This window comes from Chryseobacterium panacisoli (genome assembly GCF_008274625.1).
GTDB lineage: Bacteria > Bacteroidota > Bacteroidia > Flavobacteriales > Weeksellaceae > Chryseobacterium > Chryseobacterium panacisoli.
In genome coordinates this window covers 288,357-403,699 of sequence record NZ_VTRU01000003.1, presented here as the reverse complement: position 1 = coordinate 403,699, position 115,343 = coordinate 288,357, and the positions used below count along the sequence as shown (strand labels likewise).

Annotated in this window: 86 protein-coding genes (1 of these 86 only partly in view); 51 read left to right on the top strand and 35 right to left on the bottom strand. The window is 36.5% G+C overall.

All coding sequences use genetic code 11. The annotated features are described in order from the left end of the window. The first annotated feature begins 70 nt into the window (after window positions 1–70). The 5 genes from FW781_RS14870 to FW781_RS14850 all read left to right on the top strand — a co-directional run bounded on the left by FW781_RS14870 (window position 71) and on the right by FW781_RS14850 (window position 5,179). Window positions 71–1,426, top strand: coding sequence for an ATP-binding protein (locus FW781_RS14870; RefSeq protein WP_149388145.1), 1,356 nt, complete (start codon window positions 71–73; stop codon window positions 1,424–1,426). Window positions 1,427–1,537: 111 nt separating this feature from the next. Continuing rightward, window positions 1,538–2,644, top strand: coding sequence for an NAD(P)/FAD-dependent oxidoreductase (locus FW781_RS14865; protein WP_149388144.1), 1,107 nt, complete (start codon window positions 1,538–1,540; stop codon window positions 2,642–2,644). 16 nt (window positions 2,645–2,660) lie between these two features. Then, window positions 2,661–3,155, top strand: a complete 495-nt coding sequence (locus FW781_RS14860) for a hypothetical protein (RefSeq protein WP_149388143.1) — start codon at window positions 2,661–2,663, stop codon at window positions 3,153–3,155. A gap of 126 nt (window positions 3,156–3,281) precedes the next feature. Then, window positions 3,282–4,394 (top strand): peptide chain release factor 2, encoded by a 1,113-nt coding sequence (gene prfB / locus FW781_RS14855; protein ID WP_047381300.1) that lies wholly within the window; start codon window positions 3,282–3,284, stop codon window positions 4,392–4,394. Between the two features lie 86 nt (window positions 4,395–4,480). After that, window positions 4,481–5,179: a DedA family protein gene (locus FW781_RS14850; RefSeq protein ID WP_149388142.1), complete on the top strand. Its 699-nt coding sequence runs from the start codon at window positions 4,481–4,483 to the stop codon at window positions 5,177–5,179. A 270-nt stretch (window positions 5,180–5,449) separates the two neighbouring features. Here the strand turns inward: FW781_RS14850 and FW781_RS14845 are convergent, their stop codons facing one another. The 3 genes from FW781_RS14845 to FW781_RS14835 all read right to left on the bottom strand — a co-directional run bounded on the left by FW781_RS14845 (window position 5,450) and on the right by FW781_RS14835 (window position 8,372). After that, window positions 5,450–6,328, bottom strand: a complete 879-nt coding sequence (locus FW781_RS14845) for an alpha/beta hydrolase (RefSeq protein ID WP_149388141.1) — start codon at window positions 6,326–6,328, stop codon at window positions 5,450–5,452. Between the two features lie 49 nt (window positions 6,329–6,377). Continuing rightward, a complete protein-coding gene (locus FW781_RS14840; RefSeq protein ID WP_149388140.1) occupies window positions 6,378–7,769 on the bottom strand; it encodes a serine hydrolase in 1,392 nt (463 codons plus the stop codon). A 126-nt stretch (window positions 7,770–7,895) separates the two neighbouring features. Beyond that, a complete protein-coding gene (locus tag FW781_RS14835; RefSeq protein ID WP_228720204.1) occupies window positions 7,896–8,372 on the bottom strand; it encodes a tetratricopeptide repeat protein in 477 nt (158 codons plus the stop codon). 155 nt (window positions 8,373–8,527) lie between these two features. Between FW781_RS14835 and FW781_RS14830 the strand changes: the two genes are divergently transcribed. Beyond that, entirely contained in the window at window positions 8,528–9,412 is an 885-nt protein-coding gene (locus FW781_RS14830) for a DUF808 family protein (protein ID WP_149388138.1), read from the top strand. 147 nt (window positions 9,413–9,559) lie between these two features. Here FW781_RS14830 and dnaJ read toward each other — a convergent pair whose 3' ends face one another. The 5 genes from dnaJ to proS all read right to left on the bottom strand — a co-directional run bounded on the left by dnaJ (window position 9,560) and on the right by proS (window position 16,355). After that, entirely contained in the window at window positions 9,560–10,678 is a 1,119-nt protein-coding gene (dnaJ, locus tag FW781_RS14825; RefSeq protein WP_047381308.1) for a molecular chaperone DnaJ, read from the bottom strand. A 101-nt stretch (window positions 10,679–10,779) separates the two neighbouring features. After that, window positions 10,780–11,319, bottom strand: a complete 540-nt coding sequence (locus tag FW781_RS14820; RefSeq protein ID WP_394349733.1) for a nucleotide exchange factor GrpE — start codon at window positions 11,317–11,319, stop codon at window positions 10,780–10,782. Window positions 11,320–11,984: 665 nt separating this feature from the next. Continuing rightward, entirely contained in the window at window positions 11,985–13,319 is a 1,335-nt protein-coding gene (locus tag FW781_RS14815) for an Nramp family divalent metal transporter (RefSeq protein ID WP_149388136.1), read from the bottom strand. Window positions 13,320–13,432: 113 nt separating this feature from the next. Beyond that, the gene (locus tag FW781_RS14810; RefSeq protein ID WP_149388135.1) at window positions 13,433–14,761 is read right to left on the bottom strand and encodes an OmpA family protein; all 1,329 of its coding nucleotides are present in this window, start codon (window positions 14,759–14,761) and stop codon (window positions 13,433–13,435) included. Window positions 14,762–14,879: 118 nt separating this feature from the next. Further along, window positions 14,880–16,355, bottom strand: coding sequence for a proline--tRNA ligase (proS, locus tag FW781_RS14805; protein ID WP_149388134.1), 1,476 nt, complete (start codon window positions 16,353–16,355; stop codon window positions 14,880–14,882). Between the two features lie 144 nt (window positions 16,356–16,499). Between proS and FW781_RS14800 the strand changes: the two genes are divergently transcribed. Beyond that, complete coding sequence (locus FW781_RS14800) at window positions 16,500–17,570, top strand: prolyl-tRNA synthetase (protein ID WP_149388133.1); 1,071 nt, start codon at window positions 16,500–16,502, stop codon at window positions 17,568–17,570. A gap of 53 nt (window positions 17,571–17,623) precedes the next feature. After that, entirely contained in the window at window positions 17,624–19,009 is a 1,386-nt protein-coding gene (locus FW781_RS14795; RefSeq protein WP_228720203.1) for an OmpP1/FadL family transporter, read from the top strand. Window positions 19,010–19,069: 60 nt separating this feature from the next. Here the strand turns inward: FW781_RS14795 and FW781_RS14790 are convergent, their stop codons facing one another. Together FW781_RS14790 and FW781_RS14785 are read right to left on the bottom strand one after the other, a co-directional pair. After that, window positions 19,070–19,795 carry a ZIP family metal transporter gene (locus FW781_RS14790; protein WP_149388286.1) on the bottom strand — a complete coding sequence of 242 codons (726 nt, stop codon included), beginning with the start codon at window positions 19,793–19,795 and terminating at the stop codon, window positions 19,070–19,072. Between the two features lie 2 nt (window positions 19,796–19,797). Next, window positions 19,798–20,523, bottom strand: coding sequence for a class I SAM-dependent DNA methyltransferase (locus tag FW781_RS14785; RefSeq protein ID WP_149388131.1), 726 nt, complete (start codon window positions 20,521–20,523; stop codon window positions 19,798–19,800). 137 nt (window positions 20,524–20,660) lie between these two features. Between FW781_RS14785 and FW781_RS14780 the strand changes: the two genes are divergently transcribed. Then, window positions 20,661–21,827 carry a THUMP domain-containing class I SAM-dependent RNA methyltransferase gene (locus tag FW781_RS14780; protein WP_149388130.1) on the top strand — a complete coding sequence of 389 codons (1,167 nt, stop codon included), beginning with the start codon at window positions 20,661–20,663 and terminating at the stop codon, window positions 21,825–21,827. A 29-nt stretch (window positions 21,828–21,856) separates the two neighbouring features. Continuing rightward, the gene (locus FW781_RS14775; RefSeq protein ID WP_149388129.1) at window positions 21,857–22,285 is read left to right on the top strand and encodes a branched-chain amino acid ABC transporter substrate-binding protein; all 429 of its coding nucleotides are present in this window, start codon (window positions 21,857–21,859) and stop codon (window positions 22,283–22,285) included. Between the two features lie 282 nt (window positions 22,286–22,567). Here the strand turns inward: FW781_RS14775 and FW781_RS14770 are convergent, their stop codons facing one another. Together FW781_RS14770 and FW781_RS14765 are read right to left on the bottom strand one after the other, a co-directional pair. Beyond that, complete coding sequence (locus FW781_RS14770; protein ID WP_149388128.1) at window positions 22,568–23,374, bottom strand: helix-turn-helix domain-containing protein; 807 nt, start codon at window positions 23,372–23,374, stop codon at window positions 22,568–22,570. Between the two features lie 39 nt (window positions 23,375–23,413). Continuing rightward, a complete protein-coding gene (locus FW781_RS14765) occupies window positions 23,414–24,427 on the bottom strand; it encodes an SDR family NAD(P)-dependent oxidoreductase (RefSeq protein ID WP_149388127.1) in 1,014 nt (337 codons plus the stop codon). A 208-nt stretch (window positions 24,428–24,635) separates the two neighbouring features. On the opposite strand from FW781_RS14765, the gene FW781_RS14760 reads away from it, so the two are divergent. After that, window positions 24,636–25,640 carry a glycosyltransferase gene (locus tag FW781_RS14760; protein WP_149388126.1) on the top strand — a complete coding sequence of 335 codons (1,005 nt, stop codon included), beginning with the start codon at window positions 24,636–24,638 and terminating at the stop codon, window positions 25,638–25,640. 212 nt (window positions 25,641–25,852) lie between these two features. On the opposite strand, the gene FW781_RS14755 is transcribed toward FW781_RS14760, so the two are convergent. Then, window positions 25,853–27,082, bottom strand: coding sequence for an aminotransferase class I/II-fold pyridoxal phosphate-dependent enzyme (locus FW781_RS14755; protein ID WP_149388125.1), 1,230 nt, complete (start codon window positions 27,080–27,082; stop codon window positions 25,853–25,855). A gap of 157 nt (window positions 27,083–27,239) precedes the next feature. On the opposite strand from FW781_RS14755, the gene FW781_RS14750 reads away from it, so the two are divergent. After that, a complete protein-coding gene (locus FW781_RS14750) occupies window positions 27,240–27,698 on the top strand; it encodes an Lrp/AsnC family transcriptional regulator (RefSeq protein ID WP_047432467.1) in 459 nt (152 codons plus the stop codon). 25 nt (window positions 27,699–27,723) lie between these two features. On the opposite strand, the gene FW781_RS14745 is transcribed toward FW781_RS14750, so the two are convergent. The 4 genes from FW781_RS14745 to FW781_RS14730 form a co-directional block, all read right to left on the bottom strand. Then, on the bottom strand, window positions 27,724–28,815 hold the full coding sequence (locus tag FW781_RS14745; protein WP_149388124.1) for a serine hydrolase domain-containing protein: 1,092 nt from the start codon (window positions 28,813–28,815) through the stop codon (window positions 27,724–27,726). A 198-nt stretch (window positions 28,816–29,013) separates the two neighbouring features. Continuing rightward, on the bottom strand, window positions 29,014–30,042 hold the full coding sequence (locus FW781_RS14740) for a bestrophin family protein (RefSeq protein ID WP_149388123.1): 1,029 nt from the start codon (window positions 30,040–30,042) through the stop codon (window positions 29,014–29,016). A gap of 207 nt (window positions 30,043–30,249) precedes the next feature. Then, window positions 30,250–32,322, bottom strand: a complete 2,073-nt coding sequence (locus FW781_RS14735) for an alpha-ketoacid dehydrogenase subunit alpha/beta (protein WP_149388122.1) — start codon at window positions 32,320–32,322, stop codon at window positions 30,250–30,252. A gap of 75 nt (window positions 32,323–32,397) precedes the next feature. Continuing rightward, a complete protein-coding gene (locus FW781_RS14730; RefSeq protein ID WP_149388121.1) occupies window positions 32,398–34,539 on the bottom strand; it encodes a S8 family peptidase in 2,142 nt (713 codons plus the stop codon). A 253-nt stretch (window positions 34,540–34,792) separates the two neighbouring features. On the opposite strand from FW781_RS14730, the gene dnaE reads away from it, so the two are divergent. The 4 genes from dnaE (at window position 34,793) to FW781_RS14710 (ending at window position 48,742) form a co-directional block, all read left to right on the top strand. Continuing rightward, window positions 34,793–39,460 (top strand): DNA polymerase III subunit alpha, encoded by a 4,668-nt coding sequence (gene dnaE, locus FW781_RS14725; RefSeq protein ID WP_149388120.1) that lies wholly within the window; start codon window positions 34,793–34,795, stop codon window positions 39,458–39,460. Between the two features lie 334 nt (window positions 39,461–39,794). Continuing rightward, window positions 39,795–43,340, top strand: coding sequence for a T9SS type A sorting domain-containing protein (locus FW781_RS14720; RefSeq protein ID WP_149388119.1), 3,546 nt, complete (start codon window positions 39,795–39,797; stop codon window positions 43,338–43,340). Between the two features lie 126 nt (window positions 43,341–43,466). Next, window positions 43,467–46,244, top strand: a complete 2,778-nt coding sequence (locus tag FW781_RS14715) for a T9SS type A sorting domain-containing protein (RefSeq protein WP_149388118.1) — start codon at window positions 43,467–43,469, stop codon at window positions 46,242–46,244. 173 nt (window positions 46,245–46,417) lie between these two features. Continuing rightward, entirely contained in the window at window positions 46,418–48,742 is a 2,325-nt protein-coding gene (locus FW781_RS14710; protein ID WP_149388117.1) for a GEVED domain-containing protein, read from the top strand. 185 nt (window positions 48,743–48,927) lie between these two features. Here FW781_RS14710 and FW781_RS22465 read toward each other — a convergent pair whose 3' ends face one another. Both FW781_RS22465 and FW781_RS14705 read right to left on the bottom strand, forming a co-directional pair. Further along, the gene (locus tag FW781_RS22465; RefSeq protein ID WP_156118404.1) at window positions 48,928–49,086 is read right to left on the bottom strand and encodes a hypothetical protein; all 159 of its coding nucleotides are present in this window, start codon (window positions 49,084–49,086) and stop codon (window positions 48,928–48,930) included. Between the two features lie 43 nt (window positions 49,087–49,129). Further along, window positions 49,130–49,957, bottom strand: coding sequence for an ion transporter (locus tag FW781_RS14705; protein ID WP_149388116.1), 828 nt, complete (start codon window positions 49,955–49,957; stop codon window positions 49,130–49,132). 147 nt (window positions 49,958–50,104) lie between these two features. Between FW781_RS14705 and FW781_RS14700 the strand changes: the two genes are divergently transcribed. Together FW781_RS14700 and FW781_RS14695 are read left to right on the top strand one after the other, a co-directional pair. Further along, window positions 50,105–51,202, top strand: coding sequence for a Nif3-like dinuclear metal center hexameric protein (locus FW781_RS14700; RefSeq protein WP_149388115.1), 1,098 nt, complete (start codon window positions 50,105–50,107; stop codon window positions 51,200–51,202). Between the two features lie 2 nt (window positions 51,203–51,204). Next, window positions 51,205–51,981: a zinc ribbon domain-containing protein gene (locus FW781_RS14695; RefSeq protein WP_077415320.1), complete on the top strand. Its 777-nt coding sequence runs from the start codon at window positions 51,205–51,207 to the stop codon at window positions 51,979–51,981. Between the two features lie 320 nt (window positions 51,982–52,301). Here FW781_RS14695 and FW781_RS14690 read toward each other — a convergent pair whose 3' ends face one another. Then, window positions 52,302–54,080: an AMP-dependent synthetase/ligase gene (locus FW781_RS14690; protein ID WP_149388114.1), complete on the bottom strand. Its 1,779-nt coding sequence runs from the start codon at window positions 54,078–54,080 to the stop codon at window positions 52,302–52,304. Window positions 54,081–54,449: 369 nt separating this feature from the next. On the opposite strand from FW781_RS14690, the gene FW781_RS14685 reads away from it, so the two are divergent. Together FW781_RS14685 and FW781_RS14680 are read left to right on the top strand one after the other, a co-directional pair. Continuing rightward, window positions 54,450–55,589: an acyl-CoA dehydrogenase gene (locus FW781_RS14685; protein ID WP_149388113.1), complete on the top strand. Its 1,140-nt coding sequence runs from the start codon at window positions 54,450–54,452 to the stop codon at window positions 55,587–55,589. Between the two features lie 22 nt (window positions 55,590–55,611). Then, on the top strand, window positions 55,612–55,977 hold the full coding sequence (locus FW781_RS14680) for a hypothetical protein (protein ID WP_149388112.1): 366 nt from the start codon (window positions 55,612–55,614) through the stop codon (window positions 55,975–55,977). Window positions 55,978–56,243: 266 nt separating this feature from the next. Here FW781_RS14680 and FW781_RS14675 read toward each other — a convergent pair whose 3' ends face one another. From FW781_RS14675 to FW781_RS14660, 4 genes are all read right to left on the bottom strand, one after another. Beyond that, the gene (locus tag FW781_RS14675) at window positions 56,244–57,188 is read right to left on the bottom strand and encodes a hypothetical protein (protein WP_149388111.1); all 945 of its coding nucleotides are present in this window, start codon (window positions 57,186–57,188) and stop codon (window positions 56,244–56,246) included. A 383-nt stretch (window positions 57,189–57,571) separates the two neighbouring features. Beyond that, complete coding sequence (locus FW781_RS14670; protein ID WP_149388110.1) at window positions 57,572–59,167, bottom strand: peptide chain release factor 3; 1,596 nt, start codon at window positions 59,165–59,167, stop codon at window positions 57,572–57,574. Between the two features lie 162 nt (window positions 59,168–59,329). After that, window positions 59,330–60,040, bottom strand: a complete 711-nt coding sequence (locus FW781_RS14665) for a hypothetical protein (protein ID WP_149388109.1) — start codon at window positions 60,038–60,040, stop codon at window positions 59,330–59,332. A gap of 1 nt (window position 60,041) precedes the next feature. Next, window positions 60,042–60,746, bottom strand: coding sequence for a hypothetical protein (locus FW781_RS14660; RefSeq protein ID WP_149388108.1), 705 nt, complete (start codon window positions 60,744–60,746; stop codon window positions 60,042–60,044). Between the two features lie 109 nt (window positions 60,747–60,855). Between FW781_RS14660 and FW781_RS14655 the strand changes: the two genes are divergently transcribed. The 8 genes from FW781_RS14655 to FW781_RS14620 all read left to right on the top strand — a co-directional run bounded on the left by FW781_RS14655 (window position 60,856) and on the right by FW781_RS14620 (window position 73,581). Then, complete coding sequence (locus FW781_RS14655; protein ID WP_149388107.1) at window positions 60,856–61,686, top strand: CPBP family intramembrane glutamic endopeptidase; 831 nt, start codon at window positions 60,856–60,858, stop codon at window positions 61,684–61,686. Window positions 61,687–61,727: 41 nt separating this feature from the next. After that, window positions 61,728–62,303 carry an RdgB/HAM1 family non-canonical purine NTP pyrophosphatase gene (gene rdgB / locus FW781_RS14650; protein ID WP_394349732.1) on the top strand — a complete coding sequence of 192 codons (576 nt, stop codon included), beginning with the start codon at window positions 61,728–61,730 and terminating at the stop codon, window positions 62,301–62,303. Between the two features lie 68 nt (window positions 62,304–62,371). Beyond that, entirely contained in the window at window positions 62,372–63,286 is a 915-nt protein-coding gene (locus FW781_RS14645) for a ribonuclease Z (RefSeq protein WP_149388106.1), read from the top strand. A 7-nt stretch (window positions 63,287–63,293) separates the two neighbouring features. Then, window positions 63,294–64,064, top strand: coding sequence for a TIGR02757 family protein (locus FW781_RS14640; protein WP_394349731.1), 771 nt, complete (start codon window positions 63,294–63,296; stop codon window positions 64,062–64,064). A gap of 12 nt (window positions 64,065–64,076) precedes the next feature. Beyond that, window positions 64,077–64,631: a DUF1003 domain-containing protein gene (locus FW781_RS14635; protein ID WP_149388105.1), complete on the top strand. Its 555-nt coding sequence runs from the start codon at window positions 64,077–64,079 to the stop codon at window positions 64,629–64,631. Window positions 64,632–64,834: 203 nt separating this feature from the next. Continuing rightward, entirely contained in the window at window positions 64,835–67,195 is a 2,361-nt protein-coding gene (locus tag FW781_RS14630) for a choice-of-anchor L domain-containing protein (protein ID WP_149388104.1), read from the top strand. Window positions 67,196–67,363: 168 nt separating this feature from the next. Then, a complete protein-coding gene (locus FW781_RS14625; RefSeq protein ID WP_149388103.1) occupies window positions 67,364–70,948 on the top strand; it encodes a choice-of-anchor L domain-containing protein in 3,585 nt (1,194 codons plus the stop codon). Between the two features lie 275 nt (window positions 70,949–71,223). Next, on the top strand, window positions 71,224–73,581 hold the full coding sequence (locus FW781_RS14620; protein WP_149388102.1) for a choice-of-anchor L domain-containing protein: 2,358 nt from the start codon (window positions 71,224–71,226) through the stop codon (window positions 73,579–73,581). A gap of 129 nt (window positions 73,582–73,710) precedes the next feature. On the opposite strand, the gene rsmA is transcribed toward FW781_RS14620, so the two are convergent. Continuing rightward, window positions 73,711–74,481 carry a 16S rRNA (adenine(1518)-N(6)/adenine(1519)-N(6))-dimethyltransferase RsmA gene (rsmA, locus tag FW781_RS14615; RefSeq protein WP_149388101.1) on the bottom strand — a complete coding sequence of 257 codons (771 nt, stop codon included), beginning with the start codon at window positions 74,479–74,481 and terminating at the stop codon, window positions 73,711–73,713. A 91-nt stretch (window positions 74,482–74,572) separates the two neighbouring features. Between rsmA and FW781_RS14610 the strand changes: the two genes are divergently transcribed. From FW781_RS14610 to FW781_RS14585, 6 genes are all read left to right on the top strand, one after another. Next, window positions 74,573–75,472, top strand: coding sequence for a cell division protein FtsX (locus FW781_RS14610; protein WP_149388100.1), 900 nt, complete (start codon window positions 74,573–74,575; stop codon window positions 75,470–75,472). A 2-nt stretch (window positions 75,473–75,474) separates the two neighbouring features. Then, window positions 75,475–75,771, top strand: a complete 297-nt coding sequence (locus FW781_RS14605; protein ID WP_149388099.1) for a DUF3098 domain-containing protein — start codon at window positions 75,475–75,477, stop codon at window positions 75,769–75,771. Between the two features lie 96 nt (window positions 75,772–75,867). Next, window positions 75,868–76,686 (top strand): undecaprenyl-diphosphate phosphatase, encoded by an 819-nt coding sequence (locus FW781_RS14600; protein ID WP_149388098.1) that lies wholly within the window; start codon window positions 75,868–75,870, stop codon window positions 76,684–76,686. Window positions 76,687–76,710: 24 nt separating this feature from the next. Continuing rightward, a complete protein-coding gene (truB, locus tag FW781_RS14595) occupies window positions 76,711–77,409 on the top strand; it encodes a tRNA pseudouridine(55) synthase TruB (protein WP_149388097.1) in 699 nt (232 codons plus the stop codon). A 390-nt stretch (window positions 77,410–77,799) separates the two neighbouring features. Further along, window positions 77,800–78,522, top strand: coding sequence for a 23S rRNA pseudouridine(2604) synthase RluF (gene rluF, locus FW781_RS14590; protein WP_149388096.1), 723 nt, complete (start codon window positions 77,800–77,802; stop codon window positions 78,520–78,522). A gap of 169 nt (window positions 78,523–78,691) precedes the next feature. Continuing rightward, window positions 78,692–79,912 carry a YncE family protein gene (locus FW781_RS14585; protein WP_149388095.1) on the top strand — a complete coding sequence of 407 codons (1,221 nt, stop codon included), beginning with the start codon at window positions 78,692–78,694 and terminating at the stop codon, window positions 79,910–79,912. 86 nt (window positions 79,913–79,998) lie between these two features. On the opposite strand, the gene FW781_RS14580 is transcribed toward FW781_RS14585, so the two are convergent. Further along, a complete protein-coding gene (locus FW781_RS14580) occupies window positions 79,999–81,261 on the bottom strand; it encodes a helix-hairpin-helix domain-containing protein (RefSeq protein WP_149388094.1) in 1,263 nt (420 codons plus the stop codon). Window positions 81,262–81,715: 454 nt separating this feature from the next. Between FW781_RS14580 and FW781_RS14575 the strand changes: the two genes are divergently transcribed. The 4 genes from FW781_RS14575 to FW781_RS14560 all read left to right on the top strand — a co-directional run bounded on the left by FW781_RS14575 (window position 81,716) and on the right by FW781_RS14560 (window position 84,445). Further along, a complete protein-coding gene (locus tag FW781_RS14575) occupies window positions 81,716–82,066 on the top strand; it encodes a hypothetical protein (RefSeq protein ID WP_149388093.1) in 351 nt (116 codons plus the stop codon). Between the two features lie 5 nt (window positions 82,067–82,071). Beyond that, window positions 82,072–82,500, top strand: a complete 429-nt coding sequence (locus FW781_RS14570; RefSeq protein ID WP_149388092.1) for a hypothetical protein — start codon at window positions 82,072–82,074, stop codon at window positions 82,498–82,500. A 762-nt stretch (window positions 82,501–83,262) separates the two neighbouring features. Continuing rightward, window positions 83,263–84,036: a hypothetical protein gene (locus FW781_RS14565; RefSeq protein WP_149388091.1), complete on the top strand. Its 774-nt coding sequence runs from the start codon at window positions 83,263–83,265 to the stop codon at window positions 84,034–84,036. 16 nt (window positions 84,037–84,052) lie between these two features. Beyond that, window positions 84,053–84,445 (top strand): hypothetical protein, encoded by a 393-nt coding sequence (locus FW781_RS14560; protein ID WP_149388090.1) that lies wholly within the window; start codon window positions 84,053–84,055, stop codon window positions 84,443–84,445. Window positions 84,446–84,711: 266 nt separating this feature from the next. On the opposite strand, the gene FW781_RS14555 is transcribed toward FW781_RS14560, so the two are convergent. Beyond that, window positions 84,712–85,056 (bottom strand): MerR family transcriptional regulator, encoded by a 345-nt coding sequence (locus FW781_RS14555; RefSeq protein WP_047383183.1) that lies wholly within the window; start codon window positions 85,054–85,056, stop codon window positions 84,712–84,714. A 206-nt stretch (window positions 85,057–85,262) separates the two neighbouring features. On the opposite strand from FW781_RS14555, the gene FW781_RS14550 reads away from it, so the two are divergent. Next, window positions 85,263–86,144: an AraC family transcriptional regulator gene (locus tag FW781_RS14550; RefSeq protein ID WP_149388089.1), complete on the top strand. Its 882-nt coding sequence runs from the start codon at window positions 85,263–85,265 to the stop codon at window positions 86,142–86,144. Between the two features lie 236 nt (window positions 86,145–86,380). On the opposite strand, the gene ccoG is transcribed toward FW781_RS14550, so the two are convergent. Beyond that, entirely contained in the window at window positions 86,381–87,823 is a 1,443-nt protein-coding gene (ccoG, locus tag FW781_RS14545) for a cytochrome c oxidase accessory protein CcoG (RefSeq protein WP_149388088.1), read from the bottom strand. Between the two features lie 258 nt (window positions 87,824–88,081). Here ccoG and FW781_RS14540 point away from each other — a divergent pair, with 258 nt between their 5' ends. Together FW781_RS14540 and FW781_RS14535 are read left to right on the top strand one after the other, a co-directional pair. Further along, on the top strand, window positions 88,082–88,975 hold the full coding sequence (locus FW781_RS14540) for an SMP-30/gluconolactonase/LRE family protein (RefSeq protein ID WP_149388087.1): 894 nt from the start codon (window positions 88,082–88,084) through the stop codon (window positions 88,973–88,975). A gap of 393 nt (window positions 88,976–89,368) precedes the next feature. Then, on the top strand, window positions 89,369–92,050 hold the full coding sequence (locus FW781_RS14535; protein ID WP_149388086.1) for a reprolysin-like metallopeptidase: 2,682 nt from the start codon (window positions 89,369–89,371) through the stop codon (window positions 92,048–92,050). A 74-nt stretch (window positions 92,051–92,124) separates the two neighbouring features. Here FW781_RS14535 and FW781_RS14530 read toward each other — a convergent pair whose 3' ends face one another. Together FW781_RS14530 and FW781_RS14525 are read right to left on the bottom strand one after the other, a co-directional pair. Beyond that, the gene (locus FW781_RS14530; RefSeq protein ID WP_149388085.1) at window positions 92,125–93,432 is read right to left on the bottom strand and encodes a DEAD/DEAH box helicase; all 1,308 of its coding nucleotides are present in this window, start codon (window positions 93,430–93,432) and stop codon (window positions 92,125–92,127) included. 71 nt (window positions 93,433–93,503) lie between these two features. Further along, complete coding sequence (locus FW781_RS14525) at window positions 93,504–94,772, bottom strand: carcinine hydrolase/isopenicillin-N N-acyltransferase family protein (RefSeq protein WP_149388084.1); 1,269 nt, start codon at window positions 94,770–94,772, stop codon at window positions 93,504–93,506. A gap of 279 nt (window positions 94,773–95,051) precedes the next feature. On the opposite strand from FW781_RS14525, the gene rpsA reads away from it, so the two are divergent. The 4 genes from rpsA to FW781_RS14505 all read left to right on the top strand — a co-directional run bounded on the left by rpsA (window position 95,052) and on the right by FW781_RS14505 (window position 102,044). After that, complete coding sequence (gene rpsA, locus FW781_RS14520; protein WP_047376953.1) at window positions 95,052–96,842, top strand: 30S ribosomal protein S1; 1,791 nt, start codon at window positions 95,052–95,054, stop codon at window positions 96,840–96,842. A 388-nt stretch (window positions 96,843–97,230) separates the two neighbouring features. Further along, complete coding sequence (locus FW781_RS14515) at window positions 97,231–99,858, top strand: T9SS-dependent M36 family metallopeptidase (protein WP_228720202.1); 2,628 nt, start codon at window positions 97,231–97,233, stop codon at window positions 99,856–99,858. A 124-nt stretch (window positions 99,859–99,982) separates the two neighbouring features. After that, window positions 99,983–100,969, top strand: coding sequence for an EamA family transporter (locus FW781_RS14510; protein ID WP_149388082.1), 987 nt, complete (start codon window positions 99,983–99,985; stop codon window positions 100,967–100,969). Window positions 100,970–101,051: 82 nt separating this feature from the next. Further along, window positions 101,052–102,044 carry an alpha/beta fold hydrolase gene (locus FW781_RS14505; RefSeq protein ID WP_149388081.1) on the top strand — a complete coding sequence of 331 codons (993 nt, stop codon included), beginning with the start codon at window positions 101,052–101,054 and terminating at the stop codon, window positions 102,042–102,044. A gap of 92 nt (window positions 102,045–102,136) precedes the next feature. Here the strand turns inward: FW781_RS14505 and FW781_RS14500 are convergent, their stop codons facing one another. After that, window positions 102,137–103,276 carry an MFS transporter gene (locus FW781_RS14500; RefSeq protein WP_149388080.1) on the bottom strand — a complete coding sequence of 380 codons (1,140 nt, stop codon included), beginning with the start codon at window positions 103,274–103,276 and terminating at the stop codon, window positions 102,137–102,139. 75 nt (window positions 103,277–103,351) lie between these two features. On the opposite strand from FW781_RS14500, the gene FW781_RS14495 reads away from it, so the two are divergent. Continuing rightward, window positions 103,352–104,134 carry an AraC family transcriptional regulator gene (locus tag FW781_RS14495; protein WP_149388079.1) on the top strand — a complete coding sequence of 261 codons (783 nt, stop codon included), beginning with the start codon at window positions 103,352–103,354 and terminating at the stop codon, window positions 104,132–104,134. Window positions 104,135–104,264: 130 nt separating this feature from the next. Next, the gene (locus tag FW781_RS14490) at window positions 104,265–104,708 is read left to right on the top strand and encodes an SRPBCC family protein (RefSeq protein WP_149388078.1); all 444 of its coding nucleotides are present in this window, start codon (window positions 104,265–104,267) and stop codon (window positions 104,706–104,708) included. A 72-nt stretch (window positions 104,709–104,780) separates the two neighbouring features. Here the strand turns inward: FW781_RS14490 and rplS are convergent, their stop codons facing one another. After that, a complete protein-coding gene (rplS, locus tag FW781_RS14485) occupies window positions 104,781–105,137 on the bottom strand; it encodes a 50S ribosomal protein L19 (RefSeq protein ID WP_047376947.1) in 357 nt (118 codons plus the stop codon). Window positions 105,138–105,431: 294 nt separating this feature from the next. On the opposite strand from rplS, the gene FW781_RS14480 reads away from it, so the two are divergent. Beyond that, window positions 105,432–108,170, top strand: a complete 2,739-nt coding sequence (locus tag FW781_RS14480; protein ID WP_149388077.1) for a fibronectin type III domain-containing protein — start codon at window positions 105,432–105,434, stop codon at window positions 108,168–108,170. 199 nt (window positions 108,171–108,369) lie between these two features. On the opposite strand, the gene FW781_RS14475 is transcribed toward FW781_RS14480, so the two are convergent. Further along, window positions 108,370–109,899: a toxin-antitoxin system YwqK family antitoxin gene (locus tag FW781_RS14475; RefSeq protein ID WP_149388076.1), complete on the bottom strand. Its 1,530-nt coding sequence runs from the start codon at window positions 109,897–109,899 to the stop codon at window positions 108,370–108,372. A gap of 383 nt (window positions 109,900–110,282) precedes the next feature. Between FW781_RS14475 and FW781_RS14470 the strand changes: the two genes are divergently transcribed. Continuing rightward, a complete protein-coding gene (locus FW781_RS14470) occupies window positions 110,283–110,984 on the top strand; it encodes a CoA transferase subunit A (protein WP_149388075.1) in 702 nt (233 codons plus the stop codon). 49 nt (window positions 110,985–111,033) lie between these two features. Here FW781_RS14470 and FW781_RS14465 read toward each other — a convergent pair whose 3' ends face one another. Further along, window positions 111,034–112,836, bottom strand: a complete 1,803-nt coding sequence (locus tag FW781_RS14465) for an ABC transporter ATP-binding protein (RefSeq protein ID WP_149388074.1) — start codon at window positions 112,834–112,836, stop codon at window positions 111,034–111,036. A 124-nt stretch (window positions 112,837–112,960) separates the two neighbouring features. On the opposite strand from FW781_RS14465, the gene FW781_RS14460 reads away from it, so the two are divergent. Continuing rightward, window positions 112,961–113,614: a CoA transferase subunit B gene (locus FW781_RS14460; protein ID WP_047376943.1), complete on the top strand. Its 654-nt coding sequence runs from the start codon at window positions 112,961–112,963 to the stop codon at window positions 113,612–113,614. A 406-nt stretch (window positions 113,615–114,020) separates the two neighbouring features. On the opposite strand, the gene FW781_RS14455 is transcribed toward FW781_RS14460, so the two are convergent. Further along, window positions 114,021–114,836, bottom strand: a complete 816-nt coding sequence (locus tag FW781_RS14455; protein ID WP_149388073.1) for a DUF4197 domain-containing protein — start codon at window positions 114,834–114,836, stop codon at window positions 114,021–114,023. A gap of 232 nt (window positions 114,837–115,068) precedes the next feature. Here FW781_RS14455 and FW781_RS14450 point away from each other — a divergent pair, with 232 nt between their 5' ends. Further along, window positions 115,069–115,343 carry the start of a glycoside hydrolase family 20 protein gene (locus FW781_RS14450; protein WP_149388072.1) on the top strand. Its footprint extends 1,987 nt past the window's final position, so 275 of the gene's 2,262 nt are visible here — the first part of the coding sequence; it begins with the start codon at window positions 115,069–115,071; its stop codon lies off the right edge, out of view.

Here is a 115,343-nt window from a genome sequence, read left to right as displayed (position 1 = left end):
ACAGAATTATCATAAATCAATGTCAGTTTATTGGTAAATACATTAAATTTGATAGAATTAATCAACACCTATGAAGCTAATTGAACTGGCAGAAGAACTAAATGTTTCTGCAGAAGCCATAAAACAGTTTATACAGGATTTTGATCTTGAATTGGTAGACTGTGTCAGTACGAATTTTGAAGTAAAAGACGATTTTGAAAAATTTGCCCGCGAAAATGTAGATTTTTTAAGGTTATATGAAAAAGATCTGGACAAGAATAAAACACTGGAGCAGATTGCCAAAGTCATCAATCAGCCTAAAGACAAGGTAGAAAAGGTGATTAAAGATAACAACCTCAATATTTTTGATAACGGTTTTTTCAAATCTTCCATATCAAGCTATGGAATAGATAATAAGTTAGGCGGAAACTACAAGTTTGTCTATGATTATTTCGGGAGTAAAACCAGCCTTCAGCAAAGAGATTTTATAGGATACAGAGATCTGTTTTTTTATACATCTACGGTTCTGGAACCCTTTCTGAATCCACAGCAGATCAAAGACTGGGGGATCAATAAGCCTGCAGGAATTATTTTGTATGGCCCGCCGGGAAGCGGTAAGATATTCTGGGCTAATAAGATTGCTGAAATTATTGGTTATCAGTTTAAGGAAGTTAAAAAACACTATTTGGGAACTTCACTGATTGATGGAAATGAGATCAACTTCAGTGATTTTCTATTAAATATGATGAAGGAAAATAAAATGCTGCTCTTTATGGATGATTTTGATGAAATTATGATGCAGAGAAGAGCGGAAACAGATGTTGCTTCCTGCAATCTTGAAGCTCAGGAACTTATTCTTCATTATATCGGAAAATTTGAAAAAGAAGGGGTTCTTATGGTAGGTTCTGCCAATTCCGTTGCAGAAATTGACGAAGAAATTCTTGCTCCGGGAAGATTCGATGTGATGATCCCTATTTTTCCTCCCAATGCTTCAGAGCGGTCAGAAATCATTTTATATGCCATGACCAGAGGATTGGAGGAAGATTCTTTACTTTACAAAATACTTAAGAACAACAAAGCAGATAAAGTTCCTTTCTGGCATGAAATCTCTTCAAAGATGAAAGCTTTCAGTAATACGATGCTGATAGATTTTACACAAAGTTTAAAGAAAAGAATTAAAAATCTTTATCAAAGAACAAGAAATGAGAAACTGAAAATTGATCAGAATCTGCTGGGTGGAGCTCTAAGGGATGCCGGTTCCAAGCTTACTGAAGAATATCTTGATCAGGTGGCCCGGTTCTTAGCCGATGCCATTATCAATAATTTTGATGATTTTAAGTTTAGAATTCAGGCATTGAAGAGCGAGCTTGAAACCTACAGAGTTGTTGAAGAACCGCAAAGAGCCATCGGATTTCAGCATAATGAAGAGGAAAAAGACAAAGGGTAAGGGAATTCAAAGTTTAAGGTTTAAGGTTTAAGGCTGCGCTGCATCATACATTAATACTTTTTACATTATACATTTTACAAAAAATTACTCATCATTCATTACTCATTACTCATGAACAGCATCTGGGAACTGGACACTTTCTACAGAAAAAGAGATGTCATCATTATTGGTGCCGGGTTTTCCGGGCTCTGGACGGCCATATCCATTAAGGAAAAGTATCCTGAAAAATCTGTTCTTATCATTGAACGGAATACCATTCCTCTGGGGGCTTCAACGAGGAATGCCGGGTTTGCCTGCTTCGGAAGCCTCACCGAAGTCATTGCCGATTCGCAGAAAATGGGCTGGGAAAAAACTCTGGAGCTTGTTAAAATGAGATTTGAAGGTCTTCAGAAAATTCAGCATTATTTCAAAAATGATGAAATTGATTTTGAATTAAATGGAGGCTATGAAATTTTAAATAATGAAGAACCTTTATCCCATATTGATACCGTTAATGAAAAGCTGAAAACAATAACTGGTCTTGATCAGACATATACTTTAAAGCAGGACAAAATACAGCAGTTTGGGTTGGGGAAATCTGCATTTCTGATTGAAAATCCTTGTGAAGGAAGCCTGCATTCAGGGAAGCTGTTACAGAAGCTGCTGGAAAAATGTCATGAGCTGAAAGTAGAATTTTTATTCGGAACAGAAGCTGAACATATTCAAGAAACAACCGTTGAGGTCGAGATTCTTTTTTCCGGTGATATTTCTGTAAAAGCAGATAAAATGATCTATTGCACCAATGCATTCACTTCCACGTTCCTGAAAAAAGAAAATATCATTCCTGCCCGCGGACAAATTATTCTGACAGAACCGATAGAAGGATTGAGGTTGAAAGGAACTTTTCATTATGATGAAGGGTATTATTATTTCAGGAATATAGGAAACCAAATTCTGCTGGGCGGTGGAAGAAATCAGGATTTTAAAACCGAAGAAACAACAGCTTTTGAAACGACAGAATTCCTGCAGAATCATCTGGAAAGCTTTTTAAAAGAAGTCATACTTCCTTATAAAGACTTTAAAATTGTACTTCGATGGTCGGGAATTATGGCTATGGGTGATGAAAAATCGCCTATTGTAAAACAACTTTCAGAAAGACAGTTCTGCGCGGTAAGACTTTCAGGAATGGGGGTTGCTTTAGCCCCGAAAATAGGTGAAATAATGGCTGACATGATTTAAATAAAATGATATACCCATGAAATACTTACCATATGAACGCATTACTTACAAAACAAATTTATCCGAACAGGAAGTTTTAACAAGACTTTCTGGCTTTGTAGAACCCAAAAAAATTGGTTTAGGAAAGAATTATATAAAAGAATATGAAGGTTCTGTGAATAATAATAGCTTTGAAATCAGCAAAGTCATTCAATACAGAAATTCTTTTCTTCCTCAAATAAGCGGTAGAATTCAAAAAGAAAATGATGGGACACAAATACAGGTGACTATGTCATTACATGCATTTGTATTATTTTTCTTATTTGTCTGGTGCTCATTTGCCCTCCTTTTTTTCATAGGTGTATCTGTAAGAGATATAAGAGCAAAAGAAATATCCGTAGAATTTTTTCTTCCTTTATTGATGTTATTATTTGTCTATGCTTTAACTATGATAGGTTTCAAAATGGAAAGTAAAAAATCAAAAGAAGACCTTGGAATAAGCTTTGAAGCCAAAATTCTTAGGGAATCGTGACTTCTAAATCAATTTCTGAAACCTTAATAAACCTCCAACCGGAACTCAAAACTTTAACCCCGCAACTTTAAACTCAAAATACTCCACTCTAAAAGAATTCCTTATTTTTGCAAAAAAGAAACATTCGTGATTAACAACGACCAGATAAAAGAAGTTCAATCCAGAATTGAAGACTTACACAGATACCTTCAGATTGAAAAAAAGAAGATTGAAATTGCCAATGATGATGAGAAAACAGCAGCACCTGAATTTTGGGACAATCCGAAAACTGCTGAAGCATTCTTAAAGCAGCTTCGTTCCAAAAAAAAATGGGTGGAAGGCTATGATGAAATTCAGACACAGTTTGAAGATATACAGGTTTTAGTAGATTTTGCTAAGGAAGATCCGGATTCTGAAAAGGAGCTGGATGAGACATTTCCGCAATTGGTTGAAAAAATTGAAGATCTTGAATTCAAAAACATGCTTTCCAACGAAGGAGATGAGCTTTCTGCCGTTCTTCAGATCACAGCCGGAGCCGGAGGTACAGAAAGTTGCGACTGGGCAGCTATGCTGATGAGAATGTATACGATGTGGGCAGAAAAACAAGGCTATAAAATCCGTGAGCTGAACTTTCAGGAAGGTGATGTAGCCGGTGTGAAAACTGTTACCCTGGAAATTGAAGGGGAATTTGCTTTTGGATATTTAAGAGGTGAAAATGGAGTACACCGTTTAGTAAGAATTTCACCTTTTGACAGTAATGCAAAACGCCATACCAGTTTCGTTTCCGTGTATGTCTATCCTTTAGTAGATGATACGATCGAAATTAATATTAATCCTGCTGACATCTCTTTTGAAACAATGAGATCTTCCGGAGCAGGTGGGCAGAACGTAAACAAGGTGGAAACCGCTGTACGTCTTCGCCACGCACCAACAGGAATTATCATTGAAAACTCAGAATCCCGTTCCCAGCTTCAGAACAAAGAAAAAGCCATGCAGCTCCTTCGTTCAAGACTTTACGAAATGGAATTGGAAGAGCGTATGAAGGCAAGAAATGAGATAGAAGCCAACAAAATGAAGATCGAGTGGGGAAGCCAGATCCGAAATTACGTAATGCATCCTTACAAACTCGTAAAAGATGTACGCTCAGGTCATGAAACTTCAGATGTGGATGCCGTAATGAACGGGAATCTTACCCCATTCTTAAAAGCATTTCTAATGGCCGATGGGACGGCAGTTTCCGATGATGACCTCGACTTATAAAAATCATGTCTGAATTTTAGTTAAAATCTTATAATTAATTTTTGTTTCAGATATTTTAGACCTACTTTTGTTGTTCATCGATATTTATGGAAGATTTCAATAGCTGGAAGGATTTATTAAACCCGGAGTTTTATATTAAAATGGGAGGGTTTTGGCTTATTTTGTTTATCGTATTTGCTGAAACAGGACTTTTTGTAGGGTTTTTCCTGCCAGGAGATTCACTTTTGTTCGTTTCAGGAATTTATGCTGTTGAAATCATCAAAGAGACTTTTGGCTCTACAGGGAGCGATTTCTTAGATACTACATTATTAGCATCGGGAGTAGCGCTTGCCGCTATTATTGGAAATGAAGTAGGATATTATTTTGGAAGAAAGGCAGGACCTGCTTTATATAAAAGACCGGATTCAATGCTTTTCAAGAAAAAATATCTTTACCAGGCGCATGATTTCTTTGAAAAACATGGAGCTCTGGCTATTATTATGGCGAGATTCTTACCTGTAGTAAGAACTTTTACCCCTATTGTAGCAGGAATTGTGAAGATGGATAAAAAAGAGTTTTTAAGAGATAATATTATTGGTGCTGTATTATGGTCATTTATCTTGATCTTTGCCGGACATTATCTGGATAAACTCTTTATGGAGCAGTTTGGAATCAACTTAAAAGAAAAGCTGGAGTATATCATCATCGTTATTGTATTGGTAACAACACTTCCGGTAATCTTCAAGTTTGTTTTCGGAAAAAAAGAAGATCTTTCTAAAAAATACGAAGACCAGGATTTTGAATAAAAAGAAATTCAATCAAAAAATACAGAGCCGTCTCAATATTGAGATGGCTTTTTTATTACTTATGATTTTGAATAAGATTGTTTTTTTAACGCAAAGATTAATTTTTATAGAGTATTATGTAAGATGGCAAAGAGAAATCAATGAAATTGATTCTTTCTAAGCAGATGTATATAATCATTAAGCTTCATCAGTGGCAAAGTCATTTCTCTTTACTTCCTTAAAAAAATAAAACGTTCGAATTATTTATCCTTTGCGTTGAATAGAAGAAAGTTATAAACTTCTATTTCTGACCCATTCCAGAATATTCGGATAGATAATGCTGTCTCTTTTTCTTTTACTGAAAAATCTTGGAGCATGCCCGGCACCTTTCATGAAAATAAATTTGTGCGGCACCTTCATTTTTGTAAGCGCTGAATCCATGGCAATTCCCTGATGCTGATTCACCAGAAAATCATTATTTCCCTGAAACAGCAGGGTAGGAACATTGGTAATATTGGCTATAGGGCTGGCTTCTTTAAAGGCTTCAGATATTTTTTTCCGGTCAAACTTACTGCCTACCACTTTTTGAAAAGTTGGAGAAGTGTATTTTGAATAAAAGGATTTAAGATATTCAGAGCTGTAAAAATCTGTTGGCCCGCTTAAAGAGATGATCTTTTTGATCTGTTCAGCATGCTGATATCCGTAAAGCAGCGCCAAATGTCCACCGGCACTTTCTCCCAGAAGAATATAATTGTTGGGCTGAAGTTCTGCTTTTTCTGCCAGGGAGTTGAATTTTTCAATCGCCAGGCCAATATCCTCAAGCTGTTCTTTGTAAGTGATTTTTTTCTTTGCAGAAACCAATCTGTAATTCATGCTGATACTCGGAATTCTGTTTTCAAAAAGCATTTTCTGAACCTGAATCATGTGTTCCTTTTTGCCTAAAGTCCAGGCTCCGCCATGAACAATAAGTACTACAGGAGATTCTTCAGCATAATCTTTGGGAAGAAAGACATCCATTTTCTGCCTTTTATGGTCACCATATTTCAAATTGTAAATCTTCTGCTGACCTCCCGGACCTACCCAGACTCTGAACTTTGTATTGCAGGACTGCAGCAGAAAACCGAAGCATCCCATTACAAAAAAATGATACCTGAGAATGAGCTTTTTCATACTTAAAATTACAAAAAAATCTATGGATTATGACACAACCAATGCGTGATTATAACTTTTCTGCTGTTTTTGAGGAAAGCCCTTTTTTGATTGTAATAACGTCTTTTTCTCCCTTTTTTAAAATAAAAGAAATTTCAGTGTCATCATCCTGCAGGAAAAATACATCCTCTTTTTCAGCCAGCATTCTTACTTTAGGATCTTTATTGTTTTGTATAAAAAGCTGACCGTTTTCATATAAAATATGAATCAAACTATCATCGGCAAGCTTATAGTCACCCACGTATTTTTTAAGTATATCAGCACTTAGCACGGCTTCTTTTTGAGGTTGTGGAAGTGTATAAGGCTGTTCTAAAAGAGCGGCTAAAATAGTGTTGCCTGCTTTCTCCAGTTTTTTACTTGTGATATTGTTCAAAAGAATTATACATAGATCATCCTCAGGAAGCATGGCGAAATAACTTGTGGAACCTTCTATATTTCCACCATGATTGATAAGTTTTTTCCCATAAAGATCATCAATAAACCAACCGTAGCCATAGCCACTCAAAAAAGGTGTTGTAGCTTTTTTAAATGCTTCTTTGGATACAATTTTATAGTCTCTTAAACCCTTATAGTAATTGTACAGGTCTTCAACGGTACTGTAGATCTGTCCTGCAGGACCGGTTAATGTGGAATTCCATACTTCAGTTTTTTCCCGTCTTGTTTTTGAAATATAAGAATAGGGTACCGTTTTGTATGGGCTTTTCAGAGCTAGATAATTAAAGCCTGTATGTGTCATCTTTAAAGGATTTAAGATGATTTCTCTTATTGCCTCTTCATAAGAAAGTCCGGTTACTTTTTCAATAATCATTCCCAGTAAAATATATCCTGAATTGGTATATGAGAATTGAGTGCCGGGCTCAAAATCCAAGGGCTCATTTTTAAAAAAAGAAAGCTCTTTGTCTTTGGGTATAGATTTTCCGGTGTGGAGCAGACTGAAATACTCTTTATTTCGCAATACTTCATAAATTCCGGAAGTATGGGTAAGGAGATGCTCAATGGTGATTTCATTTCCTCTCGGATAATCAGGAATAAACTTTGAAATCGGATCTTTAACAGAAAGTTTACCCTCTTCGTTTAGCTTTATAATAATTAAGGCTGTGAAAGATTTGGTTAAAGAAGCAATCTGATAAACACTCTGGTCCTGATTGAGTATCTTTTTTTCTGCATCCTGCCAGCCGTAAGATCTTTCAAAAATGTTTTTATTCTGATAATGGACCAAAGCAGTTCCATTAAATTTATTAATTGCAGCATAGGCCTTTATAATGCTGTCTATTTCTTCTTTTTTCTTTTCCTGATCAAAACCGCTGAAATTAGCTTGTGTCTGGGCTTCTGAAGTGGAACAGAATGTACTGAACAGATAAAGCAAACACCCTAAGGCTAAAATATGAAATTGACGTTGCATAGGTATCAGGTTTTAAAAACGGTTAAAATTAGCTTAATATTGATAGTGCACAATTCTGTGTCTGTTAAGGGCTTGAAAATCATACCTGGCAGAAATGTCAGAGGTTATTTCGACTATTGTTTAGGATTATAGGTCTTCAGCATAGCGGCTCAGAGAATTATTGTATCTGGGCAAATGTTTTGAAATTGCTTTTAATACTATAGACAGCGCTTCTTTAGTCTCTCCTGCTGAAGAAAGGGACAGGGCTAAAAAAGAGTCTACAGCATCATTCAGTTCATCAGAATAATTAGCTTTTTCTTCCCTTAAAATATGAATACTTTCTTCCAGTTTTCCATTATTTCTTAGGGTACTTGCCAGCTGGATTCTTGCTCTTCTTCTTCGTAAACCAGTTAAACCCTTATCTAGCGCAGATCTGTACAAAGGTTCCGCTTCCTTTTCATGTCCGGTCGAGTCAAAAGCACAGGCTCTTTCAAAATCAGCAATAGCCTGGAAATCCGTTAATAATTCTACATGATTTTTAATTTGGTGAATAAACTCTTCATTGGGTATTGTTCCAAGTTTTAGCCATATACTTTGTAATTGGGTTTCCCAGTTTTCATCCATCGGATAGATTTTAAACAAAGATATAAAATATTGAAAATTGAGCATTGCTTAATCACTCTTATAATTTTTAAAATAATTGTAGGATTATGAATCCAAAAACGGAATTAAATATTTATTTTTGCTAGACTTAACAAAGATTAAAAAATTATTAAAATATGGCATCAGGCTTTTTTGCAATTTTAGATGATATTGCAGCATTGATGGATGATGTAGCAGTTACCAGCAAGATTGCTACCCAAAAGACAGCAGGGATTTTAGGAGATGACCTTGCTGTAAATGCAGAAAAAGCCACCGGCTTTCTTTCTTCAAGGGAAATTCCTGTTCTATGGGCAATTACTAAAGGTTCTTTTATCAACAAACTGATCATTTTGCCTGTCGTTTTTTTACTCAATTGGCTGTATGCTCCGGCTATCAATTATGTATTGATCCTTGGAGGATTCTATCTGGCCTTTGAAGGAGTTGAAAAAATAATAGAATTTCTTTTTCATCGTGAAAAAAAGGGTCATGAAGTTATAGAGGAAATTGTAGAAGACGAAAAAAGTTCTGAAGAAATAGAAAAAGAGAAAGTAAAGTCTGCTATTACAACGGATTTTATTTTATCAATCGAGATCGTTATTATTGCTTTAGGAACCGTATTGGAAGAAAGTCATCCTTTCATTACGCAGATTTTAGTAACGAGCCTGGTGGCGTTTATTGCGACTGTTGGAGTTTATGGAATTGTAGCTTTGATTGTAAGAATGGATGATGCGGGCTTTAAATTAATTAAAAAAAGTAATGATAAAGGTTTTTTCGGGAGGCTTGGGCATCTATTAGTGAAGGCTTTACCTATTGTTATTAAAATATTAGGAGTTGTCGGAACAATTGCTTTAATAATGGTTGCTGGTGGAATTTTTCTACACAGAGTAGAATTTTTTCATGGCATACTTCCAACCTGGCCGGATGTTTTGAAAGAGCTTACGCTTGGAGTTGCTGGCGGATTGGCAGCGGTTGCTGTCTTCACTTTAGGAAAAGGAATCTATTCCCTGGCGATAAAAAAATAAAATAAAACAGAATTAGAATTAAATAACCAAAAAAATCCTGTATTCGTGAGAGTACAGGATTTTTTATGATTGGGCTCAAGATTTAAACCTTGAATTTTAAATTTTGAACTTAAAAAAAAGAGACTTGCAAAAAGTCTCTTTTATATATTAATTGAATAAATCTTTTACTTTATCAAAAAAAGTTTTTTCCTTTCCGGATGGTTCTGCAACCATTTCTCCGCTGGACATCTGCTTTTCAAAGAAGTCTTTCTGATCTTTGGTAAGCTTTTGAGGGGTCCATACATTGATGTGGATAAACATGTCTCCTTTACCATAACTGTCGATGCTTGGAAGCCCTTTTCCTGCCAATCTTAAGATTTTTCCGGATTGGGTTCCCGGATCAACGGTAATTTTTACTTTTCCGCCAACAGTAGGAATTTCTTTTTTAGTTCCTAAAGCTGCTTCAGCAAATGAAACATAAAGTTCCTGATGAAGATTATCTCCTTCTCTCTTGATCGTTTGATCTACTTCCTCTTCAATGATCACCAATAAATCTCCCGGAATTCCACCAAATGGAGCATCATTTCCTTTTCCTCTTACATTAAGCTGAATACCGTCTCTTGCCCCTGCAGGGATATTGATTGTGATTTCCTCTTCATCTTTGATAAGACCTTGTGCATTGGCTCCTGCAGGAATCTTGTCAGCAACTTTTCCAATTCCCTGGCAAGTACTACAGGTTGTTTGAGTCTGCATTTGACCGAACATGGTATTCATTACTTTTAACTGAACACCGGAACCATTACAGGTAGGACATGTTTTTGAAGTGGCACCTTCTGCCATCTTCATTTTCTTTACTTTGATGGTTTTCTGAGTACCATTTACCATTTCCTCAAGGTTCAGCTTGATTCTGATTCTTAAATTAGAACCTTTCACCTGCTGACGGCCTCCACCGCCGCCACCGAATCCTCCGAAACCACCACCAAAAATATCTCCAAACTGGCTGAAAATATCCTCCATGTTCATTCCGCCTCCGAAGCCTCCGCCTCCAAAACCACCGTTTCCACCTACTCCGGCATGACCGAACTGGTCATATCTTGCACGTTTCTGATCGTCGCTCAGGACTTCGTAAGCTTCAGCAGCTTCTTTAAACTTTTCTTCAGCCTCCTTATCACCAGGATTTTTATCCGGGTGAAATTTGATAGCCATTTTACGGTATGCTTTTTTTATTTCGTCGGCCGATGCAGATTTGCTGATCTCAAGAACCTCGTAATAATCTCTTTTTGACATGACAATTTTATAATTGATTGTTGATAAATGATAAAAGATATTGTAAAGCTAATAAGTGAAACATTCATCAATTATCACTCACCATTTATCATTTATTAATTTTAATTTCCTGTTACTACTTTTGCAAAACGGATTACTTTATCACCTAAAGTATATCCCGTTTCAATAACGTCTACGATTTTTCCTTTCAAATCTTCTGACGGAGCAGGGATCTGAGTAATCGCTTCATGGAAATCAACATTAAAGCTGTCACCAGCTCTTACTTCCATTGTTTGTAAGCCTTTTTCAGTAAGTTTATTTTTGAATTTCTGATAGATCAGTTCCACCCCTTGAAGGTCAGCCGGATTTCCGTTTTTAGCAATTTCCTTTAATGCTCTTTCAAAATCATCCAAAACTCCTAGCATTGAAACCATCATCTCCTGGTTCGCATACTGGAAGAATTCCATCTTTTCTTTGCTTGTTCTTTTTTTATAGTTTTCGAATTCAGCATACAATCTGATGTAACGGTCTTTTTCTTCTGCCAAAAGTTCCTCCGGCGAAGGAGCAGCTGTCACATTGTCCTGAGATGTTGCGTCATTCTGAATAGTGTTTTCTTCCTGATTATTGATGCTTTCTTCGTTAATATCCTGGTTTTCCATAATTCAATATTTATTTACTGATTGTTTGACAAAGAGCCTGCCAAATCTGAAATCTGGACATTAAGGCAGAAAAATAGGTAATGGTGAATAGTGAATAAATGAATTCGCTGCGCTTGTGAATTTGCTGTAGCTTGAGATTTAAAAATTGACTTTGCAAAGCAAAAATTGACTATTGACCATTCACTTTAGTTATAATCAATTGTGAATACGTCAATTCGCTACACTTGTGAATTTGTAGATGTATAATTTAAAAATTGACTTTGCGAAGCAAAAATTGACCATTGATCATTCACTTTAGTTATGATCAATTGTGAATACGTCAATTCGTTACGTTTGTGAATTTGCTGTAGCTTGAGATTTAAAAATTGACTTTGCAAAGCAAAAATTGACCATTGACCATTCACTTTAGTTATAATCAATTGTGAATACGTCAATTCGCTACGCTTGCGAATTTGTAGATGTATAATTTAAAAATTGACTTTGCGAAGCAAAAATTGACCATTGACTATTCACTTTAGTTATGATCAATTTTAAATACGTCAATTCGTTACATTTGTGAATTTGCTGTAGCTTGAGATTTAAAAATTGACTTTGCGAAGCAAAAATTGACCATTGACCATTCACTTAATAATGCCCAATAGTCAATCTAAAAACTATAGTTGTATTTTTTATTCTCCTGTAAACGTTTGATACAAAAGATACAGGTTTAAAACAATGATAATAATAGAAATTGCCCATACGCAGATTTTGAGAAACGGTTTGTTGACAAATTCTCCCATTTTCGCTTTATCATTAGTAAACATTACCAATGGGACAACAGCAAAACTCAGCTGCATGGATAAAATCACCTGGCTTAAAACCAACAATTCGGTTGTTCCCTGTTCGCCATAAAGAATAGCGACAATAAGGGCCGGAATTACAGCAATAAGTCTTGTGATAAGTCTTCTCAGCCATGGTTTTAATCTGATATTTAAAAAACCTTCCATTACGATCTGTCCTGCAAGAGTTCCTGTCAACGTAGAATTTTGCCCGGATGCCAATAAAGCAATAGCAAACGCAATACTTGCCATGGAAGCTCCTAAAATTGGAGTCAGCATTTTATAGGCATCATGGATATCTGCAACATGCTCATTTCCTGTTGTATGGAATGTGGCCGCTGCCAGAATAAGGATTGCGGCATTAATGAAGAATGCCAGCATCAATGAAACCGTGCTGTCCAGAGTAGCAAACTTTATAGCTTCTTTTTTTCCTGCCGTATCTCGGGTATAATCCCTGGTCTGTACAATACTGCTGTGCAGATACAGGTTGTGGGGCATCACTGTAGCTCCTAAGATCCCGATGGCGATATAAAGCATTGCGGGATTCTGAATGATTTCCTTTTGTGGAACCAATCCTCCCAGAATTTCATTGAAAGCAGGTTTAGAAATAACGATTTCATAGACAAAACAGGCCAGAATAATGAATATAAGACCTCCTACAATACTTTCAATCCATCGGAAACCTTTGGCCTGAAGTAAGAGAATAATCAAGACATCCACTGTGGTGATGACAATTCCCCAGGTCAGCGGAATATGAAATAACAGGTTTAATGCAATGGCGGAACCAATAACCTCGGCGAGATCACAGGCGGCAATGGCTATTTCACAAAATACCCAAAGAATAAAATTGGTAGTAGGGCTGAAGTGATCTCTGCAGGCCTGTGCAAGATCTCTTTCGGCAACCACTCCGAGTTTCACGGATAAATGCTGGAGAACCATTGCGAAAATATTGGAAATAAGAATTACGGATAGCAGGGTATACCCAAACTGGGCTCCTCCGGCGATATCCGTAGCCCAGTTTCCCGGATCCATATATCCTACGGCAATCATCAGCCCTGGTCCTGCAAATGCAAGATACTTCCTCCAGAAATTTGCATTTTTAGGAACTTTGATAGATGAGTAAACCTCTGATAAGGAATGAGATGTTTTATCTTTTCGCCAGGCGTTTTTTATATTGAAATTCATAAATGTTAGAAATGACTAACAAATTTAATTAAATAAATGTAAACAAAGAAATCATGACATAAAAAAATCCCGGAAATTACTTCCCGGGATCTAATTTTTATTGAATCTAAAGATTATTTTGCAAATCTTACAGACATTTTTCTGTCTGCAGCTCTTTCTGCATCAGAAGCTTTTGCATCTACTGTAGCAAATTGACTTCCGTAACCGTCAGCAGCAATTACCTGAGCTCCAACTCCAGCTTTGGCTAAAGCGGCTTTGATGTACTCAGCTCTGGCTTTTGACAATTTTACATTAGAAGCTTCGTTTCCTGTTTTGTCTGTGTAGCCTCCCACTTTGATTTTTGCATCAGGAAAAGCTTTAAGGATAGCCACTAAGTTATCCAATTGTCCTTGAGAACCTGCTTCAAGCTCAGTAGAGCTTCCCATTTTGAAATTAACATGGTCGAAATCGTACCATTTATCTTTCAATGCTGAATCATCAGCTGCATTTTTATAAGCTCCGGATTTCAGGAAAGTAATCATCTGATCCTCCATACCGCCTTTATAACCTTTTAACATTACACCATTAAGATCAATGTTTTCATCGGTTTTGGCTGTAGCCGGAACAGGTGTTGCAGTTCCTGTTGTAGCTGTATCTGCAGTAGAACTGGTCGCAGCTGAGTCAGACGTACTCGTAGTTGTAGTAGTCGTCTGTTTTTTCTCGCACTGTTTCCATAAGAAATATCCGGCTGCCAATAACAGTAAAAGCGGAAGCAGCCATTTCCAGATGGAGCCTCCGCCTTGATTATTATTGTTATTATTTTCAAATCTTTCTCTCACTTCTCTTGCTCCTTCCGAAACATTTTCTCTTGCTGTAGCAACACCTTCTGCGATGTTATCTTTAGCAGTAGAAGTTACCGAAGAAACTGTTTCTTTCGCCTGGCCAAACCAATTTTCAGCTCCTAATCCAAAGGAAGCCAAAGAAAGACCTGCCGGCAGTAAGGAAGAAATAATGCCTTTCTGATCGTTTAGTAAGCTGGAAACACCTGAAGCACCCAAATTATTGTCTGCTGCATATTTTCCAACCGTTCCAACCGTAGCTCCAGTCACCAGGTTTAACAAAGAACCTGCTGTGGTATTGCTTACTCCAGAAAAACTGGCAATGGAGTTGATTAATCCACTTATTTTATCTCCAAAAATTGAAGACAACAAGTTAGAAATAATAGGATTGCTGGACGATCCGCCTAACAAATTTCCTAAAATTCCACTTGAAGAGGCTTGTGTAATAGCATCCACAACGCCAGGCTTATCTGCATTATTGGCTAATCCACCTACTACAGCAGGTAATAATCCGCCAATTGCTTTAGAAATACCGGATTCACTTTCTCCAAACTGCGATGCAGCCTGTGAAACTAAAGCGGGACCTAATTGTCCTTTAATTAAATCAATGACATTTAAAGACATAATAATAAATTTTTTTGATTAATGTTGAGATAAATTTAAACAAAAATCCGTCCAAATGTCATTTTTTTTTGAATATTTCTTTAAAAATTAACGATTTTTTTCTAAATCATTAAAATTGTTAATAAGCTTTTGCGAATAATACACGTCTCTTAGAAGGTTTTCCGGAAATTAAAGAAATTCCTTCCTCTATGTCATCATCCAAAGGAATACATCTGATTGTTGCCTTTGTTTCATCCTTGATTTGCTCCTCTTCTTCAGCTGTACCATCCCAGTGAGCATAGATAAATCCACCTTTCTCTTCAAGAACTTTTTTGAATTCTTCATAAGTATCAACTTTCGTCATATTATCTTTTCTGAATTCAGATGCTTTATTGTAAAGGTCCTGTTGAATTGTTTTCAATAGTTCTTCGATATAAGAATCCAGACCTTCGATAGAACAAACTTCCTTCGTCAGATTATCTCTTCTCGCGATTTCCACAGATTTATTTTCCAGATCTCTTGGTCCCATTGCGATTCTTACAGGAACTCCTTTCAATTCGTACTCTGCAAATTTCCAGCCCGGTTTGTTCTGAGTATCATTGTCAAACTTCACAGAAATACCTTTAGCTCTCAGTTTAGCCTGAATATCCAGAGCCACTTCACTGATTTGCTCTAGCTGCTCTTCTCCTTTAAAGATCGGAACAATTACGACCTGAATCGGTGCCAGAGTAGGAGGCAGTACCAATCCGAAATCATCAGAGTGGGTCATAATCAAAGCTCCCATCAAACGAGTTGATGTTCCCCATGATGTAGCCCATGCATGTTCTATTTTTCCTTCTTTATTAGTGAATTTTACATCAAATGCTTTTGCAAAATTCTGACCTAAGAAGTGAGAAGTTCCAGCCTGTAAAGCCTTTCCGTCCTGCATTAATGCTTCAATACAATAGGTTTCATCAGCTCCTGCGAATCTTTCAGATGGAGTTTTTAACCCCTGAATTACCGGCATTGCCATAAAGTTTTCTGCAAAATCTGCATATACTTTATTCATCTTTTCTGCTTCTTCAACAGCTTCGTCCTTTGTAGCGTGAGCAGTGTGGCCTTCCTGCCATAAGAATTCTGCTGTTCTTAAGAAAAGACGTGTTCTCATTTCCCAACGAACAACATTCGCCCATTGGTTGATCAATATTGGTAAGTCTCTGTAAGACTGAATCCAGTTTTTGTAAGTATTCCAGATAATTGCTTCTGAAGTAGGACGAACGATAAGTTCTTCTTCCAGTTTCGCATCCGGATCCACAATCAGTTTGGATGGATTGTCCGGATCGGTTTTTAATCTGTAGTGGGTAACAACAGCACATTCTTTTGCAAAACCTTCTGCATTCTTTTCCTCTGCCTCAAACAAGCTCTTGGGCACAAAAAGCGGGAAGTATGCGTTAACGTGACCTGTTTCTTTGAACTTTTTATCCATTTCATCACGCATTTTTTCCCAGATTGCATAGCCATACGGTTTGATCACCATACATCCGCGCACGCCTGAGTTTTCAGCTAAATCAGCTTTTACAACCAGCTCATTATACCATTTGCTGTAATCTTCGCTTCTTGAGGTTAATTTTGCCATTATTTTTTTTAATTTTTTTAACTTTTGTACATTATTGTTATCTAAAAATAAAAATCTATTTTTGATAGATTTTTTTACCAGTATTTTGGTACATTTTTGGTACAGATTGCAAATATAATTTAAATTAAAAATTTTTACGTTATCATGAAAAGAAATATACATAAAAATTTGCTTGGTCTGCTAAGATCCAAAGGGGTGTTGGCTATATCAGGCGGATTATTACTTGTGTCTTGTGGTGCTCAGATGGGAGGGTATAGCGAGACGGATGGGGTGTATTACGACCCCAATAAGGATACGCTACCTGAAGGAGTTATCATCAATGATAGCGGAAACAGAGTAGGAGAATATTATGACTATTATCAGGATTCCAATGTCATTGAAAATGCACAAACGAATTCCAGAGAACAGCAAAACAGATATAATGATTGGAGTAATACCAATACAAACTGGAATTCCAACGCTACAGATTCAGACTGGGGACTTTATGCAGGTTCTCAAACCAACTATTATGACAACTCATGGGGATGGGGATCTCCTTGGGGATGGTATGGTGGTTACAGCCCGTATTGGGGCTGGGGCATGAACCGCGGCTGGGGCTGGGGTGCAAGTATGTCCTGGGGTTGGGGCGGATCATTCGGATGGGGCTGGGGAGGCTCTTACGGATGGGGAAGTCCTTACTGGGGATATGGTTATGGTGGATATTATGATCCATTCTGGGGCGGATACGGAGGCGGATACTGGGGTGGTGGTTACTACAACAGACCTGTGTATAGAAGAAGCGGTGTTAGTGGAGGAGGATTCCAGAATACAGGGGTAGCCAACGCAGTATACCGAACCAATACAGCCAACTCAGGCTTCAGAAATACGAATGGAGGTTTCAGAAACACAAATAATGGAGGTTTCAGAAATACTAACTCAAATGGAGGTTTCAGAAACGGTAATTCAGGAGGCTTCAGAAATAGCAATTCCGGAGGTTTCAGAAATACACAGCCAAATGGCGGATTCCGTAATACTTCACCACAGACAAGACCTAATTATAATTACCAGCAGCCACAGCCTAGAAACAATAATAATGGAGGCTTCAGATCTAATGATTCAGGAGGTTTCAGATCTAGCGGCGGCTTCAACTCCGGTGGAGGCGGCTTCAGAGGTGGTTCTTCTGGTGGCGGAGGCGGAATGAGATCCGGCGGCGGCGGAAGAGGTGGATTCAGATAATTTTCAAACGAATAAACTATTAAAAAATAATGTTAAAAAAATCTTTAGTATTAATGAGTATTTCTGCTGCATTCTATGCGCAGGCTCAGGATGTTTCTGTGATAAGAAATACCGTGGATGTTTACTCAAGTACTCCTATGGTGGGATCGGCTAAGTTTAATGCAATGGCAGGATCTAATGGTGCGCTAGGTGGTGATGCAAACTCTTTGCTTACCAACCCGGCAGGTTTAGGGGTAGCTATTTCAGGAGAGGTTTCAGGAACTTTATCTATTTTAGGAAATAAAAACAGCAGCTCTTTAGCTGGATCTACCATAGACTATAGCAAAACTAAGGGAGACCTTGGAAATGCAGGAGGGATCATTGCTTTCCCACTGATGACGGAAACCGGATGGAAGTTTATCAATATCGGTATTAATTTCTCCAACCAGACTCTAGATAATGTAATCCAGTCACCGGGTAATAACAATGTTGTTTATGCTTTTGATAAAGATGATATAACCAAGGATGCTGCATTGGCGGGACATATATATGAAAGATATGGTAATTTGTCAAAGATGAGCTTTGGGGTAGGAGCTAATTATAATCATAATTTATATTTAGGAGCAGGTTTCAATTTTTTCAACGCTTCAGTTGATCAATACGATACTTTATTTTACCGAAATCTTACCAATAATTCTACGGAAGGATTCAGTAAGCAGGACACTCCCTATTCAGAAAGATCTTCAGGTTTTTCTGCTTCATTAGGGGTAATCGGAAAGCTAAGTCCTAATTTCAGAGTGGGAGCATCCCTTGAAACTCCTACATTCTGGTCGATAGACAGGAATTACTATTTTTATAATGATCCTGTTTACGGGGACGATATGGGTGCTGAAAACAGAAAATTTACTTCACCGCTTAAAGCAACAGTGAGTGCTGCATTTGTAGCAAGTAAAAACTTCTCTTTGAATGTAGATTATACCCTTGGACTTACAAAGCCTGATTATAAAGTATACGGCGGAGCAGAAACAGCATTGAATGATTTCTTTAAAGAGAATTATAAAAACCTTTCTGAAGTAAGAGTAGGAGCAGAGTATAGAGTACAGCAGTTCAGACTGAGAGGAGGTTACGCTTACCAGTCTAGTCCTTTTGATGCACTTACGATCAGTAGATTTAATGATGCAGGAAGTGTAGGAGATCAATCATACAGCAACATGATGCTAAGTGATAGAAACACACTCTCTTTCGGTATCGGGTATGATTTCAAATCTTTCTATGTAGATGCATCTTATCAGAATATATCATCTAAGTATACAAATCCTTTTATGAGAGGATATATGGATGGTAATTCAGATTCATCTTATTATTCTGCTAATAACATCTTTGAAAGTGATTCTTATGCGGCAAGTGAGGTTAAAAATAACAGAAATAATTTCTTCCTTACAGTAGGATGGAAATTCTAAGCTTTACATAAGTAAGCTATATACAATAAAAGGCTCCGGATTCCGGAGCCTTTTTATTTTTTAATGAGAATGAGCGGCAGGATGTTGGTGGAAGAAATGCATCATCAATGCAAGTGAAACTCCTAAAACAACCAGTCCTATCTTTACCCAGTCTATATTATGATTTTTATTGCTTTCAAAAATGATCACCGATGAAATGTGAAGGAAAATTCCTCCAACAATAGCCAGAAAATAAGGCTGAAGATCAGGATTGAAATAGTTTCCTAACAGCATTCCCATTGGAGAAGCCAGGGCAAATAAGGCTACAATGAGAATAGAAGGATAAGATGAAGAACTTTTTGATTCTCCTTTTCTGTTAAATAAAAATGCTCCCAGAATAAAGGAAATGGGAAGATTGTGAAATACAATTCCCCAAAGGTAAGGAGACATTTCTTGCTGTTCATTGGCTAGAGGAATTCCTTCAATGAAAGCATGGATGAATAATCCTACCATTAAGGCAACGGGAAGAATATTATGTTCGCTATGATGATGGAAGTGTCCATGTTCAAAACCTTTGGTAAGCGCTTCCAGAATCATCTGTAGAAGAACTCCTGCGATTACAAATATCCCAAGATTACTGCTGCCTGCAGAAGTGTAAACCTGCGGAAAAACTTCATTGAGACAGATCGTAATCAAAAAACCTGCACTTAGTATCAGTAGATTTTTGGCCAGTTTTTCTTTTTTACCAAAGTGTTTCCCAAGAAATACTCCTGTTATTACACTTAAAATCAGTAAAAGTACTGTTATCATTATTTTTTCTTAAATAAATTGATGCAACGAGGGGAATTTTCTTTGTTAAATTCATTCAGCTGATAATCTCCCCAGATTTTTATTCTTTCAAAACCACATTCAGAGGCATACGCATGAATTGCTTCCAGTGTGTGAAGCTTTACCTTTTCAAAGAAATGAAACGGCTTACCGTCAGTTTCAAAACGGATATCTTTGATGATATGTCTGCCCTCTATTTTTTTCAGGATTTTAAAGTCTATATCGCCGCGGGTTATTGTTGTTTCCGGAACTAAAGTATTTCTTACATAAGCTTCATTCAGATAATCCAGTACAAAATATCCTCCCGGTTTCAAGGCGTGGTAAACAGAATGGAATACCTTTTTGTCATCATTTTCATTGTCAAAATACCCAAAACTTGTAAATAAATTGAATACAGCATCCATAGGATCTGCATCAATTGGATTTCTCATATCATGAACTTGAAAAATCAAGGTTTGATTTTCATACTGTTTGTCAGACTCAATGCTTTGTCTAGAAAGGTCAAGCCCAAGAACATCATACCCTAATTTATTAAGAAAAACAGAGTGTCTTCCCTTTCCGCAGGCAAGATCTATGATTTTCGACTGAGGCGGCAACTGAAGGTCCGCAGTGAGCTTTGTAATGAAGTTTTCTGCTTCAGTATAGTCTCTGTTGCTATAAAGCAAATGATAATAAGGGGTATCAAACCAAGATTCAAACCATTCCATAATGCAAAAATAACTAAATTTGTGCGGTTAAAAGCAAAGTATTTTACAACATTAAGAGATTGAAAATTTCAATTAGATAAGGAATTTGATGGCTAATCTTTTAATTATTAAAGCTTTAAATCTTTTAATTCATACTTATGGATACAGAAAATATTAAAATACAGATAAAGACATTCTTCGGATTGGAGCAGACTCTGGCAGAAGAAATCAAAAAATTGGGCGGAAGAAATGTTGAAATTAAAAACAGAGCAGTAAATTGTGAAGGAGATCTCGGTTTTCTTTACAAGATCAATTACTCTGCAAGAACAGCATTGAAAATCCTGGTTCCGATTCATGAGTTCAAAGCTTTTAATCAGCATCAGTTTTATGACAGATTGTTCAAATTTGAATGGGAAAACTTCATGGATGTTGACCAGTCTTTCTCTATTGATGCTACCGTAAATTCCGAAACATTCAAACATTCTCAGTTTGTGACTTTAAAAATGAAGGATGCGATTGTGGATTATTTCCAGGAGAAATTCAAAAGACGTCCGAATGTGGAAACCAGAAATCCGGATATCAAATTTCACCTTCATATAGATAGAGAGTTGGTAATGATTTCAATGGATTCTTCCGGAGATCCTTTATTTAAGAGAGGATACAGAAGAGAGCAGGGAGAAGCGCCCATCAATGAAGTGCTGGCGAGTGGTATGCTTCAGCTGGCTGGCTGGGACGGAAAAGGAAATTTCCTTGACCCGATGTGCGGTTCCGGAACATTGTTGATTGAAGCAGCGATGATTGCTATGGATCTTCCGGCTCAGATTTTCAGAAAGAGATTTGGCTTTCAGAACTGGAATAATTATGACGCAGATTTGTTTGCAAAAATCAAAGAATTCAGAATTAACAGAGTCAGACAATTTGATGGAAAAATTGTTGGATATGATATTGATGCAAGAATGCTGAATGCTGCAAGAATGAATGTAGAAGCAGCAGAAATGGAAGATGTTATCGAGATTAAAAAACAAAACTTTTTTGATTCTAAAAAAGAATTGTTCCCTTTATTAATGGTATTCAATCCACCATATGATGAGAGAATTTCTATCAATGATGATGATTTCTACAAGAAAATAGGAGATACCTTCAAAACCCATTATCCCAATACATTAGCATGGCTGATCTCTTCAGACCTTGAAGCAGTAAAGAAAATTGGTCTTCGTCCTTCAAGAAAGATTAAACTTTTCAACGGAAAACTGGAAACTAGATTTTTACAGTACGAAATGTATGAGGGAACGAAGAAGATACATAAACTGGAAGATAATAAGTAATAGTTTGTATCGTTTAAAATAATAAACTGATGGCTTGGAATTTTCTTGATGGACTTGATATAATTGTAGATGTATTGGAACTATTTGGTTCTGGTTCTGGTTCACGTTCAACTTCTGATAGAAAAAGCCTGAACTATGATGAGAAGCCACAAAAAAAGAGTTCAAAGAGATCCAAATATTTCACAGAGAAAGTAAGTACAGTATTTATCGTATTGGCTGCATTTTCTTTTTTTATTGTTTTTAAAGATTCTTTACCCGCACAAAATTATACACAAACTTTGGTGGTAACTTCCTTAATAGGAATTGGAATTTCGTTTGTACTATTTTTTATCCTGCATGTGATGGAGTTTTATTATTTTAAAAATATTTTTAAACTGCTTTTGTTCAGCTGTTCAGTAATCGTTTTCTTTATTTCTGTGGCCATGTATATCTATTTCAGATCTGGTTGGTTTATATAACACAATTGGTTATAAACTAAAAATTAATAAACTTTGAGATTAAAATGTCCTGGAATTTTTTTGAAATATTTGATGTAGTTTTAGATGTATTCGGTCTGTTTAGCTCTGGGTCAAAATCATCACGTTCAAAACCTAAAAGAAAGGCTATAAATCATAATGTAATAGCTCAAAAGAAAGAGTTAAAAGATCCAGATATTTCACAGGAAAAATAATATCAGTAGATTATTAATTTAATTAAATAATAAAAACAGGTTGTACTTATATGGTACAACCTGTTTTATTTTATCGTGCCAGTGAAGGTGCAAACCCATACTGTTTTTTAAAGGCGTGCGAAAAATGCGACAGATCTTCAAAGCCTACTTCCAGGAAAATGTCAGAAGGTTTTTTATTCTTTTCAGACAAATGATAATAGGCGAGTTCAAGACGCTTTTGAGTAAGCCATCGCTGCGGTGTCGTTTGAAAAATCTTTCTGAAATCACGGTTGAAAGTAGATAAGCTCCTGCCTGTAAGATATCCAAACCGTTCCAAAGGCATATTGAACATATAATTCTTTTCCATAAAATGAATAAGGTCCACTTTTCCCGGTTCATCAAAATCAGCAAGGATATGATCTATATCCGGATCGATTTCCCTTAAAATACTGATGGCTTCAGTGATCTTTAAATGAGCGATATTTTCAGGAAAGAGCCCTTCAATTTCAAAATAAGGAATCAGGGAAGACAGACAGCTGTTCAGAAGAGGATGACTACTAAAACTGTGAATGCTGGATTCACGATATCCGGTTTTCTTAAGATAATCAATCGAACTGTAAAAATCTTTCAGACGTTCTGTGGTAAGATGCATGGCTACCGCTTTATGAGGAAGCCCGTCTTTGGGATAATTAATGACCGTTGCAAGATGATTTCTTGGGATCAGAAAAATATCTCCAGCTTTGAAAATATAGGTTTTATCTGCCTGAATGATCTTTGTTTCTCCTGATATAAACCATACCAGCATATGGTATTCAAAAACGGTTTCCGTTTTGAACATCTTGTCATCATAGCTGGAAAGCTTGATATCCGGCGTGAGGTATTGTATCTGGAAATCCATTGTCAGAAGTTTTTCATTACAAATGTATTTAAAAAACAGCTATTGGGCATCAAACCGGAAACCCAGCATTTCTTCACTTAATTTCCATAAACGCTCAGCACTGTTTTTATCAATGGAATAGGGCTGTACGCCACGGATGGTTGCCGGTTCATCGAATCTGTGCTCAATTTGTCCTCTGTCGATTTCCGCAATATCACAATTTTCACAATAAACACCTCCGATTTCATTAAGCTGAGGACTTACAGCACACCAAATGGTAGTAGCTGCCCCTTGTGGAACGGTTTTTAAACGGGCTTCAACCTCCGGTTTGATATTTCCGTTTTCATCATGCGTTCCAAGCTGTTTAAAAAGTTCAACAGGTTCTTCTCTGCCCAGATCAGTCCCATATACAGAACCGGGATGAAGAGAATAAGCTCTGATATTGAATTCTTTTCCTCTTTCATCAAGTTCCACAGCAAACAGATTACAGGCTGTTTTGGATTGTCCGTATCCGGATAGGGTATCGTAGTCTCTTTTCTCAAAATTAGGATCTTCAAAATCAAAAGGAGCCATCTGATGACCATATGAAGAAACACTGATAACTCTTGCGCCATTTGCTTTTTTCAGAGCCGGCCATAATTTTGCAGTGAGGTGAAACTGCCCAAGGTAATTGGTGGCCAGCTGGGATTCAAAACCTCTGCTGTCTCTGCGGAGAGGAACCCACATGATCCCTGCGTTGTTAATAAGCAGATCAAGGCTTCTACCTGATGCTGTAAATCTTTCTGCAAAAGCTTCAATCGAAGCAGGATTCATAAGATCCATTTCTTCAAGTTCAAAATTTTCTATCCCTGAAAGATTTTTTCGAGCCTTTTCAATATCTCTTGCAGGAATAATGACGTGGGCTCCGGCTGAGCTAAGCACTTTGGTGGTTTCAAGGCCAATTCCTGCATAACCGCCGGTAATGATTACCGTTTTTCCGGTAAGATCGATTCCCTTAATAACTTCCTGAGCTGTTGAATACGCATTGAATCCTGATTGAACAGGCTGTTGCAATGCATTGATCGTTGATTCCATTTTTTATTGTTTTAAATTTCTATAGCAAAATTAGAATGGATTCTCCATGTTTATTTTGTTTAAAATGTCAAATTTGTTGGCTCAGAATTTCATTTGTAAAAATTATACAGTAAGAAGGATGTAAGGGAACTTCGTTAATTTCTCTGAATAAGCTGTTAAACTGTTTGTAGGTTGTTCTGCGAATAAGTAATTTTGAAAAATTTTCAATTTGAAGCCTACTATTTCCATTGTCGTTGCCATTTACAACCGAAAAGACGAACTTTTTGAGCTGCTAACCTCCCTTACCCAACAGACGGATAAGGAGTTTGAGATCATTATTGTAGATGACGGTTCTCTGATCGATCTGAAGCCTACCATCAGAAATTTTGAACAGGGGCTGGATATTAAATATTTCAGAAAAGATAATTCAGGACCCGGGCTGACAAGAAATTACGGAGCAGCAAGAGCTGCCAATGAATGGCTGGTATTCGTAGACAGTGATGTCATTGTTGAAAAAGATTATATTGAACATATTAAAAACGATATTCTTACTATTCCCTGTGATGCGTTTGGAGGAGCAGATAAGGCTCATAAAGGCTTCAATCTGATGCAAAAGGCTATTTCCTATTCTATGACCTCCGTTTTTACCACCGGAGGAATCAGAGGAAATAAGAAAGCGGTTTCTAAATTTCAGCCCAGAAGTTTTAATATGGGGGTGAAAAAGGCTGTTTTCGAAAAGGTAGGTGGATTTTCAGAAATGAGAATAGGAGAGGATCCGGATCTGTCTATGACACTTTGGGAAAATGGCTTTACCACAGCTTTTTTTGACGATATTGCTGTTTATCACAAACGTAGGGTTGATTTTGGAAAATTTTCCAAGCAGGTCTATCAGTTTGGCTGTGCAAGACCGATTCTTAATCAGAGACACCCCAATTATGTGAAGATCTCGTTTGCATTTCCTACTTTATTTATGTTAGGATATGCAATGGGCTTTCTGGAGTATTTTATTATGCATAGAGGGATAATTCTTTCTTTTTATGGATTGTACACCTTTTTGGTGTTGTTTCACGCTTTATTACTGACCAAAAATATCAGCATTGCCGGTATGGCAGTTATTTCCACCTATATTCAAATGTTTTCTTACGGCTATGGATTCCTGAAATCCTGGATTCTGCTGAATGTTTTCAGAATGAAACCGGAAGAGGCTTTTCCGCATCATTATTATAAGAAATAGCAGGAATATTATCTGCAAAAGAAAATTCAATAGGAATGGGCTTTAGCCCATTTATCAAGTCAATAAAATGTTCTAATGGCTTTAGCCAAAACTTGTAAAAAGATTATACAGAACGCTTGTCATTCCATAGAAATATAGATAGTTGGATTTGTAAATTAAGAAAATATAAAAAAGGCTGTTTCAATTGAAACAGCCTTTTTACAATAATAAATTTAGGATATAGAAATGTTTTCATGGTGGTTAAGAACGCCTACTTTCAGCATACACTCCTTCATTTTATGGTACGTTCTTTTAATATCGTGGTCAAGACCGATGGAGAATCTGATCAGTCCGTCTGAAATACCTATGGAAGCTCTTTCTTCTTCAGGGATTTCAGATGAGGTAGATTTTCCTGAGCATGAGAATAAGGTTTTATAGAACCCTAAGCTTACTGCAAGATAACCCAGGTTTTCTGTCTGCATCAGTTCCATCAACTCGTTGGCTTTTTCTGTGGTTCCGGCATCCAGCGTCAGTAATCCGCCGTATCCGTATTCTTCATGAAGCATGCTCTTCATTAATTCATGATTTTTATGGGATGGTAATCCAGGGTAAGATACCTTTAGGCCATCTTTTTCAAATCTTTCAGCAAGATACATCGCATTGTGGCTGTGCTGTTTGATCCTGATGTGCAATGTTCTCAGGTTTTTTAAAATACTTGATGATCTTAAGCTGTCCATGGTAGGCCCCAGAAGCATACAAGCTCCGGAATTGACATTTTTGGTATCATCAATAAATGCCTGTGTTGCACAATATACACCTCCTACTGTATCACTGCTTCCGTTAATAAACTTCGTCAGACTGTGGATCACAACATCTGCCCCGAATAGTGTCGGAGAGATAGAAAGAGGGGAGAAGGTATTGTCTACGACCAGTTTCAGGTTGTGTTTTTTACAGATTTCAGAAAGTTTTCTAAGGTCTGCCACTTCAAGAAGCGGGTTGCTCACACTTTCGCAGTAAATTACTTTAGTATTGGGAGTAATTGCTTTTTCTATAGACTCAAAATTATTGATATCAACAAAACTGGTTGCTACATTGAACTGAGGCATGAAGTTTTTAAGAAAAGCATAAGTTCCTCCGTATATGGTTCTGCTTGAAATAATATGGTCTCCACTTTTGCACAACTGCATCAAAACCGAAGTAATAGCTCCCATTCCGGACGCTGTAACGTTGGCAGACTCTGTATTTTCCATCTTGGCAAGTGCCTGAGCCAGATAAAGATTCATGGGTGATGAATGTCTGGAGTACAGGTAACATCCTTCCGCATTTCCTTCAAAAGTATCAAACATGGTCTTTGCAGAGAGGAACGTATAAGTAGAGCTATCTGAGATAGAAGGATTTACTCCTCCGAATTCACCAAAATACTGAAGATCCTGGATCTCGTTGGCTGCGTTAAAGTCTTCCATAAATATTGTTTTTATTTTATTGTTCCAATTTGCATTAATTTGCTAATTATTACAATATAAATTTGAATTTATAGAAAATAAAACTGTAAAATATTGTTTATTTAGAAAAATTATTTAGTATCTTCGGGATTGTTAAACTTTTACCAAAAAAATATCTATGGAACTTGACGAAACTGACAAAAAACTCTTGTTTTTTTTACAGGAAGACTGCAAACAAACCACCAAAGAACTGTCCGGGAAGCTTGGATTATCTGTTACAGCTATTTATGAGCGCGTAAAGAAGCTTGAAAATGCAGGCGTTATTTCAAAATATGTAGCCTTGCTGGACAAAAGCAAAGTTAAGAAAAATTTTATCGTCCTGTGTCATGTCAAATTAAGCCAGCATAAAAAAGAATTTGTACTTCAGTTTGAAAAGGAGGTGATGGACCTGCAGGAGGTTACAGAGTGTTTTCATGTGAGCGGAGATTACGATTATATCCTTAAAATAGGGGTGAAAGATATTGAAGATTATCGCAGTTTTATGCTGACGAAACTGACGACGCTTCAGCACATCGCAAGTACGCACAGTTCATTTATGATTTCCGAAGTGAAAAATACAACGGCAATCGTATTGTAGATTATTAAAAAAATCTCTGATTTGGTTATTTGATTTGATCTCCCTTTGTTATTTTATCAATGAAATAGTGAAGTCTTTTAATCTCGGATCTGCCTTTGTTTTTATCATTCAAAAAGCAGGTGGTTACGATCACCATTTTTAGATCAGGAATAATGCAGATAAGCTGTCCGCCATAACCTGTTGCCACGAATGCCTGTTGGCCGTTGGTTTTTCTTCGCCACCAGTAATAGCCATATCCGTTGGCATTGGGCATTACATCCCATGAATCCAGCTTTACCTGTTCAGAAGTGGATTCCTGAATCCATTTTGGTGAGACGATCTGTTTTCCAGCCAGTTTACCGTTGTTAAGAATCATAGAACCGAATTTCAGCATATCTTCAGGCTTCATAAACATCTCCGATCCTGCCAAATTTCTGTTCATAGAATCTGTGTCCCATCGGGTAACATTCATTTTTAAAGGTCTGAAAAGATTTTCAGTCGCGAATTGTTTCAGATTGGTCTTTACAATTTTTGCCAATGCAGCACCAAAAAGATGAGACTCACCACTGTTATAGTTGAATACAGTACCCGGATATTCTTCGAAAGGCAGATCCAGAACAAACTTTACAGGATCACCCGAAAACGACATGGCTGTTGATATTTTTGAATTCTCAATCCAGTCGAAACCACCCTGCATGGTCAGGATATTCTTTAACGTTAATGTATTTCTGATAGAATCATGAAGAACTTTCCCTTCAATATTGGAGATGTTTTTAAAACTGCTTCTTGAAACATTATATTCCGGAAGGATTTTTAAAACCGGAGTATTGAGATTGGGAAGTATATTTTTATCTTTTGCAATACCTGCCAGAACAGATACGATGCTTTTGGTAACCGATTTTACACTGAAGACCGTTTCTTTATTAGCTCCGTGAAAATACTGTTCATACATGATCCTGCTGTCCTGAGAAACGATAAAAGATCCCAGAGACGGAATACTGTCATTGATTTCCCGGGTGAATTTGTCTGTAAATTCTTTAGGTAATTCTTTGTTAAAAGCCGCCTGTGATTTTACGTTAGAACAGAAGAAGGTAAGACATACAACTGTCAAAACCTGCAGTACTTGCTTGGATCTCATTGTTTAAAAAAGTAGGGTAAATTATTAGCTGGTGAAAGTATAAGTTAAAATCTGTCCGAAACAGAACCGTAATTCAATTTTGAACAGATTTCAGCAGATGTTTTCAATTCCTCTAAATTATGAAAAACAATGAAATTTTAAAATATATTTTACTGAATATTTTTTTGATTTTTTACTGTAAGCTGATATTCAATTATGCTATACAAGGACTCCGTTTTTGGAAGAAATAGGATCCGGAAGGTCTGTTTCTCCACTCATCTGAAGAAGATCAATTTCAATCGTTCTGCAGATGGAAAGCATTGGAACATCAAACATTAACCCTGCAAAAGGATTTTCGGAGTAATCTCCCACGAGTTCCATAATGATGTAGATCCATCCGATGATGATACAGAATGGAATAGAAGTCCATATTCCCCAATCGCCAAGCTTCGCAAACTCATTTACTAATCCCAGTGGGAGAAGCATGATAAACAGGATATTGAAAACAAAAGCTGTGCTGGCAAACTGTCTTGGAGAAGGGAATTTTTTGATTCTTTCTGCCTGTCCCTGAAAATTATAGAATTCATTCAGAGCGTTCTGCAGCTGAGTCTGGTTGAATTCTGTAATAGCTCCCATATTTTTAAGCTCATTGATGTCTTTTGCCTGTTGAGATACAAGGTAAGTGGCAAAGTTTTTATAATCATTTTTAAGTTCATATTCTTCCTCCGAAAGATATTTGTGCAGGAAAATAGGAGCTCTTCCGTAATCGGGGAATCCGGCTTTGATCAATCTGTTTCTTCTCAGGTTGATATTCCCGAACTTCTTTTCAGTACTGATATGTTCCCATTCTGTAGGAACCAAAAGCTGTTCACGGAAAGTATATAACCATGCAATATGACGGTAAACGATTCTTCTTTTACGGTCTTCAAGATCAAAAACACCAATTTCTTCATTTTTAGTATCAAAAGCATACACCATAGAAGCAAACGAACGGCTTGAATTCACAATTCCACCCCAGATTTTTCTGGCTTCCCAAAGTCTGTCATAAGCCTGGTTATTTTTAAAACCCACAAGGAATGCCTCTGCTGTACCAATCAGTGCAACAGGAACCCAGGGAATCGTCATCCAGTGCCAGTTGAAGAAATAAAAGAAAACAGCAATCAATGTACACCAGATTGATATAAAGATAAGATGTACACCGGCCAGATTGAGAACCTGTTTATAATTGACGTATTTGGTTGTGATCATAAAGATAGATGTGTTTTGCGTGTAGAGACAAAATAAGTACCAAACTATGATGGGGTTTGTTTTGCAATGCCTGTCAGATAATGGATAATCGGGTTTTCTTGGTTGATAATGGTCTAGGGTTGAGATTGATAATCTTAAATAAAAGTAGTGAAAAAATTGCATAAAAAAACCTCTAAAAATTTTTAGAGGTTTTAAGTTGATATAAAATTAATATTTCAGCATTTCTTCGATCTTACTGCTGAGCTTTTCAGCATTCGGAAGCATTTCTTTCTCCAGTACCAGATTGATTGGTACAGCAGGTACATCCAATGAACCCATCGTTTCTACCGGCGCATCCAGATATTTGAAGCAGCTTTTAGAGATACGGTGAGCAAAAGCTTCTGCAAAAGAGTTGTTAAGCTGTTCTTCGGTGAGAACAATACATTTTCCATGAGCTTTTACTCTTTCAAAAACAAGTTCTTCATCAAGAGGAATTAATGTTCTTAAATCAATCACCTCAACTCTTCCATTGAAATTCTTAGCAGCTTCTTTAGCCCAGTAAACTCCCATTCCGTAAGTCACCACCAATAAAGTTCGGCCTTTTTCAGTTTCATCTTTATCTGCTTCGATAATGACTTTTCCTTTTCCAAACGGAAGTACATAATCTTCAGCAGGTTCTATTGTTTTGGCATCTTCAGTTCCCGGAACTTTACTCCAGTACAATCCTTTGTGCTCCAGCATTATTACCGGATTCGGATCATAATAAGCTGCTTTTAATAAACCTTTAAAGTCTGCTGCATTACTTGGATATGCTATTTTAATTCCTTTGATATTGGCTAAGATACTTTCAACGCTTCCACTGTGGTAAGGGCCACCACCACCGTATGCTCCGATAGGAACACGGATGATATTGCTTACAGGGAATTTTCCGCCACTTAAGTAGTTGGATTTTGAAATCTCTGTGATTAACTGGTTGATTCCCGGGTAAATATAGTCTGCAAACTGAACCTCAACGATTGGTTTCAATCCCACAGCGCTCATTCCGGCTGTAGATCCAATGATATAAGCCTCCTGAATAGCTGTATTGAATACTCTTTTGCTCCCGAATTTCTTTCCTAAAGTTACTGTTTCACGGAAAACCCCACCAATTCTTTCTCCTACATCCTGTCCGTAAAGAAGAGCTTCAGGATGTTTCCACATCAATTCCTGAATGGCATGAATGGCAGCGTCTACCATCACAATTTTTTCACCGTTGGCAGGTTCACGGGTTCCTGTTTCTTCTGTGATAGGTGTAGGGGCAAAAATGTGCTGCATTACAGATTCTGGTTTCGGATCTTCAGCGTTTTTAGCTCTTTCAAAAGCTTCTTCTGCTTCAAGGCGAGCCTTTTTGGTGATCTGCTTTAAAAGATCTTCATCAGTACCTGTTTCCAGCAAATGTTTTCTAAGGATTTCTCCCGGATCTTTGGCTCTATGTTTCGTTAAATCTTCTTCGTCTCTATAGAATTCTCTTCTTACTCCTGAAGTATGATGGCCGATCAAAACAGTTTTTGCGCAGACAACCAAAGGCTTTCTTTCCGTTCTTACAAAATCTACGGCTTTCTTCATCGCTTCGAAACTTTCTACGAAATCTGTTCCGTCTACTCTCATTCTGCTTAATCCGGTGAATCCGGCAACAAAATCATAGGCATCACAGGTTCTCGCTTCGTCCTTCGTTACGGAAATTCCCCATTCATTATCCTGTACAAGGAAGATGATAGGAAGCTGATGTAAAGCGGCAAACTGTAAAGCCTCACTCACTTCACCTTCTGTAACAGAATTGTCTCCAAGGCTGCAGACAACAACAGGATTATTTTCGAACTCCTGAAGATTGAAGTCCTGTATGTATTTGATTCCCTGAGCTACTCCTGTAGTAGGTATGGTTTGCATTCCGGTTGCGGAACTCTGGTGAACAATTTTGGGTTTGTTTTCATCCCTGCTTGAAGGATGGGAATAATAAGATCTTCCTCCTGAAAAAGGATCATCAGCTTTGGCCAGTAATTGAAGCATTAACTGATAAGGTTCAAAACCAATTCCTAAAAGAATACTTTCGTCTCTGTAATAAGGAGAAACCCAGTCTTCTTTTTTTAGCTGATAGGCTGTTGCAAGCTGTATAGCTTCGTGGCCTCTTGAAGTACTATGAACGTATTTACAGATATTTCTGTTTTCTTCGTAAATATCAGCCATTGCTTTGGCCAGCATCATATGATTATACGCTTTGAGCAATATATCCTGAGAAACTTTTTCGTGAAGTGCATTTTCCATAGGAAGCAAATATACACAAAAAAACAAAATACTAACAACTGTTAGTATTTTGTATAAAATCTTTGTAGATATAGGTTATTCCTTGATCACTTTTTTAGAAATAACATCTTTGTCTGTTTTTACTTCAATGATGTAAATTCCTTTTGTGTATAAGGATAAATCTATCTGTTCTTTGTCATTGTTGATGATTCCGTTTTGTAATTTTTTACCTGTAAGATCATATACATTGAAAGTGGATTTTTTAGGTGCTTTCAGTATGTTTGTAAAGTCTTTTGTAATGGTAGGGGAAATTGCCAGGTTATTAAGAGGGTTTGCGGATTCTTTAGTTTCTAATAGCTCGGTAAATCCTGTTACAATAATAGAGTAGTTTTGAGGAGCATTTCCGCCTGAATTATTTTTAAGTATCCCCTTATTTGTGAGCTCAATTTTATATGTTCTTCCGGCAACCGGAGCGTCAATGACAACCTGTTCCACATTGTCTACAGTATTGTCTCCTTTGGTAGCAGGAGTCATTGGATTGTTGGCATCCAGCTTCCATGGATAATAAACAGTATTGGTAGTAGTATCTGTGATTTTCAGGTCCAGATCATTAATTAATTTGGAACTTCTGTTATTATAAATATTGCCCCATTGATTGGTAAAGTTTGTGAATTCAGGATCTATCCATGATATGGTAACTTTTAATGGCTCTGAACCTGATGCTTTTACTGTTTTTACATTGGCAACTCCGCTGTTTAATGTTTCATCATTAAAAATAATACTGTTGTTGGATTTCCCTACAAGAAGTTCAGCTCCTTTTTTAGCATCGATAAAACCCCAGCCAAATTGTGGATCAGGGCCTATGTTGCCTGCTTCTTTTGCTGAATGTACCATTAAGGTTTTTGCAGATGCAGCATTTAATAAGCTTCCGGAAAACAGTTGTTTGTTAATTTGGGTCCAAAGTCCAACAATACCTGTTACAACAGGAGCAGAATAGGACGTTCCATCTCCAACGTTGATTTTACTTCCTCCTGTAGCGTTGTTATCTGTCCATGCACTGGCAACACTTGTTCCTACCGCGGTAATATCCGGTTTAATACCTCCGTCGTCTCTTGGTCCTGCGCTGCTGTAACTGGAATGGATAACATCTGAAGAAGCGGTATATCTTCCGTCATTGGTTGTAATTCTATCAGCAGCTGCTACAACAATAATATTTTTTCCTAGAGAACCAATCCCTATACAGTCAAATCCCTGTGCGCAATTATTCGGAGGAAGAGTATCGGTAAGTGCGAATTCTACCAAATTACCATTATTATCTTTATAATACTTTTTATAAGTACTTGTGTCAGCACTAGGTCCTTCGCCAAATGAGTTTCCGGCAGATTTTATAATGATATACGATGGGTTGTTGTATACAATCTGGTCATAATCACGGTCATTTGTATGATAAGTTCCCTGAGCATCAAATGTAGTGTTGGGGCTTGAAAATGCTCCGTTCCATACCCATGAAGGTTCATTATTAATCAACTGAGGATCTGCCCAGCCCTGATTAGTTCCATAGGAGTGATTTGAAATGTTAGGTTGAGCTGTCGTTATTTTTTGAAATACTGTTTTTTGGGTCGTTTCTCCATCCAGTATAGAGGTTCCAAAAGCATAAGCATCTATTGTAGAGTTGGGTGCAATTCCTTTGAAATTAACCTGTCTTGTTGTTCCATTTGTAAATGTTACGGTATATGGGTAATCTTTTGCTCCTATAAAGCTGGAAACAGCTGTTGCATGATCACCATAGTTGACGGTACTGCTTTCTTTGTTCGTTATTCTATTAGGTAAATTATTGAACAAGACGTGACCGGCAAATACTCTTGCTACACCGGAGGAGGTGCTTCCGTCGAAAATGGTGAACTTAATACCTTCTCCATTAAAAGATCCCGTTAACCCTGTAATAGTTCCTCCCTGTAAAAAATCAGAATTGGAATTTTTAATCTGATCCATATCGTGAGCTTGGAAAAAATAGGGTCTGTTATCAGGTAAAAAGCCTGCCAGGTTGGTTCTTTGCAGTTCAATCTCTTTTAAAACTTCAGGAGTTTTGTTGGTGCCATATCGTTTAGATATATAAGCATCAAACTTTTCATTGTTCTCTGTTCTTTGCTGTTCGAATTTTCTGTTTAGCTCTTCATTGTTTTGAGCATTCATCAGTGAAATGAACAAAGAGCTGATTAATAGTAATTGTTTCTTCATTTTAGGTAACAGATTGTTAAAATTATCGTAAATCAAATTTATGTTAATATTTTAATAATTAGTTAGTTTCGATGAATAAGTCTAATTTTTTAAGCTAATTTTAATTTTTCATTTTAATTGTTAAAAAGTTTTTTTTGAATAAGTCTTATTCTTTTAATATTATTGATTGTTTGTATGGTTGCTATAAGGCGATAATTAGAAAAAAATGAAGTAACTTTACATTCTCTTTTTTATAAAAAAGTTAGAAAATTATATGTATTTAATTTTTGACACAGAAACAACAGGCTTACCAAAAAATTTCAACGCTCCGCTTTCAGATTCGGAAAACTGGCCAAGAATGGTTCAGATTGCATGGCAGATACATGACGATGACGGAAATTTAGTTGAAAATCAGGATTATATAATAAAACCTGAAGGATATGATATTCCCTTCAATGCAGCCCGTATTCACGGAATTACAACGAAAATTGCCCATGAAGAAGGCCGTGATCTTGAAGAAATTTTAAAGGAATTTGCCGAAGCTTTAGATAGAGTAAGAGTGGTTTCCGGACACAATGTGGAATTCGATTACAATATTGTAGGAGCTGAATTTTACAGGAAAAATCTTAAAGATAATCTACAGGAAAAGCCAAAGGCTGATACCATGATTTTGGGAACCGACTTCTGCCAGTTAGGCGGAGGAAGGGGAGGGAAATATAAATCTCCGAAACTTGAAGAACTTTATGAAAAGCTTTATGGAAGCAAGTTTGATGAAGCCCATAATGCTGCTGCCGACGTAAATGCTACGGCAAGAGCTTTCTTTGAAATGATAAGAATTGGGGTGGTTCCCGCAGAAACATTAAAGATTTCTGAGGACCAACTGGCGTATTTCAAGAGTCTTTATCCTGACCCGATAAAGCCATTCAATATTGTTATCAGAAGACAGGTTGCAGATTTTCATAATAAGAAAAAGCAGCAGGACTTCGGAAGTGTGGATGAAATTGATCTGGGTAAATATTTCAATTTTGACAATCACAGTGTTTTCTCAACATTAATGGCGACTTCCAGCATTAATGATTTAATTAAAAAAGCGACGGATGATAATTTCCCTGCCGTTGGAATGGTGGATTTGGGAAATATGATGGGTGCCTTTAAGTTTGTTTCGGCAATTGAAGGAGCAAATGGTGACCGCGCAAAAAAATATAAAGAATATTTAGCGAAAAAGCAGGAAGCAGAAGAAAGCGGAGAAGAATTTAATGAGCCTGAACCTGTTTCAGAGCCTTTAATTCCTGTTGTAGGTTGTGAATTTTATATTTCAGACCGTTACGAACAGAAACAGTTTACCAAAGATGATCCCGACAGAAGAACGCAGGTGGTTTTGTTGGCGAAAGATTTTGAAGGATATAAAAACCTGGCAAAACTTTCAAGTATCGGATTCTTAAAAGGATTTTATTTTGGAGTTCCGAGGATAAGCCGTGAACTGATTGCTGAATATAAAGAAGGTTTAATTGCTCTGACTTCCGGAATTCTGGGAGATATTCCGGATGCTATTTTAAATACCGGTGAACAAAAAGGGGAAGAACTTTTCAAATGGTGGAAAGATACTTTTGATGATGACTTTTATGTTCAGATTCAAAATCATAAACTGCCTGAAGAAGAACATTTAAATGATGTCTTACTGCATTTTGCAGATAAATATAATGTTAAAATTTTAGCACAGAACGAAACTTTTTATTCTAATAAAGACGATTCTAACATTCAGGATATTGTAAGCTGTATCAAAGACGGGGAAAAACTGACAACTCCTGTCGGAAAAGGCTTTGGAAAGAGAAGAGGATTAGCTACGGGAGAATATTACATCAAAAATGCTGACGAAATAAAAGAAGCTTTTCTGGCGTATCCTGATGCATTTGATGCGTATGAAGAATTCACTGCGAAATTTAAACCTTATACTTTAAAAAGAGACGTTTTACTTCCAAAATTCGATATTCCTGAAGAATTTATTCATGCTGAAGATGATATTGATGGAGGGAAACGTGGTGAAATGGCATATTTGACTCATTTAACATATGAAGGAGCGAAAAAAAGATATGCAGATACCGGAATCACAGACGAAATTAAAGAACGGTTAGATTTTGAGCTTGAAGTAGTAGCTAATACGGGATATCCCGGTTATTTCCTTATTGTACAGGATTTTTGTAATGAAGCAAGAAAAATGGGGGTTTGGGTTGGCCCGGGCCGTGGTTCTGCCGCAGGTTCCGCAGTTGCTTATTGCACGGGAATCACCAATATAGATCCTATTAAATATGATTTGCTTTTTGAGCGTTTCTTGAATCCGGAAAGGGTTTCCATGCCCGATATTGATATCGATTTTGATGATGAAGGCCGTGATAAAATCATCAAATGGGTAGTTGAAAAATACGGCAAAAATCAGGTAGCACAGATTATTACGTACTCTGTTTTAGGAGGAAAATCTGCGATTAAAGATGCGGGAAGGGTTTTGGATGTTCCGATTCCTGATACGAATAATATTGCAAAATTAATTCCACCAAGTCCTGGGATGAACATTGCAAAAGCTTTATCTAAATATGATAAGTTAAAGCCGGAAGAACAGATGCTTGTTGATGAAATGAGGTATGTTCTGAACAGTCCGGATGATGCCCGTCATGACGTACTAGCGAGTGCAAAAAAAATGGAAGGCTGTATCAGAAATACAGGTATTCATGCCTGTGGGGTGATTATTACACCGGAAGATGTAAGTAACCTTGTACCAGTGACTATTGCGGCAAAAGATGCGGATATTTTGGTTTCACAGTTTGATAACTCTGTGGCAGAAAGTGCTGGTCTTCTGAAGATGGACTTCCTGGGGCTGAGAACTTTGACGATCATTAAAGATGCATTGAAGCTTGTAAAAGCAAGACATGGCTTAGACATTGATCCGGATCTTATTCCGCTTGATGATACCAAAACCTATCAGTTATTTAAAGAAGGAAGAACGGTTGGGGTTTTCCAGTATGAAAGTCCCGGAATGCAAAAATACATGAGGGAGCTTAAACCAACGGTTTTTGCCGACCTTATAGCAATGAACGCCCTGTATCGTCCGGGCCCGATCAAATATATTCCAAACTTTATCAACAGAAAGCACGGAATTGAAGAGATCGTTTATGACTTACCGGAAACAGAAGAATATTTAAAAGAAACATACGGGATTACCGTTTATCAGGAGCAGGTAATGCTTTTGTCCCAGAAATTGGCCAATTTTACCAAAGGTGAAGCTGATACTTTGAGAAAAGCGATGGGTAAAAAGCAGATTGACGTTCTTAATAAAATGTACCCTAAATTCATTGAAGGTGGTAGAAAAAACAACCTGAATGAAGAAAGGCTGGAGAAAATATGGAATGACTGGAAAGCCTTTGCGGAATACGCCTTCAATAAATCTCACTCTACTTGCTACGCATTTATTGCTTACCAGACTGCCTATCTGAAAGCCAATTATCCTGCAGAATATATGGCAAGTGTGATGAGTAATAACATTAACAATACGGATTCAATTACCATGTTTATGGAGGATTGCAAAAGTATGGGAGTGGATGTATTAGGGCCGGACGTGAATGAATCTCAGTATAAATTTTCTGTAAACGAAAAAGGACAGATCCGTTTCGGATTGGGGGCAATCAAAGGGATTGGAGAAGGCCCGAGTGAAGGAATTACACGGGAAAGAGCGAACGGAAGATTCAAAAATATTTATGATTTTTTTGAAAGAATTCTGCCTTCGCAAATGAATAAGAGAGTCGCGGAAAGTTTGGTGCTTGCAGGAGCTTTTGATGAATTGGATTCTTTCCACAGAGGTCAGTATTTTGATATTGACATGGCTGGAAGAACGAATCTTGAAAGATTGATCAGGTACGGACAGAGCTTCCAGGAAAGTAAAAATGAGATGGAGCATTCTCTTTTTGCAGATTTTGCAGAAGAAGTTCAGATTGAACAGCCGAAATTGGCACCTTGCCCGGAATGGCCAAACATGCATAAGCTTAATAAAGAAAAAGAAACGATAGGGTTTTATCTTTCTGCGCATCCTTTGGATGAATTTAAATACCAATATCAGTTTATGCAGGGGCAGCTTTCCAAAAAATCGGTGTTGGAGAAAGATGAGGAAAAAGTAGTTATAGATGAAGCTCCTATTCTTGAAAAAGACTCTATTGATGAGGTCGCAGATCTTGTAGAGATTGTTTCTGATGACATTGTTGCCGGTGAAGAAGAGGAGGTTATAGAAGAGATTATCAAAAAAGCTGAACCGAAAGGTGTTTTTCATTTTCTGAATCTTGATGAAGTGGATGCCTATAAAGAGCAGGCCTTTGCCAATAAACAGGAAGAACTTTTTGAAGAAAAGAAAAAAGACTGGAAAACACTGCAGAAAGAAAGAGAAAATGGTGGTGGCGGAAAAGAATATACAGTTGCTGGTCTGATTACGGAATATGTGGTAAAAGATGGTTTCAGAAGTGGAGAAAAAGTAGCTTTTGTTACCCTGGAAGATTATTCAGGATCATATTCATTCAGACTGGGAGACAGGGATTATATGAGACTGAAGGAAAAGCTGGAAGTTCAGAGGTTTGTTATTTTTAAAATAAAATTCGCTCAGGTGAAGGATGGAAGGGTTTTCGTTAATGTAAATGATGTGATTGAACTTCAGGAAGCATTCGAGCGGTTTGCGAAGAGTATATCTTTAGTCATGGATGTTATGGATGTAAGGGCAGAAGATCTCGACTTTTTCAGAACGGTGCTTGACAGAAATAAAGGAAATCAAAAACTGAAGTTCTTTATCAAAAATCTTGAGGATGATTCCCATATTGAAGTGCAGTCTATGAAGCATTCGGTAGATCTGAATGGAGATTTGATTAAAGAAATCCAGCTTCTTAATAAATATGAGTTTTATTTAAACTAGAAAAAATATATAATAACATAGAGAGTGATCAAAAGTCACTCTTTTTTTGTTTGTGTATTGTAGATTTTGATGAAAATTTTTAAATAGTTTTTTGTAATAAATAGAAAAATTTTCTGCAGTCTATTTTAATGATATACTATTTTAATCATCTGTTTATCAGTTGTTTATTTATTTATCAACGGATTGCGAAATAAATATTTAAATCAAATAAACGTTTGATTTTATTTGATTTATTGGGTTGTGTTGGTTGTTTATTGTTAAAATTTTATGATAATTTTTAATATTTGAAATAATATTTATACATTTATCGCCCTAACTTTTATTATTACTATTTATGAAGAAATTATTACTATTAAGTCTATTTTTAATAGCTTCCATTACCAATGCCCAGATAATGCTGGGGAGCGGAACTACCCAAGGCGGGTATGTTCCTATTGATGTCAACTACGGATATAACTACACACAGCAGATTTTTACTAAAAGTGAAATTAACGCCAACGCTGCGGGGAATATTACCGGAATGAAGTTTTATTTGCCAAATAATGCGGATATTACAAAATCAGTAGATTGGGTTGTGTATGTAGGTCATACTACTAAAACATCTTTTTCCAGTACAACAGACTGGCTCCCTGTATCGGGTTTGTCTCAGGTGTTTTCGGGGACGATAAGTGCTTCAGGAGGAGAGGTGACTGTAAACTTTACAACACCTTTTGCGTATAATAATACAGATAACCTTGTTGTCGCTATTGATGAGAATACGTCTGATTACACAGCGGCTACAAATAAATTCTATACGTTTACAGGAGCTTCCAATTCAACTTTGTATTATAGAAGTGATCCAACAAACCCTGACCCAGCTTCGCCGCCTACGGGAACAAGAACAGCAACAAAATCTGTTGCAAGTCTGTTAGGACTTACTCCGGGAATTCCTGCTTGTCCTGTTGTTGCTGCGCCTGCGGCTGCAGCAACAGGTATTTCTGTATTGCCTACTATCAGCTGGGCTGCTACAAGTTCTGATTCGTCATATAAGATCAGCATCGGGACAACGCCGGGAGCAACCAACGTGATGAATATGCAGGATGTAGGGAATGTAACTTCTTATACTCTTACAAATTCTTTGAGTTTCGATACTCAATACTATTATACAGTATATGCTGCCAATTCTACAGGAGTTTCTCCTGCATGTACAGAAAGATCTTTTACTACAATGGCTACTCTGGGGTGTCCGTCTGTGGGTGCACCTACGGCTGCTCAGGTCGGAGTACCTGTGTTAACTACTTTCTCCTGGCCTGCAGTAAGCGGAGCGTTGGGATATAGATTAAGTATAGGAACCTCTGCAGGTTCATCCAATGTTTTGAGTAATTTTGATATGGGTAACGTTACTGCTTATACCCTTACTCCTGCACAGCAGTTGAATCCTATGACGCAGTATTATTATACGATTACAGCCTATAATGGCGGTGTTGTGTCAACAGGTTGTACTGAAAGAAATTTCACGACTACTGTGGTGCCACCTGCAAATGATAACTGTTCAGGTGCTGTAAATTTAACAGTAAATCCTTCTTTGGCTTGTACAGCTACAACTCCTGGTAATACATTAGGAGCGACAGAATCTATGGCGGCAGGTGCTTGTAGCGGAAGCCCAAATGATGATGTTTGGTATAAATTTACTGCAACAGCAGCAAGTCATGTTGTGGCAATCTCTGATGTAACTTCTACGGGAACTACAACAGGGGTTTCAGATATGTACTTTCAGGTATTGTCAGGAAGCTGTGGTACTATGACAAGTATGCTGTGTTCTGATGCTAATACAAATATCGTTACCGGCCTTACTGCAGGTCAGACTTATTATATCAGAGTATACACTTATTCATCTACTGTTACTGCTAATGCAAGTTTCAATATCTGTGTAAGTACACCACCGGCACCACCAGCTAATGATGACTGTGCAAACGCCGTGGCTATTACTATTAACCCTGATATGAGCTGTGCTAGTATTACAGCAGGAACAACATCGGGAGGGACAAGTTCAGGAGTTGCTCTTGGTTCTTGTTCAGGAACAGCTGACGATGATGTCTGGTATAAATTTACTGCAACGTCAACAGGTCATACTTTCCAGCTGAAAAATATAGTTTCTGTAGGAAATGCCTCTACAACGTCTTTGTATGCTCAGGTATTCAGTGGTGCTTGCGGAGCTTTGGTAAGTACTAACTGTATCAGTTCAAATACAAACTTTACGAACTTAACAGGTCTTACTGCGGGTCAGACTTATTATGTAAGAGTATATACTTATGATGCTAATTCAGGGGCGAGTTTCTATGCTGACTCTTTTGATATCTGCATGGGAACCCTTCCTGCAGCTCCTGCTAATGATGAGTGTTCGGCGGCAGTTTCTTTATCTGTGAGTCCAACGCTTACATGTGCTTCACCGGTATCCGGAACAACTTTAAGTGCTACTAATTCGGGATTGGCAGTAAGTCCATGCGGAGGAACAGCTGATGATGATGTGTGGTATAAATTTACAGCTACGGGTACTGATCATGTTGTATTGCTTTCAAACGTTACTGCGGCTGGGACTTCTACCTCTACGAGTGTATATACTCAGGTTTTCAGTGGAGCTTGTGGTACATTGACAAGTATTAAATGTGGTACTGCAGTGAATACACCGCTTACCGGTCTTACTCCGGGCCAGACTTACTATGTGAGAGTTTATAATTCCAATACAAATGGCAGTACACTATATGCCAATAGTTTCAATATTTGCATTGGTACACCTCCGCCGCCACCTGCAAATGACGATTGTGCAAACGCTGCATCTCTTTCTGTGAGCAGTACAGATGCATTCCTGAATGCTGTGAATGGTTCTACTATAAGTGCTACTCAGAGTTCAGGAGTTACAGCACCTACATGTAGTGCATCCGGTACCAATGATGATGTTTGGTATTCATTTACTGCAACAGGTGCTACACATCTTGTCCATGTTTTATATACGGATAATGCAACAAGTACGCAGATCTATTCCGGAACATGTGGAGCTTTAACAGCTATGACTTGTTTTGATGGTGCATACGGGAATTCCAGTGTATTATTGCAAAACCTTGTAGCGGGACAAACGTATTTTGTTAGAGTATACTCTTCTACAAGTACTGCAACGACAACATCCAATTTCCAGATTGCTGTAACAACTCCTTCAGCTGTCACTAATGATACTTGTGATACAGCTATTGCTCTGGCTTGTAATGGTACGGCTCAGGGTGTTAATGCTCTTGCTGGTGATGAAACACTTCCTGCTTCAACGTGTGGTAGTTCCGGAAGTACAGCGTCTTATAAAGGGGTTTGGTACACCGTAACAGCTACTGAAAACGGCCCTATTACTATTGATGCTTGTGGTACGCAATATGACGCTTATTTAAGAGTATATACAGGGACTTGTGGTTCGCTTACTTGTTTCAGCAACAGTTCAGGTGTAGGATATGCTGATGCTGGTTGTGCAACGACTCTTTATAATGCTCCGACATTAACATTTACAGGAGTTGCAGGGACTACTTATTATGTATTACTTACAGGATATGCCGCAACCAGAATTGGTAATTATAGCATTTCTGTTACGCAAGGATGTTCAGGGCTTGCAACGACTGAAGTTGAAAAGAAAAACAATGAAATTAAAGCTTACCCTAATCCATTTGTAGATGATCTGAATATTTCAGATGTTTCTAAAGTGAAATCTGCCTCTGTAGTTGATGCTGCAGGAAGAATAGTGAAAACTATTGACAATCCTTCTTCTACGCTTCATTTGGGAGATCTGAAACAAGGAATGTATTTAGTAGTCTTGAATATGAAAGACGGATCTAAACAAACGATTAAAGCAATTAAAAGATAAAATGTATTAATTATATAACATGAAACGACAGCTGTTTGGCTGTCGTTTTTTTTATTTTTAAACTTTAAAAAAGGTATTTTAAATTATTGTAAATTCGTGGATGTATTAATAACCAAAAACTTATACATGAAGAAAATCTTATTTGTATGCTTACTGATGATAAGCATCGTATTAAGTGCTCAAATCAAGCTTGGGGAAGGAAGTACAATTACCGGAAATGCTCCAGTTAGTAGTGCTTTTATATCCTATTCTCAGCAGATTTATACAAAACAAGAGATCAATGCTGATGCTGCAGGTAATATTACCGGACTTAAATTTTACGTAACCCCTTCTGCTAACATGGGCTATGCCGCACAGTGGGATGTTTATTTTGGGCATACAACGAAAACTACTTTTGTGGCTAATGATAACTGGATTCCAACAGGGCCGATGATAAAGGTTTATTCAGGTACGGTTGCTAATACAAATGGTGTGATAGATATCACTTTTACAACTCCATTTCCGTATGACAATGCCCAGAATTTAGTAATTGGAGTTCATCAAAAGATGTTTAATGATATTCCTCCTAATCAGTTTTTTGTCTATAATACTATAGAAGGGGGAATGGTTTTTACTAATTCTCCAGTTTATTCAGGTGATCCTTCAACGAGTCCAAATGGAACGCTTTTGCCTTATAAGCCTGTAGTAAGTCTTAATGGATTGGTAGCAAGTACATTGCCTGTTTGTCCTGTAGTGTCTTATCCTTTTAATAATGCAATACTTGTTCCTCCTTCCCCGGCTATTACCTGGGCTGCATCACCAGGGGCGACAGATTATAAGGTTTCTATAGGGACTACTCCGGGAGGGACGGATGTGGTTAATCAACAATCGGTAGCTACAACGAGTTTTACTCCATCATCTCCGCTATCAGTTTATACCACTTATTATCTTAATGTAAAAGCTGTTGGGGTGACGGGTGAATCTTCCGGTTGTGTTAATATCAAGTTTACGACAGGAGCATTGCAGCCATCTAATGATGAATGTACAAATGCTGTTGACTTGGTTGTTAGTCCAACTATAGATTGTACAAATCTTACTTCCGGTACAAATTTGATGGCGACTGTATCTAATCAGGGTCAAAATTCATGTATTACTTCTTATAGTCATAATGATGTGTGGTACAAATTTACTGCTATAGCTTCCAAACATATGATTAAATTAAGTAATATAACCTCCGTAGGAGCAGTAAATAATAAGTTTATATATTTTTCTGTTTTTAAAGGAAGCTGTGGTAACTTAACAAATATTGCATGTAGTGACGAAGCTCAATATTATTCAATAGTAAGTAATCTTACTCCAGGTGAAACGTATTATGTAAAAGTATATACTCGTGCTAATTATGGTGCTGCTCAAAATTTTGATATATGCGTGGTAACGTTTCCGCCACCACCAGTCAATGATGAATGTGGAAGTGCAATAGACTTACCTGTAAATCCTGATTTGAATTGTGCAAGCATTACTCAAGGAACCATTATATCAGCTACAGATTCCAGTCTGTCACCTGCTACTTGCTATAATAGTCCTTATTATGATGTATGGTTCAAATTTACAGCAACAGGCAATAAACATGTTATTAAATTAAGCAATATTATCTATAAAGTCCCGGTATTTTTTGCTCCTACTTTACGTTTTCAGGTTTATAAGGGAGGCTGTAATAGTTTAGTCAGTCTTTCTTGTTCTTATCTGAATGCTTTGGCTGTAGATAATCTTACAGTAGGAGATACTTATTATATAAGGGTTTATAGTAGTTTGACGGGACAATCCAGTGCTATGGATTTTGATATATGTATAGGGACAGATAATACACCACCTCCTCCCAATGATGAATGCATAAATGCAGTTACTTTGCCTGTAAATTCTGATTTGAATTGTGCTGTTGTAACAGCTGGAAGTACAGTGGGAGCTACGGCGTCGAATATATCAGCTCCTACATGCAATGGTGTTGCAAAACCTGGAGATGTATGGTTTAAGTTTACAGCTACTGCAACAGGTCATTTGATTCAATTGAAAGATTTGGTTTCTCTTGGGGTACAGTCTGGTACTGAAACCTACTTTCAGCTTTTTAGTGGTGATTGTGGTAACCTTACAAATATTAAATGTTCACATCTTATGGGTGGGGTTTCCGGCCTTACAATAGGCCAAACTTATTATATAAGAGTATTTAATACCAGATACCCAAGTGAAGTTGTCGGATTTAATATATGTATTGGAACATTGCCGCCGGTTCCGGTTAATGACAGTTGTTCCGGAGCTTTGGTTGCTTCTGTATTTCCTTATAGCTACACACAGACAGATGCGTTAGCTGCAACTAATAATAATGGATTTGTTACAGCTTGTAGCCCGGCAATGAATGATGGTACATGGTTTACGTTTACAGGGGATGGTTCTACTCATAAAATTATAGTAACACCTACAGGAAATGGATTTCCTAGGGTAGGAGTTTATAAAGGAGGGTGTGGAAGTTTAACTTGTATTACCAGAGGTTGGCATTCTACACCAATATCTATTGATACTGTTCCGGGAACTGTATATTATGTGAATGTTGGGGATGAAAGTTCAACCGTGGATTATTTAGAATTTCCTTTTACAATTACTATTTCCAAAGGGACTTTGGGCGTTTCTGAAGTTTCTAAAAACGGAGAAAGTATTGAAGCATATCCAAATCCGTTTACAGATATTCTGAATATTTCAAAACATGGTAAAGTAAAATCCGTATCTATTCTGGATTCTTCAGGAAGGTTAGTAAAAACTATTGACAATCCTTCTTCTATGCTTCATTTGGGAGATTTGAAACAAGGAATGTATTTAGTAGTCTTGAATATGAAAGACGGATCTAAACAAACGATTAAAGCAATTAAAAGATAAATAATTTCTTGAAGAAATAGTGAAAAAGAGGCTGCTCAATTTGAGTAGCCTCTCTTTTTTTAGCGGAATTATCTTTTATAAAAGGAAAACTTTAATTCATTGTGATATAAATAAAAAAATATTTTTTTTATTGTTGATTTTCACTAGATTTGAGTAACTAATACTGTTTTTATATGAGAAATTTTTTACTTGTTGGTTTCTTAATGACCGGCTTTTTATCCTCCGCACAGACTTACTGTACGCCTGCTTTTGCAAGTGGGTGTAGCGGAGGAGATGTGATAGATTCCTTTGCTATTCCGGGTGCCGGATTTGATCACCCTGATACGGGTTGCTCTACTGATGCATATGGAGATTACACTTCCATGACGATTAACCTTAGTGCAGGTTTAAGTTATGACTTCAGTGTTAAACATGGTTACAGTGATCAGAATGTACGTGTTTGGATAGACTTTAATAACGACGGAACTTTTGATGATGCTGCTCCGGAACTTGTAGCTACGGCAAGCAGTACTCAGGTAGGAGCGGACGATATCACCTCAGGGCTTATTACTATTCCTTCTACCGTTACTCCCGGTACTTACAGAATGAGAGTAGGAGATCGGTTTTCCAGTGACCCTATTCCTTGTAATGTAGATGGATATGGAGAAGCTCATGATTATACGGTAATAATTGGCGCGGTTCCAACTTGTTTTGCACCGTCTGCCTTAACGGTATCTGCAGTTACAGCAAATTCAGCTCAGGTTGCGTGGACTGCTCCGGCTTCTGCTCCAGGCAGCGGTTATGAATATTATTATTCAACCTCCAGTACGTATCCTACGGCTGCTACTGTAGTTTCCGGGACTAGTAGTGGATTAAGTACTGATCTTTCTTCACTGGCACCGGCTACAACTTATCATGTATGGGTACGTTCTGTATGCAGTACTTCAAATAAGAGTGCATGGTCTCAAATGGCAACATTTATGACATCCTGCGTTTCTGTAGGAGTACCTTATACATTGGATTTCGAAAGTATAACTCCACCTGATCTGCCGAATTGTACCTCAGTAGTTAATGATGGTTCAGGAAATATGTGGGAGACGGGTGATCTGGATGCTCAGGGATTTACTGGAAATGTTCTTCAGTATTCTTATGACTATGCCAATAATGCAGACACCTGGTTTTTCACCAATGGAATAAATCTTACTGCGGGAGTTACCTACAGAATTAAATATAAATATGCCAATGCAGAAGGAACTGTATATGAAGAAAAACTAAAAGTAGCCTACGGTACTTCAGCTACCGGTGCGGGAATGACCAATACATTAGCAGATCACTCAAGTGTTGTTGCCAGCACAGCAACAAGTGCTTTTGTGAATTTCACTCCAGCTACTACAGGAGTATATTATTTTGGATTCCAGGCATATTCTGATGCCAATATGAACCAGTTGTATGTGGATGATATTAATATAGATGTGGCACCAGCTTGTAGTGAGCCTAATGCATTAATGATGTCTAATATTACTGCCGCAGGAGCTACGGTTTCCTGGACGGCTGCCACTCCTGTACCAGCAAGTGGATATGATATTTATTACAGCACAACCAATACAGCGCCTACAGCTACAAGTACACCTAATTTTACTGGAGTTACAGCAACTACTTATAATATTCCAAGTCTGGCTCCTTCCACTGTTTACTATGTATGGGTGAGATCTGCATGTAGTGCCACAAGCAAAAGTATATGGAGTGATTCTGTTACATTTACAACATTATGCTCAAGTGCAAACCTTCCTTATGCTTTAGATTTTGAAAGTGTTACTGTTCCTGAACTTCCAGGTTGTACAATCAATGTTAACGCGGGAGCTGGAAATAATTGGGAAACACTAGATCCGCCTTCTGATAGCCAAGGATTTACAACCAATGTGTTAGGATATCATTATAACTCTTCCAATCCTGGCAATGCATGGTTTTTTACCCAAGGATTGAACCTGACAGCGGGAACACAATATACAATTAGCTATAAGTATGGTAATAACTCGTCTACCTATGTTGAAAAATTGAAAGTTGCTTATGGAACTTCACCTGATGCATCAGCGATGACAGGCTCTATAGCAGATTACCCTTCAATTAACGATGAAATGGCCCATACAGAATCTATAACGTTTACAGTTCCAACAACAGGAGTGTATTACTTTGGATTTAATGCTTATTCAGATCCGGACCAGTATAATCTGTATATAGATGATATCAGTATTAACAATGCGAACCTGGCAACTGCTGAAGCTGCTCTGGCAAAAAATACTATTCAGGTTTATCCTAATCCATTTACGGATGTATTGAACATTTCTGATGTGAAAAACGTGAAAAATGTATCTGTAACGGATGCTACGGGAAGATTAGTGAAAACTATTACAAATCCTGAGTCTACAATTCATTTAAGAGATTTAATGCAGGGTGTTTATTTGGTGACTTTAGAAATGAAAGACGGGTCTAAACAGACCATCAAAGCCATTAAAAAATAATCAATCATTTAAATAAAAAGAAAAGGACGGGTCATTATGACCCGTCTTTTTTATAGTGGTTGTTTTGAAAATCAATAGATCAAAAAAGATGAGTGAAATACTTCACTCATCTTTTTTATTTTATCATAGGACTCTATATTGTATAAATCATTATGAATTATCTGTTACCCATTGCTCATTACTCATTATTTATTAGGCACCGGTTGTATCTCTCCCTTATTCATAAGGTCAAAAACAGTAGGGAAGAACATTACTAGGATAAAGTAGACGATGATCATCAGCACTACCAGTGCAAAAAGAATGATCACTAAACTATTCGGCTTGTTTTTCTTTTTTGGTTCCATGATTTTGTGGTATTTAGTGAATAAATTATATTGATATCCAATATCAAGCTAATTTCTTGCCACATTTCTTGCAATACCTCGCATCGTCATCAATATCTTCGTTACCACAGCGTTCACAGATCAGTTCCAGGTTTTGCCTCTTATTTCTCATTTCTGCGGTTACAATACCGGTAGGAACAGCAATAATAGAATAACCAGCCAGCATCAGAACAACCGCAAAAAACTTTCCTAAAGGCGTAATAGGAGACACATCACCATATCCTACAGTAGTTACGGTAACCACCGCCCAATAGATAGACTGCGGTATGGTTTCAAATCCCTGCCTTCCGCCTTCTACCATAAACATCAGTGATCCTACAATAACTGAGAATATGATCAGGAATAAAAGGAAAATGTAAATCTTTCTCGAACTGTTTTTCAGCGCCCGTACAATAAGGTATCCGTCATTCATAAAATCCAGTAAATTGAAAATCCTGAAGATTCTCAACATTCTCAGCATTCTGAAAATCAGGAAATATTTAGTGATGGGAAAGAAAAAGCTAAGGAAAAAAGGAACCAGCGCAAGAAAATCTATAACTCCGAAAAAACTGAATATATAGTTCCGTTTATTTTTGACCACAGCAATCCGCATAGAATACTCCAGTGTGAAAAAAATGGAGATCACCCATTCCAGAACCAGGAAGGTATAATGAAACCTCTTGTCAAGCTTAGGTACACTTTCCATCATGATGATGGCGGTACTGGCGAGAATTAAAGACAATAAGATGATATCAAACAATTTTCCGAGTCTGGTATCGGAACGATAAATGATCCGGTAAAGGAATCTTTTCCAAAGAGTGTCCTCAGGAATAAGATTATGTTCTCTTTCCATTTATATAGTTATTTCAAACTGAAGTTAGCAATTTTTATAAAGTATAGGGTAAATATATGATTGTTAAAAGAATTTTACAACTATCAAAATATTCTTTAGATTTTTAGTAAAATTAATATCTTCGCTGTAACCGTAAAATATAAATTAATGAAGCTAAAAACTGTAATTGCAAAGATTGAAGAGGAAATAAGTATCAGACAGGCAGAAGATTTTGATAATGTAGGCCTGCTGTGTGGTGTTTATGATCGTGATGTATCTGGGATTCTGGTTTGTCATGATGCCTTGGAAAATGTTGTAGATGAGGCTGTTGAAAGAAACTGCAATCTGATTGTATGTTTCCATCCGATTATATTTTCCGGACTCAAATCTTTAACAGGGAAAAACTATGTAGAAAGAGCCGTCTTAAAAGCTATTGAAAATAAAGTGGCTATCTATGCCATTCATACGGCATTTGATAATGATTTCTTTGGAGTCAACTATGGAATTTGCAGACAGCTGGGATTAAAGAATATGAAAATTCTTCAGCCAAAAGAAAATAATTTAAAACAGCTCTCGGTTTTTGTTCCGAAAGAGTATTCCGGAAAAGTAAAAGAGGCAATGTTTTCAGCAGGAGCGGGAAATATCGGTTTCTATGACGAATGCAGTTTTACAGTGAATGGTAACGGAACATTCAGACCGGTAGAGGGGTCAAATCCGTTCTCAGGACAGCAGAATATTCGTGAAAATGCAGATGAAGATATGATCTCGGTGATTTTTGAAGGCTTTAAACAAGGTCAGATTGTAGGTGCAATGAAAGCCGCGCATCCTTACGAAGAAGTGGCTCATCAGATATACAGTCTTGATAATAAAAACCATCATGCCGGACTGGGAATGTATGGTGACCTGGAAGAGGAAATGGATGAAAAAGATTTCTTAGGGTTTGTAAAAGAAAAATTTGGTCTTGAAGTGATAAAACATTCCTCTTTCAACAATAAAAAAATCAAAAGAGTAGGGGTTTTGGGCGGTTCCGGAGCAAGTGGAATAAGATCTGCGGCTTCCAGGAAATGTGACGCTTATCTTACCGGAGATCTTAAATATCACGACTATTTTTTAGCAGAGTCTAAAATGCTGATTTGCGATATTGGCCATTATGAATCAGAACAATTTGTTGCTCAACAATTATTTGAAATTTTATCACAAAAATTTAGTACATTTGCAATTTCAAAATCTATTGAAAAAACAAACCCAGTAAATTATTTCATTTAAATATGGCAAAAACCAACGATATTTCAGTTGAAGAAAAATTAAGAGCTTTATACGATTTACAGATCATTGATTCAAGATTGGATGAAATCCGAAATACTAGAGGAGAATTGCCAATTGAAGTTGAAGATCTTGAAATCGAGATTGAAGGTCTTGAAAAAAGAGCTGAAAAATTTCATGCTGATATCAAAGATCAGGACGATCAGATCAAAACAAAGCATGAAGTTATTAACCATGCTAAAACTTTAATTGAGAAGTACAAATCTCAGCAGGATAATGTAAGAAACAATAAAGAGTTTGAAGCATTAGGAAAAGAAATGGAATTCCAGGATCTGGAAATTCAGCTTGCTGAAAAAAGAATTAAAGAATTTGGAGTTAAAATTGCTCACAAAAACGAAACTTTAAGTGAACTGAATACTAAGATCGACGATTTAAAAAACCACTTGAAATTCAAGAAAGAAGAATTAGAAGGTCTTATCTCTGAAACTCAGAAAGAAGAAGAATATCTTTTAGAGCAATCTAAAGAATTTGCAGGTAAAATCGATGAGAGATTATTGGCTTCTTACAACAGAATCAGAACAAACTCTATCAACGGTCTTGCAGTAGTAGGATTAGAGAGAGGAGCTCCGAAAGGATCTTTCTTTACAATCCCTCCTCAAAAGCAAATGGAAATTGCTCAGAGAAAGAAAATTATTATCGATGAGCATTCAGGGAAAATCCTTGTTGATGACGAATTGGTAATGGAAGAAAACGAAAGAATGAAATCTGTAATTAAATTCTAATTATTGATTTTAAATCATACAAAAGCTGTTTCAGAAATGAAACAGCTTTTTTTATATTCAATAGAATGCTTTTTATGTAATGTGATTTTTTGCAGATTCTTTGTCATTCCGCAGAAATCTGGGCATGAAATAAGTCTCAATAAAGCTTAGATTCCACGCTTCACTTCGTTTCATTGGGAATGACAAAGGATTGTGTTGTAATTGAAGTAAAAAGCTCAATGATGGGATATCAATAGAAACGCCTGTTTGATCAAAAAACAAATCTTCCTTATTTAGCCAAAACATAAAAAAACCGCCTCAAGATGAAGCGGTTGATTATTTTATTCCTGATGATCATACATCTTATTATACAAAGCAATAAACTTCTCTTTTACCGCTTTTCTTTTCAGTTTTAAAGTTGGAGTAAGCAATCCGGTTTCAATGCTCCATACTTCAGGAGTAAGTTCAATCTTTTTAATTTTCTCCCAGTTTCCAAGATGTTCGTTAATGCCTTCAATTTCCTTTTCAATTCTTTGCTTCAACTCAGGGCTTTTTGCAATTTCTTCCGGCGTGGAACCTAAATTCAGGTTATTTCTCATTGCCCAGCTTTTTGCAAATTCAAAATCAGGCTGTACCAAAGCACATGGCATTTTTTCACCATCACCTACCACCATGATCTGTTCTATAAATTTAGAAGCTTTTGCTAAATTCTCAATCGTCTGAGGGGCAATGTATTTTCCACCTGATGTTTTGAACATTTCTTTCTTACGGTCAGTGATCTGTAAAAATCCGTCACTGTCAATATGCCCGATATCTCCGGTTTTGAAAAATCCATCTTCTGTAAAAGCTTCTTTGGTCATCTCTTCATTTTGGAAATATCCTTTGAAAACAGATGGCCCTTTTACGGTAATTTCACCATCTTCCTGGATCTTTACTTTTAAATTATCCAATGGAATACCTACTGTTCCCACTTTCATTTTCTCAAAGCTGTTTACGGAAATTACCGGGGAAGTTTCTGTTAAACCATATCCTTCCAAAATTGGAATTCCTGCATTTTGGAACATTAAGTTAAGTCTTGTAGACAATGCCGCAGATCCTGAAACCAATGTCACGATTTCACCACCTAGCCCTTCTCTCCATTTAGAAAATACGAGTTTATCAGCAATAATCTCCTGAAGTCCGGATGGTTTTGAGATCACTTTCTTTTTACTGATCAGATTCAAAGCCCAGAAGAATATTTTAGATTTCAATCCTCCGGCAGAAGATCCCGTATTGTAAATTTTATCATATACCTTTTCTACCAGTCTTGGAACTACGGTCATATAATGAGGCTTCACTTCTTTTACGTTTTCCCCCATTTTCTCGATGCTTTCAGCAAAATAAAGAGAAAAACCATTGTATTGATAAAGATAGAACAGCATTCTTTCAAAAATATGGCAGATTGGAAGGAAACTTAATGCTCTGGTTTCTTTATAATCCAGACTTCTTTTCTTTGGAATCCTTGGAATGGCCCCCAATATGTTTGAAACAATATTGTTGTGGGTAAGCATTACTCCTTTAGGTCTTCCTGTAGTTCCGGAAGTATAAATAATAGTCGCCAGATCCTCTGTATTGATTGCATTGGAAAGGTCATCCACTTCAATTTGTGTAGATTCATCTTTACCCAGATCAAGGATTTCTTTCCAGTTGGCCGCTCCACTGATGTTATCAAAAGTAAAAATCCCCTGTAAGCTCGGGATATTGTGTTTTACTTTCATTACTTTACTCAACAGCTCCTTATCAGAAACAAAACAGTATTGAATTTCGGCATTGTTGAAGATGAATTCATAATCTTCAGGTGAAATACTTGGATAAACCGGCACTGAAACCACTCCGATCTGGGAAAGCCCAAAATCCATAATAGCCCATTCCGTACGGGAATTGGTAGTAATCAAAGCGATTTTATCACCCGGTTTTATGCCCAGCTTCAGTAACCCTCTGGATATCTTATTTCCCTCATTAATAAACTCCTGCGTAGAAGTTTTTTTCCACTCACCCTGATACTTCGTTACAAACATATCCGTTTTAGGATATTTTTCTAAAGCGTAGTGCGGAATATCGAATAATCTCTTGATCGTCATGATTTTTTAAATAATTTATAAAGAAACTTAAATATAAGCATTTTTTTTAATTGGAAACCTTTGAATGGAATATTTAGTATTTAGTTAAATGCTTACCATAATATCTTTGATCAAAAAGGGGGCCGGAAGCCTTAAAAGGATTGTTGTAATGGCACATTACTGATCTGGCATGTCTTAGTCTGTCGTTTTTATTTTCCCTCCTGAATGGTATGGTATTCCCAATTGATAAACCGGCGTGTCATTTTATTGATACTTTGAACATTAGAATCTATTTCAACTCCCTTTTTTTATGGGTTTTTCCTGTCTTTAATTTATTTTTTCAGATTTGCTTAAAAAGTGTAAATTTACGGCTATCTAATTATTTTTTTTATGGACTTTAATTTATCGGAAGAACAGCTGATGATTCAGCAGGCAGCAAGAGATTTTGCACAGAACGAACTATTACCTGGAGTTATTGAAAGAGACCGTGACCAGAAATTCCCTACAGAACAGGTGAAGAAAATGGGAGAAATGGGCCTTTTAGGAATGATGGTAGATCCACAATACGGAGGAGCAGGTATGGACAGCGTTTCTTACGTGCTGGCAATGGAGGAGATTGCAAAAGTGGATGCTTCTGCGGCTGTTGTAATGTCCGTAAACAACTCATTGGTTTGTGCCGGTCTTGAAAAATTTGCTTCGGAAGAACAGAAAGTAAAATATCTTACTCCACTGGCTAGCGGACAGGTAATCGGAGCTTTTGCTTTATCTGAGCCTGAAGCGGGTTCTGATGCAACTTCTCAGAAAACAACTGCTGAAGACAAAGGGGATTACTATCTTTTAAATGGTATCAAAAACTGGATCACCAATGGTGGAACAGCTTCTTATTATATCGTAATTGCACAGACAGATCCTGAGAAAAAGCACAAAGGGATCAATGCTTTCATCGTAGAACGAGGATGGGAAGGATTTGAAATCGGATTAAAAGAAGACAAATTAGGAATCAGAGGAAGTGATACTCACTCTTTGATCTTCAATAACGTAAAAGTTCCAAAAGAAAACAGAATTGGTGCTGACGGGTTCGGGTTCAACTTTGCTATGGCAGTATTGAACGGAGGAAGAATTGGTATTGCTTCTCAGGCGTTAGGTATTGCTTCAGGTGCTTACGAACTGGCATTGAAATATGCTAAAACAAGAAAAGCTTTCAAAACTGAGATCATCAACCACCAGGCTATTGCATTCAAATTGGCTGATATGGCTACGCAGATCACTGCTGCAAGAATGTTATGTTTCAAAGCTGCTTGTGAGAAAGATGCAGGAAAAGATATCTCTGAAAGCGGAGCTATGGCAAAATTATACTCTTCTCAGGTAGCAATGGATACTACTATTGAAGCGGTACAAATCCATGGTGGATACGGATACGTGAAAGAATACCACGTAGAAAGATTAATGAGAGATGCTAAAATCACTCAGATCTACGAAGGAACTTCTGAAATTCAGAAAATCGTGATCTCAAGAAGTATCGCAAAATAACATTTTATAAAACACACTACCTATGAAAAAATCTTTGTGGATCACCCTTGGTGTCGTACTGCTTTTACTGGGCGTATTTGTCTGGTATAAATACTTTTTTGTTTTCGGAGAAGGAGTGAAATCCGGATACCTGAACTATGCCATGAAAAAAGGCTATGTCTTCAAAACCTATGAAGGCAAACTGATTCAGGAAGGCTTCGGGAGAGGAAAAACAGGAACCATTACAAGCTATGAGTTTGAGTTTTCTGTAGATGACCCTGAGATTTTCAAACAGTTGGAAACCAACAGTGGAAAAACCTTTGATCTGCATTACAAAGAATACAACGGTGCCCTCCCATGGAGAGGAAATACAAAGTTTGTCGTAGACAAAGTAGTGAATATGAAATAAAACAAATAAGGCTCTCAATCTGAGGGCCTTATTTTACACCAAATCACAAAATATTAATATATGAAATAAAAATTTCCTGTTTTGTAACGAATCCTGTACTATAACGGAGATTCATTATTTTTATTTACACTTAAAGTTAAGAGGAATTTTCCTAATAAACAAGCTGTTTTTATTAATGTTATAAAATTAGGAATAAGAATTAATCCTACCTTCTAAACCTTATTAAAAAAACATTAAAAAATCCACCACGAGGATGGATTTCAAATCTAATGAGAGTCGTTATGAGGAATGTTTTTATTCTTCTTTTTGTAAAAGTAATATCCAATACCTGCAATAAGGAATAAAGGCCATAATGGAAGGATAAACAGGAAAATAGAAGTGATCACCTCCCAGCCGGATTCAATGGCTGCCAATGATTTTCCACCAAAAGTTTTAGGTTCTTTTTCTGTTTGGGCCTTATCGCTGATACTGACATTGATCGTACAGATTGTATTGTCTGCATAATTACGCCCTGCAACCTGAATATCTTTAGTATCAATATCTCCTACATTATTGTTGATAGCATCCATTAAACCATCAAAATGTTGGATAGGGACTTTGATGTCAAGACTGTATATTTTTTGATCTTCTCCATAAGGACTGGCAGATTCCGCATAAGAAAGATTTTCACTTTTGATGTAGCCGTTATTTTTATCGGCTTCTTCTCTTATGATTTTCTTCACTGTTTCTGCATTCTCTGCTTTTATAACAAGATACCCTGATTTTACCATTCTATCTTTTGGCATATTCAGTTCATAGCTGTCATTTTTAGGCTTGTCCTTATAAATGATTTTGGTTTCTTTAATAACCTTGGGAGCCGGAGCGTTTACAGCCATTTTTTCAGACTTCTTCTCCGTCGAATCCTTTTTCTCTATTTTGGATTCCAGTTTTGTAGCGGCAATTTTCTCAGATAAGGAATCTACCATCTTTGAAGTGCTCTCTATTTTTTGCTGGATATCACCTTTTGTGTTCTCAAAATCTTTTATTTTAATACTGGCAGAGTCCATTACCTGGTTTGCTGCTTTACTTGCATGGTCAATGGTTTCTGCAGCTACTGTAGCTGCGCTGTCTGCTGAATGAATTGCTTCATGAAGGCTGTCTTGAGTAGTTTCTCCCTTTTTACACATAATGAAAGTACCTGATACAGCAACGAGTAATATGAACTTTTTCATAACATTAATTTTTTTGATGAAGTAAAATTAGGAGGGAAGCTCTTGTAAAGATTGTAAATAGAATGTATTGTGCTGGTAAAATACTAACTGTTATATTTTCAGTGTTTTGTATTTGTTTTACAAAAGATTTACAAAGCGTTTCTGAGTTTTAATGGTATTATAACCTGAGATATACGCTCTAAAGAAGTATTTAATAATACAATTTTATTACTTATTACTTAGATTTCTACGGAATGACAAAGTGTATGGATAAATTAGCGTTCTGTTTGTCATTCCGCAGGAATCCCAATTCTTATTCTTCATAAAAATGATTATATAGTAAGAAATAAAAAATCCGTAGAAATTTTCTACGGATCTATATGATAAACAATTTTGTCTTTTAATTAATGCTCCTGGAATTCACTAATGAAATGTAATTTCACATTCGGGAATTTCTCCTGTGTCATATGAATTGTGAAAGATGAGTCAGCAAGGAATACCAGTTGATTGTATTTATCTCTTGCCAGGAATCTCTGCTTTAATCTTGCAAATTCTTTGAATTCTTCAGATTTCTCATCAGCTTCTACCCAACATGCTTTGTGCATGGATAGAGGCTCATAAGTACATTTTGCACCATATTCATGTTCAAGACGGTATTGGATAACCTCATACTGAAGGGCACCTACCGTTCCGATGATCTTTCTTCCGTTCATTTCAAGGGTAAATAGCTGTGCAACTCCTTCATCCATCAACTGATCAATACCTTTTGCCAATTGCTTAGCTTTTAATGGATCATTGTTGTTGATATAACGGAAATGTTCAGGAGAGAAGCTAGGAATACCTTTGAAGCTTAATTTTTCTCCACCAGTAAGCGTATCTCCGATTCTGAAACTTCCGGTATCATGTAAACCAACAATATCACCAGGGAAACTTTCTTCCACCACTTCTTTTTTATCAGCAAAGAATGCGTTAGGAGAGGAGAATTTCATCTTTTTACCTTCTCTTACCAATAAGTAGTTTTCGTTTCTTTTGAAGGTTCCTGAAACAATTTTTACAAAAGCAAGTCTGTCTCTGTGCTTAGGATCCATATTCGCATGGATTTTGAAAACAAACCCTGTGAAAGTATTTTCTTCAGGTTTTACAAGACGGGTGTCACTTTCTTTTGGCTGCGGCATCGGAGCAATATCAATGAAAGCATCCAACAATTCACGTACTCCGAAATTATTTAAAGCTGAACCGAAGAATACAGGCTGAAGATCCCCTTTCATATAATCCTCACGGTTAAATTCAGGATAAACAGACTGAATAAGATCAAGTTCTTCTCTTAACGTTTTTGCTGCTTTTTCACCAATCACTTCATCAATAGAAGTATCATTAATGTCATCAAATTTGATAGAATCCCCAACTTTCTGTTTTTTCTCCTCTAAGAATAACTGAATATTGTCTTCCCAGATATTATAAATTCCCTGGAAGTCACTTCCCATACCAATGGGTAAAGAAAGCGGGCAGACTGTTAATCCTAATTTTTGTTCTACTTCGTCCAGCAGATCAAAAGCATCTTTACCTTCACGGTCCAATTTATTGATGAAAACCAGCATAGGAATGTTTCTCATTCTGCAAACCTTAACCAGTTTCTCAGTCTGTTCCTCAACCCCTTTTGCAACGTCAATTACAACGATTACAGAATCTACAGCAGTTAACGTTCTGTAAGTATCTTCAGCAAAGTCTTTGTGACCTGGAGTATCCAGGATGTTGATTTTGTGGTCTCTATATTCAAAAGCCAATACGGAAGTCGCTACAGAGATCCCTCTCTGTCTTTCGATTTCCATAAAGTCGGAAGTAGCTCCTTTTTTTATTTTGTTGGATTTTACCGCACCCGCTTCCTGAATAGCACCCCCGAAAAGAAGTAGCTTTTCCGTAAGAGTTGTTTTTCCGGCATCCGGGTGGGAAATGATCCCGAAGGTCTTTCTTTTTTGTATTTCTTTGATTAAGTCTGACATATCGTATTTTGAAGTTGCAAAAATCGTGATTTTTTATGAGGTTTTCAAATTTAAATTAAGACAATATTAATTAGATAAAAGAATAGGAGGGAAGTCACGTTTTAAGAATGATAAATAAGGCTTTGAACCTATCAATAGTTGGCTTTGCTTCAACAATGCTTATCAGAAAAGCATTTTTATGAATAACATAAAAACATAAATCAATCCAACAGCAATCAGTATAAAAACAGCAGCCATGATGTATTCAAATATCCCAAATTCCATTTTTTGTGGTTCTGAATTAAGGTTATACTGTTCAATAGTCTGCAGACTAATTTTCAGATCAGGACGAAAGTGCTGAATGCCTTTTAGAAAATGACGGTAGAGATCATATTGATTACACAGAATTACCAATTCAAAATTGAAATCTACGGTTGAAAGCACAATTTCCCCTGCTTTATTTTTCAGATAGACCTGTAATGTTGTTTTACCATATTTTACGGTTTGAGTATTGCGGACATATACATCATCTGAGGATTTTTTGGCCTGGTGAAGATCATTGTAAAATACGGTTTGAATAATGGTGTTTTGATTGTTGTAGAAAGTAATTCCTTTTTCATCTACAACGGCTTTTCTTACCTTTTCTTTTTTTCGGTAGGTTAAAGCCATTATCAAAGCTATGCAGCAAAATATAAGAAGAAGCTGGGCAATAATTAGGGTGAAAAGAATGCCAGGATCATTTTCTAAATATTGTCTGAAATTATCGTAAATGAAATCGAAAACGACCCCGATTACCACAATAATCAGAATAACAGCGATCCAGATGATCCCCATTAAAAAATAAGTGATGGGTTTATTAATTTTGGAGTCTGTGGTTTGGAATTTTTCTGTCATATTAATTGGGGGTTTCAGATAATAAGCAGACAAATCCGATGATAAGTGCTGTAATAGCAAGAGCTGCAAAAATTAAAAGCCAGCCTCCCAGGGAAATCCCTTTGTTATTCACTTTCCATGTTTCTGTATCAATGGAATAGCTGCGGAAAACAAGCGGATCCACCTTTAAATCAGGGCGGAAAGTAACAATGCCGCGCAGGAAGTGTGCATACAAAGTATATCTATTCTTTACCACCTTCAGAGGAAGGTTCATATCAATACGTCTTGTAGTCTCGTCTTTTTTCTCTGATTGGGTTGTTATTTCCAGTAAAGGAGCAATACCTGATCCCACCGGAGTTACAGTATAAATATCAAAATTTTGTTTTGAAGGCTGAAGATCTGTATAAAATATCTGTTCTTCAATTTCATTTTTTGCATTATAAAATAAAAGTCCGGTTTCATCAACCACAATTTTGCTTTTTATTTTTTTCCTTTTTATAATATAGTAACGAACTACAGGAATTAAAATAAGTGCTGATATTCCCCAACTAACCAAGGCTGGATAAAACATTGTTTCAACCCCTCTTTTATAAATCCCGTAAACAGGTCCCAGAACGAAAAGTATCGTGAAAGGAATCAATATAATGAAGAATAGTGCATTCAGAACGATAGTCATCAATATATCTGCTGTAGACTCAATCCTCTGGAACGGAGATTCTGTATTCATTTTATAGTATTCATGGATAAAGGAACGAAAATAAGAAAATCCTTTTTTAGTTGCCTGTAGCAGTCAAAAAAATTATCTTTGTTTCTAATAAACTTTTACAGAGATAAGGATGGAAAATAGCAAATATCCAAAGTTTACGTTCACATGGGTGGGTGGTGTTGCTTTGGTGGTTGGATTATTCGTGGGAACAATGGCTGTTTCCTTATTCAGCACTTTTTGGAAAGTTGTTTTCAAAGAAAATCTTCAGCTGAAAGACTGGTTCCTTATGGTTGCAAATTCTGCAGGATTCCTTACGGCTATTGCCTTTTTTGATTTTTTCATTGTAAGACGTACTACCCAAAAGAAGCTTAACTTCAATTTATCGTCCGTTAACTTTTCTACCTATCTCCTTATTTTTCCAATGATGGCGGGGATGATGTTTATTTCAGAATTTATTGCCGCTCAGATTCCTACTACAGGACCTTTTTTTGGTGATTTTTATGAATATTTTACCCAGTTGATGAGTCAGCTTACCGATAATCCTGTTGTAATGATCATCATGACGGTAATTATGGCTCCCGTTTTTGAGGAAATTATATTCAGAGGAATTATCCAGAAAGGATTGATTAATAAAGGAGTAGAACCATGGAAAGCCATTTTGTACGCTTCCATTATTTTTGGAGTGGTTCACGGAAATCCATGGCAGTTTATCAGCGCAGTGATGCTGGGTTGTGTGCTGGGATTGGTATATCATAAAACAAAATCTTTACTGCTGCCCATACTGCTGCATGCGTTTAATAACTTAACCCTATCTCTGTTGGTACTTTATGGTAAAGATGAAAGTTTTTCAAAAGTTCTTCATGTTTCAGAATGGCTTGTACTGGCCGTAGGAATTGTACTTTTCTCTTTATTCTATTATCTTTTTATGAAAAAGTATAAAGTGCATTATGCTGAAATGTAAGTAACCAAATTAAAAAAGTAAAATTGAAAATGAATATAGAAATGGAATTATTAGTAGCCACACACAACGAACATAAAAAAGAAGAAATTCAACAGATCCTGGGAAGTGACTGCGTTGTGAAAAGTCTTACCGATTATAATATTCACGAAGAAATTGTGGAAGATGGAGATTCTTTTCATGCCAATGCCCTCATCAAGGCAAAATACTGCTTTGAAAAAACAGGAGTTCCAAGTTTGGGAGATGACAGCGGTTTGGTAGTAGAATCTCTGGATGGAAGACCGGGAATTTTCTCTGCCCGCTACGCCGGAGATCACGATTTTGCGAAAAATATTGAAAAGGTGCTGGAAGAAATGCAGGGAATCGAAAACAGAAAAGCTTATTTTGTTACCGTTCTGTGCTATTATGATGAAAAAGGAGCCCAATATTTTGAAGGCAGAGTACATGGAAATTTACTGACCGAAAATAAAGGTTTTAAAGGATTCGGATATGATCCTATTTTTGTTCCGATGGGTCATGACAGAACCTTTGCAGAGATGAATCCGGAAGATAAAAACAAAATCAGCCACCGCAAGCAGGCCTTAGATTTGTTTATGGATTTTTTAAAAGTGACTGATTAAGTTTAAATATCAGGGTGAACGACCCATTTAGATTTTCTGTCGTACATTTGTTATAATAAATTATTGATTTGAGTACTTATTTAACAATATTAGGCTTCAATTCGGCTATCCCAACCATCAATACATCACCCACAGCCCAGCTGCTGGAAATGGAAGAAAGACTCTTCCTTATTGATTGCGGAGAAGGAACACAGGTACAGCTGAGAAAAGCAAAAGCAAGATTTTCAAAAATCAATCATATTTTTATCTCCCATCTTCATGGAGATCACTGTTTCGGACTTCCGGGCCTTATTGCCTCTTTCCGGCTTTTAGGAAGGGATACTCCGCTGCATGTTTATGGTCCGAAAGGCATTAAGAAGATGCTGGAAACTATTTTTCAGATTACGGAAACGCACCGTGGCTTTGAAGTAATCTATCATGAACTGGATAAAGATTATTCCGAAAAAATATATGAAGACAACAGAGTAGAAGTATATACCATTCCGTTGGATCACAGAATTTACTGTAACGGCTATCTTTTTAAGGAAAAGCCGAAAGACAGGCATCTTAATATGAAAGAAATTGCCAAGTACAGCGAGATTGAAACCTGTGATTACCATAATATAAAAGCAGGAAAAGATTTTGTCCTGAGCGATGGCTATGTTCTTAAAAACGAAATTCTGACTCTTGAGCCTGTTCCGCCAGTATCCTATGCATTTTGCAGTGATACCCGTTACCTTGAAAGCGTCATTCCGATTATTAAAAATGCAACGGTTCTCTACCATGAATCCACATTTTTACATGATTTGAAGGAAATGGCTGATTATACAGGGCATACCACGGCATTGGAGGCGGCAACGATTGCTCAGAAAGCTCAGGTTGAAAAACTGATTTTAGGACATTTTTCCAACAGATATGGAGATCTGACAGTGTTTACCGATGAAGCAAGAAATATTTTTCCCAATACATTTTTACCAAAAGCATTGGAAAGTGTAAAGATTTAAAATGAATATGCTGAAATTTGAAGAACTTAGAGATTTTCTCAACGAAAAGGCAGATCAGTACAATGCTCCCGATTTTATTGAAAATGATCCTATACAGATTCCTCATCGTTTTTCTTTAAAACAGGACATTGAAATTGCAGGATTTCTGGCAGCAACAATTTCCTGGGGAAACAGAAAATCGATCATTAATTCTGCGGATAAAATGCTTGATATTATGGGGAATGCTCCCTATGATTTTGTAATGAATTATTCAGAAAAGGATCTGGAGGATATTCAGGATAAAAGTATTCACAGAACTTTCAATGGGCAGGATTTTTCCTACTTCGTCAAACAGTTCAACAAGATTTATAAACAAAATGAAAGTCTGGAAAGCCTGTTTGAAGTAAAAGAACCGGAGAATAATTTTCTCCACGCCATAGAACGATTCAGGAACGGATTTCTGGAAACAGAAAAGCACAGAAGCCACAAACATATCAGCTCGCCTTACAAAAACTCCTCTGCAAAAAGAATTATTATGTTTTTGAGATGGATGGTGCGGAAAGACAAAAGGGGGGTAGATTTTGGAATTTGGGAAAATATAGATCAGAAAAACCTTTCCATTCCTTTGGATGTGCATACAGGAAATATTTCCAGAAAATTGGGATTAGTTTCCAGAACACAGAATGATTGGAAAACGGTAGAAGAACTGGATGCTGCCATTAGAAAATTTGATGAAACAGATCCCGCGAAATATGATTTTGCCTTGTTTGGATTAGGCGTAACCAAAGAACTGTTGTAAAAAAATATAAGGATGAAAAAATATAACGAAAAAACAGAAGTTCTTGAAAAAATAGCAGACAGTATTACCTCATGGATAGGGTCTATTCAGTCTTTGATTGTACATACACTGTTGTTTCTTACTTCGTTTGTTCTTCCGATGCTGCATATCGTAGATTTTGATAAGATGCTTCTGATTCTTACTACAGTGCTTTCTCTGGAAGCTATTTATCTGGCTATTTTTATCCAGATGTCGGTTAATAAAAGTCACGAGAAAATTGAAGATATCCAGGTGGATATTGAAGAGATCAGTGAAGATATTGAAGATATTCAGGAGGATATCGAAGAAATCAGTGAGGATATTGAAGAGATCAGCGAAGACATTGAAGAGATCAATGAGGATATAGAAGATATTCAGGAAGATATTGAAGAAATCAATGAAGAAGAGGAAGAAGAAGATCATAATGAAAGAGCAAAAAACGTAATATTGAGGAGTAATGTCAACTCTAATAAAAACGAAATAAAAGCTTTAAAAGATATTATCTCTCAGCTGAAAGATGAAATTGAACAATTGAAAAAAGAAGAATAACTGCAACTGAATCATGGCAGCGAAATATAAACAGATCATACAATTGATCTGTTTTTTTGTGGGTTTTTGTTCTAAAATGATTTACGGAAAATGTAACAATAAGAAAAAAATATTATGAATGTAGATGTTTATTTGAAAAATAGTAACGTTGAAGGCTGATTTGTTATTATTATTTTTGCTACATTTGAACAAATGAAACTAAAATGTTAATCTATAGACTAAAAAACTATTTTTTCCTTTTTTCTTTTTTATTGATTTCTGTTTCTGCATTTTCTCAAACGAGACCAGTCAGAAAATCAGAAAAGATAAAGCCTTCTGCTGCCAGTCTTAGAGCTGGAGCGTTCATTGATGTGAATGTACCTCCGTATGTGCCTTCAAACTATACCCCCGAGCAATTGGTGAAAAATATTTTGATCAATGGTGGTACCAATTGTACAACAGCCAATGTTACCAATGTTACAGTATCTCCTAATCATGAGGTGACTAACAGCAACAGGTTTTGGGGATATTTTCATAAAGGGACAACAAGTTTCCCTTTTACTGATGGTATTGTCCTGACTACAGGATATGCTTCAGAGGCTGGTAATGACTATGTATCAGCTGTTGGACAATCCGTAGGAACGGGAAGTGATGCTGATCTTGTGGCAGCTACCGGAGCTAATGTCAGCTTAACGGATGCTGTAGCACTTGAATTTGATTTTGTACCCAATTCCAATCAGGTGAAATTTAATTATATATTCGTTTCTGATGAATATACTTCCAATTATCCTTGTACGGGATATTCTGACGCTTTTGCTTTATTATTAAAGAAAGTTGGAGACCCTACTTATACTAATCTGGCTGTACTTCCCGGCGGAGCTGGACCTGTAAGTGCAACTAATATTGTTCCTGCAGGAAACGGATTCAGTTGTGGCCCTATCAATGCAACTTATTTTGGAGCTTTGGCGAATCCGCATCTGGTTATTAATTATTTTGGGAGAACAACTCCTTTAACAGCGGTGGCAGATGTAATTCCGGGGCAAACCTATCATTTTAAAATGGTATTGGCAGATGCAAAGGATCCTTCCCATGACTCTGCGGTATTCCTGGAGGGTGGATCTTTTGATGTCGGAATTAAAATCGTAGATGAAGCCGGAGCAGTTTTACCAGGCAGCATCAACATGTGTGACAATACCCCAAAGCAATTGAAAGCACAGGTAGCAGCCATTCCGGGAATGACTTATCAATGGTATAAAGATGGAGTTGCCATTCCGGGAGCAACCAGCGCTATTTATATTGCTACAGCGCCAGGAGTATATACTGTAAAAGTAATGGTTCCGGGCAATCAGTGTCCTGGTGAAGCGACTATTACCATTGTCGGAGGAACGAGCCCTACCGTACAGAATGCTGAACTTAAGCTATGTACAACACCTGCGCTCAGTACCTTTAATTTAGAAACAGCAAAACCTCTGATCAGTACAACGCAGGGAGCGGTATTCCGTTTTTATGCCAATCAGGCTGATGCACAGGCACAAAATAACAGTTATATCACCAATCTGACAACTTACAACGGTACAGACGGACAGATATTATATGTACTGGTTTCCAATGGAGCTTTCTGTAGTAAAATTGCAACTTTAACCTTAAGAAAAGAAGAAACTCCAACAGCATTAGTTACAGCTCCTAGATTAAAAATCTGTGCAGGTGAATCTGTATTATTAACAGCTTCAGGTGGAGTAACATATCAATGGAGTGACTCAGCAGCTACCACTGGCGGAATAAGAACTGTAAGCCCTACCCAAACTACTACATATACGGTATATGCTATCGGAGCACAGGGATGTATATCTCTTCAGCCCGCACGTATTACAATAGAAGTAGTACCGGCTATTGTTTCAAACTTAAAAGGTGGTCACATCTGTCAGGGAGATAAAATTATTCTTGATGCAGGTTCAGGACCTGGATATACCTATCAATGGAGTAATGGTGAAACAGGTCAGAGTATTACTGTTTCAACTCCGGGAGAATATTCAGTAATGATAAGCAACGGAGTGTGCTCAAAAGAATTTAAAACAGAAGTTATCAAGGCAGTAATTCCTGAAGTAATAAAAGTGGATTATAATGAAAATGGAACAATGATTGTTACAGCAAGCAATCCAAGTAACGGTATCCTGGAATATTCAGTGGATAACGGAGTTACCTGGCAGTCTTCAAATGTATTTACTAATGTTCCTAAAAATAAAATCATTTCAATCAGAGTTAGGGTTAAATTTACAAGCTGTGTAGGTTTCCTTGAATTCTTTACATTCGTTATGAAAAATGTGATCACTCCAAATGGTGATAACCTTAATGATACTATTGATTTCAGTGGAGTGATTAATTATAAAAATTTCAGCGGACAGGTTTTCGACCGATATGGAAGAGAAGTGTTCAAAGCAGCGAAGATCAATCCATATTGGGATGGATATTTCCAGGGAAAAAAACTTCCTACCTCTACGTACTGGTATCAGATAACCTTTGAAGATCCTGCGAGTAAAGAACTTACAGTGAAAACAGGATGGATATTACTTAAAAATATAGAATAATTAAAACTATAATCGAAAGACTGGCTATTTTGTCAGTCTTTTTTTATTATATTAAAATAAATAGAGTTGATATCCTAACATAAATAAATTTGCGTTAGTAATAATGTAAATTGTGTTAACTTGAATTTCAATTAAAAAAAATAGTATTTTTGTTTAAAATAATATAAAATGTTAAATAGGAGGAGAGGAAATTTATTTTTAGCGTTATTTTTAGTTTTCATAGGCAACTTTATTTTGGCTCAAAATAGAGGAAGGGTAGAAATTGCTAGAAAACCGAGTGCTGCTTCCTTGAGAGCGGGTGCTTTTATAGATGTGAATGCACCAAGTTACCCGGAATCAGGCTATCCTATAACCCAGCTTATCAATGATGTTCTTATATCAGGAGGTACTACCTGTACCAGTTCAAGTGTAAGCAATGTAACAGTGTCTCCCAATTTACCTGCTTCCAATCAGAACCGAAGCTGGGGATATTTTAATAAATCAAATACCAATTTTCCGTTTAGTAAAGGAATTATACTTTCTACCGGATATGCCAATAAAGCAGGGAATACTCTTCAGGGAACTTTAAGTGATGACCTTGGAACCGGAGGAGATGTAGATCTGGCGAACGCTTTGGGAATCGGTAATAATAACCTAACCAATGCTACGTCTATAGAGTTTGACTTTGTAGCTGCTTCTACTGAAATTACTTTCAGATATTTATTTGCTTCTAAAGAATACCAGCAAAACTTTCCGTGTACGATTACAGATGGTTTCGCCCTATTATTAAAAAAAGCATCTGATCCTAATTATACCAATCTTGCAGTGCTTCCGGGAGGAGCAGGAGCTGTAAGTGTTACCAATATACATCCTCAGTATCAAAACTGCGGGCCTAAAAATGAAGCCTATTACGGAGGTACCAATACCGCTCAGATTGAAACCAATTTCAATGGGCGTACCATTCCTCTGACAGCAAAAGCAACTGTAATTCCAGGGGAAACCTACCATTTTAAAATTGTTCTTGCCGACTATCAGGATCCCAATTTTGATTCTGCCGTATTTTTGGAAGCAGGGTCTTTCGATATTGGAGTGAAAATTCTGGACCCCGCAGGGGTACAGCTTCCGGGATCTGTAAATATGTGCGATAATACACCGCAGACTTTTACAGCTTCTGTTCAGGGACCTAACATAACCTATCAGTGGTATTTGGGAACCAATCCGATTGCTGGAGCTACCAATGCAAGTTATACGGCAACAGCACCAGGAGTTTATACTGTTAAGGTTTATATTCAGGGGAATACCTGCCCGGGAGAGGCTACCATTACAGTAGTGGGAGGAACATCTCCTACGGTACAGAATGCTACTTTAACGGCCTGTTATGCTGCCGGAAATGCTACATTTAATTTACCTTCAGCACAGGCTTCAATAAGTACTACTCCAGGAGCTGTGTTTTCATATTATGCTACTTTGGCAGATGCTAATGCAGGAAATACCAATACAATTCCAACTCCTACAACTTACCAGAGTGCAGGCGGAACAGTATATGTACGAGTAGCAAACGGCCCTTGTGCGAAGGTTGCACAGCTTCAATTGGTAAAAGCACCACAGATGACACCTACTATTGCTCCGCCGATAGTATTAACATGTGCCAATTCTCAGACTACACTGGATGCATCAGCTTCCGTTTATCCTACAGGTGCTACATTCAACTGGACAACTACCGGCGGAAATATTGTTTCGGGTGCTACAACTCTAAATCCTGTTATCAATGCTGCCGGAACTTATACTTTAACAATAACAAAAGTTTATCAGCCAGGTAATATTAGCTGTACAGCAGTGGGTAATGTGACAGTAACAGGAAACAGTGCTCCACCGGTTACAGGACTTACCGCAAGCAAAATAAAAATCTGTAAAGGTCAATCAACAACACTTACCGCATCAGGAGGTGCTACCTATAATTGGGGTAATGGTCTTACCGGAAACGGCAGTACACAGGTTGTTTCTCCTACGGTTACCACTACTTATACTGTAACAGCTGTAGGTGCTAATGGTTGTGTCTCTCAAAACCCGGCTACTATAACAATTGAAGTATCAGAACCTTTTACGGCACAAAATGCAACATTACATAAATGTTATCAGCCAGGATTAACTTATAATCTTACAGAAGCTCAGCCTCAGATCACAACAGCAGGAGGAGTTACTTTTACTTACTATGTCAATCAGGCTGATGCCAATGCTGCTAACGGAAACTTTATTGCAACACCTACAACATATACACCACCGGGAGGAAGCCAGACTATTTATGTATTGGCAAGTAACGGAGGTTGTAGCTATGTAGTGTCTCTGCAATTATTAAGCACCGCTCAAACAACCCTTACAATCGCAGCGCCGCAAACAATTACCTGTACAACTCCTCAGATTACACTCAACGCTTCAGCATCTGTAGTACCTGCAGGATCTACTATTGCTTGGACAACAACCGGAGGAACTATTGTGTCTGGAGGAACTACACTTACGCCTGTTGTAAGCGCTGGTGGAACATATACTTTAACGGTTACTAACGTATCACAACCAGGAAACCTGAGCTGTACCTATACTTCAACCGTAACAGTACAGGAGGATAAAGTACAACCGGTTGCTGCTCTTGTTTCGTCAGTACCTCGTATTTGTATAGGAGAATCTGTAACATTAACAGCTTCGGGAGGGGTAACCTATAACTGGGGCAACGGTCTTACCGGAAACGGAAGTACTCAGGTAGTTTCACCTACTACAACTACAGTATATACCGTTTTTGCTGTTGGAGCTAACGGATGTATTTCTGCAACACCAGCAACAGTCACTGTTCAGGTAGGCCCACCTATAGCAGGACTTACAGCATCCAAATTAAAAATTTGCGAAGGCGAATCTGTGACATTAACGGCTACAGGAGGAATTACTTATAACTGGATAGGGCTTACCGGAAATGGAAATACGCAGATTGTTACGCCTACCACAACAACAGAATATTCGGTATTCGCATTGGGAGGAAACGGATGTAGCTCTGTGAATCCGGCTAAAGTTACTATTGAAGTAGTTCCTGCAATTGTTTCTACATTGAAGGATGTATTTGCTTGTGCCGGAGATAAAGCTACCCTTGATGCAGGCCCTGGACCAAACTATACTTACTTATGGAATACAGGAGCAACCACTCAGACAATAACAACTAATGTTGCCGGCACTTATTCTGTGATCATCAGTAATGGAGTTTGTTCCAAGACGTTCTCTGCTCAGCTGATTAATCCTGACCTGCCACAGTTTACCAATGTAGTATATGATAATCATATTCTTACCCTTACGGCAAGCAATCCAACAGGAGGTACTTTAGAATATTCAATAGATGGAGGACTGACGTGGCAGACGTCGAATATATTTACCGGTATCCTGAACAATACAATGTATTCTCTTATGGTAAGGGTAAAAGGTGCCAAATGCGGTACTTCACTGGATTACTTTACATTCGTTATCAGCAATGCTATTACTCCTAATATGGATGGTGTAAATGATACGATAGATTTCACAGGAATCAGCGGATACAAAGATTTTGCAGCTTCTATTTTTGACAGATATGGTGCCGAGGTATTCAAAGCTGCGAAAGGAGATGTTATCTGGACTGGATCTTTAAAAGGAATCAACCTTTCTACAGGGACCTATTGGTATAGAGTACAGTGGGAAAACCCGGCCAGTAAGAAAATGGAACAACGCTCAGGCTGGATTCTTTTAAAAAACAGAAACTAAAATTTATTAAAATAAAAAATAAGCAACAAAATCTTTCAGCAATGAAAGATTTTGTTGCTTTATGCTGTAAATGTTATCACGTTTTGTGAATTATTTTCATGAGAGAATAAATATGTTAAAACGATTTGTAACACGATACTACCACATTCTTTATAAGGAGCTAATTAACGAAAGTTTACTTTAAGAGGTTCTTATTTTGTTTTTTTATGGTAAAAAATATAAATATGTATGTGAGATATTTAAAAAAAAATTAAATTTGTTGAAACAAAAATATTATGAGAAGATATCTACCGCTTTGTTTATTTTTTTTAGTCATCTCGACTTTTTTATTTTCACAAGATCTGCCACCCAGGAAACAAGTAAAGGAAATTCCTACAGCATTATCCAGAAGGGCAGGAGTTTTTATTGACGTGAATGCTCCGCAGTATCCTGAAACAAGTTACACGATAGAGAAGATGGTAAAAGATGTATTGATCTCATCCGGGACCAATACCTGCCTGACCCCGAATGTAACTAATGTGAAGATCACTCCGAATCATGCTGCAAGTGATGCAGACAGAGCATGGGGGTATTTTCATAAAGCAACAACCAATTTCCCTTTTAAAGACGGACTCGTTCTCTCTACAGGTTATGCCAGAAGAGCAGGAAACAGTTTTGAAGGGGGGCTGAGTGATGTCAACGGTGGAGGATCGGATGCTGATCTTGCACAGGTGATTGGAGTTGTGGAAAGTAGATTGAATGACGCTGTTCTTTTGGAATTTGATTTCGTACCTACAACAAGTCAGATTAAATTTAACTATCTGATTGCATCCGAAGAATACACAGGTTCATTTCCTTGTACCTTTGCAGATGCATTTGCGATCTTATTGAGACCTACTTCAGGCGGACCTTATGTGAATATGGCTGTGCTTCCCGGTGGAGCAGGACCTGTAAGTATTACCAATATTCACCCTGCAGTACCAGGCAGTTGTGGTGCTGTAAATGAACAATATTTTGCCGGATATAACACCGGTAATGTGGAAACCAATTTTAACGGAAGAACAATTCCGTTGACAGCTACAGCAACCGTAGTAGCAGGACAGCAATACCATTTCAAAATGGTAATTGCCGATTATAGTGACCACAGCTATGACTCTGCAGTATTTCTGGAAGGAGGATCTTTCAATATTGGAGTAGACCTTTTAGACCCTGCAGGAACAAAATTACCTTCTGATATCAACGTTTGTGATAATGTACCTCAGGTAATCACTGCTTCTGTAAATGACCCTAACCTTGTATACCAATGGTATTATAATGGTGCACCGGTACCTAATGCTACTACCAACACAATTACGGCTATACAGCCGGGTACTTATACTATCGAAGTAAGTGTTCCGGGGAATCCATGTCCGGGTAAAGCCAGTATTCAGATTCATGGGGGAACAACTCCGCTGGCTCAGGATGCTACATTGCTGCTTTGCACCACACCGGATATTACCACTTTTGACTTAAGTACAATTACATCTACCATCAGCCCGACACCGGGAGCTATTTTTAAGTTCTACGTGGATCAGGCGGATGCAATAGCGCAGAATGATAATTATATTCAGACTCCGTTAAACTATAACGGTAACGATGGCCAGATTCTCTATGTTGTAGTTTCCAATGGTGGTTTCTGTAGTAAAATGGTTGAATTGAAACTACTGAAAGAAGTAACTCCAACTGCTAAGGTAAAAGCTTCCAGAATAAAAATCTGTCCGGGAGAATCTGTAACCCTTACTGCTGAAGGAGGAGATACTTACGAATGGAGCAACTTCATGGGAACAGGAAATATACAGACTGTTACTTTATATCAGACAACAACATTTACAGTATATGCCATTGGAACAAAAGGTTGTAAATCTCTTAACCCGGCAACAATAAGAATCGAGGTTACTCCTGAAATCACTTCACCATTAAAAGATGTTGAAATGTGTATCGGTGATAAAGTGACTCTTGATGCAGGTGCAGGAGATGGCTTTAAATACCTTTGGAGTACAGGTGCTACAACACAGAAAATTGAGGTAGACCAGTGGGGGATCTATTCCGTAGAAATTGATAACGGAATTTGTAAGAAAGTTTTTGAGGCTAAAGTAATGGGTGCAGCTACTCCTTTTGTGACCGGATTAAACTATGAAAGCATCAAGAAAACAGTAACAATAACAGCTGAAAATCCTCCGATGAACAATATGCCAAGTACTTTGGAATATTCTATTGATAATGGAATCAGCTGGCAGGATTCAAACGTGTTTACTAATCTTTTAGACAATACAAATTATACCGTTTTGGTAAGAAGAGTGGGTACACATTGTGTAGGATCTCTTGAATTCTTTACATTGCAGATCAACAACATTATTACTCCGAACGAAGACGGAATCAATGATGTTCTGGATCTTAAAGCTCTTGGAGAGTTTAAAAACTTTACAGGTTCTGTGTATGACAGATATGGAGTAGAGATGTTCAGATTCTCAAAAGAGAACCCTATCTGGGACGGAACAGTTGGAGGTAAGAGACTTCCTACAGCAACATACTGGTATAAGTTCAATTTTGAGTATCCAAAATCAAAAGCTCAGATGAACTGGTCAGGATGGATCATGCTGAAAAACAGAAATTAGAATTGATAATGTAATATAAAAGAAAGCCTTTCAAATGTATTTTGAAAGGCTTTCTGCTTTTTAGGAATAAAGGTTGTCGTGACTAATTCAAAAAAAAGCTCCTTTATCAGAAGCTTGTATTATTGAAGTTTATTGATTTTCTTTCCAGAGATTGGCGAAGTGTATGAAATCTGATACACTCAGTTCTTCCGCTCTTTTATCCAAAAACTCATGGCCTTTTAAAGCTTCAGGAATAGTTAAGGATTTCAGTGCATTAGATAATTTTTTTCTTCTTTGGTTGAATCCTGTTTTTACAATCTGCTTAAAGAGAATTTCGTTGCCCGAAAGACCTTCCTTAGGATTTCTCGTAAGACGAATTACTCCTGATTTTACTTTTGGTGGTGGATTGAAGACGTTTTCATGTACCGTAAACATGTAAGATACATCATAATAAGCCTGTATCAGGACAGAAAGAATACCGTAATCTTTAGTTCTCGGAACGGCAGCCGTTCTCTCAGCCACCTCTTTCTGGAACATTCCTACCATTTCCGGGATCAGTTGATAATGATCTACAATCTGAAACAAGATCTGTGATGATATATTATATGGGAAGTTACCAATGATAGCAATCTGATCATCTTTGATAAAACTGAAGTCCTGTTTCAGGAAATCTCCCACAAAAGTCTCTTCAGTAACCTTTGTATAATTTTTTTTCAGGTATTCGATAGACTCTGTATCGATCTCTGCAAGATAAATGTTCTGATCCTTTTCAAGAAGATATTTGGTAAGAACTCCCATTCCGGGCCCCACTTCCATAATATTATTATAGTTCTCAAAACTAAGACCTTCTACGATTTTTCTTGCGATGTTTTCATCTGTCAGGAAGTGCTGTCCAAGATGTTTTTTTGCTTTTACACTCAAGGTTTTTTATGATTTTATTAACAATGATTTTCTTTATTTCGTCCCAAATTTCGGAAGTTTTTTTCTATTTTAGCCAAAAATTTTAATATTAATGGCTAAATCTGTAGATGAATTTAATAAGAAAAGGCTTCGGTCCAGCAATATTACAGTAGTGATAAGTATTGCCTTAGTGTTATTTTTGTTAGGATTAATGGGGCTTATTTTGATTAATGCCCAGAAATATTCTGACTATATCAAAGAACAATTGGTGGTGAACGCCTACTTTGATGAAAATTATGATGCTAAAGATTCTGTAAAAATTGCAAAACTGGAGGAAGAAACTTTTAAAAAGGTACAGACACTAGCTCCAGTAAAAAAAGCAACCTATATTTCCAGAAGCATGGCTGCAATAGAAGCTAAGAAAAGTATGGGGATTGACAGTGATGCATTGTTCGAAGAAAATATTTTTCCTTCGTCTATTGAAGTTGCTTTAAAACCAGAATTCGTAGATCCGGCAAAAATTGATGAAGCTATTAAAGAGATCAAATCAGTTCCCGGGATTATCGATGTTAAAAATGACAGTACTTTAATGGTAGATGTTTACAATAATCTGAGCAGAATCTTAAAATGGATCTTTGGATTTTCAATTCTGTTTCTGGTATTGGCGGTTGTATTGATCAACAACTCTATCCGTCTGAAAATATTCTCGAAGAGATTTATTATTAAAACAATGCAGTTGGTAGGAGCGAAAAGAAGATTTATCCTTAAGCCTTTCATCATAGAAGCTATCATTTTAGGAGCTATTGGTTCTGTAATTGGTCTTATTGCTTTAGGTGGTGTCTGGTATTATTTCACAAGCCAGATTGGTTCTGCTTTCGTACAGGATAATAACCAGTACTTCTGGTTAGTGATTTTAGTATTGGGAGTAGGAGTTTTTATCTCTGTCTTAAGTACAATTTTCGCTACATGGAGATTCTTGAAATCAAACGTTGACGATTTATATTACTCTTAACAATGAGCAAAAAAACAAATAAATTTTCCGCTTCAGACTTTGGACATGAAGCTGAAGTACCACAGGAAAACGCTTTCTATTTCGGACCGCAGAATTTCAAGTGGATGCTGATAGGACTGGCATTTATTGTCGTAGGATTTCTACTGATGATGGGCCCGGATGCCAATACGGTAGATGGTAAATTTGACCCGAACTCATGGAATGATGATATCTTTTCTCTGAGAAGAATCAGGATAGCACCACTGTTTGTCGTTATAGGATTTGTAATAGAAGTATACGCTATCTTAAAAAGAAAATAAATAAATTTTTATATTTTGAGATTAAGAGATTAAGAAATTGAGAATGATGTATTCTGAATTTCCGGATCTCTTAATCTTTTAATTTTTTAAAAGAATATGGATTTAATCAAAGCAATTATTATTGCCATCGTAGAAGGGTTGACAGAATATCTTCCGATTTCTTCTACTGCACACATGGGATTTACGGCCAACCTTATGGGGCTTGAAGAAACAGAATTTTTAAAAATGTTTCAAGTATCCATTCAGTTTGGAGCTATTTTATCGGTGGTAGTGGCATACTGGAAAAAGTTTTTTGACTTAAATAATATTCAGTTCTATTTTAAACTCGCTTTTGCTGTAGTTCCAGCTTTGGTTCTGGGATATTTATTCGATGATAAGATTGAAGCTATACTTGGAAATCAGATCGCTATTTCTTCAGTTTTGGTTTTAGGAGGTGTTGTTCTACTGTTTGCTGACAAATGGTTTAAAAATCCTAAAATTGATGATGAGAAAGGAATTACTGTAAGAAATGCAGTAACCATTGGTTTTTGGCAATGTCTTGCGATGATGCCGGGTACGAGCCGTAGTGCGGCTTCTATCATTGGAGGAATGGCACAGGGACTTACCAGAAAAGCGGCTGCAGAATTCTCTTTCTTTCTTGCTGTACCTACGATGCTTGCAGTAACTGTGTACTCAGTTTTTGTTAAAACATGGGGAAAAGAAACGGCCAACCCACAGAAAGGATATGAAATGATTATGGCTTCACAGGATCACATTATGATCTTTGTAATCGGAAATATTGTTGCGTTTATTGTTGCACTTATTGCGATCAAAGCGTTCATTGGAGTACTTAATAAATACGGATTTAAACCTTGGGGCTGGTACCGTATTTTTGTTGGAATTGCCCTGTTGATTTATTTTTATTTCTTTAAATAAGAAGTTACTCATTTATACCCATTCATGACTGCTGAAGAACTGAAATCAGGATACGTTTTTTTATTGGATAAGCCTTTGGACTGGACTTCCTTCCAGGCTGTCAATAAAATGAAATACAAACTTAAAAGGGAGTTTGACCTTCCTAAAAAATTTAAAATCGGGCATGCAGGGACTTTAGATCCCAGAGCAACAGGACTTCTTATTGTATGCTGTGGAAAATTCACCAAGAAAATTCCGGAAATCCAGGATGCTCCCAAAGAATACTGGACGGAGATTAAGATCGGAGTACAGACAGAATCCTACGATACTGAAAAGCCTGAAATTCTTCATCAGGATATTGCTCATATTTCCGAAGAACAGGTACAGGAAGCTCTTGAAAAATTTGTTGGCGAAATTGAACAGAAGCCACCTATTTATTCAGCCATTAAAATTGATGGTGAAAGAGCTTACAATCTTGCAAGAGCTGGAGAAGAAGTGGAAATGAAGGCCAGAAAGACGACCATTCATTACATTAAAGATATTAAAATAGACTTTCCTTTAGTAAGCTTCATGGTAGGCTGTTCAAAAGGAACCTACATCAGAAGTCTTGCACATGATATCGGGCAGGAACTGGGAGTGGGAGCCTATCTGACTCAATTAAGGCGTACCAAAATCGGTGACTATGCTATTGAAAATGCTACTGATCTGTTTTTAAATAACGAATATAGGTTCGAGGATTTATAAAAATAAGAGGGTTTTTATTTCTTTCCTATTTTACATAATAAAGTTAACTGCTGAATTACAGTAGTAGGCAGATTTATTTTTTTGCCTAATTTTGCACTGGAAACAGGATTGTAATATTGTTTTATAGGTAATAATAGTATTTGTTGGCTTGGGTAATGCAGTTCAAGTTTACTTTTTGTTCTGGCGAAAGCTGACTATTCTACAAGTTTCAGTGATGACTTTTGATGAATAAAACTAAGAAATTAGTTTTTTCTTCGGAAAGAATAAATCAGGAAAGCAGATGTATTTTAGAATCCACAATTTCCCAAAATCCAGAGTTGGCTTTATAGTCTTAAGCGATGGAATTACAATTTTCAGCAATAAAAATTATACCGGTTACGGAGAAAACTAATGGAAAAAACGCGTATCAATAAATATTTATCAGAAGTAGGGTACTGTTCAAGAAGAGCAGCAGATAAACTTTTAGAAGAGGGCAGGATCAAAATAAACGGAAAAATTCCGGAAATGGGAACAAAAGTTTCCGATGAAGATCTTGTAGAGGTAGATGGAAAACCTATCAGGGAACCTCAGGAAAAGCCGGTATATATTGCTTTTAATAAACCGGTAGGAATTGTATGTACTACAGATACAAAACGAGAAAAAAATAATATTGTAGATTACATCAACCACCCGAAAAGAATTTTTCCTATCGGAAGATTGGATAAACCAAGTGAGGGATTGATTTTACTGACAAGTGATGGGGATATCGTCAATAAAATTCTGAGAGCCCGCAACAATCACGAGAAAGAATATATAGTCCGTGTAGATAAGCCGATCAATCCAAGATTTTTGGAAAAAATGCGAAATGGAGTTCCTATTCTGGATACCGTAACAAAAAAATGTGAGGTAGAAAAGATTGATGATATGAATTTCAGAATTGTTCTTACCCAGGGACTCAACAGACAAATTCGAAGAATGTGCGAATATCTGGGATATGAAGTGAAAAAACTGAAGCGGATTCGTATCATGAACATCAAACTAGATCTCCCGATTGGAAAATGGAGAGATCTTACAGAAGATGAACTGAATGCATTGAATTCTATGCTTACAGATTCCAGTAAAACATTCAACTAAGATTTATACTATACTTTAAAGGTTTCCTTTCTATACTTTCCAATATCAATTATTGGAAAAAGTATTAACTTTTTTTATTTCATAATTTTTCACATATTAGTGTAATATATTTTATTTTTCAAGAAAAATATTTTATATTTATAATAATAACAACTATAACCTGAAAATAATGAAATTAAATCTTAATGGAGTTTTTTTATTTGTGACTTTGGTAATTTTTACCAGTTGTCTAAATGAACACGATCCTAATCATTCAAATGATTCTTCTTTTTACATTGATTATAGAAGCTTAAAAGGATTGTCAGACGGAATTGCCGTTATCGAACTTGATCCCGAAGCCCCGAATTTTGGAAATATAAGCAGCAGGCTTGAACTTGGTGTTGGTGTATTGCCACATCATATCTATTACAATCAGAATGCAAACAAGATGTTCACTACTGCTTTGGGCGGCAGTTATCTCTATGAGATACAAACGGGAAAAGACCAAAATGGGCTGCCAAAATTAATTGATGCAACGCCTATTGATACCGGTGAGAATACAGTAGGAGAAAATTTATTTTTCACAAATGACGGAAGATATTTTATGACCTTTATGGGGGGAGCAGGAGGTCCGAAGGATGGCAGTATAGGTGTTTTTAATGCTAATAATAATCAGCTTATCAAAACAATTAAAGCACCCATTCAGGCTAATCCCAATCAATTTATAATGTATCCGCATGGTATTTCAATTAATGAAGAAAAAGGATTAATGATGGTCACCTCCACCATCCACCCGGATCTTACTACCGGATTGGGAAATACCTGTACTTTATTGGATCTCAATACCTACGAGATAAAGGAGACGTATCGGGTAGCAGACACTCCAACAGATATGTCAGCTCCTGTTGAGGTTTTACTGCTGCGTGGGAAATTTCCGCAATATGCACTTTCTACAACAATGATCGGGGGTGATATCTGGATTGCTCCATACAATCCTGCAACGAAAAAGTATGATGCTTTTACTAAACTTTTTGACGGGAGTTCGCAAGGATTAGGCTGGGCTCTCGAAATGTATATTGATGATTCAAATAAATTATATGTGAGTTTTGCAGATCCTGGAAAAGTACTTGTCTTTGATTTAAGTAATCTTCCACAGCTAAAACTTTTGAAGACTTTTGATGCTGATAAAGGGGCACATCATATGGCTTTCTTTAAAACCAAATCAGGAAAAGAAGTTGTAGCAGTACAGAATAATTTATTGGATCTCCCTAATTTGAACTCCGGAACCATTAGTGTAATTGATATCAACACAGGAAAAACGTTAGGTACAGTTGACTTACGCAACCGTTATGGAATACTGCCGGAATCCATTGAAGGAACCAATGGCCCGAGCAATTATATGCATCATTAAAATTTAGAATTTTGTTTCATATAATCTAAACTGTTCCAAAATAATATTTTGGAACAGTTTAGATTATTTTTTTATCTGGACTTAAGTTATTTTATATATAATCTCATTCTTTCTTCATACTCAGGTTTCAGTTTTAAAAGTTTCCATATTTTTCTATCATCAGGATTACTGATCCGGTAAAAAATGATTTTGTCTGCAGAATATTTGAAATAGGGATGATTTTTAAGCCATTCTTCAGGTGCATCCACTAATGAATATCTGGGCACCTCTGAAGGATTCAGTGGTGCTGTTGAAATCAGCTTTTGAACAAGATCCTGATCAATATTGTAAGTACTTAAAATCTGTTGCTTATTAATAAAGCCCCCTAATTTTTTTCTGAAGCCAATGATAGAGCCGGCGCTTCTTTCATCCAGACCAAACTCTATAAGCTGTCTGAAAGTAATGGTGTTGAGATCCGTTTTTGAAAAATCTGTTTTTTCCTGTTGCTTTTCCTGAAGCTTGATATAAGGTTTCATTTCCTGAAATTTCTCAGCAGAGATCACAAAGCACTTTTGCAGGTCTTCCAGACTTTTAAAACTTCCCCGTAGATTTCTATCCTTATAATTAATAATAGTAACGGCTTGTTTTTCTGAAAACCCAATGGCTTTCCACCCCTCAAAATCCAGCTGATTGGGATCAAAATAATGGTATTGCATCTTAGTCTTGACAGCATTATTCTGTGCTAAATTTTTGAAAGTTGTGGGAGTTTTCGTGGGCAGTATCAAATAAGGTTCAAGTTTGTTGTAATTTTCCGGAGAAATGATAAAACATTCTTTAAACTTCTCCTTGCTGATAAAGCTTCCTCCCAGATAATTCCTGTATTTTAAAATAGCTTCTGCCTGTTTTTCGCTGAAACCCATTTTGAGCCAGTCATTGGCAGAAAACTGATCAGGATTGAATTTCCCTGAAATAATAATTTCTTTCTTTCCATATGTTTTGAATTCTTTTGAATTTCCTCCCTCTGTTTTTTCAGGAAGTAAAATGAATGATTTCAATTCGCTGAACTTCTCCTCAGAAATCGCGTAACATTTTTTCAACTGTTCTTTTGATATAAACTTTCCTCCTACAATATCTTTATATTTCATAATTGTAGCAGTCTGTTTCTCTGAAAATCCAAGCTTCTGCCATTGCTCTTTGTCCAGCGTATTGGGATCAAAATTTGAGAGGTCTGCAGAATTTGAATGACTTGTAATGAACTTTACCTCAGGAAAAGGTTCTTTTTCCCGGCTGGTGTATTTCTGATAGGCCAATAAAATAGTCAGCAATGTGACCATGAATGCCAATTTTCGGTAATAGTTTTTTCTCATCATACAGTAAAAATATCAATAAAAATAAGGTGTGTCAATGGTTGATAATGAAATGATTAAAGATGATATGCAGATTGTATTTAATGCTTAAAAAAGCAAATAGGAATTTGATATTTTATATGATATGTTTTCGTAATTGAGAGCGAGTGTTTTTGATTAATGTTTATCTGTTTTTTTGTTTTTAATGCGACAAGTTTTGTCGTTATCCGGAGATAATTTTGCACCAGGAAAATGAAAATATCAATATAAATAAAACGAATTTAACAATAAATAGTATGATTTACAGGATACCACATGAAAGTGATTTTCATATCTTAAAAAGTGTTAAATTTGCGAAGTTTTAAGAAACTAATTACTAACTCAGAAAACAACATTGGAATGAAAAAAATCTATACTGGTGCATTCACCTTATGTACGGTCTTGGGAATCTCTGCCCAGGAATGCAAATGAAGTTGATATGGCGAAACTAATTGATCAAACCGCAGCTGGTTTGACTGATAAGATAGGAGATACTAAAAATAATAGAACTCAAATTAACTTAGGAAACACTCTTTTTGAAAATGAAGTTAATAAATTTAATGATTCTAGTGAAAGAAAGAAAGTTGCAGCAGCAGGAGCTCATGAAGATTTGCATACTGCAGGACAAAAACATACAGATAGATTAACCGACCGAAAGAGCAAGCTCTATCAAGAACAAAGTCGTGACAATAAAAACTCTATGAATAAAGGCTATGAAAGTGCTAATACACATGTCACTCCTGAGCAGAGAAAACAAGTTGTAAACCAAATTATTAATCAAAATCAGTAGTAATTATGAGAATAATTTTAGCACTAATTACAATGTCAATAATTTTAAGCTGCAATGTAAAAAAACAGTATGAAAGAGGTGATCTTGTTAAGAGCAAATCATTAGATATTCTTACGGAAAAATTTGATTTAAATGAAAATAATACTGCAATTCTTTTTATGGAAACTTTTAGCAAAGATAGCCTCATAATTAAGAATAGTAAGAGTGAAATCATAAAAAAAGTACTACTTGATTCTCGTCCTCAATTAGAACTAACATCCATACAATTATTTCCGAATAATGAGGATATAATTTTAGATTTTAAAAACAGCAGGAAAATTTTTATTAAAAAGAAAGAATTAAGTAAATACAAACTTATTTACATATCAAAACCTGCCTATGAAAGTAATAAATATGTAATAGTGTTTACTAACAATTGGAAGCGTTTAAGATAAATAAAATTATAATACTCTATCCCGATTTTATCGTGTGACAGATAAATAACAACCCCCGCAAATTGCGAGGGTTGTTTATAATATAGGTTTTACTACTTTTAAACTTTGAAGAAAAATGAATTTTGCTTCAATTATAGAATCTTAATCTGCAATCGAATTTTGAGAATAGATATATAAACTTAATGATTGAGAGGAACATGAGCAAGACGCTCGCGCCAGCAAGGAGAGCTTTAGTCTTAATGGTTAAACATATTATAAAAAATGAAAAATACTTTAATATTTTTTTTGTATCTTTTTCTATTGAGTTGCAATCCTAGATTTAAAATTGGGAGGTACGAGAATAAATGCTATCCTACAGATGCTCCTTTAAATCTTTTATTAATTAAAAAAAACAAAAGATTTGTTCTAATATACCCAAGTTCTGTTGAGAAGTTATCTGGAATTTTGATAGTAAAAAATGATACTTTAAGTTTAATTTCACAATATAATAGTTCACTAAAGATAGTGTTACTCATAAAGAAATAAAGAATTTTATGATAAAAAGGAAAAAATTAATAAATTTTCAAAATAGAAATTGTTACTTAATTTTAAAAAACTAATTTTCCCTTGAATTTTTTGTGTAATAGATAATAAGTTATCTCATCTTTTATGAAATAACCTATATTACGAGTACAATCGAAAGGAACTCCAAGAGACTGATATTTATGATTATGAAGCAAGATTCTATATGCCGAATCTGTGGTGGATCCGTTGGCGGAGAAAATGACAAGACATAGTCCGTATAATTATGCATTTAACAATCCAATTCGATTTATCGATCTAGATGGAATGTGGCCATATCCTGTAACTACACGTTCTTTTGCTCCATTTGAGTCTTTTGGAGGATGGTTTTGGGGTGATAACAGAGGGTTTTCTACTTCTCAATCTGTTACATCTAGATTATCACATAGCTATGTAATGAATACCGATAATCATACTTACACTAACTATGGAGCTACTTCCAGCCCTTTTACTCATTTTTTGTTTGGCTCTGCAACAGCAACAGATGACCGCGGTACAATTACAAATGCTGTATATAATTCAAATAAAGATGGAAGTACTACAACTTCTTGGACATCTACGATGGCGGGGCACAATCCATTAGTCCCGGGTTCTCCTGATATTGATGTAAAAACTAATTTTAGTTTAACAGAGAATAAGAATGCAGGAACTTTAGGTGTTAACGTTACTCAAACAGGAGATGGATTTCCTTCAGTAGAGACAATGATTGGTGATACAGCTGGGAATCAATTGATGATAGGTGTTAGTCCTGCCATAGGGAATCCTTATACTAGTTTACCAGGAGGTGGCAGTAAACCAATGATGAGTAACAATTTTACTGTAACAATGGACAAGAATGGTGTATTTACAGGAGTGCAAAAAGGGGATAAAACATACTCTGTTGGTGATTGGAATAAAACAATGACTTCGCAACCAGCTGTTGAAAGAGTTCCTATTCTAGAACCAGGGTCATTAGAGTTTGAAATGGTAAGATAATAAACAAAAAAATACAATGAAAATACTACGAACAAATTGGATAAATATATTGGGTGTTTTTATATTCCTCTTAATTTATTCCATCATTTTTAATTTTACTGTTGATGATGGTGTTACAAGAAATTTTTTTCAATCAATATTTGCTGCAATATTTTTAATCCTCTTATATGGCCTAATGTTTTGGGCAGGCTTTATATTAGCACTTATTATTTTAGATTTAATACTGATAATTCCTAATCAGGATAAACTTACTTTAAAGCTATTATTTGAATGGGCTATAATTAGCATTCCTTTTATATACTGGGCGATCATATATGAAAAACAGCGAAGTATTTTTATAGTTGCTATAATAGCTTTTCTAATAACACAATTATTAAGAAAAAAATTAATAAATAAAGTAATACATTAGATAGTACGTTGCTGGTACGAGCGCTTCGCTCGTGTCCACAAATAAAACAAAACCACTGCACAAGCTGTGGTTTTGTTCTTTATTCTAAAAAATATTTTATAAAATCCCTTATTTATCAAGCAATTTCTCCAGTTTACTCACCATTACATAGATTTATACAAAGCAATTTTTTTCATAGAGCTTATCCAGATTCGATGAGTAGTAGAGATTATAAACAAAAACTCCGCTGCAATTAATTGCAGCGGAGTTTAATATATTGTATAAAACTATTCTTCCTCCCTTTCTCCCAAAGACTCTTTCAGCTTAATAAGCTCAGCTTTTACAAACTCAAGTCGGTCAATAAGGGTGATGGTTTCGGAGATTTTACTGTTTGTGGTCAGGGCGATTCTGGCTCCGTCCAGGGTGTATCCTTTTTCTTTTACCAGATGGTAGATCATCTGAAGGTTTTTGATGTCTTCAGGAGTGAAATATCGGTTGCCTTTTCTGTTTTTTTTAGGCTTGATAATAGGAAACTCTTGTTCCCAGTAACGTATTAATGAGGTGTTTACATCGAATGCTTTTGCCACTTCTCCTATAGAATAATACAGTTTATCAGCTAAATTTATTTTCATTTTACGACTCCTAAACTTCAAAGATAAAAATTTTTTAAAGTTGTATCCAAATATATTGGAAAAAGTACGGTCTGACTTTAATTATCCAGCAGTAAACATTATCATGAATTAACATACATTAATTTGTAACGGATAAGAAAGATCGGTATTACTGGTCCTTTTTTGTCTACATTTGTGAATCCTTACAAAGTATATAAATATAAGTGATGAATCCGATCTCTGTTCTTCATATTGATCTTTTCCAGGCAGGTAAAAATACTTCAGATTTTTATTTTAACACAATGAAGAATCATTTGGTGGTGGGACATCGTCATATAGAAAAGCCACACAGACATGATTTCTATGCTGCTGTTCTTTTTACCAAAGGAGTAGGGGTACATGAAATTGATTTTCAGAAGTATGATGTTTCAGAAGGAAGTCTTTTCTTTCTGTCACCGGGGCAGATTCACAGCTGGGAACTTTCAGAAGATATAGAAGGCTATATTTTCTTTTGCTCTCAGGAATTCTATGAAATGCATTATGTGAATCAGAAACTGAGAAACTTTCCCTTTTTCGGATCGGTGTCTTTTCCTAGAAAACTTCAGCTGGATGCTTTGGAGCTGAAGAAAAATATAACTTTATTTCGGGAACTTGGAGAAGAACATCAGGCTAAAAATATAATGAAAGAAGGCCTTATTCTGTCATTGATGTCCCAGATCTTTATTAATTCCACCAGATTATTTTCAAAAGATTTTGATACACAGGCTTCTGCCGCCGGACTTTCCTATTTTAAACATTATCAGGATTTTGAAAATTTGATTGAACAGCATTTTGCAGAGCATAAATCAATTGCCTATTATGCCTCTTTATTAAAGATTTCATCTAAACATCTGAATAGAATTGCACAGACTGTTGTTCAAAAAACAGCTACAGATGTTATTACAGAAAGAGTCGTGCTGGAGGCCAAAAGAATGTTGATGTATCTGGATGAAAGCCTGGTTGAAATAGCTTTCCGTTTAGGATATGAAGAATATTCCTACTTTGTAAGAGTATTCCGGAAAAACTCCGGAATGACTCCCACTCAGTTTATGAGGAAATATAAGGCTTAATGAGTTTAAAGTTCAAGTTTAATGTTTAATGTTACGTTTGCAAGTTTATTTTGTTGTGGGTTTCTTTTTGCTGCTGGTTCTATTTAAGTTATCACTATCTTGATTCTTGATTTTAGACTTTCCACCCAAAAATTCACCATTCACTTGCGAAGCAAAATTCACCATTGACTTCAATAAACCTTCATTACTATTTCACAGAGTATTTTCTCTAATCCCTGCAACCTATCATCTGCCACCTACAAAGCTAATTTAAATGGTCCTTCAAACGTCGTTTCAAATGAGTCTACAAGTTTTCCCTTTTCATCAAAAACTCCGATGACCATATTTTGTTTTGAGAATTTAATGTCTTCTTCAGGGAAAGAAATATTGATGTTCCCTTTCAGGATCTGGTCTCCTTTCAATATGATTGTTTCAGAACCGAAATAAGTGATTTCAGCATGTGCCGGAGTGATAACTTTAATCTTCAGGGTCTTTTTCTCATTAGATTTATTCAGGAGGGTATAAATAAAGGTATTGGTGATTTTACCGTTTTTAACGAAAAATGTAGAACCTGCTGGTTTGATAAATTTCGCTTCCATAGATCCACGGTCGTACATTAAGAATCCAAGGAATCCGATCAGCAATGCAAGAATAACAGTTGTCGCTTTCATTCTCGGAGTAAATCTGAACTTTTCTTGATTTTCAATTTCTGATTCTGTAGCATAACGTACCAATCCTTTAGGTAAACCTACCTTTTCCATCACTTCATCACAGGCATCAATACAGGCTGTACAATTCACACACTCCAATTGCTGCCCGTTTCTGATGTCAATTCCCGTAGGACAGACAACAACGCATTGGTTACAATCAATACAATCTCCTTTACCAGCCGCTTTTCTGTCTTCATTATTTCTCCATTTTGAACGGCCTTCCCCTCTTTTAAAATCGTAATATACGTTGATTGTCTGTTTATCAATCAGAACTCCCTGAAGCCTTCCGTAAGGGCAGACCAAAGTACATACCTGCTCACGAAGCCATGCAAAAACAAAATAGAACGTCATCGTGAAAAAGATCATCGTAATAAACTTTAAAGGATGTTCTGAAGGTCCTTCCAGCATAATCTGGAAAACCTGTTCATAGCCTACGATATACATGAACATGAAAGTAGAGCAGAGCATGGAAATCAAAATAAATACAGACCATTTTGTAAGTCTCTTTCTTATTTTTTCAGCATCCCATTCCTGTCTGTCGAGTTTCATCTGCTTATTTCGGTCCCCTTCAATCCAATATTCTATTTTACGGAAAACCATTTCCATAAAAAGAGTTTGAGGGCAAAGCCAGCCACAGAATATCCTTCCGAAAACTACTGTAAATAACATCACAAAAATGACAGAAGTTACCGCTCCCAATGCGAGGATAAAAAAGTCCTGCAGGTAGAAAGGCTGCCCGAGAATAAAGAATTTTCTGTCGATAACATTGATGAGCAGAAAAGGATTATTATTGATCTTTACAAAAGGCAGTCCTAAAAACAGGGCAAGAAGAAGATAGCTGGTGTAATTCCTGTAGTTGGTGTATTTTCCTTTAGGTTTTCGGGGGAATATCCACTTCCTTTTTCCGGTTTCATCCATTGTTCCCACTGAATTTCTGAAATCTTCACTTTCAATTTCCAAAGACTTGATGTTGTTGGACTCTGCGCTCATTATTGTATGCTATAAAAGTATTTTGGTACTATTTTTCATCAGAATTACTTTCATTTTTTTATTGATTTTCTCACTAAAAAAAGTGATTGATTCTGTTACTGCAAAGCTCCGGATTATATCCTTTTACTACTAATATGATCTACTTCAAAAATAGGACAATTGGGACATTTTGTCTTTTCGGTTTTTATTGTATCAAAATGGGAAAATATTTTGAAACCTGTAGGTCATATTGTAAATTGCAGGTTTAAAAAATGAAGTATGAAGAATATCTTTAAAATAGGCATGATTGGTTTGGTTTTCGCATTGGTAAACTGTCAATCAGTAAATTATAGTAAAATGTTTTATGAAGGAGTACAGCCGGAAATGGTTTCAGATACGTTCAGTTTCACAGAAGGACCGTCAGCAGATAAAGAGGGGAATGTTTACTTTACCGATCAACCCAATGACAAGATTTATTATTGGGACTGGAAAAGCAACAAGGTAATTGAGTTTTTAAATAAGACCGGAAGAGCTAACGGGACGCATTTTGATAAAGACGGGTATTTGATTACCTGTTCAGATGATCAGGGAGAAATCTGGAAAATCTCCAAAGACAAAAAGGTAGAAGTTCTGCTTAAAGGCTTTGAAGGTAAAAGGTTGAATGGTCCCAACGATGTTTGGAATGATAACACAGGAGGAATGTACTTTACAGATCCATTGTATGAAAGAGATTATTGGATCGGTTTTAAACAGGAAATACCTCACAAAAGTCTTTATTACAGGGATAAATCAGGGAAAGTAACCAAGCTGGATACATTTACTCAGCCGAACGGAATTGTAGGTAGTGAAAAACTGAAAAAATTATACCTTTCTGATATTGATGCCGGGAAAACTTATGTATATGACATATTGGGTGAAGGGAAATTGTCTGAAAAAAGACTTTTCTGTGAAATGGGATCAGACGGAATGGTGTTGGATAAGCACGGAAACCTTTATCTTACTGGAGATGGTGTACATATTTTTAACCGGTCCGGAAAGAAAATTTACCATATTCCTATCCCTGAAAAGTGGACTTCCAATGTAACGTTTGGTGGAGAAAATAATGACATACTTTTCATTACTGCGTCAAAATCTGTGTATACTTTTCCTACCAGAGTAAGAGGAATAAAATAAATAATGAATTTTCATTATGATACACAAAAGATCTCTATCTGGAGATCTTTTTTTGTGTCTAATTATAACAATATCAGTTTGATGAAGATGAATGATAATTGGATTGGATTATTTTTATATCACTTATTAATGAATTTATTCCATTTAATTCATTAATCGAAATAAAATCATTCATTTATTTGTATTTATTATAAAATTATTTCAATTGATTATTAAAATAACAATAATAGTAGTGTTTTATTTTTGATATTTTAAATTTTGTATTGTTTTTTTATTTTTTTTGTAAAGTGTTTAAGAGATGGATGAAATATAAGGAAACTTGTTTTTTATTCATACGGATGCTTTTGAAGAAAATAATCTTATATAATAATACAACCATTTAAAATTATAGATATGAAATTTTACCTATTTATTGCCCTGTCAATGATCCCTTTTTTAGGATCCGGACAGTGGACAAGAACAGAGCTGCGGTCTCAAAAGATTAAAAAATCCCAAGAGAAATTACAGTTTTCTGGTCTTTATGCGTTAGATACAGATCTTCTGAAACAAAATCTGAAAGGAGTATTGTCAAAAACTTCCGGCGGAAAAGGTGTTGTAATTTCAGTTCCTGGTATTAACGGAAAATTAGAAAGATATCAGGTTTGGGAATATTCTAATATGGCTCCCGAGCTACAGGAAAAGTATCCAGATATAAGATCCTATGTAGGCGTAGGTATTGAAGACCGTTCTGCTTATTTAAGATTCAGTATTTCTCCGGTTGGTTTTTCATCCATGATCACCAGATCTGGAATTTCTGAATTTATTGAACCTTATTCTGAGGATAAAACAGTTTATGCTGTTTTTGATTCAAAAGCAAGACAGAATCAGGAACCTGACTCTTTTAAATGTTCCACTCCTGAAGGATTACAAAATAAATCTACGGACACTCATAATAATGCTGCCAATAAGAAAGTGGCTGGCTTTAATACGTTCAGATTAGCAATGTCATGTACAGGAGAATATGCACAGTACCACCTTACAGCTGCAGGAACACCGGCAAACGCAACAGATGCACAGAAAAAAGCTGTGGTGCTGGCTGCTATGAATACCACATTAACACGTTTGAATGGTTTATTTGAGAAAGATCTGTCGGTTCATTTTAATTTAATTGCTAATAATGATATTCTTATTTTTTTAAACAGTGCTACTGATCCTTATACTAATGGGGGGCCAGATGAAGCACAGGCAAAAATTTCTGGTCTTATTCCTGCTCAGAATTATGATATGGGGCATTTATTGGATAAAAAGAACGGGGATGGAGCTGCTGGTGATATTGGAGTAATTTGTAATGATAATGCTAAAGCAGGGGGATGGACTGCTCATAATTTTCCTGAGGGAGATAAATTTGATATAGATTATGTAGCTCACGAAATGGGACATCAGATGGGAGCTAATCATACTTTTACACTTTACAATGCGAGTACAACTAATGCTTCTTTAATAGAACCAGGAAGTGGATCTACAATTATGGCATACACGGGAATTATGGGAGGTAATAGTGATGTACAGTTTAATTCATTTGATTATTTTCATGCCTTTAATATTAAGGAGATTAAAGATGTAATTAATGGAGTTGCTTGCGGAGTGAATGCTCCCTTTGAGAAGCCTGCGCCTGTAGTGAGTGCAGGAGCAGATTATACAATTCCTAAGTCTACCCCTTTTGTATTGAGAGCAACAACTCCGGATGCTGATAATGCTTCTTACACCTATACATGGGAGCAAATGGATTCCGGATCGACACAAACTGGTGTTGTTAACTCTTTAGCTTATGCAGCTAAACCCGCAGGACCAACCTTCAGATCTTTACCTCCTGTAAACACTCCTGTAAGATATTTTCCTGATTTTAACAAAGTCCTGGCTGGGGTATTTTCAACCCGTTGGGAATCTGTATCCAGTGTTGCAAGAAATCTGAATTTTACATGTACTGTAAGGAATAATCATCCTACATCTCCTCAGACTAATAAAGATGCAACAGTTGTGACAGTAAATGCTGCATCAGGCCCATTTAAGGTTACTGCTCCTTTATTTGGACAATCAGCCAGTTCCGGAAATACAGTTAATGTAACTTGGGATGTTGCCGGTACAAATCAGGCTCCTGTAAGTACAGCTAATGTAAATATTAAGTTATCTACAGACGGGGGGCAGACGTTTACAACAATTGCAGCCAGTACTCCTAATGATGGGAGTGAACAAATTATAATTCCTACGGGATCTACATCCGCAAATGCTTACATTCTGATAGAGGCGGTTGGCAATATTTATTATGCTGTTAGCCCAAGTTTTGTAATTGATTATAATGTAATTGGGGAGACATGTACAACATATAATTACAATGGAGCAGCTGTTAATATTACAGATGGTCCTGGAGGTAGTAATATTTCTGCTCCAAAGGTTGTGGTTCCTATAACTGTAAATAATACTGGAACTATTACAAAAATTAAAGTAACACCTTCTGTTGCGCATACTAATGTTAGGGATTTGGCTATTGGAATTGAAAGCCCGGCAGGTTCGTCCGCATTAATCTGGAACAGACAATGTAATAACAGATCTGGTATTACTGCTACATTTAGTGATGCTGGGAATGCTGTTGCGTGTACTTCGCCAATACAAGGGGAAACACTATCCCATGAATCCTTAACGATTTTTAAAGGTCATAAAGCACAAGGGGAATGGAAACTGTTTGCTTCGGATAATAATGCCGGAAATGTTGGTGTAATTAATTCCTGGTCACTTGAAGTTTGTACAAGAGAAACACAAAATTTAGGGGTTAAAGAATCTTCTTCTTCCAGATTAGGAGATGATATTAAAGTGTATCCTAATCCAAGCAACGGTAATTTCTTTATTAAATCAAGAAATTTATCCGGAGAAATTAAAGTAATTATAGTAGACTCAAGTGGAAGATTAATCTCTTCAGATTCTTATCAGGGTACCGGAGATTACACGAAGGAATTTAATTTAAATATTCCTAAAGGAGTTTATCTGATCAACATCAATTCATCAAAAGGGGCTTATACCCAGAAATTGATCATTAAATAATCTTTAATAGTATTGTAATAAGATAGCGGCTGGTAATACCGGCCGCTATTTTTTATTTTGAGTAATGAGTCTGCTTAATAAGCAACTTCCATTTTTACTTTCTTTCCTTTCAGTTTTTCGTTCTGAAGCTTTCTTAAAACAGCATTTACTTTACTTCTGGAAACAGCAACATAGGAAGTCGTATCCTTTACTTCAATCAAACCGATATCTTCTTTCTGAAGCTCTCCTTTTTTGATAAGATATCCTACAACATCCACTTTATTGACCTTATCTTTTTTGCCGGCACTGATATAAATAGTCTGGAAAGGTGTTTTTTCAGGGACTTTAGTAAATCCGGCAACACTTTCTTCAGGAGTATTATTTTTAATGAATGGGAAGTTTTCGTCCTCTGTCATGATCAGATAGACAAAACCTTTGGCATTCATCCTTGCAGTACGCCCATTTCTGTGGATGAAAGCATCTTCTTTGGGAGGAAGCTGATAATGTACAATAGATTCTACCTCCGGAACATCAAGTCCACGGGCAGCAAGATCCGTAGTAATAAGAATTCTTGCAGAATCATTTCTGAATTTCAGCAATGCACGTTCTCTTTCGTCCTGTTCCATCCCGCCATGAAAGGTTTCTCTGTCGATTCCCATCTGGTGAAGAAGTTCAGAAATTCTGTCAACAGCCTCGCGGTGGTTACAGAAAATAAGAGTCCTTTTATTTCCTATTTTACAGATTAAATTAAACAATGTATCCAGTTTTTCCTCAGAAATTGTCATTACTTTTCGCAACTGAATATCTGGCTTTACTTCACTTAGTTTTAAAAAGTCGATGGTTTTTTCATTTTTCAGACCTGTAAATGATGGAATCTCATCCATTGCTGTGGCCGAAGTTAAAATTCTTTGCGAAAGGCCCTTTAATGAACCGGCAATAAACTCCATATCTTCATGGAAGCCCAGCTCCAAAGCTTTGTCGAATTCATCAAGAACGAGTGTTTTAATCGTTTTCGGATCAAAATTATTATTTCTCACGTGATAAGCAACCCTTCCCGGAGTTCCTATTAAAACTGCAGGAGCTTCAATTAAATTGTTAACCTCAATTTTTTTATCATGTCCGCCATAACAAACAGATACTTTAAAATCTGTTCCCATAGCTTTGAAAACCTGCTCAATCTGTAAAGCCAGTTCTCTGGCCGGAACCAATATCAATGCCTGAACTCCCTGAACATTTTTTTTCAGATTCCGAAGAACCGGAAATAAAAAAGCAAGAGTCTTTCCGGATCCTGTAGGAGAGAGTAAAACAATGTCTGTATTGTTTTCAGACGCATTATAAGTAGATTTCTGCATCTGATTCATATCCTGAATCTGCAGCTTCTGGTAGATTGATTGTAGTTCCATGGGGCAAAGGTAGTGAATTTGGAGGTGAGAATCTGAGTGTTTCAGAGTTTGGAGGTGAGTGGTTTTGTTTATTATTCTAAATGATTTATCCGTTTAAGCATTTCTTTTCCTCGGACCATTGTTACAGGATAGGTTTGATCAGGATTAGAGATGGCTTTCTCATAAAATTCTTTTGCCGAAATTTTATTTCCCTGTACAAGAGTAGTAAAACCTATAATTTCATACATGAAGTTTTGTAATTTAGGATCTATATTATCTTTGGCGGATAGATATTTTAAAAGCTTTTCTGCAGTATCAATTTTAGAATCTTTATACTGCTTTATTATTTCATATCCGAGAGGTTTACTAAACCAATAATCCCACATACTGCCGTTATTATGTTCATTCCATGAATATTTAATAAGTTGTAAAGCGACTTCAAGTAAGGCAGGGTCTAAATTTTTATTTTTTGATGTTTCACTTTCTGCAATATAGCGATCCGCTGTAGTTGTTGTACCTTTATCTTTCATTTCCTGGAAAATAGATTCTTTAAGATATAAAGAATGATTTTTAGAAAAACTTTCATAAGCAAATGCCAGCGGGAAATGGTCTGCCAGATTTTCTATCCGGTATCCTTTTTTCAATTCAGTTTTCAAGTCAATTATATATACTGTGTCATAATCATGAAAAAGATAAACATAGATTATTCCGTTTTTCAAATCGCAGATTGTGGAATATAATGTATTCAGTTCTCCTTCCTGATGGGTTTTATTCAGGATGCTTTTCAGAAAATTAATATTGTTTTCTTTAGATCCGGAAAGCATTTCATTCGCTATTTCAGGTCTTCTGCATGCCAATTTTCCATTGATCATATTACAGTTTGAATTAATCTGGAAGTTTCCTTTTTTTTCGGTAATACCTTTAGGATTAATCAGGATGGAATTTCCTTCTTTATCGGCTAATAAGACCTGAGATTGGGAGATGTAGTCATATTTTTTTAAAATTACCATGGCCTCCTTTACATTTTTACATTTTCCCAGAACTTCCCACATAATATCGCTTTTATAAGGATTTGTCAGGTTAAGTTTGCTTAAATCATAGTTTGCGGCTGCATAATCAAAAAATAATCCATGTTCATTCATTGCAGCTGCAATCTGCATATCCGGAGCCCCAAAACAAACGGAGGCATAGCGGTCTTTAGTGGCAGGGTTGTACCAGATTCTGGTAAATGGCGTAGTGTCATCTTCGTTTGCTGCAACAAATACTTCCTCTCCCCTAGAGCATGAGAAAATTGTACAGGCTTTTATGGAATTGATATTATAGAGCAGTATGCCAATTATAATAAGAAGAATTTTTTGCATGATTTATTTGTTAATAATGAATTTGTTTAATACGAGGTTCTTTATATTAAAACAATTGTACAGATAGATGTATTACACTAAAACTTAGAATAATCCTGATATTGAATGAAAACACTATGGGGAATTCATTGTGGATGTTAAAAAAATACGTAACTTTGCACCCACTTTTTGTGGTAAAGGTCTGAGAAAGTAAAATATTAAATATTAATAACTTCCGTATTTTTCAATCACATTTGTTAAGACCGTTGGGAGAGAAGGAATACAAATTTTTATTAGAAAATGTCAAAAGAGACAAATTCAGCAGAGGTTTTATTAAACCAAAACGTAGCACCAGAACAATTTGATTGGGATTCTTTCGAATCAGGTCTTGATGCAGATGCGAGAAAAGAAAAAAGCGATTTAGAAGAAATCTATAACGGATCTCTTAACAGCCTAAACGATAATGACGTTTTAGTTGGTAGAGTTGTAAGATTAACTGACAAAGAAGCTATCGTAGACATCAACTTCAAATCTGAAGGTGTTATTTCTCTTAACGAATTCCGTTACAACCAAGGCCTGAAAGTAGGTGACGAGGTAGAAGTAATGGTTGACAAGAGAGAAGACAAAACTGGTCAGTTACAATTATCTCACAGAAAAGCTAGAACGCTTAAAGCTTGGGATAAAGTAAACGAACTTCACGAAACTGGAGAAATCGTTAACGGTTTTGTTAAATCAAGAACTAAAGGTGGTATGATCGTTGACGTTCACGGAATCGAAGCATTCTTACCTGGTTCTCAAATTGACGTTAAGCCAATTAAAGATTACGATCAGTTCGTAGGAAAAACTATGGAGTTCAAAGTTGTGAAAATCAACCCTGAGTTCAAAAACGTAGTTGTATCTCACAAAGCATTGATCGAAGCAGATATCGAAGGTCAGAAAAAAGAAATCATCGCTCAGCTTGAAAAAGGTCAGGTTCTTGAAGGTACTGTTAAGAATATTACTTCTTATGGTGTATTCATTGACTTAGGAGGTGTTGATGGATTGATCCACATTACAGACCTTTCTTGGTCTAGAGTGAACCACCCATCTGAAATCCTAGAGGACGGACAGACTGTGAAAGTTGTAATCCTTGATTTCGATGATGAGAAAACAAGAATCCAATTAGGTATGAAGCAATTAGAAGCTCATCCTTGGGATGCTCTTTCTGCTGACTTGAAAGTAGGTGACAAAGTAAAAGGAAAAGTAGTAGTTCTTGCTGACTATGGTGCATTCGTAGAAATCGCTCCAGGTGTAGAAGGATTAATCCACGTTTCTGAAATGTCTTGGTCTACTCACTTAAGATCTGCTGGAGATTTTGTAAAAGTAGGTGATGAAGTAGAAGCTGAAGTATTAACTTTAGATAGAGAAGAAAGAAAGATTTCTCTTGGTATCAAGCAATTGTCTAAAGATCCATGGGAAAACATCGAAGCTAAGTATCCGGTAGGATCTCAGCATGTAGGAACTGTAAGAAACTTCACTAACTTTGGTGTATTCGTAGAGTTAGAAGAAGGTATCGACGGATTAATCTACATCTCTGATCTTTCTTGGACTAAGAAAATCAAGCACCCATCTGAGTTCTGCGCAGTAGGTGATAAATTAGACGTTGTAGTTCTTGAATTAGACATCCAGGCTAGAAGATTATCTCTAGGTCACAAGCAATTGACTGAAAACCCATGGGATAAATTCGAAACTAAATATGCTGAAGGAACTATCCACGCTGGTAAAGCTGTAGAAGTTCACGATAAAGGAGCTTCTGTTCAATTCGAAGATGCTGAAGTAGAAGCATTCTGCCCTTCAAGATTATTAGAGAAAGAAGATGGATCTAAAATCAAAAAAGGTGAAGATGCTCAATTCAAAGTAATCGAATTCAACAAAGAATTCAAGAGAGTAGTAGTATCTCACACAGGTATTTTCAGAGACGAAGAAAAGAAAAACGTTAAAGAATCTTCTTCTAGAAACGTATCTTCTTCTTCAAACAACGAAGAAAGATCTACTCTTGGAGACATCGATGCATTAGCAGAGTTGAAAAGAAAAATGGAAGAAGGTAAATAATCTTTGAACCATTGATATATAAGGAGCCGCTCGTTTGAGCGGCTTTTTTTTATCTAAATACATATGATAAAATGTAAAATTTGATAATGAAAAAGAATAAATTATGGAGAGTTCCAAAAAAAAATTACGAAGTATAAGTCAATAATTATTAAAAAATATACATTGATACGGGATTTAATTAATGAAATAAATACATCAAAAATATATAAAAGCATGATAAATATAATGTGGTAGGCATCCATTGATGATGAGGTTCTCTTTATTGAGAAATATGTAAAGCAATATTAATTTGATGATTTTGTATGTATTTATTTATTTTTAAATTTTAAATAAAAAAAACATTGAAGATTTGTGAAATATTTGTAGATTAGCGGCTTTAATAATGGATATGAAAAATAAAGCTTTACCTCTTTTATTTGCAGTATTTTCTGCATTTCCAACAGTATTGTTTGGACAGGATAATGAAAAACTGATTAAAGATTATATTTCTCAAAATAAAATAAGAGAATATAAAAAATCTGATCTTAATAATATCATTGTTGATAATGTAGATCCGTCAAAATCATTGAATGGTAATGTTGTTAAATTTTTACAGACTTATAATGGTTTACCAATATACAGCTCTGTAGGAACAGCATTGATTAAAGACAGTAAAATTGTTTACTATACAGATAATTTTGTAAAAGATTATACTGCATCTACATCAGGTACGGCTGCTATCAGTAAAAGTGCAGCTCTTCAAAAGATTGCTGAAGATCTGAAAAATCCTGATATTGCAAATTTTACAATCCTTGGTTATCTTGAAAAGACTCAAAAAAAAGCGACATCAGCCAATCAAAGACTTGTATATACCAATGACGAGAGTGGAAACCTGCGTCTGGCTTATGAATATACCTTAACGGAGCCAAAATCTCCGAATTACTGGAATATTTTAGTAGATGCCAATAATGGAAATATTCTGTTAAAAAGTAACCTGACTTTATCTTGTAATTTCAATCATGATGCTTACAGCTCAGATGCTGATTACAGCCATGCTGATCATTTTGAAAATACCTTAATGGGACCTCAAAATAATGTAGCACAGAATAACATTCCGTTACTTTTACCGGATAATGCATCATATAACGTATTTCCATTACCTATTGAAGCACCTACTTTTGGTTCAAGATCAATCATTACTAACCCTTGGATATTAAGTGCTTCCCCTGAAGGTTGGCATTCTGATGGTACTAATCATTATACTGTTACAAGAGGAAATAATGTTTTTGCCTACGAAGATGCTGCAGGAACAGCTTTAACAGCGCCTGATTATCTTACAGGGGCCCCGGCAGATGGTGGGGCTACAAGAAATTTTGATTTCCCTTTTAATATCAATGAAACTCCGTTAAGCAACAGGAATGCTGCTATTACAAATTTATTTTATCTGAATAATAGAATTCATGATGTTTTCTATAAATTCGGATTTACAGAATCTGCCAGAAACTTCCAGCAGAACAATTTTGGTAATGGACCTGTAGGAGGAGATGATGATTCTGTATATGCAGAGGCACAGGATGGCAGCGGATTAAATAATGCGAATTTCTCTTCAGGACAGGATGGTTATAATGGTAAAATGCAGATGTACCTTTGGTCTCCGGTTGGAAGAGTATTCTACTATAATGCACCTACTGCCGCTGTTTCCCGTACACCGGGAGCTGGAACGGCCCAGTTTGGTAATCCATTACCTATGAGCGGAATAACAGGAGATGTAGCACTTTCATCAGTTTTAGATGGTTGTACAGCTTTGCCTGCAAGTTCATTAACTAATAAAATAGGACTGGTTGAGAGAGGGACATGTTCTTTTGCTATTAAAGTGAAAAACCTTCAGGATGCCGGAGCAAAAGCGGCTATTGTGTATAATAACGCAGTGAATGGTTCTACTTTGGGAAATATGGCGGGTAATGATCCAACAATTACAATTCCTTCAGTACTTATTACCAATGCAGAAGGAGAATATATCAAAACTCAGATGGCAGCAAGTACAACTGTAAATGTTACCTTAAAAGGAAATATGACTCCTGATGGAAGCTTTGATAATGGAATTGTAACTCATGAATATGGCCACGGAATATCCAACAGAATGACAGGTACAGGCTATAACTGTCTGAATTCAGGAGTGAGTAAAGAACAGATGGGGGAAGGATGGTCTGATTTCTTCGCTTTAATGTTGACTAATAAAGCTGGTGACAATGCTACTGTAGCAAGAGGTACAGGTACTTATGCATTAGGTCAGGCAATAACAGGTGCCGGTATCAGACCTGCAAAATATTCAACAAGCCTTGCTGTTAACGGATTTACATACGGTGATACAAACGGAATGGAATACAATAACGGATCAGCAATTGTTCCGGATGTTCACTCTATTGGTTTTGTCTGGGCTACTATGCTATGGGATCTTCACTGGAAATATGTTGAAAAATATGGTTATTCTTCAGATGTATTATCTACAGCGCCTAACGGAAGTACGAAAGTGTTACAACTTGTAACAGATGCTCTGAAACTTCAGGCATGTAACCCTAGCTTTATTGATGGAAGAAATGCAATATTAGCAGCAGAGTTGGCAACAACTGGAGGTGTTGACAAATGTATGATCTGGGGCGTTTTTGCAAGAAGAGGTTTAGGAGTGAATGCACTAGCAGGAGTGAAGAATAATATTAATGATCAGGTTCAGGACTTTAATGTGCCAGAGGCGTGTTTATTGGCTACTAATGAAGTGAATGGTGATAAGAATAAGAATATTTCTATCTATCCAAACCCTGCTAAAGACGAGTTTTATATCAACTTCCCAAGCAATACTCTAGGAAAAGTAAGTGTAGAACTTTATGACATGTCTGGTAAACTGGTTTCTTCTGAAGATAAAATTTCACCGGATGCTAAGAAAGCAATTTCTACAAGCAACCTGGTAAATGGAACTTATATGGTTAAAATCAAAGGACTTGGTTTTGAAGCTGCTTCAAAAGTAATGGTTAAAAAATAATTTACTTATTAACTAATTTTAAATCGCCACAAGCTTGCTTGTGGCGATTTTGTTTATCTATCATTATGACACTGCAGATAGGTTTAATTTATATGTCGTAACTTTGCAGGCTGTAAAAAAAATTATGAAGAAGAAAAATATACTAAAAGGTGTTTTATTTGTAGGGATTGGAGCTAGTATATACGGTATGTTGGCCACTTTTGTGAAAATGGCTTACCATGATGGTTTCACTACTTCGGAAGTGACGACTTCCCAGTTCGTATTAGGTTTGACGGGACTTTTGATCCTTAATCTTATTCAGACCCTAACCTCAAAACAGAAATTATCGCTGCCAAATTCTAAAGAAGTAAGAATGTTGCTGCTTGCAGGAACTTCTTTAGGAGGAACAAGCTTATTCTATTATATTGCTGTACAGTATATCAATGTTTCAATTGCCATTGTATTGTTGATGCAGTCGGTATGGTTCAGTGTAGTGGTGGAAAGTATTCTTACAAAAAAACTGCCCAATGCCAGAAAAGTAGTTTCTGTAGTTATCGTATTGCTGGGAACAGTTTTGGCAACGAATCTTATCAATATGGAAATTGAGCTGGACTGGCATGGAGTCTTTTGGGGACTGATGGCGGCTGCTTCATATACCTTGACGATGTTTACGTCCAATACGCTGGCTACCCATCTTCCGGTTTTCAGAAAAAGTATTATTATGCTTGCAGGTGGTTCTGTAGTGGTTTTTGCCTTTTTATTCTTTGCCCAGATAGGACCTATGTATTTTGATGGCTTAAAATCATTATACTTAAATTTTACAGAAAATACAGAACATATTCACTCATTCAATTATTCAATATTCCTGACGTACGGATTTGTGCTGGCTCTCTTTGGAACCATTATTCCTCCAATTTTATTCAATATTGGATTTCCAAATGCGGGTCTGGGTCTGGGAAGCATTGTTTCCTCACTGGAACTTCCGGTTTCCGTAACGATGGCTTTTGTTTTACTGGGGGAGAAAGTATTTTTGATCCAATGGATAGGAATTGCTCTGATCCTTTTTGCTATTGTTTTGATGAATTTACCGTCAAAGAAAGAAAAAGAAGTTTCAATGGCAGAAGTGTCTTAAAAAAATATTTAAATAAAAATAACAGCTGAAACCGTTTCTTTTGGAGCGGTTTTTTTAATTTTAATCTTTAAATAAAAGTTTCATGAAATATTTTAGAAATATAACAGCTGCTTTTGGGTTGATGGTGTCAGGTTTTATGTTTTCACAGGTGAAACCTCTGGATGCAATGCTTTCCGATTATAAATATCCTTATGAGGTTCATTTTCTCAATTTTAAGTCTCAGGATGAAGATTTGAAAATGGCCTATATGGATGTACAGCCACAAAAGCCCAATGGGAAAACAATAATGCTTCTTCATGGAAAGAATTTCAACGGAGCATATTGGGAGAAAACAGCAAAAGATTTGTCTGCTAAAGGATTCAGGGTAGTGATTCCTGATCAGATCGGGTTTGGAAAATCATCAAAGCCACATGCTTACCAGTTTTCTTTTTCACAATTGGCAGAAAATACAAAAGCAGTTTTGGATGAATTAAAAATTGATAAAGCAATAATACTGGGGCATTCAATGGGAGGAATGGTAGCGGCCAGATTTACACTGCTGTATCCGGAAAAAGTGCAGAAACTGATTCTTGAAAACCCCATCGGACTTGAAGATTATAAAACTTTTGCATCTTACCAGACCATTGATAAGGCGTATCAATCTGAACTTAAAAATACTGCAGAAACTTATAAAAACTATCAGCTGAAATCCTATTATGATAACAAATGGAAGGAAGAATATCAGCCTTGGCTTGATCTGGTTGCAGGATGGACACTTCACAAAGATTATCCTCAAGTTGCCTGGGATGCGGCTCTTACCACGGATATGATTTATAACCAGCCGGTTTGCTATGAATTAAAAAATATAAAAGTTCCCACACTGCTTATTATTGGAACAAGAGACAGAACTGCAATTGGGAAAGATAGAGCTCCCAAGGAACTTCAGTCAAAAATGGGGCAGTATCAGGTGCTAGGAAAGAAAACTCAACAGGAAATTGCCGGTTCAGAGCTTGTTGAACTTGACAATGTAGGACATCTTCCTCATATAGAAGTATATCCTAAATTTTTTGAAGCCCTGTATCATTTTATACAATAGGATAGATTCAAAAACTATAAAATATCTGAAACATTAAGTTTGAGTAAGTGATTAAAATATCAAACTTACTCAAACTTAATGTTTCAAATTTATTATGTTTTCCGACCAATGAGCAGTAAAGTACAAACTCCAATTCCTGAAAACAAGACACAGGAAATCCCTAGATTCTGTATGAAACCAATGCTTATCAGGCCTAGACCTATCAGGATATAATAAATCAGTCCCAGTAAAGCGCCGGCACTTCCGGTTTCGTTTTTATAATTGATAAGTGCAGTACTCAGAATATTCGGAATTGCAGTGCTGAATGCCATCACAATGAAAAAATAAGGAATTAAAAAGTATATCCCTTTACCTGTCAGAATCCATACAAAAATGGAAGCGGTAAATGCAGTAAATGTACCTGCTTCAACTAGATATTTAGGTTGTATGTTCCTCAATAACAGAAATCTGTTAAGTTTTGCTCCAGCAAATGTTCCGCCAGCCAATATAACACTGCTGTATCCGAAAATATATGAGGAATAATGATATTCTTTAAAGATAAACGGAGCCAGTGAGTAGTAGGAAAACAGCAAGACATTAAAGCTCATAATCAGTAAGCAGCACTTTATAATTGCCTGGTCACGAAGCATTCTCTTTAATAAACCAGTTAAAATACCCATGTTGATTTCCTTTACTGAATGCTGGGTTTCCGAAATTTTCTTACGGGAAAGAATATAAAACAGTCCTGCAAGCAGACATAAGGTTATGAAAACGCCCTGATGTCCAATAGAAGAAGTCAAGGCTGATCCGGTAATCATTCCTATTACAGGACTTATGGATAAACCGATTCCGATCCAGGAAAATACTTTGCTGATATTATTTTGATCATAAGTATCTCTTAGAATCGTTTGTGTTACAATAGAGCCCACGGAGATTCCAAATGCAGAAATAATCCTGGCACTAAGGAGAAACATGAAATTGGGTGCAAAAACAACGGCCAGTGTTCCAAGTCCATAGGTGATAAGCCCGTATTCAAGGGATTTTTTCCTTCCTATTCTGTCACATTGTACACCCCAAAATGCAACTCCCAGAGCAAATGCAATAAAATATAAGCTTATCGTTAGGGTAACAGATTCTTCTTTCACTCCGAACTGTTTCTGGATCAATGGCAAAGCCGGACTGTAAATGGTTTCCACAAACTGAGGAAGCATTACAAGTGTGGTAAGCAGCCAGATAGGATTTGTCTTTTTCATTTTTTTTTGCAAAGTTTCCAAAATTTCAGTGTATATTTATAATGATATAAAAACAAAAAATATCAAAAATAGGACATGGCTGTTTTGAAACAAAATGAAGAATTTGATGCAGATTCTATTCGGGGAAAAGTAATTGGAATAGCTTCTGATATGGCGATGCATGATTCCGGCTTTCATTTTCATACAACGAAAGCTCAGCTGCTATATGCGCCTTCTGGATGTATGACAGTCACGACTTCTGACAGTCAGTTCGTTCTTCCTCCATTCAGAATGCTTTGGATTCCTGCAAACGCGGTTCATCGTGTGAATTTCCGGAATATCGTAGCCTACAGATCTATCTATTTTGATGAAAATTATTCCGAGAAATATATGAAATCAGGTCTCAAAGTTCTTCATGTAAATTCTTTATTAAAAGAAATTATAGAAAGAATCTGCTTTTGGGAATGGCCAGATCTCAGAAATGATCAGGTCAGCCTGCTGAATGTATTCTGGGATGAAATAAGCAGAGCTCCGGAGGAAAAACTGGAACTTAAAATACCGCAAGACAGGCGTTTTAAGAAATTTTCAGAAGAATGGACTCTGCGTTATGCTATGCCTCCGATGTTGAAAGACCTTGCAGAAAAAGCCGGGGCTGTGGAGAAAACAATCAGCCGTATTTTTAAAAAAGAAACCGGGTTGTCTTATCAGGAATGGAGACAGCAGTGGCGGTTGCAGAGATCAATTGAACTTTTGGTGGAAGGGAATTCGATAGGAGAGGTGTCTCATATTTTAGACTTTTCATCAGACAGTGCTTTTATAGATTTTTTCAAAAAACAGACGGGAGCTACGCCTTTGCAGTATCTTATAAAAAATGAATAGCCTTTTACTATTAATAAAACGTTCTGATAAAGTAGATATTTCTTATCCTATGCAAAGTCTATTGCTCAATAATTTGCATAAAATTGTATAATCCAACAGAATATAATTATGAAAAACAAAAAGAGCTCATATGGATAATTATAATACTACAATTGAATTGAAAACTACGGCAGAGAAGATCTATGAAGCGCTTACTCATGAGATTTCTCTTTGGTGGTCTGAGTGGTTTACGGGAGTCTCAGCACTGGCAGAAGATGTGTTTACAGTAAGGTTTGGAGATCATATTCACAAGACAATACGGATAAAAGAAGCAATACCCAATTCAAGAGTGATCTGGTCTGTGAAAGATTCACTGATTACTATTCCTGAATTAAAAAATCAAACAGAATGGGTTGGTACGACTATCGTCTGGGAAATGGAACAAAAGGAAAACAGTAGTTTACTGCAGCTTACCCATGTGGGATTACATCCGGCTGTAGAGTGTTATACAATTTGTTCCGGTGGCTGGAATCAGTTTATAGGAAGTCTGAAGCTTTTCCTGGAAACAGGAAACGGTACTCCATATAGAAAGTAAAAAAATATTTAAACAAAAAAAAGAGACTGTTTACGGGTAAACAGCCTCTTTTTGTATGTATTGTTGTCTGAATTATTTCTTCTTGTAAGCAGCGTCTTTGATTCTTGCTTTTTTACCTCTAAGGTCTCTGAAGTAGTAAATTCTAGCTCTTCTAACTCTACCTTTTCTGTCAAGCTCGATTTTTTGAAGTGCAGGCAGGTTAATAGGGAATACTCTTTCTACACCTACATCACCACTCATTTTTCTGATAGTGAAAGTTTTTGTAGAACCAGTACCTCTTAATTGGATAACTGTTCCTTTGAAGAACTGAGTTCTAGTCTTTTGTCCTTCTTTAATTTCGTAATACACAGTAATTGTATCACCTGCTTTGAATTCAGGGAATTCTTTTTTAGCAATGTACTTGTCTTGTACGTACTTTAATAAATCCATTATTAATAAAATAAAATGTTAAAGCTAAGCAACTTACACGTTCTTCGTCAGAGGTTGAATAACAGGTTGCAAATGTACAAAATAGTTTTTAAATAAACCAAATAATTAATGTGCTAAAAACTATAATTTTTTTATTCTGGTTTTGCTAAAAAATTAACAGTTTCTTTAAAATACCATCAGGCAGAGTTTACATGGGAATTCTACTTTTGCCCGAAGTAAAAAATCCGGCTATCGATTTTTTAAATTCCTGATTCACAACTTAAAACTATATGTTATTTTAAAACTAAAGCTATTATGAAACATTATTTCTTCTTTTTTTGTTTCGCGGTCCAGATGGCTTTCGGGCAGGTTTTGTTCCCTTATTTACAAAATCCTACTCCGAATTCTATGATCGTCAATTGGAAAACAGCGTCCAATAATGAAACAACAGTGATCTACGGAAATTCTCCAACGAATTTGAATGTGACAGTAACAGGTACTACCAATATCTTCTCAGATACGGGGTACAACAACAATTATTATTATCACACAGCAAAGATTGCCAATCTTCAGCCGAACACGAAATATTATTATAAAATAAAAACGGGAACCAGTGAATCTGCCGTTTATAATTTCAGAACTCTTCCTTTGCCGGGACAGGCCGTAACTGCCAATGGAAAGATCCGTTTCCTTATTATGGGGGACAACCAGATCAAAGCAGAGCCAAGATATGATACGCTTACTTTGAATGCATATAAAAAATTAAAGGAAAAATTCGGAGCTGCTTCAGATCCGTCAGATAATATTGCTCTTACTTTTATGGTAGGAGATCAGGTGGATGTAGGAACATTGGATCATTATGAGAATGTTCACTTCAAAAAGAATATCAAGTTATCCCCCTATCTGCCGATTCAGACAACGGTAGGAAACCATGAAACCTATGGAACGATGGGAATGAATTCTTACTATGCCCATTTTTATATTGATGAAATTAGTTATAAAGGAATAAGCTCAGGAAATGAAAATTATTATGCCCAACAGGCTGGGAATGTATTATTCGTAAGTTTAAGCTCAGAACACACGGGGTCTGCACAGCAGACATGGCTTCAGCAGATCTTAACAGCAGCTAACAATGACACTACAGTAGACTGGATCATTTCTTTGAGCCACAGACCTTATCAGGCTGAGCAGTATGTAGGAGATATTTCCACATGGGTAAGAGAAAATGCAGTACCGCTTCTTGTAACTTCGGATAAATATTTAATGCACGTTGGTGCTCACCATCATTTATATCACAGAGGTCAGCTGAAAAATACACCGAACTATCAGATTATTTCCGGAGGAACGGCTTGGGATCAGTATTGGGGAATGTCTAATGAAAAAGATTTTGATGATGTTCAGAAAACTTTAACAGACTGGACGTATCAGATCGTTGAGGTAGATATTCCGACAGGAAAAGTGGATATTGAATGTTATTCTATTGGAGGTGTGTACAACAAGAAAAATAATGTACTGGTAGATTCTTTCCACAGATATAAAAATCAGCCTAAACCGGCAAAACCGTCCATTACAAACACTTTTTCGGGGACTACTACTTTACCATTGACATTGAATGGAAGCGCATTTTCATCTTCAAATAATGAACTGTTGAACACAACACAGTTTCTGATCAGTAAGACAGCCAATTTTTCTGTGATTGAAAAAGAATTTTACCGTGATTTTGAAAACTGGTTCGGAAAAGATGGAAACGGAACTCCGGATAAAACCAAAAACCTGAATGATGGTGTAGACATTACAAAAGCAACATTGGCTGCCAACTCTATTCCAAACGGTATCTATTACGTGAAAACCCGTTACAGAGACAGAAACCTGGAGTGGAGCGACTGGAGTGATGTGAAGCAGTTTGAAATCACAGGAAGTGTAGTTTCCAATCCTACATTTACTTTAAATAAAACAGAATATGCCCAAAATGAAACCATTACCGCTACATTCACTGGAGGTCCGGGAAACCAGCAGGATTGGGTAGGAATTTATAAAAAAGGACAAACGCCGGCCAGTACTACTTCACAAGTGTACAGTTACACTAATGGACAAGTAGCAGGAACGGTTACGTTTAATAATGGTATGGCAAATAAAGGTCAGTATTTTGCAGGATTTTTTGCTAACGGAGGGTATACAGAAATCACTCCAAGAAAAGAGTTCTATGTAGGACCGAAAGTTCAGCTGCAGACTACTTCTGATACGTATCCGGTAGGAGGAACAGTTGTTCTTAATTTTACTGACGGGCCCAATTTGCAGAAAGACTGGATCGGAATTTATAAAATGGGGCAGACTCCGGGAACTACAGCCTCTATCAAATGGAGCTATGTAACGACTGCGTCAGGAACTCTTAATTTCACCGGACTTCCGAAAGGATATTATTATGCTCAGTATCTTCTGGAGGACGGATATAACGGAATCGGGGAGAAGGTATTCTTTAAAGTAGGGGATATCGTAACAGATTTGTGGATCAATAAACCGGTATATACATTAGGAGAAAATATTACGGCTTCATGGACAGATTCTCCTGGAATCATCAAAGACTGGCTGGGAATTTATCCTCAAAGTGTTCAGATACCTGATGACAATTTCGTTTCTTATACCTATTTTGACGGGGTGACTCAGGGAACAAAAACAATTCAGGGAACGGCAGTACCTGCCACGCCAGGAAATTATTATATGGTTATGTTTACCAATGATTCTTATACAGAAGTTTCAAACAGAGTACAGTTTCAGGTAACTTCACCAACCTTAGGAACGGAAGAAACCAGAAGTACAGAGAAAAATGTAGTATTGTATCCAAACCCAACCAAGCCGGGACAGCCTACTTTCATAAAAAGTGATTACCCAATTGAAAAAATTGAATTGGTCTCAGCCTCAGGAGAATTACTGTATGTATCGAAAAATATCAATAACCAACGTTTCTCTTTGGTGAATGAGAATCTTCCGGCAGGTGTTTACTTTGTAAAAGTACACGGAAGAAAACTATTTACTTTAAAACTGATTATTCAGTAAATAAATTAAATACAATTATAATGAAGAGGCTGTCAGAAATGATAGTCTCTTTTTTATTGTTTAAATATAATGCCTGCTCAATCTGAATAATTTGGCAGAAATGTTTACTACAAACATCAGTGAAAATCTGTGTTATCTGCGGTTAATAAAAAAGCAGTTCCAAAAATTTGAAACCGCCTTTGATATATTTATGTATTGATTAGTCAACATACAGATCATCTTCGCTGAATGCTGCCGGATTTTCGGTAGAAGCATATTCCTCAGGTAGATCAGCCAGCGCTTTGGTTTCCTGAAGGAGCTTTCCATCCGGACTATATAGTTTTATGATTACCCATTTTCCATTGCGTTCTAATTCTTTAACTCCGTTTAGGGTAGTGAGCTTTATTTTTCCACTTTGCAAAACACCTGATTTTACAGAAGATTTATTGGCAGGTTTCCCTTTTATATACTGAACAATTTGTGCCGTGAAGAAGTAATCATGATCTCCGTCTTCACTCAAAGGCTGGTTATAAGTGTATAAAAGAGTACCTTTATGATCATAAATAGCGGCGTCATAAGCTGTTTGTTTAGAATTTAATTTCTTCTCAGATTTCAGCTTTTTCTCTTCAGTATACATTTTAATATTTACTAAAATGCCTTCCTTATATTGGGTTTCGGTAAGTCCTTCGTAGGCTGTACCATTATAAGGCATTTCATCCTTATAGGCCAAGGTAGATTTCAGTTTTCCATCCGGAGAATAATATTTAATCTCTTGGGTAACACCGTCTTTTAAAATTTTCTCAGATGATAATTTTCCTTCTTCGTCAAAATATTTACTGGTTATCACTGAGCCGTTTTTATATACATCAATAGAAGATATCAATGCATAATCATAATTAAGCTCATAATCTTCACCGTCCATTGGTTGGTAAATATCATTCTCTTTATCGTACTGATACATAAGGTGGCCTATTTTTTTTCCGGATTCATCATAAGTGGTTTTATAACCGTCTTTTTTGTTTCTCTTCTGTTCCTGAAGCAGCTGCCCGTTTTTAGCATAAATAATACTTTCCTTTATACTGCCGTCATTTTTAGTTTTTTCAATTTTTGAAATCCTCATTGGATTCGGATAATAATCTACCTGCAGCCCCTCTCCTGACCCCGAAGGAGATGTACCAATAAGTTTCCCTTTCTCGCCGTAATATTTAGTCTCATAGTTGCCGTCTTTATCGGAAGTAGTTTCGTATCTGATTCCCTTAATATCTTCATCGTAAATAATAGTCTTTACCGGCAGAGAATTCTCATAAGTGGTTATCGTGTTATAAAAAGATTCATTTTCAGGATCTTTGTATGCCACCATTTTTCCAGTGAAGTTCCCGTCAGCTTTATAGACCATATCTTCGGTAATTCTGCCTTTATCATCATAAGTCTGAGAAGCTCCAACCTGTTTTCCATTAGAATAAGTTACTGTACTCATGATCTTTCCTTCAGGAGTGTACCAGGTCACTTTTCCGTCAAAAACTTCATTGCTTGGAGTAGTGTCAGAAGCAAGACCCTCCATCTGTAGTTTCCCGTTTTTATAGAAATCTTTGATAAGGGTTAGCTTGCCTTTAGGAGTCGTTTCACGGTAATATTCCATTTTGTCCTGGGTCGTTTGTTCCCAGTTTTCATCGAAATAAGTTTTTTCCTGTGCATACACATTGATGCTGAGTACCAGGGCAAGTAATGCTGAGGTAAATAATTTTTTCATGTTTTTATTTAAAATTTGATTTTTGTATATGATTAATGTGATGGTATATATTGAAATGTTCTCTGAAGAAATCAGAAGAAGTAAAAGGGCAATAATGGCCTGCCGCAAAATAGTTTTTATATTAATATTGTGTTTAAATCAAGGATATCCGAGACAAAATAGATTGTATTTCTGGATTTGAAGCCTCAAAGATAAATCAAATTGACGAGAAATACCACAAAAACGAACAGACTTGTTCATTTTTATTGATAAAAGTTTGATTTTTATAGTTTTAAATATTGAAAAAAAAGATTCAAAAAAAGGATTCAATTCAGGATCATTTCCGGTCATGGGATATACCAGAAAATTTATTAAATTTAGCCAACAGAAAAATCTAATATTTCATGATAGATAAAAGAGTAAAAAATGCAAAGGAGGCCATCGAAGGAATTCAGGATGGAATGACACTGATGCTTGGCGGATTCGGACTTTGCGGTATCCCTGAAAACTCAATCAATGCTTTGGTAGAAAGTGATGTGAAAGATCTTACCTGTATTTCAAACAATGCAGGAGTAGATGATTTCGGATTAGGATTACTGCTTCACAAAAGACAGATCAAGAAAATGATCTCTTCTTATGTAGGAGAAAATGCTGAATTTGAAAGACAGATGCTTTCAGGTGAACTGGATGTAGAACTTACTCCACAAGGAACTTTAGCTGAAAAATGCAGAGCTGCGCAGGCAGGAATCCCTGCTTTTTATACTCCTGCAGGATACGGAACTGAAGTAGCAGAAGGGAAAGAAGTAAAAGAATTCAAAGGAAAACCTCATATCCTGGAGCATGCTTACGATGCAGACTTTTCTATTGTAAAAGCATGGAAAGGAGATCACGCCGGAAACCTTATCTTCAAAGGATCTGCAAGAAACTTCAATCATCCTATGGCAGGAGCTGCGAAGATCACGATTGCTGAAGTAGAAGAACTGGTAGAACCGGGACAATTGGATCCAAACGAAATTCATATTCCGGGAATCATGATTCAGAGAATTTTCCAGGGAGAAAAATTTGAAAAAAGAATTGAGCAGAGAACAGTAAGAACTAAAGAATAAGCTCGGATAATAAAATAAAAAAGCGCTGAAAATATTTTCAGCGCTTTTTTTATGCTTGAGGAGTCAGTGTTTTTCTTTCTCCGATCTGTTGTCTCCACATGGCGTAGTACAGTCCTTTTTCAGCAATTAGATTACTGTGTGAACCTGTTTCTACTACCTGTCCGCGTTCAAGAACATAGATTTTATCAGCATGCATTATCGTACTTAAACGGTGTGCTATGAGTACTGTGATCTGTTCTCTTTCTTTTGAAATGTCTTTGATGGTCGTAGTAATTTCTTCTTCAGTAATACTGTCCAGTGCAGAAGTCGCTTCATCAAAAATCAACAGATGGGGTTTTCTTAGAAGAGCCCTTGCGATCGCTATTCTTTGTTTTTCCCCGCCACTCAGCTTCAGACCGCCTTCACCAATAACGGTTTCAATTCCTTTTTCAGCCCTTTCCAGCAATGCGGTACAGCTTGATTTCTGTAAGGCAATCGCCAGTTCTTCTTCGGTAGCGGCGGGATTTACGAAAAGAAGATTTTCTTTAATTGTTCCTGCAAATAACTGAGTATCTTGTGTTACAAAACCAATCTGATTTCTCAGTTCATCAAAATCAAACTCTTTTCCATTAATTCCATTGTAAAAAATATTCCCTTCCTGAGGTCTGTATAATCCAACCAGCAGTTTTACCAGTGTACTTTTTCCGGAACCACTAGGCCCTACAAAAGCAATAGTTTCTCCATTTTTAAGATCAAAGGAGATATTATTTAAGGCTTTATACTGCGCAGACTGATGTTTGAAAGAAACGTGTTTGAATTCCAGTTCTTCAATAGCTCCAATTTGTTTTGGATGAGGAGGTTTTTCTTCCACTTCCTTTTTCATTAAGCGGTCAAAATTCTGAAGAGAAGCTTCAGCTTCACGATAAGAAATAATAATATTCCCGATTTCCTGCATCGGCCCGAAAATAAAGAAACCATAAAACATCAGAGACAGATACTGCCCCGGAGTCACAATGTTTTTAAAAATCAGATACAATAAAGTCAGGGTAATCATCTGTTGCAGAAAATTGACCATCGTTCCCTGGATAAAACTTAAAGAACGGATGCTTTTCACCTTTCTCAGTTCAAGACCAAGGATTTTATAAGTATTGTTATTTAAACGGATTACTTCCTGATTGGTTAATCCTAAACTTTTGACAATTTCAATGTTTCTTAAGCTTTCTGTAGTACTTCCCGCCAGAGCAGTAGTCTCGGTAACAATATTTTTCTGAATACCTTTTATCCTTTTGCTCAAGAGATTGGTAACAAAGGCAATCAGGAAAATTCCACATATATAAACTGGCATGATCGACCAATGTAAACGGATAGCATACACTGAAACGAAAATAATACTGACTAAAATTCCAAAGAAAATATTGATAAAATTGGTAATGAATTTCACCGTATCTTCCCTTACTTTTGTTAAAATAGACAAAGTTTCACCACTTCTCTGGTCTTCAAATTCCTGATAAGGAAGAGCCATGGAATGCTTTAATCCGTCTGTAAATATTTTCGCTCCAAACTTTTGGGTAATCACACTTACCACATAATCCTGAAAGGCTTTGGCAATTCTACTTACCATAGCTGTTCCGATAAGTAATCCTAAAAAGTAAAAAGCACCATGATATGCGGAACTTCCATATAAATATTCATTCAGGTTTCTGGGTAATAGCTTTTCTTTATCAAAAAAGTTAGGATGAGTAACCAGCTGGTCAAGAATATTTCCTGTGATAGCCGGGGCAAATAAAGAAAAAACCTGATTGATAGTGGCCAGGAATAAAGAGATGATTATCAGCCACTGATAAGGTTTAAGATATCTAAAAAGTATTTTCATTCTGTTAAAAAATAATGGCACAAAATTACAGATATTATTTTAACTAACAGTGTTAATTATTGAACACAACAAAGCTCTTTTGTATTCAAGTGAAAATAATTAAATTGCAGTCTAAGTTTTTATTATGCTTACAAAAGAACAAATTGCCAAAAGAATTTCAAAAGAACTGAAAGATCGTTATTATGTAAACCTGGGAATTGGAATTCCTACTTTGGTTGCCAACTATGTTCCGGAAGGGATTTCTGTAGAATTCCAGAGTGAGAACGGAGTTTTGGGGATGGGGCCTTTCCCTTTCGCAGGGGAAGAAGATGCTGATATCATCAATGCCGGAAAACAAACTATTACTATTCTGGAAGGAGGTTCATTCTTCGACTCTGCATTCAGTTTCGGGATGATTCGTGGTCAGAAAGTAGACCTTACTATCCTTGGAGCCATGGAAGTTTCAGAAAATGGAGATATTGCCAACTGGAAAATTCCTGGAAAAATGGTAAAAGGAATGGGAGGTGCTATGGACCTTGTAGCTTCTGCTGAAAATATTATCGTTGCAATGATGCATGTGAACAAAGCGGGAGAAAGCAAAATCCTTAAGAAATGTACACTTCCTTTAACGGGGGTCAACTGTGTGAAAAAAGTGGTTACTGAACTGGCCGTTCTGGATGTAACTCCGGCAGGTTTCAAACTGGTGGAAAGAGCACCGGGGGTTTCAGTAGAAGACATTATTAAAGCTACAGAAGCAGATTTGATTATTGAAGGTGAAATTCCTGAAATGCAGTTTTAATCTGATGAACAATAAAAAAGTTTCGGCCTCACAAAGTGAGGCCGAAACTTTTTTATAACACAGAAAATGATCATTTAAAATTCGACAAATATTTCTATAACCGACCTTAAAAAAAGCGACATAGGAAATCGTAGTGTCAAAAAAATAAGTTCTGTGAACGTTAAGAAAATTCTATTGTCCGAAGCGCGAGACAAATGCAGAACCGATTAAGAAATAATGATTCCGCGCAAGTTTAGAATTTTTAGAGAACAGGATTTATTTTTAGCGGAGAGTTCCAGGTCTTGAATTTTTGTTTCTTTTGTTTCAGGACAAAAGAAATTAAGACCCAACAAAAAAGCTGCTTCATCAATGAAACAGCTTTTATATCTCAGCGGGTAGTATGTAAACCTAACCTCTAATCTCTAACTTACTTCCCGTCCTGCGCCCCAAAAACTTTCTGCAAAATGCTTGTCGTTCTCATGGCCGGAGTATTTCTGATGCCGCTTTCTTTATCAGCTACCATTTTGAATACACCGTTGATGGTTTCTGTAGTAACATATTCGTTAAGATCTGTTGTTACAGATTGTCCTGTAAAAGTGTTATATTTTGAAATCAGATTTTTCCAAAGTGTATCAGCGCCTACTTTTCCTAATGAGGCCTTTACTTTAGGCTGAAAAGCACTGAACAATTGACTCTGGGTTTTCCCCTGAAGATAGCTTGTAGCTGCATTATTACTGCCTAATAAAATATTCTTGGCATCCGTAATGGTCATAGAAGTAATAGCGTTGGTGAAAATAGGAGCAGCTTCCGTTACAGCATCTTCAGCAGCTCTGTTTAATAATTTAACACCTTCATCAGCAAGACTTCCCATACCGATAGAACGTAAAGTGGTGTCGATCTTTCTTAATTTTTCAGGCATTAAAATTTTTACAGCTTCATTTTTAAAAAAACCATCTGTAATGGCCAGTTTTTTAACTCCGTCCGTTACTCCCATGCTTAAAGCTTCTTTTAATCCTGAAGATATCTGAGTAGAAGTAAGGTTTCCAAGATTGGCAGATGAATGATTGGTCTGGCTGGAAGTTGTGGTGGTAGTGGTAGTGGTTTTAGTACCGTTAGTCTTTACCGGAGCATTCAGATCTACGCCTGTTTTGTCTTTAACGGCAGATTTTATGATATCGAAAATTTGTGCCTGTGTTGACATTGAGAATAATAAACCGGCCGCCAGAAAAATATTTTTTTTCATCTTATTTTTTTACAAATTTAAATCTTTTAATTTTTTAAGTCGTCTAAGTTGATCAAAAAACAAACCAGAATGCACAGAATATAATAGAAGAATATCTAAGAACATGTTTCTGCACATGGTAAATTGTCCATTCACAAGAATCTAAACAATTGAAGATGCCTAAATTTTGTTTTTAAAAGACTCAAAGAGTTTTGAAAAATAATTATCTTAGCTCAAACCTTAATTCCATCCAATGATACGGACTTTTTTAGCACTTTTTATATTGATTTCAAATGTGATTTTAGCCCAAAATAAATTAAATTTAATCCCTTATCCTCAAAAAGTTGAATTTTCGCAGGGAGCATTTTTAATACCGGAAACCTTGTTGTTAAGTAGTAATTTACCAAAAGAAGAAACGGGATTTTTCAAAAAGCGGTTAGATGCTCAGTTTAAATTTCAAGATATTCAAAAAGAGGATGGAAGCCATTTGACCCACTCTATCATTTCTGCAGTTTCAACAGATGCGGA

Bases quoted from the DNA above. Each gene is read 5' to 3' on its own strand.
- FW781_RS14870 (WP_149388145.1), top strand. From the start codon at position 71: ATGAAGCTAATTGAACTGGCAGAAGAACTAAATGTTTCTGCAGAAGCC.
- FW781_RS14865 (WP_149388144.1), top strand. From the start codon at position 1,538: ATGAACAGCATCTGGGAACTGGACACTTTCTACAGAAAAAGAGATGTC.
- FW781_RS14860 (WP_149388143.1), top strand. From the start codon at position 2,661: ATGAAATACTTACCATATGAACGCATTACTTACAAAACAAATTTATCC.
- FW781_RS14850 (WP_149388142.1), top strand. From the start codon at position 4,481: ATGGAAGATTTCAATAGCTGGAAGGATTTATTAAACCCGGAGTTTTAT.
- FW781_RS14845 (WP_149388141.1), bottom strand. From the start codon at position 6,328: ATGAAAAAGCTCATTCTCAGGTATCATTTTTTTGTAATGGGATGCTTC.
- FW781_RS14840 (WP_149388140.1), bottom strand. From the start codon at position 7,769: ATGCAACGTCAATTTCATATTTTAGCCTTAGGGTGTTTGCTTTATCTG.
- FW781_RS14835 (WP_228720204.1), bottom strand. From the start codon at position 8,372: ATGGATGAAAACTGGGAAACCCAATTACAAAGTATATGGCTAAAACTT.
- FW781_RS14830 (WP_149388138.1), top strand. From the start codon at position 8,528: ATGGCATCAGGCTTTTTTGCAATTTTAGATGATATTGCAGCATTGATG.
- dnaJ (WP_047381308.1), bottom strand. From the start codon at position 10,678: ATGTCAAAAAGAGATTATTACGAGGTTCTTGAGATCAGCAAATCTGCA.
- FW781_RS14815 (WP_149388136.1), bottom strand. From the start codon at position 13,319: ATGAATTTCAATATAAAAAACGCCTGGCGAAAAGATAAAACATCTCAT.
- FW781_RS14810 (WP_149388135.1), bottom strand. From the start codon at position 14,761: ATGTCTTTAAATGTCATTGATTTAATTAAAGGACAATTAGGTCCCGCT.
- proS (WP_149388134.1), bottom strand. From the start codon at position 16,355: ATGGCAAAATTAACCTCAAGAAGCGAAGATTACAGCAAATGGTATAAT.
- FW781_RS14800 (WP_149388133.1), top strand. From the start codon at position 16,500: ATGAAAAGAAATATACATAAAAATTTGCTTGGTCTGCTAAGATCCAAA.
- FW781_RS14795 (WP_228720203.1), top strand. From the start codon at position 17,624: ATGAGTATTTCTGCTGCATTCTATGCGCAGGCTCAGGATGTTTCTGTG.
- FW781_RS14785 (WP_149388131.1), bottom strand. From the start codon at position 20,523: ATGGAATGGTTTGAATCTTGGTTTGATACCCCTTATTATCATTTGCTT.
- FW781_RS14780 (WP_149388130.1), top strand. From the start codon at position 20,661: ATGGATACAGAAAATATTAAAATACAGATAAAGACATTCTTCGGATTG.
- FW781_RS14775 (WP_149388129.1), top strand. From the start codon at position 21,857: ATGGCTTGGAATTTTCTTGATGGACTTGATATAATTGTAGATGTATTG.
- FW781_RS14770 (WP_149388128.1), bottom strand. From the start codon at position 23,374: ATGGATTTCCAGATACAATACCTCACGCCGGATATCAAGCTTTCCAGC.
- FW781_RS14765 (WP_149388127.1), bottom strand. From the start codon at position 24,427: ATGGAATCAACGATCAATGCATTGCAACAGCCTGTTCAATCAGGATTC.
- FW781_RS14755 (WP_149388125.1), bottom strand. From the start codon at position 27,082: ATGGAAGACTTTAACGCAGCCAACGAGATCCAGGATCTTCAGTATTTT.
- FW781_RS14750 (WP_047432467.1), top strand. From the start codon at position 27,240: ATGGAACTTGACGAAACTGACAAAAAACTCTTGTTTTTTTTACAGGAA.
- FW781_RS14745 (WP_149388124.1), bottom strand. From the start codon at position 28,815: ATGAGATCCAAGCAAGTACTGCAGGTTTTGACAGTTGTATGTCTTACC.
- FW781_RS14740 (WP_149388123.1), bottom strand. From the start codon at position 30,042: ATGATCACAACCAAATACGTCAATTATAAACAGGTTCTCAATCTGGCC.
- FW781_RS14735 (WP_149388122.1), bottom strand. From the start codon at position 32,322: ATGGAAAATGCACTTCACGAAAAAGTTTCTCAGGATATATTGCTCAAA.
- FW781_RS14730 (WP_149388121.1), bottom strand. From the start codon at position 34,539: ATGAAGAAACAATTACTATTAATCAGCTCTTTGTTCATTTCACTGATG.
- dnaE (WP_149388120.1), top strand. From the start codon at position 34,793: ATGTATTTAATTTTTGACACAGAAACAACAGGCTTACCAAAAAATTTC.
- FW781_RS14720 (WP_149388119.1), top strand. From the start codon at position 39,795: ATGAAGAAATTATTACTATTAAGTCTATTTTTAATAGCTTCCATTACC.
- FW781_RS14715 (WP_149388118.1), top strand. From the start codon at position 43,467: ATGAAGAAAATCTTATTTGTATGCTTACTGATGATAAGCATCGTATTA.
- FW781_RS14710 (WP_149388117.1), top strand. From the start codon at position 46,418: ATGAGAAATTTTTTACTTGTTGGTTTCTTAATGACCGGCTTTTTATCC.
- FW781_RS22465 (WP_156118404.1), bottom strand. From the start codon at position 49,086: ATGGAACCAAAAAAGAAAAACAAGCCGAATAGTTTAGTGATCATTCTT.
- FW781_RS14705 (WP_149388116.1), bottom strand. From the start codon at position 49,957: ATGGAAAGAGAACATAATCTTATTCCTGAGGACACTCTTTGGAAAAGA.
- FW781_RS14700 (WP_149388115.1), top strand. From the start codon at position 50,105: ATGAAGCTAAAAACTGTAATTGCAAAGATTGAAGAGGAAATAAGTATC.
- FW781_RS14695 (WP_077415320.1), top strand. From the start codon at position 51,205: ATGGCAAAAACCAACGATATTTCAGTTGAAGAAAAATTAAGAGCTTTA.
- FW781_RS14690 (WP_149388114.1), bottom strand. From the start codon at position 54,080: ATGACGATCAAGAGATTATTCGATATTCCGCACTACGCTTTAGAAAAA.
- FW781_RS14685 (WP_149388113.1), top strand. From the start codon at position 54,450: ATGGACTTTAATTTATCGGAAGAACAGCTGATGATTCAGCAGGCAGCA.
- FW781_RS14680 (WP_149388112.1), top strand. From the start codon at position 55,612: ATGAAAAAATCTTTGTGGATCACCCTTGGTGTCGTACTGCTTTTACTG.
- FW781_RS14675 (WP_149388111.1), bottom strand. From the start codon at position 57,188: ATGAAAAAGTTCATATTACTCGTTGCTGTATCAGGTACTTTCATTATG.
- FW781_RS14670 (WP_149388110.1), bottom strand. From the start codon at position 59,167: ATGTCAGACTTAATCAAAGAAATACAAAAAAGAAAGACCTTCGGGATC.
- FW781_RS14665 (WP_149388109.1), bottom strand. From the start codon at position 60,040: ATGACAGAAAAATTCCAAACCACAGACTCCAAAATTAATAAACCCATC.
- FW781_RS14660 (WP_149388108.1), bottom strand. From the start codon at position 60,746: ATGAATACAGAATCTCCGTTCCAGAGGATTGAGTCTACAGCAGATATA.
- FW781_RS14655 (WP_149388107.1), top strand. From the start codon at position 60,856: ATGGAAAATAGCAAATATCCAAAGTTTACGTTCACATGGGTGGGTGGT.
- rdgB (WP_394349732.1), top strand. From the start codon at position 61,728: ATGGAATTATTAGTAGCCACACACAACGAACATAAAAAAGAAGAAATT.
- FW781_RS14640 (WP_394349731.1), top strand. From the start codon at position 63,294: ATGCTGAAATTTGAAGAACTTAGAGATTTTCTCAACGAAAAGGCAGAT.
- FW781_RS14635 (WP_149388105.1), top strand. From the start codon at position 64,077: ATGAAAAAATATAACGAAAAAACAGAAGTTCTTGAAAAAATAGCAGAC.
- FW781_RS14630 (WP_149388104.1), top strand. From the start codon at position 64,835: ATGTTAATCTATAGACTAAAAAACTATTTTTTCCTTTTTTCTTTTTTA.
- FW781_RS14625 (WP_149388103.1), top strand. From the start codon at position 67,364: ATGTTAAATAGGAGGAGAGGAAATTTATTTTTAGCGTTATTTTTAGTT.
- FW781_RS14620 (WP_149388102.1), top strand. From the start codon at position 71,224: ATGAGAAGATATCTACCGCTTTGTTTATTTTTTTTAGTCATCTCGACT.
- FW781_RS14610 (WP_149388100.1), top strand. From the start codon at position 74,573: ATGGCTAAATCTGTAGATGAATTTAATAAGAAAAGGCTTCGGTCCAGC.
- FW781_RS14605 (WP_149388099.1), top strand. From the start codon at position 75,475: ATGAGCAAAAAAACAAATAAATTTTCCGCTTCAGACTTTGGACATGAA.
- FW781_RS14600 (WP_149388098.1), top strand. From the start codon at position 75,868: ATGGATTTAATCAAAGCAATTATTATTGCCATCGTAGAAGGGTTGACA.
- truB (WP_149388097.1), top strand. From the start codon at position 76,711: ATGACTGCTGAAGAACTGAAATCAGGATACGTTTTTTTATTGGATAAG.
- rluF (WP_149388096.1), top strand. From the start codon at position 77,800: ATGGAAAAAACGCGTATCAATAAATATTTATCAGAAGTAGGGTACTGT.
- FW781_RS14585 (WP_149388095.1), top strand. From the start codon at position 78,692: ATGAAATTAAATCTTAATGGAGTTTTTTTATTTGTGACTTTGGTAATT.
- FW781_RS14580 (WP_149388094.1), bottom strand. From the start codon at position 81,261: ATGATGAGAAAAAACTATTACCGAAAATTGGCATTCATGGTCACATTG.
- FW781_RS14575 (WP_149388093.1), top strand. From the start codon at position 81,716: ATGGCGAAACTAATTGATCAAACCGCAGCTGGTTTGACTGATAAGATA.
- FW781_RS14570 (WP_149388092.1), top strand. From the start codon at position 82,072: ATGAGAATAATTTTAGCACTAATTACAATGTCAATAATTTTAAGCTGC.
- FW781_RS14565 (WP_149388091.1), top strand. From the start codon at position 83,263: ATGACAAGACATAGTCCGTATAATTATGCATTTAACAATCCAATTCGA.
- FW781_RS14560 (WP_149388090.1), top strand. From the start codon at position 84,053: ATGAAAATACTACGAACAAATTGGATAAATATATTGGGTGTTTTTATA.
- FW781_RS14555 (WP_047383183.1), bottom strand. From the start codon at position 85,056: ATGAAAATAAATTTAGCTGATAAACTGTATTATTCTATAGGAGAAGTG.
- FW781_RS14550 (WP_149388089.1), top strand. From the start codon at position 85,263: ATGAATCCGATCTCTGTTCTTCATATTGATCTTTTCCAGGCAGGTAAA.
- ccoG (WP_149388088.1), bottom strand. From the start codon at position 87,823: ATGAGCGCAGAGTCCAACAACATCAAGTCTTTGGAAATTGAAAGTGAA.
- FW781_RS14540 (WP_149388087.1), top strand. From the start codon at position 88,082: ATGAAGAATATCTTTAAAATAGGCATGATTGGTTTGGTTTTCGCATTG.
- FW781_RS14535 (WP_149388086.1), top strand. From the start codon at position 89,369: ATGAAATTTTACCTATTTATTGCCCTGTCAATGATCCCTTTTTTAGGA.
- FW781_RS14530 (WP_149388085.1), bottom strand. From the start codon at position 93,432: ATGGAACTACAATCAATCTACCAGAAGCTGCAGATTCAGGATATGAAT.
- FW781_RS14525 (WP_149388084.1), bottom strand. From the start codon at position 94,772: ATGCAAAAAATTCTTCTTATTATAATTGGCATACTGCTCTATAATATC.
- rpsA (WP_047376953.1), top strand. From the start codon at position 95,052: ATGTCAAAAGAGACAAATTCAGCAGAGGTTTTATTAAACCAAAACGTA.
- FW781_RS14515 (WP_228720202.1), top strand. From the start codon at position 97,231: ATGAAAAATAAAGCTTTACCTCTTTTATTTGCAGTATTTTCTGCATTT.
- FW781_RS14510 (WP_149388082.1), top strand. From the start codon at position 99,983: ATGAAGAAGAAAAATATACTAAAAGGTGTTTTATTTGTAGGGATTGGA.
- FW781_RS14505 (WP_149388081.1), top strand. From the start codon at position 101,052: ATGAAATATTTTAGAAATATAACAGCTGCTTTTGGGTTGATGGTGTCA.
- FW781_RS14500 (WP_149388080.1), bottom strand. From the start codon at position 103,276: ATGAAAAAGACAAATCCTATCTGGCTGCTTACCACACTTGTAATGCTT.
- FW781_RS14495 (WP_149388079.1), top strand. From the start codon at position 103,352: ATGGCTGTTTTGAAACAAAATGAAGAATTTGATGCAGATTCTATTCGG.
- FW781_RS14490 (WP_149388078.1), top strand. From the start codon at position 104,265: ATGGATAATTATAATACTACAATTGAATTGAAAACTACGGCAGAGAAG.
- rplS (WP_047376947.1), bottom strand. From the start codon at position 105,137: ATGGATTTATTAAAGTACGTACAAGACAAGTACATTGCTAAAAAAGAA.
- FW781_RS14480 (WP_149388077.1), top strand. From the start codon at position 105,432: ATGAAACATTATTTCTTCTTTTTTTGTTTCGCGGTCCAGATGGCTTTC.
- FW781_RS14475 (WP_149388076.1), bottom strand. From the start codon at position 109,899: ATGAAAAAATTATTTACCTCAGCATTACTTGCCCTGGTACTCAGCATC.
- FW781_RS14470 (WP_149388075.1), top strand. From the start codon at position 110,283: ATGATAGATAAAAGAGTAAAAAATGCAAAGGAGGCCATCGAAGGAATT.
- FW781_RS14465 (WP_149388074.1), bottom strand. From the start codon at position 112,836: ATGAAAATACTTTTTAGATATCTTAAACCTTATCAGTGGCTGATAATC.
- FW781_RS14460 (WP_047376943.1), top strand. From the start codon at position 112,961: ATGCTTACAAAAGAACAAATTGCCAAAAGAATTTCAAAAGAACTGAAA.
- FW781_RS14455 (WP_149388073.1), bottom strand. From the start codon at position 114,836: ATGAAAAAAAATATTTTTCTGGCGGCCGGTTTATTATTCTCAATGTCA.